A 113792-nucleotide genomic window follows, 5' to 3' on the forward strand; every position below is an offset into this window, starting at 1 on the left:
CTGCGGCGCAGCTCGGCGGCACGGCGGCGGACCTTCAGCCCGCCGGGCAGCACCCCGTCGCGCGAGCAGCCCCGCTCGACGCACTCCCGCATCACCCGCCAGATCTCCAACAGGCCGGCGCGCACCTCACCCTCGCCGCGCCAGGAGAGCTCGTTGGCGAGCATCACCTCGCTGATCGACAGCCCCGTCGACGCGGTCACACCGAGCAGCTGCGCACCGGTGCCGAACGGGTGCCGCACCCGCGTGGCGTCGGGCCTGATCCGGTCCGCCCCGGCCGCCGCCTCGTCCACCACGAAACCGCCACCCACGGAGTAGTACGTCCGGGTCCGCAGTTCAGCGCCGTCGTCGTCGTACGCCACGAAGGTCATCCCGTTCGGGTGGTACGGCAACGACCGGCGCCGGTGCAGCACCAGGTCCCGGTCCGGATCGAAGTCGATCTCGTGCGCGTCGAGCAGGCCCAACCGCCGCTCGACACGGACCCGGGCGACCCGCGCGTCCACCGTGTCGGTGTCGACCGTCTCCGGGGCCTCACCGGCCAGCCCCAGCAGCACCGCCCGGTCGCTGCCGTGGCCGTGCCCGGTGGCGCCGAGCGAGCCGAAGAGTTCCGCCCGCACCCGGGCGGTGCCAGCCAGCAACCCGTCGGCCTTCAGGCCCGCCACGAAGGTACGGGCGGCCCGCATCGGCCCCACCGTGTGGGAGCTGGACGGCCCGATGCCGACACTGAAGAGATCGAAAACGCTGATCATGGCTGCACTTCCTCGCCGTCGTACCTCGTGGGTCAGCGGCACGGTCGTGGCCGGCCCGGACCGGGCGGCCGTTTGGCACCCGGGGGTGTGGGTGCCCGACCGGCGAGCCTACCCGCCCAGCTCAGCCCCTGCCGCCAGTCGCGACCGGTCGTCACACCCCCGGCGGGTCCGGAAGCGTCGCGGGGCCGGTTCCCGGGTAACCACCTACGGGTACGGGCGCCACCGATCCTCCTCGCGACCGAGGGCGCGGTGGCCACCCCTTTCTACCGTTGAGGGCAGAGGCGGCGAACGCCGCAGAGTGGGAGTACGACGATGAGTCGCAAACTGGTCCGCCCCCGTCAGGGGCGCATGATCGCCGGTGTCTGCGCCGGCCTGGCCCAGCGGTTCGGCAGGTCGGCCGGCTTCATCCGGCTGCTGTTCCTGCTGTCGCTGCTGCTGCCCGGCACCCAGGTGATCGTCTACCTGGTCCTCTGGGTCCTGATGCCGAACGAGGACCGCTACGCCGCCGCCCGCTACTGAGCCCACCCCGCCCCCGCCCGACGCGGGGGTGAGCACGAGGCGCCCGTCCCGTCGACCGGGGCGGGCGCCGTCGCGTCGTGGGTCCGCCGTCACGGGGCGGTGTACGTGACCGTCACCTTCTCGTAGCCGAGGGAGCGGAGCAGCCCCTCCAGCATCTTGCGGGTGTTCTCCTCGGCCCGCTGGGTCAGGCCGCTGTCGCGGGCGGCGGTGGTGATCCGTTCCTCCGCGAGCTGGTAGACCTGCTGCTGGCGGTTGGGGTCGCCCTTCACCAGCTCGCCGACCCGGTTGAGCAGCCCGCGCTCCTCGGCGAAGACGTAGCTCTTCTCCAGGTCGAGGTTGGTCTTGCCGAGCTGCGGCGCCGGCAGTCTGATCTCCACCGACTTGCCGTCGGCCGACTCGACCACCGCGCCCTCGGAGATCTTGGCGAAGTCGACGTACGCCTCGACGCTGCCCGCCCCGACGAAGAGGGTGCGCTGGCTGAGCAGCCAGTCGGGCACGTTGCGCCGGTCGTTCTGCAGATCGACGACCACCTGGAAGTTGCCCTCGGCCGCGACGTAGCGGCTGAGGTCCTGGATCGACTTGAGCAGCGGCGGCTGGCTGCGGTCGGTCTGCTCCTTGGCGAACGGGTTGCGGAAGTCCGGCAGCAGGCCGGTGGCCTGCACGCCGAGCAGCACCACCACCGCCAGCGCCGCCGCGCCGAGCACCCAGAGCAGGCCGCGGGCGGGCCCGCCCGCCGGCGGTGGCGCACCCGGCTCCGGCTCGGTTGTGACAGCCGACCGCTCCTTGAGCGCCTCGCCGGTCGGATAACCGGGGAACTCCCTCGTGGGCTCGTTGATGTCACCGTCGCGGGCCATGGCCCTCACCGTCCTCGTCAGACACGTCGTCTGGAGATGACGGTACGGCTCCGGTGCGACAGCCGCTCGTCGAAGGGCGCGCCGCAGCGCCGATCCGACGGAACCGCAGGTCAGGATGGCCGGCGGGTCGCGCTCACTCGATCGGCCCGGAGAGGACGAGCACCCGGGCGTGGATCTGGTTGCGCTGCTGGAGCGCCGCCCGCAGGGCGCGGTGCAGCCCGTCCTCCAGGTAGAGCCCGCCGTTCCACTGCACCACGTGCGGGAAGAGGTCGCCGTAGAAGGTGGAGTCCTCGGCGAGGAGCTTGTCCAGCGCCAGCTCGCGCTTGGTGGTGATCAACTGGTCCAGGCGCAGCGGCCTCGGCGGAATCTCCGCCCACTGCTTGAGCGTCAGGTTGTGCTCCGGGTAGGGACGCCCGTCCCGGACCGCTCTGAAGATCACGACGGCACGCTCCCCTCCCCCTGGCCCGGCCGACCCACGACACCGGGTCGGGTCGCGGCGCGGCACCGCGACCCGCGGCACCGATGACCGTGCCAGCGTAGCCGGCTGCACCACACCGCGTTCTGCTCCCTGATGTCAGTTTCACTACCCGCCGTCCGGTTCGCCACCGGACGAAACACCTGACGGGACATCCGGTGCCGTCAGCTCCACCGCCCCCGCCGGACCACCTCGTCCACCGGGCGGCGCCCCCGACGCAGCGACGGTGACCGGTGGTCAGGCGCACGATAACCCACCGTCACGGCCCCGACGGGCTCGTACTCCCCCGGCACCCCGAACGCCTCCCGGTACGCGTCGAGGCGCTGCGCGGGGATGCCGAAGAAGCACGCCCCCAGCCCCTCGTCAACGGCGGTCAGCAGCATCAGCAGGGCGGCGAAGCCGGTGTCCACGTACCAGTAGGGCACCGGCCAGCGCTCCGTCGAGCGGTCCGCCCAGCCCTTGTCCGATTCCGCGTACCGCTCCAGGTAGGCCGACCGGTTCGCGTGCGGGACGACGATCAGCGGGGCCCGGCGCATCCCCGCCAGCCACCGTTCCCGGCCGCCGCCGGCCGGGGTGGTCGCCGCCCAGAAGCGCTCCCGGTCCTCCGGCGTCTCCAGCACCAGGAAACCCCAGCCCTGGGCGAAGCCGGCCGACGGCGCGCGGACCGCGTGGTCGAGCAGCCGCTCCACCACGTCGGGCGGTACGGGGCGGTCCGGGTCGTAGTTGCGCACCATCCGGCGCCGCCGGACCACCTCGCTGAACTCCATGCGCTCCCCCGCTCAGGCCCCGGGCCGTACGCCCCACGCACCCCGCCAGGTCGCGCCCGGCTTCAGGGTGATCACGTCCCGGCCCGAGCGGAACGCGTCCGGCGGGCAGGTCATCGGCTCCACCGCCACGGAACGGCGCCGCCGCTCGCCGGGCAGGGCGTCGCCGGTGAACACCTGCCACCAGCCGAACTCCCGGTCCGCCCAGATCCGCACGCCCGCCGCGCCGTCCGGGGCCGCCAGGCTGACCACCGAGCCGCCGTCGTCGTCGCGGATGACGTCGCCGAAGCAGAGGTCTAGCCTCGCGCCGCCGATCCGGCGAGGGCTGGTCCAGTCGTACTCGGTGCCGGCGACCGGGGTGCCCCCGATCGGCAGCAGCCGCCCGTCCACCTGCAACCGCGTCCGGGCCGGCAGCCGCATCGACAGGTCGTCCACCGCCACCCCGGGCACCCGCAGGTACGGGTGCACCGCGAAGCCGAACGGCGCGGGCTCGGCGCCGAGGTTCGTCGCCTCGTGCTCCGCGCGCAGCCCGTCCGGGCCGACGCTCCACCGCGTGAGCAGCCGCAGCGGCCACGGGTAGCCCGGCTGCGGCGGCAGGTCGTAGCCGACGGTCACCGCGTCGGAGGACTGCTCCACCAGCCGCCACGGCACCCAGTTGACCAGCCCGTGGATGGCCACGCCCCGGTCCGGTTCGCTGAGGGTGAGCTGCAACGACCGCTCGCCGAAGGTGTAGCGCCCGTCGCGGATCCGGTTCGGCCAGGGGGCCAGCACCTGCCCCGCGCAACCCGGACAGATCTCGTCGGCGGCGTACCCGTCGAGGTGGTCGGTCCCGTCGTGCCGGTATGTCCGGACCCCACCGCCCACCTCCACGATGACGGCCTCGTGGCCGGCGGCGGAAATGGTCCACTGTGCGCCCGAGGGCGGACGCTGGTCGGGGGTGTCCATGCGGGCGACCCTAACGGTTCCCGCCCCGGCGTCGCTCGCCCCGACCCGGCCCGTCACGCCTTGTCACCGCCGGAGGGGGCCGCCGCCCGGTAGCGCAGCAGCACCGGGAAGGCCACCGCGAGCAGCACCGCGAGCGCCGCCGAGAGCAGCCCGCCGCCGACCCATGCGACGCCGCCGCCGAAACCGGCCGCCACCGCGCCCGCCCGCAGGTCGCCCAGGCGCGGGCCGCCGGCGATGACCACCGTGTTGACGCCCATCAGCCGCCCGCGCATCCGGTCCGGCGCGTATACCAGCAGCATCGACTGCCGCAGCACCGCGCTGACCAGGTCGGCCGCGCCGGCCACCGCGAGCAGCAGCACCATCAGCCAGAGCTGGCCGGCGAGCCCGGCCGCCGCGACCGCCAGCCCCCAGCCGACCACCGCCGCCACCAGCACCAGCCCCTGCCGGCGCAGCCGCCCGATCCACCCGGAGGTCAACCCGCCGAGCATCGCGCCCGCCGCGATCGCGCTGTAGAGCCAGCCGACCGCCGCGCCGCCGCCGAACCGGGACTCGGCGATCTCCGGGAAGAGCGCCCGGGGCATCGCCAGCACCATCGCGATCAGGTCGATGACGAAGGAGAGCATCAGCACCGGGGTGGTGGCCAGGTAGCGCAGGCCGTCGACGATGCTGGCCAGCCCGGCCCGCCGCGGGGTGGCGGACGCGTCCGGGTCCGGCTCCGGCGGCATGGCCGGCAGCTTCACCGTCGCCCAGACGGCGACCGCGTAGAGCACGGCGTCGGCCGCGTACGCGATCGGCAGGCCGAGGTCGGTGCCCCACGCGGCGAAGATCAGGCCGGCGACCAGCGGGCCGACCACCGCGGCGGCCGTGAAGGTGGTGAAGTTCAGCGTGGTCGCCGCCGGCACCAGCTCCGCGGGCACCAGCCGGGGCAGGACCGCGTTGCGGGTGGGCGAGCTGATCGCGAAGGCGATCGACTGCACCGCCACCAGGACGAGCAGCAGCAGCGGGCTGCCGATCCCGAGCACCGCCTGCACCACCAGGCCGAATGTGGCGGCCCAGAGCACCGCCGCGGCCCCCAGCAGCACCTTGCGCCGGTCGTGCGCGTCGGCCACCGCGCCGCCCCAGAGCCCGAAGACCAGCAGCGGTACGAACGCCGCGATCCCGATCAGGCCGACCCAGAACGAGCTGCCGGTCAGCGCGTACATCTCCACCGGCACGGCGACCGCGGTGAGCTGGATGCCGAACATCGCGATGCCGTTGCCGAGCCACATCCGCCGGTACGCCGGCACGGCCAGCGGGCGCACGTCGATCGCGAACCGGCGCAGCCCGTTCGGCCGCCCGGCCTTGAGCTGGGTCACGGCGCCAGCCGCTCGACGGTCCACTCCCCGGGCCCGGTGAGCCGGAACCGCAGCCGGTCGTGCAGTCGGCTGACCCGGCCCTGCCAGAACTCCACCGACTCGGGCCGCACCCGCAGCCCGCCCCAGTACGGCGGGGCGGGGATCGGCTCGACCTCGGCGAACCGCTCCGCCGCCGCCCGGTACGCCTCGTCCAGCACGGCCCGTTCGGGGATCACCCGGGACTGGGTGCTGGCCCAGGCGCCGAGCTGGGAGCCGCGCGGCCGGCTGGCGAAGTACGCCTCCGTCTCCGCCCGGTCGACCCGCTCGATCCGGCCCGCCACCACCACCTGCCGGTGCATGGGGAACCAGGGGAAGACGAGGCTCACGTACGGATTGACGGCCGCCTCGGCGCCCTTGCGGGACCCGTAGTTGGTGAAGAAGACGAAGCCCTCCGGGTCGTACCCCTTCAGCAGCACGGTGCGCGCGCTCGGGCGGCCCTCGGCGTCGGCGGTGCCGACCACCATCGCGTTCGGTTCGGGCAGTCCGGCGGCGACCGCGTCGGCGAACCAGCGGGCGAACTGGCCGTGCCAGTCGGCGGCCAGGTCCGCCTCGGAAAGGCCCAGGTCCCGGGCGTACTCGTTACGCATACCCGCCGGTTGGACTGTGTCCCCCGTCACGTTCCCCCTCCTCCTCGCCGACCCGGCCCACTGCCTGCGGCGCTGGCCAGCCCGCACCGCACAGTGTCACCGACGCGGTCCGGGGCGTCCGGACCGGGGATGTCGTGTGCGGCACAGTCGCCGTGGGTCGCGAATCCGGTTACCCAGCAGGCAAGATGTCACGAACACATCCCTGAGGGTCGCCTAAGGCGCTCGCCCGGCTGGGCCGGGACCGGAGCCCCGGGCGGGCGCACCGAGCAGATCCAGGAGAGCGACATGGCCGATTTCAAACCCGGGCTTGAGGGCGTCGTAGCCTTCGAGACCGAGATCGCCGAACCCGACCGCGAGGGCGGCGCGCTGCGCTATCGCGGAGTCGACATCGAGGATCTGATCGGCCAGGTCTCCTTCGGCAACGTGTGGGCGCTGCTGGTCGACGGGCGGTTCGGCCCGGGGCTGCCGCCGGCGGAGCCGTTCCCGGTGCCGGTGCACTCCGGCGACATCCGGGTGGACGTGCAGTCCGCGGTCGCCATGCTGGCCCCGTACTGGGGTCTCAACCAGCTGCTCGACATCTCCGACGAGCAGGCCCGCGAGGACCTCGCCCGGGTGTCGGTCACCGCGCTCTCCTTCGTCGCCCAGTCGGCGCGCGGCCTGGGCCTGCCGGCGGTGCCGCAGAAGGAGATCGACAAGGCGTCCACCATCGTCGAGCGCTTCATGAAGCGCTGGCGGGGCGAGCCGGACCCGCGGCACGTCAAGGCCGTCGACGCCTACTTCATCTCGGCCGCCGAGCACGGCCTGAACGCCTCCACCTTCACCGCCCGGATCGTCGCCTCCACCGGCGCCGACGCCGCGGCCTGCATCTCCTCCGGCATCGGCGCCCTCTCCGGCCCGCTGCACGGCGGCGCCCCGTCCCGCGTGCTCAGCATGCTGGAGGCGGTCGAGCGCAGCGGCGACGCCGAGGGCTACGTCAAGGGCGTCCTCGACCGGGGCGAGCGGCTGATGGGCTTCGGCCACCGCGTCTACCGGGCCGAGGACCCGCGCGCCCGAGTGCTCCGCCGCACCGCCAAGGAGCTGGGCGCGCCGCGCTTCGAGATCGCCGAGGCGCTGGAGAAGGCCGCCCTGGCGGAGCTCCAGGCCCGCCGCCCGGACCGGGTGCTCGCCACCAACGTCGAGTTCTGGTCGGCCGTGGTGCTGGACTTCGCCGAGGTGCCGGCGCACATGTTCACCTCCATGTTCACCTGCGCCCGGATGGGCGGCTGGAGCGCGCACATCCTGGAGCAGAAGAAGCTCCAGCGGCTGGTCCGCCCGTCGGCCCGCTACGTCGGCCCGGGCACCCGCAAGCCCAGCGAGGTAGAGGGCTGGGACGCCATCCCGCACGGCGTCTGAGAGCTGCGCAGGGGCCCCTTCCCGTCGTCCGCCGACGGGAAGGGGCCCCTTTTCACGTAGCGGGACCACCGGCGGCCGCCCGGGCGCTGCCGGGCTGTTCCGGGGGCGCGACCAGGCGCGACGCCCGAGGCCACCCCGGGTGGGGGTTGTGGTGGACGCCTCACCGCCGGGCGTGGGACCAGCGGTCGCAGCGGCCGGGGCGGGTGCGAGGATGAAGGCCGGCAGTGTCGCCGGACCGGGCCCGGGTCCCGGCCACGTCGTGCGCCTGAGCGCGCGTCCGCCGTCGATCCGCGCCCGCCTGAACACCGGGCCCGCCCTCGCCCATGCGGAAGGATCTCGACAACCGTGGCTGACGCACCGACCATCCGGATTCCCGACGACCTCAAGCCCGCCGACGGGAGGTTCGGCTGCGGGCCGTCCAAGGTCCGTCCGGCGGCGGTCTCCGCCCTCGCCGAGGTGGCGACGAGCTACCTGGGCACCTCGCACCGGCAGAAGACCGTCCGTGACGAGGTGGCCCGGCTGCGCCGCGGCATCGCCGACTTCTTCTCCCTCCCCGAGGGCTACGAGGTGGTGCTGGGCAACGGCGGCACCACGGCCTTCTGGGAGGTCGCGACGTTCGGCCTGGTCCGGGACCGAGCGCAGTTCGCCAGCTTCGGCGAGTTCGGCGCGAAGTTCGCCAAGTCCGTCAAGGACGCCCCGTTCCTCGGCGAGCCCACCGTCCGCAAGTCGGAGGCCGGCACCGCGCCCACCCTGACCGCCGAGGCCGGGGTGGACGTCTACGCCACCCCGCAGAACGAGACCTCGACGGGTGTGGCGGTGCCGATCAGCCGGGTGGCCGGCGCCGACCCGGGCTCGCTGCTGCTGGTCGACGCCACCTCGGGCGCCGGCGGCCTGGACGTCAACGTCGGCGAGACCGACGTCTACTACTTCGCCCCGCAGAAGTGCTTCGGCTCCGACGGCGGCCTGTGGCTGGCCCTGATGTCGCCAGCCGCGCTGGAGCGGGCCGGCGAGATCAAGGCGTCCGGCCGCTACATCCCGGCCTTCCTCGACCTGGTCACCGCGATCGACAACTCGCGGCTGGAGCAGACCTACAACACCCCGGCGCTGGCCACGATCTTCCTGGCCGCCGAGCAGACCGACTGGATGAACTCCCAGGGCGGGCTGGCCTGGGCGGCCAAGCGCACGGCCGAGAGCGCGTCGATCGTGTACGGCTGGGCGGAGCGCTCCGAGGTGGCGACGCCGTTCGTCACCGATCCGGCGCTGCGCTCCAACGTGGTCGCCACCATCGACTTCGCCGAGTCCGTCGACGCCACCGCGATCGCCAAGGCGCTGCGCGCCAACGGCATCGTGGACACGGAGCCGTACCGGAAGCTGGGCCGCAACCAGCTTCGCGTCGCGCTCTTCCCGGCCGTCGAGCCGGCCGACGTCGAGGCCCTGACCGCGTCGATCGACTACGTGGTCGAGCGACTCTGATCGCCGTCACGGTCGGTGGCCGCCGACGCGCCCTGCGGCCACCGACCGTGATCATCGCCGCAGCTCAGTCGCGACATGCGGGTGTCGCATCCCCCACCTGCGGACAGATGCGCGTACGGTGGTGCGAGGACGCCCGGGTGGCCGGCTCGTGGCGTGACGGCCAGCGAAGCGGGACGGAGGCTACGCCATGCGCCCAGTACGCTTCGTCGCCCTCTCCGAGGACGGCCAGGCCCTGGTGCTCGCCGACGAGGTCGGGCGACTGCTCGCCCTGCCCATCGACGAGCGGATCGCCGGCGCGCTGCACGCCGAGCCCGGCGCCCCGCCGCTCGCGGTGGCCCCGGCAGCCAGCGCCGACCCGGTGCCCTCACTCTCCCCACGGGACATCCAGGCGAAGATCCGCTCCGGCGAGTCCGCCGAGGACGTCGCCCGGATCGCCGGCGTGCCGGTCGACCGCGTGCTGCGCTACGCCGGCCCGGTGCTCCAGGAGCGGGCCATGCTCGCCCAGCACGCCCGGCGCACCCGGCTGAAGGGCGCGGAGAAGCCCACCCCGCTCGCCGAGGTGGTCAACGGCCGGCTGGCCCAGCACGGGATCGACACCGAGAAGATCTCCTGGGACGCGTGGCGCCGCGACGACGGCACCTGGCGGATCGTGGCGACCTGGCCCTCGGGCAAGGCGACCGCGCAGGCGATCTGGGATCTCGACAAGACCCGGCAGGCGGTCACCCCGCACGACGACATGGCGCAATACCTGTGCGCCGAGCGGCCCACCCCGATCCTCGGCCAGGAGCCGGCGGCGGAGCGGGGCGGCCACGCGCTGCCCGGCCCGTCGCGCGGCGAGCCGAGCCGGGGCGGGCACGGCCTGCCGGCGGCGGCGGAGCACAGCCGTCCCGGCCGCGACCCGATCCGGGCCGGGCGGGACGCCCTGCTCGCCTCCCTCGACCGTCCGCTCGGCTCGACCTCGGGTCGCGGGCTCGAACCCCGCACCCCGGCCGCCCTGGGCGGGCAGGACGCGCCGCGCCAGCGGCCGGTCGGCGGCGGGGCGGCGGCGCTGCTCGGCGGTGGTCAGGGTTCCGCCTTCGACGACGACTCGGACGCGCCCAAGGAGGTGCCGGCCGTGCCGTCGCTGGCGGTGCTCCGGCCCCGGCGCACGGGCGCGCCGGCGGCAGCGGCGGGCGAGTCGACCGACGCCGGCGGCAAGCCGCGCAAGCGCCTGCCGAGCTGGGACGACGTGCTCTTCGGCAGCGGCCCGGCGGCCCGCGAGTCCTCGTGACCGCCTGACTCCGGCGACCACCCGGTCGCCGGAGTCAACGCGAGGCACTCGAACACGGGATCAACCTCTTCGACACCGCCGACGTCCACGGCTGGCGGACCGGCGAGGGGATCACCGAGCAGATCATCGGGCGCTGGTTCGCCCAGGGCGGCGGCCGGCGGGAGCTGGGCCTGGTGACCGGGGAGCGTCAGAGGGGCCAGGCGGCCAAGCGGTCGTAGGTGGGGCGGGGGCCGGGATGGCTGCGCACGAGGACCATCTCGCCGGCCGGCCACTGCGGGCCCTCGTAGTCGTCGAGGGTGGCCACGTCGGCGGCCACGTCGACCGGGGGCACCCGGTCGCCGGGGCGGGCGATCGTCAGGTGCGGGCGGAACGGCTTCTCGTCGTGCGGCAGGCGGGCGTGCCGCAGCCGGGAGCGGATCAGCCGGGCCAGCACCAGTACCGGCTCCACCTCGCCCCGCAGGTCGACCCAGAGCACGGTGAACCGGCCCCGACCGAACCGTCCGCCACCGGCCAGCCGGAGCCGGGGCGCGGCCTGGCGGCCGTCCCGGGACCACTCGGCGGCGAGCCCGAGCGCGCTCTCCACGGCGACCAGCCGGTCCGCCTCGACGTCGCCGAGGAAGGCGAGGGTGACGTGCGCGTTGGCCGGGTCGGCGAGCCGGACGTTGGTCCCGGCGGCGGCCGCCGCGCCGATCCGCAGCCGGGCGACCTGCACGCCGAGGTGCGCGACCGCCTCGGGCGGCGGGTAGAGCGCGACGAAGAGCCTCACGCCGGGCCCGCCCTCAGCGGTGACGCTGCCGGTGACCGGCCCGGGCGGCGGGCAGGGTCAGCCCGGCGGCGTGCAGCAGGCCCTCCACCCGGACGCGTTCCAGCTCCAGGTCGATGCCCTCCAGCTCGGTCAGGTGCTCGGCCAGCCCGAGGGCCCGGCAGGCCAGCCGGAGCCGGTCGTCGTACGCCTGGAGGACCATGCCGTGCCAGACGGGCTGTCGGCCGTCGAAACCCACCCCCTGGCTGCGCAGGCGGCGGAGGTCGGCGGCGAGTTCCTCCAGCGGGCGCCGGTCGGGCCGGTCGAGGTCCGTGAGGTCGATGTCGCGGGTCAGCGCGTCGGCCTCGACGGCCCGGTCCAGCCGGGTGATGGTGCGCCGCTCCCGCCGGCGCTCACGCCACTCGGCGTACCCGCAGGCGACCCGGTCGATGATCTCGTCCGCGCAGAAGACCAGGGCGATCACCGCCGGCAGACTGGCCATGGCGACGATGGCCAGGATCAGCAGCAGCGCGCGCCCGAGCTCCACGTATCGACGCTAAGCCTCTTTCCCCCTTACCGCCACCGCTTTCGTGTCATCCGCCCCCAGCAGGAGGGGAGCGACCGGCCCGGCCCGGGCGACGGGCTCAGCAGTCGGCGGAGGTGACGTAGAAGCGCGGCATCGGCAGGATGCGAAAGCGCAGCCGGGCGCCGGAGCGACGCAGCTGCCAGGTGAGCGCGATCAGGATGGTGGCCAGCGAGATCAGCCCACCGATCCAGATGCTGGCACCGGCGCCGTAGGTCTCGGCGACCCAGCCGATGAGCGGCGCCCCGACCGGGTTGGTGCCGAGGAAGACCAGCACCCACAGGGCCATCACCCGGCCGCGGAAGGCGGCGTCGGTGCCGAGCTGGACCCGCTGGTTGGCCGCCTGGGCGAAGAAGACCATGAAGAACCCGGTCGGCAGCAGCAGCGTCACCACCATCCAGTACGCCGGGGCGAGCCCCACCAGCGTGCCGAAGCTGGCGCAGCCGACCCCCGCGCCGAGCACCAGCCAGACCGACGGGCGGCTGCGCCGCCCGGTGCCGGCGAGCGCCCCGACGAGCGCGCCGACCGCCAGCGCGGTGCTGAACAGCCCGAACGAGGCGGCACCGGTCTTGAACACCGTCTTGGCCAGCGCGGCGAGGGTGAGCTGGAAGTTGAACAGCGCCATGCCGATCACCGACATCACCGCCATGGGCAGCAGCAGGTCGGGCCGGCGCCAGACGTAGCGCAGGCCGTCGACGACCTTGGCCGACGCCCGCTCGTCGCGCGGCGGCAGCGCCTCCCGGTGCAGCTCGGCCGGGCGCATCCGGATCACGGTGACCAGCGGGGCGATCGAGCTGAGGGCGGTGAACAGGAAGACCGGCCCGACGTCGAAGGCGGCGATGGCCAGGCCGGCGACGGCCGGTCCGACGATCCGCGCGGAGTTGAACACGGCCGCGTTCAGCGAGAGCGCGTTCGGCAGCAGTGACGTACCGACCAGCTCGGAGACGAACGCCTGCCGGACCGGGGTCTCCACGGCGTTGGCGACGCCGAGCAGGGCCGCGAACGCGAAGACGTGCCAGAGCTGCACGAGGCCGGTGATCACCAGCAGTGCCATGGCGAGGGCCAGCACGGTCCAGAACGCGTTCGCGACGAAGAGCAGCATCCGCTTGTCGTAGCGGTCGGCGAGGCGCCCGGAGAGCAGGGTGAGCAGCAGCACCGGGGTGAACTGAAGCGCGGTCACCACGCCGAGCGCGGTGGCGGAGTTGTCGGAGAGCTCGAGGACCAGCCAGTCCTGGGCGATGAACATCATCCAGACGCCGATCAGTTTGATCAGCTGCCCGGATGCGAAGAGCCGGTAGTTGCGGACCTGTAGGGACTGGAACATCGTGCTCAGCTTCGCCTGCACTCTTGGTGCGCCTCCTCGCGGTCGTACGCGTCATCGACGTCGGACGGCGCGGTGGCACGACGCGCGGGTCAGGCGCGGGCGAGCTGCTGAAGGATCTCGGCGGCCTGCCGCAGGGTCTCCCGCTCGGCTTCGGTCAGCTCGGCCAGCCGGCGGGCCAGCCACTCGTCACGGATCCGCTCGAACTGGTCGAGCACCGCCCGTCCCCCCTCGGTCGCCGCCAGGATGACCTGCCGGCCGTCGGTCGGATGGGGGGTGCGCTGCACGAGGCCGCGCTCCTCCAACTTCGCGACGATCCTGGTCATCGTGGGCGGCTGCACCCGTTCCACGTCGGCCAGTTCCCGAGGCGTCAACGCACCCGCCAGCCGGAGGCTGGTGAGCGCGGAGAGCTGGGTGACCGTGAGGTCGCCGACCGGCCGGGCCTGGCGGACCCGTCGGTTCAGCCGGGTGATCGCATCACGCAGCTGCGGTGCCAGCTGCGCCGGTGGCACGCGTTTCGCCGTCACCGTCCGCTCCGTCACGATAGTTAGCCTAACTAATTAGCTTGGCGAATGACCACTGATATGACCACGCTCACGAGAAGTTTGTCCTGCTCCGGGCCGGGTACCCGATTCGGTCACCGGCCCGGAGCGAAGGGTGTTCAGAGCACCACGGACTCGATCGGTCCGCGCAGGAAGTAGAGCACGAAGAGGGCGGCCACCCCGTACAGCAGCGGGTGGATCTCCCGGGCCTTGCCCTTGGCGAGCTTCACCACCACGTACGAGATCAGGCCGGCCCCGATGCCGTTCGAGATCGAGTACGTGAAGGGCATCAGCACGATCGTCAGGAACGCCGGGATCGCGATCTCGTAGTCCGACCAGTCGATCGTCCGCACCGCGGTCATCATCAGGAAGCCGACCACCACCAGCGCCGTGGACGCCGCCTCGAACGGCACCACCACGACCAGCGGCGCCAGGAACATCGCCAGCAGGAACAACCCGCCGGTGACCAGGTTGGCCACGCCCGTGCGGGCGCCCTCCGCCACACCGGCCGCGCTCTCGATGTACGACGTGTTGCTGGACGTGCTCGCCGCACCGCCGGCCGCCGCCGCGATCGAGTCGACCAGCAGGATCTCCTTGGCCCGCGGCGGGGTGCCCCGCTCGTCGAGCATGTTCCCCTCCTGGCCGACCGCGACCATCGTGCCCATCGTGTCGAAGAAGTCCGTGATCAGCAGGGTGAACACGAACATCAGCACGACGACCCAGCCGGCGCGGCCCCACGAGTCGAACACGTTGAAGTTGCCGAGCAGCGACAGGTCCGGCACGTCCACCCAGGTCTTCGGCAGCTCCGGGACGTTCAGCGCCCAGCCCTTCGGGTTGGGCTTGCCGTCGACGAAGGACGGCCCGATGTTCGCCACCGCCTCGACGATGATCGCCAGCACGGTGGAGCCGAGGATGCCGATCAGGATCGCGCCCCTGACACGGCGCACCAGCAGCACGATGGTCAGCAGCAGACCCACCACGAAGACCAGCAGCGGCCAGCTGGCGAGCTTGCCGCCGATGCCCAGGCTGACCGGGACGGTGCTGTTCTGCACGTCCGGGACCCGGCGCACGAAGCCGGCGTCGACCAGGCCGATGATGGTCAGGAAGAGGCCGATGCCGACGCCGATCGCCGTCTTCATCTGCGTCGGCACCGAGCGGAACACCGCCGTACGCAGGCCGGTCAGCACCAGCACCGCGATGATCACACCCTCGATCACCACGAGACCCATCGCGTCCGCCCAGGTCATCTCCGGGGCGATCTCGTACGCGACCAGCGCGTTGACGCCGAGGCCGGCGGCGAGCGCCAGCGGGAACCGGCCGACCACGCCCATCAGGATGGTCATCAGGCCGGCGACCAGGGCGGTTGCCGCGGCGAGGGCGGCGATGGAGAGCTTCTTGCCGTCGCCGTCGACGGCACCACCGATGATGAGCGGATTGAGCACCACGATGTACGCCATCGTGAAGAAGGTCGCCAGGCCACCGCGTACCTCGCGGCTCATCGTCGAGCCGCGGGCGGAGATCTCGAAGTACCGGTCGAAACCGTTACGGGGGTGCGCTGGGTCGGGTGGTGTGCCGTTCTCGGGCGGCGCTACTGACATCAGGTCCTCGCAGGTGATCTTCCGTTGTCGCGCGCATCGTCGCAGATCACCGGCCACCAGGAAAAGTTGATCGCGTACGCTTGCCGCGTGCCGAAGGAGCAGCCACCGCGGCCCGAGCCGCTCGACCCGCCGATGGTGCCGTTCGCCCTCGCCGGGATGGCGGCCTGGGCGCTCGCCGGGCTGGTGCTGCTGGTCTTCTTCCGGGACTGGCTGAGCGCGCACGATCACCAGGACTGGCTGTGGACCTGCCTGGCCGGTTTCCTGTGGGGTTTCCCCGGTCTCGCCGTGATGATGCGGCACGACGCCAACCGGCGCCGCCGCCGCGCCGGCCGCTGACCTGCGACGACACCGACCCGCAGGGCCGGCGCCGCGCCGGTGGCGTCAGGGGTGGCCGTACGGCTCCGCCGGCTCCGCCGCCTCGACCGAGCCCGGCGCCCGGCTGACCGCCACGGGCTCGACCGCGCTGTCGTCGTAGACCGTCGGCATCTCCTCGACCGGGGTCTCGGCGGCCTCGATCAGGGTCTCCGAGTGGGCCCCGCAGCCGTGGTCGGCGCTGACCACCCGACCGTCGTCGGGGGCGTAGAAGTTGCCGCAGGCCCCGAAGGACTGCCGCAGGGCACCGGCGAGCGGCAGGTAGAAGCCGCAGGTGCCGCAGCGGGCGGCGGCGGGGGCGGCGGCCGAGATCGCGGCGGACGGGCCGTGGTCGCCGTCGTACCAGCGCTGGGCGGCCTCGCTGCGCCCCTCCCGGGAGAGCACCCGGGCCCGGCCGAGACCCAACTCCCAGGCGGTCTCCTCGACCGCCGGGTCGTCGGAGAGCAGGTAGCCGGGCTGGAGCCGGTCGTCGTCCGCCGGGGTGGGCAGCAGGTCGCCAGGGCCCAGGTCGCCCGGCTTGAGCCGCTCCTGCCACGGCAGCCAGCCGGGCGCGAGCATCGCGTCGGTGCCGGGGAGCAGCACCGTCTCGCAGACGGTGACGTGCCGGCTGCGCGGGACGCGGGTGACGGTGACCGCCCACCGCCAGCCCCGGTAGCCGGCGAGCCGACACTCGAAGTAGTGGGTGACGAGTCGGTCGCCCTCCGCGACGGCCTGCAGATGGTCGCCGATGTCCGAGGGGTCGACCTCGGTGATGGCGTCACGTGCCACCTCGACGGCGGCGGCGCAGACCTGGTCGAGACGAGCGGCACGGGCGGAGGCGGGCCTGGTCACCAGACCATTGTTCCCCATGCGTACGGCCGACCGACAGGCACCCGCCGACGACGTTCTGGGACAGTGGTGCGGCACGGACGGACCGGATGGGTGAGGATGGTGGGCATGCCGCTGTTCTCCCGCTCCGGGCGGTCCGTACTCGGGCGGACCGTCGGCACCGGCATCAAGGCCGTCCGCCTGCTGTTCCGTGGCTCGGTCAGCAGTGGCCGCTGGATGACCCGGCGGGCGGGCCGGGCCCGCGCGCGGGGCGCCGGGGGCGAGGTCGGCATGGTCCGCCTCTTCGACCTGCACGCGGTCTCCTGCGCCGGGGACACGCTGATCGCCATCGGCCTCGCCGGGACGATCTTCTTCAACGTCCCGCTCGGCGAGGCGCGCAGCAAGGTCGCCCTCTACCTGCTGGTGACCATGGTGCCGTTCGCCATGCTCGCCCCGGTGGTGGGCCCGCTGCTCGACCACTTCCGCCACGGCCGCCGGTACGCGCTGGCCGCCACCATGCTCGGCCGCGCCTTCCTGGCCTGGTTGATCTCCGACTACATCCACGGCTTCGGCCTCTACCCGGCGGCCTTCGGCGTGCTGGCACTCTCCCGCGCGTACGGGGTGGCCCGCTCGGCGGCCGTCCCACGGCTGCTGCCGGAGGGGCTCGGGCTCTCCCAGGTGGGCGCCCGGGCCAGCGTCTACGGCACGGTGGCCGGCGCCCTGGTCGCTCCGATCGGGCTGGCCGCCTTCTGGTTCGGGCCGCAGTGGCCGCTCCGGGTCGCCTCGGTCATCTTCCTGGTCGGCATGGTGATCTCCCTGCGGCTGCCGCCGAAGGCCGACTCCGAGCCGCCGGAGCGGGTGCCCCGACCGCTGCGGGCGCTCGGCCGGCGCACCGGTGACCGCCCGCTGGGCCGGGGGCGACCGGCCGGCCGGCTCGTGATCGCCACCCTGATCGGCGCCGCGACGCTGCGCGGGCTGTACGGGTTCCTGCTGCTCTTCCTGGCCTTCGCGATCAAGGCCGGCGACCTGACCACCGTCGTCTTCGGCCGGGACCTGGGCGACGAGGGGGCGCTGGGCCTCGTCGGCGCCGCGCTGGCCGTGGGCACCTTCCTCGCCACCGCGATCGGCACCCGGCTGCGCATCCACCGGCCCGTCGCGATCCAGTCCAGCGGCATGATCATCGTGGGTGGGGTGGCGGTCCTCGCCGCGCTGATGTTCTCGCTGCCGATGGTCGCCCTGCTCTGCCTGGTGGCCGCGCTGATCAGCGGCATCGCCAAGCTCGCCGTGGACGCCTCGATCCAGGAGCGCATCCCGGAGCGGCTGCGGGCCAGCTCCTTCGCCCACTCCGAGACGGTGCTGATGCTCGCGTTCGTCGCCGGGGGCGGGCTGGGGCTCGTACCCTTCGACGGCCGGATCGGGATCGCCGTCGCCGCCGGGGTCGGCACACTGGCCGCCGTCCGCGGCGTGGTGGTGGCGAGCCGCCTGCGCGCTGAGCGGCTGGCCGGCCGCCCGCTCGCCGACGAGGAACTGGCGGACGACACCGACGATGCCGGCAGCGACGACGGCACGGGCAGGAGCGACGGGACCGGCACGGGCGCCGGCGCCGACACCCGCACCGAGACAGGGGGTGGCCCCGACACCGGGGTGGCGCCCGTCTCGCCCGCCCCGGCGCAGGGCGGCTCGCCGTTGGACGACCCGGCCCTGGCCCCGCCCGGGTACCACATCTACCGGCCGTCGTCGGCCGTCGGCGGGCCGGGCGGTGCGGGCGGGGCGGACGACGAGACCCGGCGGGAACCGCAGGGGCCCCTGCCGTGACGGGGCTGCTGGTGGTCACGGCGGTGCCCGCCGAGGCCGAGGCGGTCCGCGCGGGCCTGACGGACGCGTCGACGACGGTCCTGCCGGCGGGGGTCGGTCCTGCCGTCGCCGCCGCCACCACAGCCCGGCTGCTGGTGCTCGCCGAGGCGGCCGGCCGCCCCTACCGCGGTGTGGTCAGCGCGGGCGTGGCGGGCGGCTTCGCCGGCCGGGTGGAGGTCGGCGCGACGGTGCTGGGCTCCGTGTCCGTCGCCGCCGACCTGGGCGCCGAGTCACCGGCGGGCTTCCTCCCGGTGGACGAGCTGGGCATGCCCCCGGAGTGGCTCGGTGGCGGCGTCGCGCTCCCCGCCGACCCCGGCCTGCTGGCCGCCCTGCGGGCCGCGCTGCCGACGGCGACGGTGGGCGCGGTACTGACTGTCAGCACGGTGACCGGCACCGCCGCCAGCACGGACGCCCTGCGCCGACGTCATCCCGACGCGGTCGCCGAGGCCATGGAGGGGTACGGCGTGGCCGTCGCCGCCGCGCAGGCCGGCGTCCCCTTCGTCGAGCTGCGTACCGTCTCCAACCCGATCGGCCCCCGCGACCGCGACGCCTGGCGCATGCGCGAGGCGCTCGCCGCCCTCACCACCGCCGCCACGGCCCTGAGCTGAGCCCGCCCACCTGCCCCCGCGCTGGCCCGCCCTGCTCCCGCGCTGACCCGCGCTGACCCACCCTGCCCCGGCTCGGCACGGCCCTGCCCTGCCCTGCCCGGCGATCATCCTCCGGACGCCGGTCGCCGGTCGAACCGCAGAGCCGTCGGTCGGCCCGCCTCCACCTGGTAGCCGCAGGCGATCAGGAAGCCGGCCCCACCGATGTCGGCAACGACGCGCACCGTTTGGATACCGGCCCCGTCCATTCCCTCGCCGAGGAGCTGAAGCAGCCGGCGGCCGATGCCCAGGAAGCGCAACTGGGGCGCGACGAGGACTCCGTCCAGCACCATCTCCCGCCGGTCGCCCAGATCCTCGCCGAGCAGCAGGTCCTCGCTGCGTTCGTGTGCCCGGAGTTCGCCGACCAGTTCGCCGCCCGGCAGCTGGGCCACGAACCGCCAGCACCCGTCCGGCACCCCCTCCGTCACACGACGGAAACTGACCACGGCGCGGGCCCGTTCCCGTACCCGTCGCTCGTCGCGTCGCCCACGGTGGAGGTCGTACGTCCTCTCCGGCACCCGCGCCGGCCACTGCTCCGGCGGAACGTACCAGTGCCCCCACCACGCACCCGGCCAGTCCTTCAGCGTCCGGACCTCCCGGACGTCGAGGTGCGCGGGATAGCGGCGGCCTCCCTCGTCGCGTCGTCCGTCGTGCGGTACGAACGGCAACACGGTGACGGCCCCCAGTTCGCCGTCCCCCGGTTCGCCGTCCGTGCTCCGTTGGTCAGCGGTCCGGACGCCCACCGCCAGCTCTCCGCCAGCAGCCCGCACCAACCGCTCCACCGTCCGCAACTTCGGATCGGCTGCCGGATCGGCCTCGATCCGCGCCAGCGTGCTCTTGGGTACGCCCGACCGACGCGCCAACTCCCGCTGGCTCAGGTCTGCCTGGCGCCGGAGAGCACGCAGCGCCGCCCCCACCTCGATCGGTCCGGTCGGCTCCGCCACATGTCGATCGTTGCGACGCCACAAGCGCCCGTCAACAAGCGCGACACACCTGTGGACAATCCTGTGGACAACTGGCTTGGCGCTGTGCGGCCGGGTGCTCTTCGGCACGCTGTCGAGCTGCCCCGTTCGTGAGACCACTGGCCCACGGAGATGCCCAGCACCGTTGAGCGACCGGTATCCAGGAACGGGGCCGTCTGCACTGGTCCCCGGCGTGCGAGGTCGGTGCACTCGGGCATCAGCCGGGTCATGCAGCAGGGGTGCGACGGCGGAGACCGAGCAGTGCTCGGCGCGCGCCGGCACAGGGCTGACCGGCCCTAGGCCGCTCCCCCGCTGGTGCGGCCGGCACTCGCCGGATCGCAACTTGCCCATTTGCCGCATCGCGGCTTGCACTATCTGGCGGATCGCGGCTTGCCCCATCTGTGAGGGCAGCTCGACAGGGGCCGAACAGGACACCCATTGCCGCCCTGGTTGTCGCCGTCGCGTCCACTCGGCCCGTGGCTCGTGGCGTCAGAGATCCGCTCGGCGGACGCTAGCTGCTCGGAGGGACGCGGCTCGTCGTCGTGGGACATCTCCCAATCGCATCGTCGCGTGTACCGTCACCGCGCACACTTGCGCCTCCGCGCCTCCACCTCGCGGGGCAGCGCCACCTCGCGGGGCAGGTCACAGTCGTGAGGGCCAGGCGAAGCCGGGCCCCCGGCGGCGGGGATACGGTGAGGGCGTGGCGCTCTCGCTGGCTTTCTCTCCCTGCCCCAACGACACGTTCGTCTTCCACGCCCTGGCGCACGGTCTCGTGCCCGGCGCACCGCCGGTCGACGTCACGTACGCCGACGTGGACGTCACCAACACGGCCGCCGAGCGCGGGGCGTTCGACCTGGTCAAGGTGAGCTACGCGGCGCTGCCTTGGCTGCTGGACGACTACCACCTGCTGCCCTGCGGGGGTGCGCTGGGCCGCGGCTGCGGCCCACTGGTCCTGACCCGCGGCGACCAGCCCGACGGCTCCGGCCAGCCCGACGGCTCCGGCCAGCCCGGCGGCCCCGGCCAGCCCGAGCGGCCCGGCGGCCCTGGTCGCGCCGATCTCAGCGGTGCCACGGTGGCGGTGCCGGGCGACCGGACGACGGCGTACCTGCTCTTCCGGCTCTGGGCGGCCGAGCGGCCCCCGGCACGGATCGAGGTCGTGCCGTTCCACGAGATCATGCCGGGCGTCGCCGCCGGCCGGTACGACGCCGGTCTCGTGATCCACGAGGCCCGGTTCACCTACCCGCGGCACGGCCTGACCGCCCTGGTCGACCTCGGCGAGTGGTGGGAGGCCGACACCGGCCTGCCCATCCCCCTCGGGGCCATCCTGGCCCGGCGCGGCGCGGTCGACCCGCAGGCCGCAGCCGGGTGGATCCGCGAGTCGGTACGCCAGGCCTGGGCCGACCCAGCCGCCAGCCGCGAGTACGTGCTGGCGCACGCGCAGGAGATGGAGCCCGACGTGGTGGACCGGCACATCGGGCTCTACGTCAACGAGTTCACCGCCGACCTGGGGGACGCGGGGTTCGCCGCCGTCCAGGCGTTGCTCGGCCGGGCCGCCGACGCCGGGCTGGTGCCTCAGACCTCCAGCTCGTTGGCGACCGCGTGGACCAGCTGAGCGATCTTCTGCGCCGTCTTGCGGTCCGGGAAGCGGCCCCGGCGCAGGTCCGGCTGGACCTTCGCCTCCAGCACCTTGATCATGTCCTCGACGAGGCCGTGCAGCTCCTCCGCCGGCCGGCGACGCAGCTCCGCCATCGACGGCGGGGCGTCGAGCAGCTTGACCCCCATCGCCTGCGCGCCCCGGCGGCTGTCCACCACGCTGAAGTCGACCCGCTGGCCGCCCTTGAGGTCGGTGACACCCGTCGGTAGCGCGCCCTTGGGAAGGAACACGTCGCCACCCTCGTCGCTGGTGACGAATCCGTATCCCTTGGCCGCGTCAAACCACTTCACTCGCCCCGTCGGCACCTGAGAACCCCTGCTTCGCTTGAGCTTGAGACGTCTACCGCTCCAAGGCTAGCCGGATCATGCCGTCCAGCGCCGCCGGGAATCCGGTGAGATCATCCAGCACCACCTCCGCCCCGGCCGCGCGCAGCTCGTCGGCGGTGCACGGGCCCGTGGCGACCCCGATGCCGGGTACGCCCGCCGCCCCCGCCGCCACCATGTCGGCCACGTGGTCGCCGACGTAGTGGGTCGCGCCGTGCCGCCGCAGCGCGGTCGCCTTCTCCTCCGCGAACAGGTCGCCCGCCACCTCGTCGGCCACCAGACCGAGGTGGTCGAGGTGCAGCCGGGCCAGGCGGCCCTGCTTGGCGGTGACCACCAACACCCGCCCGCCGCGTCCGCGTACCGCGTCGATCGCGGCGACCGCCCCGGGCAGCGGGATGGTGGGCGTGATCGCGTACGCCGGATACAGCTCGCGGTACGTCAGGACGGCCTCGTCGACCTGCTCCGGCGGGAACCAGCGGGCGATCTCCGTACGCAGCGGGGGGCCGAGCCGCGCCACGGCTGCCTCCGCGTCCACGTGCACCCCCGTCCGGGCCGTCAACGCCCGGAAGGCGTCGGCGATGCCGGGACGCGAGTCGACCAGGGTCATGTCGAGGTCGAAGCCGACCGTCAGCGCTGCCATGCGGGAGAACGTACCCGCCCATCCCGGGTCAGCCGGACGTCCGAGGGGCGGGAGGACCCTCCATCGGGCTAGCGTGGAACGACGATGACCACCTCACTCGCCGACCACCTGCGGTCGCTCCCCGACGAGTCGCTCGCCGCCCTCCTCCAGCTGCGGCCGGACCTCGTCGTACCCGTGCCGGCCGACGTCTCCGCGCTCGCCACCCGGGCCCAGTCGCGGGTCTCGGTGGCTCGCGCCCTCGACGCGCTGGACCAGTTCACCCTGCTGATGCTGGACGCCGCCCGGCTCACCCGGGACGCCACCGAGCAGACCACCTCCACCGACGCGGTGCTCGCCATGGCCACCGCCGGTCCGCAGCCGCCCGCCCCCACCACCGTCCGCGCCGCCGTGAACCGGCTGCGCGCGCTCTTCGTGCTGTACGGCCCCGAGAGCGCCCTGCGCGTGGTGGCGAGCGTCGACGAGGTCGCGCCGTACCCGGCGGGCCTGGGTCGACCGGCGGCGGAGCTCGGCCCGCGGACGGCCGCGCTCTGCGCGGACCCGGCGAAGCTGCGGCGGACGCTGCTGGCCGCGCCGCCCTCGGCCCGGGCGATCCTGGACCGGCTGGCCGCCGGACCGCCGGTCGGCAGCGTGCCGGCGGGCGCGTTGCAGGCGCCCCCGCTCGGCGCGGAGGACGACCTGCCGCCGGACCCGACCAACGGCGGCGCGCCCACCGGCTCGCCGGTGCGCTGGCTCGTCGACCACCACCTGCTGGTGCCGGTCTCCGGCGGCCGGGCCGGCGCCACGGGCACCGTCGAACTGCCCCGCGAGGTCGGCCTGCTGCTGCGCCGCGACAGCGGCCCGCTCGGCCCGCTGCGCAGCAGCCCGCCGCCGGTGGCCACCCCGCCGCGCGAGCCGAAGGCCGCCGACTCCGCCGGGGCCGGGCAGACCATGGAGGTGGTACGCCACACCGAAGGGCTGCTGGAGCAGCTCGCCGCCGAACCGGCGCCGGTGCTCCGCTCGGGCGGCCTGGGCGTCCGCGACCTGCGCCGGCTCGCCAAGGCCGTCGGAGTGGACGAGCCGACGGCGGCCCTGCTGTTGGAGGCGGCGTACGCGGGCGGGCTCGTCGGCGAGGTCGACCTGTCCGGGTCCACCACCACCCGGCACGGCGCCGACCAGCAGGTCCTGCCCACCGCCGGGTACGAGGTGTGGCGGGCGGGGACGCTCGCGCAGCGCTGGGAGCAGCTCGCCCGGGCCTGGCTGACCATGACGCGGCAGGCCGGGCTGGTGGGGCAGCGCGACGACCGGGACCGGCCGATCACGGTGCTCTCCGCAGAGGCGGAACGCGCCGGCGCGCCGGCCGCCCGACGGGCCGTGCTGGAGGTCCTCGCCGACCTGGAGCCGGCCACCGGGCCCACCCCCGAGGAGGTGCTGGCCCTGCTCGACTGGCGGGCGCCGCGGCGCAGCCGGGGGCGGGAGGCCGCGCACCGCGAGGTGCTGGCCGAGGCGGCCACGCTGGGCGTGACGGGGCTGGGGGCGCTCACCTCGTACGGGCGGCTGCTGCTCGCCGACGTGACCGCCGCCGACGAGCGGGGCGGCGACGACCCCCTCGGGCTGCGGGCGGACACCGAGAGCGGCGACCCGACCAGCACCGTACGCGCGCTGGACGCGCTGCTGCCCGCCCCGGTGGACCACTTCCTCGTGCAGGCCGACCTGACCGTCGTGGTGCCCGGCCCGCCCGACCCGGCGCTGGCCGCCGAACTGGAGGTGGTGGCGGAGCACGAGTCGGCCGGCGGCGCCAGCGTGCACCGGGTCACCCCGGCCAGCGTGCGCCGGGCCCTGGACGCCGGCTACTCGGCCGACGACCTGCACGCCCTGTTCCGCCGGCGGTCGCGCACCCACGTCCCGCAGGGGCTGACGTACCTGGTGGACGACGTGGCCCGCAAGCACGGCGGGCTGCGGGTCGGCTCCGCCGGGGCGTACGTGCGCAGCGACGACGAGGCGCTGCTGACCGAGGTGCTCGCCGACCGGCGACTGGAGCCGCTGGCGTTGCGCCGGCTGGCGCCAACGGTGCTGTCGACGCCGTACCAGGTGGGTCGGATGCTGATGGTGCTGCGCGACGCCGGGTACGCCCCGGTGCCGGAGGACGCGAGCGGCTCGGCGGTGCTGGCCCGCCCGAAGACCCGGCGGGCCCCGGCCCGGTTACCGGTGACGACCCGGACGCTCGACCCGCTGACCACACCGAAGCTGGCCATGCCCCGCCTGCTCGGCGTGGTGGAGCAGATCCGGCGCGGCGACGCGGCGGCCCGGGCCGCGCGGCGGGCGCCGGCCGTGGTCCGGGGCGGGCTCGGGCGCACCGGTCCGGCGCTGGTGCCCTCCCACAGCGACGCCCTCGCGGTGCTCCAGCAGGCGATCCGGGACCGGGCGCTGGTCTGGGTCGGGTATGTCGACGCGCACGGGGCCACCGCGTCCCGGCTCGTCCGGCCGGTCTCGATGGGCGCGGGCTACCTGCGCGCCGAGGACGACCGGACGGAGATGCTGCACACGTTCGCCCTGCACCGGATCACGGCAGCGGTGCTGGAGGACTGAGCGGGTCGGGTCAGCGCCGGCTGCGGCGTACCGTCCCGACGACCGAGACGATCAGCAGCAGCGTGAACCCGGCGCCGGCCGACTCGCCGACCGAGTCGACGAAGCCCTGTTCGAGGACCAGCCAGCCGAAGAGGAACCAGCCGACGAGCACCACCGCCGCCACCCCGTACGCGACCACGGTGGCGGTGGAGACCTCCTCGACGGGCGACCGGTCGTGCGCGGGACTGTGCTCCGTGATCACTTCTCGGTCGACCGTCATGCCCAGCCTCCCCGTCCGGTTCGACGCCTGACGTCCAGCGTGACACCGCCGTGGCGCGAGTGACAGGGGATAAAGCCCGGATCGGACGAGTTGTGCGATGCCGCGGAGGCGTGTCGGGGCGGCTCAGGTGCCCCGGGCGACTCAGGTGCCGGGGCGCCGCCCCACCAGCACCACCTTGCTGCCGACCTTGCCCAGCTCCCAGTAGCGGACGGCGTCGCCGGGGAGCAGGTTGACGCAGCCGTGCGAGCCGATCGACTTCTCGTGCAGGTACGTGGTGGTCTGGTGGAAGCCCATGCCCCGGGTGAAGTGCTGCCAGTACGGCAACCACACCTCGTACGGGTCGGACCACTCCTTGACGTTGCGGTAGTTGATCGTGAACGTGCCGGCGGGGGTGCGGTAGCCGGGCATGCCCGTGCGGGTGACGGTCGGCTTGACGAGCACCTTGCCGTTGCGCATGACCCAGGTGGTCTGCCGGGTCAGGTCGATGCAGAAGGTGGTGCCCGAGCCGGCCCGGCAGCGCGCCGTGTCGGTGGTGGCGAGGCGCTTCGCCACGTCATGGGTCGTGGGCCCGGCGCGGCCGTGGGCGGGGCGGATGTCGTACCGCTTCTGGAACTTCTTGATGGCGGCGCAGTCGGCGGCGGACTGCCGGCCGTCGACGGTCACCCGCCCGAACCCGCCCAGCCGGGCCAGGTACGCCTCCACCTCGCGCTGGTGCTCGCCCTGCGGGCAGCCGGCGGCGGACGGCGACCCGGTGGGCTTCGTCGCAGGGCGCGTCGGCTTCACCGTGGGGCGCGTCGGTGCCGGCGTGCTCCGCGTCGGCTTGACCCTGGGCTTCGGCGGCGCCGTGCTCGGCTGCGCCCGCTGGTCCGGCCCGGGCGCACCGCTCGCCCCCGTTACCCGCTCCGCAGCCCCGGCCGCGACGGGTCCCCCGCCCCCGCCGCCGTCGGCCTGCGGATCGAACGTGCACGCACCGGCACCGACCAGCGTGACCACTGCCAGGGCGACCAGCCGGCTGCTGATCCGGACATGTTTCATGCTGCCTCCCTGACAGGTGTTCCCTTTGCTAGACGTTGCGAGTACCGCTCCGGTTGCTCCAGGTGACCAGATTTTTCTGCCGTCACCCGGTTGCGTGCAACACTGGTGGGTCGGCCTGGGCGGGTCAGTCGCCTCCCGGACAGCCGGCGACCGAGGCGGAGGAGAGGCACTGGCGTGAGCGGTGGACCCCTGATCGTGCAGTCGGACAAGACCCTGCTGCTGGAGATCGACCACCCGGACGCGCAGGCATGCCGGATGGCCATCGCGCCCTTCGCCGAGCTGGAGCGCTCCCCCGAGCACGTGCACACCTACCGGCTGACGCCGCTCGGGCTGTGGAACGCGCGCGCCGCCGGCCACGACGCCGAGGGCGTGGTGGACTCGCTGATCAAGTACTCCCGCTACCCCGTGCCGCACGGGCTGCTGGTCGACGTGGCCGAGACGATGGACCGGTACGGCCGCCTCCAGCTCGCCAACGACCCGGCGCACGGCCTCGTCCTGCGGGCGCTGGACCGGCTGGTGCTGATCGAGGTCGCCAAGAGCAAGAAGCTCGCCGGGATGCTCGGCGCGAAGCTCGACGACGACACGATCGCGGTGCACCCGTCCGAGCGGGGCCGGCTCAAGCAGGCGCTGCTCAAGCTCGGCTGGCCGGCCGAGGACCTGGCCGGCTACGTCGACGGCGAGGCGCACCCGATCGAGCTGGCGGAGGCCGGCAAGGACGGCCGGAAGCCGTGGACGCTGCGGTCGTACCAGCGGGAGGCCGTGGAGGCGTTCTGGGCCGGCGGGTCGGGCGTCGTGGTGCTGCCCTGCGGCGCCGGCAAGACGCTGGTCGGGGCGGCGGCGATGGCCGAGGCGAAGGCGACCACCCTGATCCTGGTCACGAACACGGTGGCGGGGCGGCAGTGGAAGCGGGAGCTGATCGCGCGCACGTCGCTGACCGAGGAGGAGATCGGCGAGTACTCGGGCGAGCGCAAGGAGATCCGCCCGGTCACCATCGCCACGTACCAGGTGCTCACCTCGCGCAAGAAGGGCACGTTCACCCACCTGGACCTGTTCGGGGCCCGCGACTGGGGCCTGGTCGTCTACGACGAGGTGCACCTGCTGCCCGCGCCGATCTTCCGCTTCACGGCGGACCTCCAGGCCCGCCGCCGGCTGGGCCTCACGGCGACTCTGGTACGCGAGGACGGCCGCGAGGGCGACGTGTTCAGCCTGATCGGCCCGAAGCGGTACGACGCGCCGTGGAAGGACATCGAGTCGCAGGGCTGGATCGCCCCGGCCGAATGCACCGAGGTACGCGTGACGCTCACCGATGCGGAACGCATGTCGTACGCGACGGCGGAGGCCGAGGAGCGCTACCGGATGGCGGCCACCGCCCGCACGAAGCTGCCGGTGGTGAAGGCGCTCGTGGACCGGCACCCGGACGACCAGGTGCTGGTGATCGGCGGCTACATCGACCAGCTCCACCAGCTCGGCGAATACCTCGACGCACCCATCGTGCAGGGCTCCACGACGAACAAGGAACGCGAACGGCTCTTCGACGCGTTCCGCTCCGGCGAGGTACGCACCCTGGTCATCTCGAAGGTCGGCAACTTCTCCATCGACCTGCCCGAGGCGGCGGTGGCGATCCAGGTGTCGGGCACGTTCGGCTCCCGCCAGGAGGAGGCACAGCGGCTCGGCCGGGTGCTGCGGCCGAAGGCCGACGGCCGGCAGGCGCACTTCTACACGGTCGTCTCCCGCGACACGATCGACACGGAGTACGCGGCCCACCGGCAGCGCTTCCTGGCCGAGCAGGGATACGCGTACACGATCGTGGACGCCGACGACGTCCTCGGCCCGAAGCTCCCGACGGTCGACTGACCGTGAGCATCGCGGGGTCGTGGCACGGGTCCGGGTCGCCCCGACGCCCCTGTTCGACGGAGTCCCTGTGCCGGCCTCGGGAGGCGCCTGATGTCCCCCGCGCGCTGTAGACCTGATGTCGTAGACGACTCATCCGCCAGCGTTTCGCGATTCGGCAATGGAGGCTCCGCATTCCCGTGGGGTTCAACCTGCCGATCTGTGCGAGCTGAGGGCGAGTTCGGTCGTCCGTAGCGCAGCACCAGCGCCCGCGAGGACGGCTCGAATCTTGGTGGACATGTCGTAGTGTCGATGGCATGACAGCTGTGGCGGTGTCCCTCGCAGTGTTCGTGGTGGTGCTGCTCGCGGCGTTCGTCCTTGTCGGCTGGCGAGACCGGAACCGGCTCTCCTCACCTGAGGATTCGGCTGCGGTGCGCGATGCGACGTCCGCCCAGGCGCGGTATGCGGCCGAGCGTCATGGTGCTCAGGGTGAGGTATGGCGGAGCGGTCAAACTCCTAACAGCACCTGAGTACGCCTCGAACCAACTGGCCTCGACCGGGTCAGGCGGCTCGGAGCTTCCGCAGGACGTACTGGTTGAGGCTCATGCCATCCTCGGCGGCCTGGATGGCGAGTTCCCGGTGCAGGCTCTCTCCGACGCGGAGGTTGAACTTGCCCGAGTAGCTGCGCTCGGCGAACGGCTGGGGCACCTGCTCGCCCTGCTCCTGCATGTCCTCGATCACCTCACGAAGGAGATCCTGAAGCCCTTGCAGAGCCTCGATCTGGGAGGGAGCCAGCCAGGAGAGAGAGGGAAACTCGGCGCAGGTGGCGACGAACTCGCGATCCTCGGCGGACCAGGTGACGCGGTAGGTGTAGTGGGTGATCTCCGGACGAAGATCGGGTTGCATCACGTGGCCTCCTTCTTGTCGATCGCCCTGAGCACCTGCCGGACCTGGTACGCCTTTGCCTTGCCTTTGTCGTTCTGAATATTCACGCGTGGGTCTCCCGCCCAGGGCGTCTTGAACACTGCATGAGAGCCCGCCAGCCTGCCGCGGCTTCCCGAAGTAGTGTTCGCACGTCCGATAGAGATCGTTTTAAGCAATGTTCTGCGGGTTCAGCCGCATCGCTGCAACGAGCTTGTCTATGGACGGCACGCAGCAATGGTACTACTGGCGGTACCACAGCTGCAAGGTGATCCGCCTGCCGGTAACCTCGCCCGACCTGCTGCGGGCGCGGATCCTCGCCCGGACCGCCGTCCGGGTGCTGGCGCGGCTCAGCACCCGCGTCGAGCCCCCCGGGGGGTCACGTGTCGGCCGAGGACCAGCAGGGCGTACGCCATTGGGTCCTCTGCGACCGGCCGCTGCCCGGCAACGCGCGATGCCCACCGATCCCTCAGAATGACCAAGAGGTTTGCGCCTTCCGACAGGCTCGCCGGTGACGCAAACCTCTTGATCAACTCGCCTCGACGCAGCGGTGAGGCAGGGGGTCAGCCGGCGCCGCCGGCCCGGAAGGCCACCCAGGCGTCGCTCATCCGGTCCGCCTGTCCGGCGGTGAACATGTTCATGCAGGAGTCCTGCGTGTAGTCCATGAAGTTGTGGATCGGGTCCAGCCCGGGTGCGGTGCAGGTGTCCGCGCCCACCGGGCAGTTGAACTGCGGCGCCGCCTCCCGCGGGGTGTCCGCGACGAAGTCGCCGGCGGCGGAGCAGCCGTGCGCGAAGGTGTGCTCCAGCATCAGCCAGTGCCCGACCTCGTGCGTCAGCGTGTCGCCGAGGGCGTACTTGCCGGCCGTGCCGCCCGGCATGGACTCGTCGAGCATCACCACGCCGTCGATGTAGTCGCGGCCGTTGTTGTAGCCCTTCGGGAAGTACGCCCAGCCGAGCAGGCCGCCGCCGATGTTCGCCGCGTACACGTTAAGGGTCGCGGAGTCGCCGGTGTGCAGCGCCTTCTTCATGTCGCGCTCGTTCTTGCCCGGCACGACGGTGTACCAGGCGCTGTTGACCGTCCACGTCGTGTCGACCAGGTCGAACCGGAACGGCGTGTCGGAGGCGTTCGCGGCGGTGCGGCCCGCGAACGAGTCGTTGAGCACCTTCATCTGCGCCGCGATCAGGGTGTTCCACCTGGTCGTCTCGGCCGCGGTCAGGGGGTGGTCGGAGACCATGTGGAAGACCGTCGGCACGGTGACGCTGCCGTTGGCCAGGCGCGGGGTGTCCTTGATGACGCCGTAGGCGTTCGCCTCGTTCTTGGCGTACAGCTCCGGCTCCTGGGCGGTGGCGCCCTCGGCAAGCCGGGCCGCTCCGTGCCCGTGGGCGTCCGGCTCGCACCCGGCGACGCCCGGGGAGACGGTCACGGGCGCCGCCGATACCGCGCCGTAGGCGCCACCGGACGCCAGGAACGTCGCCGCCGTGGCGGTGAGGACTGCAAGTCGGAAGATCGGTCTCCTGTGCATCGGTGCACCTTTCAGGGAATGGAGGCGGTGCTGAGTCGACGCGGGGTTGCCACGACCAGGTCGATGACGTCGTCTTCCCGGTATGAGACCACGTCCGTGGCAACGGCAACAGGCCTGCGGAAAGGGCCGATTTTCCCTGTAACGGCAGGGGGCCGGGGAACGCTGATTGGAGGCGCTCTACAGCACCCGGGTGATCTGCTCGGCGGCGATCCGGGCGTCGAGCCGGGCCGGGTCGAGGTTGGCGCAGAGCACCACCGACGCGCCGACGGCCAGCGGCGCCAGCAGCCAGTACACGGGCTGTTCGTGCTCGGCGACGTCGACCAGCAGCCGGTCGCCGGCCCGCAGGTCGAGCCGTTCCGCCACGGCCAGCGCGACGCTGCCCCACTCGCGGTAGCTCGTACCGTCGGGGCTGGCCGCGTGGGCGCTGGTCAGCGGGGCGGAGGCGGGCAGCGCGTCGGTGTGCCGGCCCACCTCGACGAGCCAGTCCCGGTACTCCTCGGGGGCCGGGGCGCGCGGGGCGACGCCGAGGGAGAGGACGAACCGGTGCCGCGCCTCGGGCACGTCCTCCAGCCAGTCGTCGAGCCGCTCGGCGCTGACGAAGACCGCGTCGTACGGCTCGTCGGCGCCCGGCTCGACCGGCGGCAGGCCGGCGGTGGCCCGGGGCCGGAAGGACACCGCCACCCCGGCCGACCAGGCGCCCAGCAGCACGGCGGCGCTCTGCCAGTGCGCCGGGAGCAGCACGGCCGCCCGGTCGCCGACGCCCAGCCCGCAGCCCTCGCGCAGCAGCCCGGCGGCCCGCGCCGCCCAGCCGCCCAGCTCCGTCGCGGTCAGGTCGACCCGCTCACCGGTCGCGTCGTCGAGGTAGGTGAGCAGCGGCCGGTCCGCCTCCGCCGCCCGACCACCGGTCAGCGGCTCCCGGACGAGGGCATCGGTCATGTTCATGTCGCACTCCTCGGCAGGCTGCGGCCACCCTACTCAACGGGCGACGGGCCGACGGGGCACCGACGCGCCGGTCCCGGGCACCCGCGCCGACACCGCAGGGGCACGGCACAGGCACTGGCACCGCACCGCGCGTGACACTCCCGGGGGCGGTGGGTCGGGCCGCACCGGTACGGGCATTGACCGGCGTTGCCACACTCGTGGCGCGGACGGTCCGCCGAGGCCCAGGGAGGCTGCGTCATGCAGACAGACGAACGTGTGCCCCGGACCCGGCGGGGCGGGACGCTGCGGGGCGCCGTGGCGCTGGCGGTACTGCTCGCCGGGGCGGCGCTGGCCCGGCCGGTGCCCGCCGCGGCGGACCCGCTGCCGGACCCCAACCCCACGGTGACCGCCACGGTCTGGGCGCACGCCCCGACCACGACCGAGTACCGCATCACCGGCGGCTACAGCGCCCACTCCGGCGACGGCGACGTCGTGGTGCGGCGGACCGGCACCGGGGCGTACACGGTGATGCTGGAGGGGGCGGCGACCAGCGGCGGGGTGGCGCACGCGGTGGCGTACGGGGGCGGGCCGGTCCTCTGCACGGTGGCGAGCTGGTACCGCAGCCCGATCGGCGCGCCCGACCTGCTGATCCAGGTGCGCTGCTTCGCCGCGACCGGCAGCCCGGCGGACAGCCGCTTCGTGGCCACCTTCACCAACGTCCGGCAGGTCGGTCAGGGCCGGCTGGCGTGGTTCGTCACCGACCAGGCGCAGCCGACCGGCGTACGCACGCTGCCCGCCGCCTACCGGTACGACTCGACCGGCGGGACGGTCTCCTACGAGCGCCTCGACAAGGGCCGGTACCGCTTCCTGATGAACCCGAACCCGCCGAGCGAGGGCGGGGCGATCTTCCCGATGGCGCACGTGACCGCGCTGGGCGGCACCGCCGTGCACTGCCAGCTCGATCCGCCGGACGGGTGGGTGGTCCACTGCGCGAACGCCGCCGGCATGCCGGTGGACGCCCGCTTCGTGGTCACGTACGGCTCCCGGGTGGACCTGCTGGGCCGGGCGTTCGGGCCGCGCTTCGCCAGCGGCGTGTTCCACGGCGAGAACGTCAGCGGCACCTGGATCGGCGGCGAGAGCTACAACTCGACGATCCCCGGCTTCGGCGGCGCGACGGGCACGGTGCTCGGCACCGGCCGCTACCAGGCGCGCTTCGCCGGCACGGCCACCGGTTACGGCACCGCCTTCGTGAACTCGTTCGTGACCAGTCTCCAGCGTCCGCCGCGCGGCTACTGCGTACTGGCCGGGTGGTCCCCGTCCGGGGCCGACACCGTCGTCTCGGTCAACTGCTACACCTGGCTGGGCGTGCCGGCCAACCTGAACGCGCGGATCTCGTACACCACCTGGCCGGCCGCCTGACCGGCGGTCGCCTCGGCGAACGGGCGACGCCGCCGGCGCGCTGGCGGCGGGAGCCGGCGGACGTCGTCCGGTGCCGGTGGTCAGCCGGCGGGCAGCTCGGGGCCGCCGTCGAGCAGGGGGGCCAGCAGGTCGCCCTGCTTCTCCACCCGCTTCAGCACCTCCCCCGCCGTGTACGGCTTGGTCGCCGGCCGCTTCCCCGCCGCGCCCGCCTCGACCTCGTCCCACGTCAGCGGGGTGGAGACGGACGGCACGGACTGCGCCCGCAGCGAGTACGGCGACACCGTCGTCTTGGCGGCGTTGTTCTGGCTCCAGTCGATGAAGACCTTGCCCGGCCGCAGGTTCTTCGCCATCTTCGACACGACCAGCTTCGGGTGCGCCCGCTCCAGCTCCTGCGCGATCTGCTTGGCGTAGTCGGACACGAGGTCCGAGGACTGCGTGCCGGCGATCGGGCAGCAGAGCTGCATGCCCTTCTTCCCGGACGTCTTCGGGTAGCTGTCGATGCCGTCCTCGGCGAGCCGGTCGCGCATCAGCAGCGCCACCTGGCAGCACTGGCGCAGCGCCGCCGGCGGCCCGGGATCGAGGTCGACGACCATCATGTCGGGGTGCTCGCCGACCTTCCACTGCGGCGTGTGCAGCTCCAGCGCGGCGAGGTTGGCCAGCCAGACCAGGGTGGGCAGGTCGTCGGCGACCACGTAGTCGATGGTGTCCCGGCCCTTGCTGGACCCGGGCGCGGGCAGCGTCTCGGTGCGTACCCAGCCGGGGGTGGCGGCGGGGGCGTTCTTCTCGAAGAAGGAGCCGCCCGTGACCCCGTTGGGGAAGCGGATCCGGGTGAGCGCCCGGTCGGCGAGGTGCGGCAGGAGCACCGGGGCGATCCGGGTGTAGTAGTCGATCACCTCGCCCTTGGTGAACCCGGCGTCGGGATAGAGCACCTTGTCCAGGTTGGACAGCTCCAGCGCGCGTCCCTGCACGTCCACCCGGAAACGCTCAGCCGGCATCGTCGACCTCCTCGGCGGGTTTGTCCGGCCGCAGCCGGAGCACCCGGGGGAACCGCAGTCGCCCGTCCGGGGTGCGCTGGCCGTACTTCACCTCCACCACGACCCGGGGTGTTACCCAGATCGCGCCCCGGGCATCCTCGCGCGGCACGTCGCCCGCGAACGGCGACGCGCCGACGCGCAGCGGCTCCAACTCGCGCAGCAGCTCCCGCTCGATGGCCGCGCCGATGCCGCCGCCGACGCGCCCCCGGTAGGTGAGCCGCCCGTCCGGGCGCGGCACCCCGACCAGCAGGCCGCCGATCCTGCGCGCTCCGGGCCGCCAGCCGCCGACCACGAAGTCGCCGGTGACCTCCAGCTTGACCTTCACCCAGTCCGGCGAGCGCACGCCCGGCCGGTAGACCGAGTCGACCCGCTTGGCCATCACCCCCTCCAGGCCGTGCTCGCCGGCCGCCTCGTAGGTGGCCGGGCCGTCGCCGAAGAGCGGCGACACCGCCCACCGGGCGCCGCCGAGCGCCAGGCCGTCCAGGGCCTCCCGCCGGCGGGCGTACGACCGGCCGGTCAGGTCCTCGCCGTCGAGCCGGAGCAGGTCGAAGATCATGTACGTCACCGGGGCGACCGCCGCCAGCCGGGCGGCCTTGTTCCGGTCCCGGACGTGCATCCGCTCCGCCAGGGCGGTGAACGAGGGCTGGCCGGTCTCGCCGAGCAGCACCACCTCGCCGTCGAGCAGCACGTCACCCGCCTGCTCGTGCAGGGTGGCCAGCTCGGGGTACGCGGCGGTGATCTCCACGCCGCTGCGGGCGTACAGGTGCTGCCGGCCGCCGGAGATGTCGGCGAGCGCGCGGACGCCGTCCCACTTGAACTCGTACGCCCAGCCGGCACCCGCCGGGAGCTGCCCGGTCATCGCGAGCATCGGCTTGAGCGGCGCGCCGGGCACGTTCCGACTGTACTTGCGCACGGAAGCGCTCGCGTGGCCTTCGATCTTTTGCGATCCTGGGCTGTACCGGCGAGAGGAGCACGGGGATGCGGGCCATCTGGAAGGGAGCCGTCTCGTTCGGCCTCGTCTCGATCGGGGTCAAGCTCTACTCGGCCACCGAGGAGAAGGACATCCGCTTCCACCAGGTGCACCGGGAGGACGGCGGCCGCATCCGCTACAAGCGCACCTGCCAGGTCTGCGGCGAGGAGGTCACCTACGACGACATCGCCAAGGGCTACGACATCGGCGGCGGCGAGATGGTGATCCTCACCGACGAGGACTTCGCCGAGCTGCCGCTGTCCAGCTCGCGCGCGATCGACGTGCTGGAGTTCGTCCCCGCCGAGCAGGTCGACCCGATCCTCTACAACAAGGCGTACTTCCTGGAGCCGGAGGGCACCGCCACCAAGCCGTACGTGCTGCTGCGCGACGCGCTCGCCGACTCGGAGCGGGTGGCGATCGTCAAGGTGGCGCTGCGCCAGCGGGAGCAGCTCGCCACGCTGCGGGTCCGCGAGGGCGTGCTGCTGCTCAACACCATGCTCTGGCCGGACGAGATCCGGAAGCCCGACTTCGGCTTCCTCGACGAGGACCTGAAGGTCCGCCCGCCGGAGCTGGCGATGGCCAGCTCGCTCATCGACTCGATGGCCGGCGAGTTCGAGCCGGACGCCTTCACCGACGACTACCGGGCGGCCCTCCAGGAGGTCATCGACGCCAAGGTGGAGGGCCGCGAGGTGGTCCAGCCGGAGGAGGTCGAGGAGGCCCCGGCCGCGGCGGTGGACCTGATGGCGGCGCTGAAGGCGTCCGTCGAGCGCGCCCGCTCCGCCCGGGGCGAGGCGCCGGCCGGCGGCGGCGGGGAGCCGACCCCGATCTCGGCCGCCCGCTCGGCGCAGAAGAAGGCCGCCGAGACGAAGGCGGCGAAGGCCCCGGCCAGGAAGACCGCCGAGAAGAAGGCCGCGCCGAAGAAGGCCGCCGCCAAGAAGGCCGCCCCGAAGAAGGCCGCCGAGGGCGAGAAGAAGCCCGCCGCCAAGAAGGCCGCCGCGAAGAAAACGGCCCGCAAGACCGCCTGACCCCGGCGGGTCGCGTCCCCGCCGGTCGGAGGCGTGGCGTACGCCGAAGGCACGGCGCGTTCACCGCCGACCGGGCCGGCGCCTTCGCGGTCCGACGTTTGCCTTGACGCCGGTGACAAGGTCTAGCGTCGGTCGGGTCGGACGAGGGAGGTCGGATGCTGATCGGTGAGCTGGCGGAACGCGCCGGCACGAGCACCCGGGCCCTGCGCTACTACGAGACGCACGGCCTGGTCCGGGCGGCCCGCTCGGCCAACGGATACCGGGTCTACGACGAGGCGGAGCTCCACGTCGTACGCGAGATCCGGGCGCTGCTCGCGGTGGGCTTCGGCCTGGACGACATCCGCCCGTTCGTCGCCTGCCTGCGGGCCGGCAACGCCTCCGGTCACGTCTGCCCCGACTCGGTGGCCGTGCTGCGGCGCAAGCTGGCCGAGGTCGACGCCGGCATCGACCGGCTGCACGAGGTCCGCCGGGAGCTGCGCGACCAGCTCGCCCACGCCATCACCCACCGGGAGGAAACATGCTCGAGACTGCGCCGGACGGCTCGCTGACCGTCGTCACCGACGACACCTTCGCCACCGTGGTGCTCGCCGCCGACCGGCCGGTGGTGGTCGACTTCTGGGCGGACTGGTGCCCGCCGTGCCGGGCCATCTCCCGCAGCCTCGCGGAACTCGCCACGGAGTTCACCGGGCGGATGGTCGTCGCCACGATCGACACCGACGCCAACCCGACGGCCACCCGCACCTACGGGGTGATGTCCCTGCCCACCCTCCTGGTCTTCCGCCACGGCGAGGTGGTCGCCACGATCGTCGGCTCCCGCCCGAAGCACCACCTGCGCCAGGCCCTGGCCCGGCATCTCGACGGCTGAGCCCGCGGGCGGTCTCGCCCGGCAAGGTCCACCGCGGGTACGCTCCGCCGGCCCCCGCCGCGAGAGGAACCCCATGCCGTACACCCCCGACCTGCACCGGCTGCTGACGCCCGGCGCCCGCTTCGCCGACGAGCACGCCACGTACGTCATGGAGGTGCACCCGGTGGGCGACGTCGTGCTGCCGACGGGGCAGGTCGTGGGCTGCGACCCGGTGGCCTGCCCCGAGGACGAACCGTTCACGGTCGGGGTGGCCCCCGGCCGCTACCCGGCGCGGGCCTGGGTCGCGGTGGTACGGGGCGAGGACACCGAGGCGGACCGGCGGGTGGCCGCCCTCGAACTGGTGATCCACGACGAGCCGGCGGTCCACTGGGAGATGGCACTGGTCGGCGACCAGGACGTCTCGACCCTCAAGCCCGACGGGTGGTTCGGCTACGGGGTGGACACCGGCATCGGCACCCTGGCCGACCCGACCGCGCTGGCCGCCCTGGAGGCGTGGGACGAGGACGCGGTCACGGACGTCTTCGTCGCGGACGAGCCGACCGGCGGGCCGGTGCCGGGGCACGTCGCCGCGGTGCTCGACGAGACGACCGGGGCCAACGTGGTGACGGTCTGGTCCGGCTGGGGCGACGGCTGCTACGGCACCTGGATCGGGCGGACCGCCGACGGCCGGGTCACCTCGTTCGTGACCGACTTCATGGTGGTGCCGGGGCCGGCGTGACCCGTGCGGCCGGAGCGGCCACGGTCGAGGCGGCGCGGTGGGCGGCCGGGCGGGTACCGTGTGCGTCGGCTTTCCCCCGGCACTCCGATGCCGGCCACCACCTTCGCAGCAGGGAGTCGACGCCGTGAGCGAGCGTACGCAGAACCGGTCCCAGAAGTCGGAGCGGCGGCTGGCCGCCCAGTTGGCCGCACAGAAGGCGGCCGAGGCGAAGCGCCGCCGGCAGGCCTGGGCCGGCGGGCTCGCCGGGGTCGCCGTGGTCGCGGTGCTGATCACCGTCTTCGTGACGATCGGGCGCAACAGCGACGGCGACAAGGACCAGACGGCCGGCGCCCCGTCGGCGGCCCCGTCCGCCAGCGCCCCCGCCGCCGACGCGCCCCCCGCCCCGCAGCTCCCGCAGGGGGCGGACCCGGCCCTGGGCAGCAAGCCGACCGTCGCCGCCGGCAAGGGCGAGCTGAAGAAGCTCACCGTGACCCCGCTGATCAAGGGCACCGGCCCGGCGGTGCAGAAGGGCCAGACGATCACCACGAACTACGTCGGCGTCTTCTACAAGGACGGCAAGGAGTTCGACTCGTCGTGGAGCGGCGGCCAGCCGGCGACCTTCGCCATCGGCGTCGGCCAGGTCATCCCGGGTTGGGACCAGGGCCTCGTCGGGGTGACCGTCGGCAGCCGCGTCCAGCTCGACATCCCGGCCGAGCTGGCGTACGGCGAGAACGCCGCCGGCGGCCGCCCGGCCGGCCCGCTGCGCTTCGTGGTGGACGTGCTCGCGGCCCAGTGACCCGCGAACCGGCCCAGTGACCCGCGAACCGGCCCGGTCGGACCTCGTGACCGGGCCGTTGCCCCGCGATAGCGGCCCGGTTCGCCCGGGATGTCGCCCGCCGTTGATGTAGTAGCCCACACAGGGCTTCCGGCCCCTCAGCCACCGGCAGTAGGTTCAGCGTCACCCCGGGCGGTCCGGCCGCCCGGGGTGATGACCGGACCGGACGCGGAGGTGCACGTGACGGCGCTGGACGACGCGGGGCGGACCGCTCGGGTGTTGTGGACCCACTACGAGCCGGTCCACGCGATCACCTACTTCCACCCCCGCGCCCGGGCCGCCTTCGAGGCGGTCGGGCTGCGGGGCTTCTGGCGCGGCTACTTCGCCGGCCGGGCCGCGCCGCTGGGGCCCGCCGAGCCCGCGCCGGTGACCGCGGCGTTCTTCAACTTCGCCCCGCACACGGTGGCGCGGGCGCTGCCGGCCGTCTGGCGGCTGGCCACCCCGGAGGAGGCGCTGCGGGCGCGGCTCACGGGCGCGGTGCAGGCGCTGGCCGAGCTGACCTACGAGCTGCCCGAGTCGCACCTGGTCGAGGCGGCCGAGCTGCTGGAGGCCGCCGCCACCGAGGCGGAGCCCGCCGGCCGGGTGCTGGGCGCCGCCAACGCCGCCCTGCCGCGCGGCGAGTACCCGCTGGCCCGGCTCTGGCAGGCCGCCACCACGCTGCGCGAGCAGCGCGGCGACGGGCACATCGCCGCGCTGGTCGCGGCCGACCTCGACCCGGTGGAGACGCTGGCCTGGCGGGTCGCGGTCGACATCTCCCCGCTGAACCTGCTCGGGCGCGGCTGGTCGGAGGAGCAGTGGGCCGCCGCCCGCGCCCGGCTGGCCGAGCGGGGCTGGCTCACCCCGGACGGGGAGCCGACCGAGCAGGGCCGCTCCCGCTTCCAGGCGATCGAGGACGCCACCGACGCCGCCGCCGCCCGCCCGTGGCGGACGCTGGGCCCGGAGCGCACCGAACGGCTGCGGGAGCTGCTCGAACCGATCGCCCGCGCCGCCCACACCGTCATCCCGGAGGGCAACCCGATCGGCCTGCCCGCGCTGCGGACCTGACCCCCGCCCGCCGGCCCGGACGCCACCGATGGGGCAGGATGGGTTCGTGGCGGATGCGGTGGTCTTCGACCTGGACGGCGTGATCGTGGACTCCGAGCCGGTCTGGGAGGAGGTCCGGCGGGCGTACGTCGCGGCGCACGGCGGGACCTGGCAGCCCGACACCCAGCGCCGGCTGATGGGCATGAGCACCGGCGAGTGGGCCCGGTACCTCAGCGGGGAACTGGGCGTCGACCGCAGCGCCGAGCAGGTCGCCGCCGAGGTGGTCGAGGAGATGACCCGGCGGTACGCGGCCCGCGTACCGCTGATCGACGGGGCCGACGAGGTCGTGCGCCGGATGGCCGAACGGTGGCCGCTGGGGCTGGCCAGCTCGTCGCCGACCCGGCTGATCGCGGCGGCGCTGGCCGCGACGGGCCTGACCGACGCGTTCGGCGCCACGCTGTCGACCGAGGAGACCGCGCGGGGCAAGCCGGCGCCGGACGTCTACCTGGCGGTCGCCGAGCGGCTGGGCGTCGACCCGACCCGCTGCGTCGCCGTGGAGGACTCGTCCAACGGCGTCCGGTCGGCCGCCGCCGCTCAGATGACGGTGGTGGCGGTGCCGCACGGGGCGTACCCGCTGGACCCGGACGCCGAGCGGCTCGCGGCGCTGGTGGTGGGCTCGGTCGGGGAGCTGACCCCGGAGACCGTGGACCGGCTCGGGTAGGCAGGCTCGACGCCGCCGCCAGTCTCGGCACAACCGCCCGCCCCGAATTGTCCGCTTGATCCGCAACGTAAGCCAGGACACCCCGCCCGACCAACGGTGATCAGGACCCCATGGACCCTAAAACCGCCGGGTAACGTCCATGCCGCCCTGATCACCGAGATGCTCGCGCGTTACTGCCCAGGCAGTGGGCTCCGCGCCACGCCGCCGTCGCGGGATATCGGGCTCGCGCGCCACCGGCGCCGGCGCCGTCGCCGTCGCCGTCACAGCCTCGCTCGGCGCCGGGGGCAGTGGGGTCGGCGCGTCGCCGCCGCAGGCGGCGGGCTCGCGCGTCGCTGTCGCCCTCGCGCGGAGTGGGTCGCGGTGCGCGGCGGCCGTTCCCTCCGGGTGGCCGGGGCCGGTGGGCTGCCGGTTGTCCGGTTCCGCCGGGTCGGTGTCGGCAGCGGTGCGCGGCGGCCGTTCCCTCCGGGTGCCGGGGCCGGTGGGGTGCCGGGTCGTCCGGTTCCGCCGGGTCGGTGTCGGCATGAGCGCGGTTCCGTCGGGTACCGCAGCCGACGGCGCCCCGGCCGGGGCCGCCGGGTGAGGAGACGGGGATGAAGGCGATCGTGTACGAGCGCACCGGCGACGCCTCGGTGCTGCAACTGGTCGACCGGCCGGTGCCGGAGCCGGGCCCCGGCGAGGTCCTGGTGCGGGTGGCCGTGTCGGGGGTGAACCCGACGGACTGGAAGGCACGCCGGCAGGGGCCGATGCCGGGCGACTGGCAGACGCCCGGGCAGGACGGCGCGGGGGTGATCGAGGCGGTCGGTGAGGGCGTCGACCGGGAACTGGCCGGCGAGCGGGTCTGGCTGTGGGAGGCCGCGTGGCAGCGGCCCTGGGGCACCGCCGCCGAGTACACGGTGGTGCCGGTCCGGCAGGCGGTGACCCTCGGCGACGCCTCCTTCGACCTGGGAGCCTGCCTGGGCATCCCCTTCCTCACCGCGCACCGGTGCCTGACCGCGGGCGAGTACACGCCGGACAGGCTGCACGCGGGCGCGCTCAGCGACCACACGGTGCTCGTGCAGGGCGGGGCGGGCGCGGTGGGCAACGCGGCCATCCAGCTCGCCCGCTGGGCGGACGCGTGCGTGGTCGCCACCGTCAGCAGCCCGGAGAAGGCGCAGCTGGCGGCGGCGGCCGGCGCGTCCTTCGTGGTCAACTACCGGGAGCAGGACGTGGTCGAGGAGGTCCGCAAGATCGCCCCCGACGGGGTGCACACCGTCGTCGAGGTCTCGGCGGCGCGCAACGCCGCCGTCGACGTCCAGTTGCTCCGGCGCGGCGGCGCGGTCTGCGTCTACGCCGACGACGGCGGGGACGAGGTGACCCTGCCGATCCGCCCGTTGATGGCGCCGAACGCGCGGTTCCAGTTCGTCCTCGTCTACACCGAGCCGAAGGCGGCCAAGGCCCAGGCGGTGGTGGACGTGGCCGCCGCGGCGGCGCAGGGCGGGATCCGGGTGGGCGAGGACGCGGGGCTGCCACTGCACCGTCACCCGCTCTCGGCGGCCGCCGCGGCGCACCAGGCGGTGGAGAACTCGGTGGTCGGGAAGGTGCTGATCACCACCAGCGAGGGCGAGTGACGGCCGACCTGGGGGCCGAAAAGCCTTCTGAGCTGGGCAAATTTCCCGGTAGTGGGCACAGAGGCGAACAAGTTTCGCAACAATGACGGTGCGGGTAACCGCATTGGAGCGGGCGGCCCCGGCGCGGTGCGAACGCCGGGGCCGCCCCTGGGGAGGGATTCAGGAGTGGTCCCTACCCCAACAGGCGACGGTGCGCCTGAGAACGTTACGGGACGGTAAGCTCCCGGACACTCAATTCGCCCCCGGCGTACCGGGAACGCACCACCTTCTTGTCGAACTTGCCGACGCTGGTCTTGGGCACCGCGTCGATGACGGCCCAGCGCTCCGGCAACTGCCAGCGGGCCACCGACCCGGCGAGGAACTCCCGCAGCTCCTCGACCGACGCCGCCGCCGGATCGCGGAGCACCACCGTGGCCAGCGGCCGCTCGCCCCAGCGCTCGTCGGGCACCCCCACCACGCAGGCCTCCAGCACCGCCGGGTGGGCCATCAGGGCGTTCTCCAGCTCGACGGAGGAGATCCACTCGCCGCCGGACTTGATGACGTCCTTGGCCCGGTCGGTGAGCGTGATGTAGCCGTCCGGCGAGAGGGTACCGACGTCGCCCGTACGCAGCCAGCCGTCGCGGAACTTCTCCTCGTCCGGCACGTCGTCGCCGACGTACCGCGCGGTCACCCACGGCCCACGGACCTCCAGCTCGCCGACGGACGCCCCGTCGGCGGGCAGCGGCTCGCCCAGCGGGCCGACGATGCGGGCCTCCACCCCGGCCGGCACGCGGCCCTGCGTGTAGCGGTAGCGCCAGGCCTCCTCGCCGGTCGCGCCGGCCGGCGGCCGGGAGACCGAGCCCAGCGGGGACATCTCGGTCATCCCCCAGGCGTGGATGACGTCGATGCCGTGCCGGTCGGCGAACGCGTGCATCAGCGCCGGCGGGCAGGCGGAGCCGCCGACGATCACCTCCCGCAGCGAGGAGCTGTCCACGTCGTGGGCGTCCAGGTGGGCGAGCAGGTCGTTCCAGATGGTCGGCACCGCGCCGGCCAGGGTGGGGCGCTCTGCGGCGATCATGTCGGCGATCGGCGCGGCCTGGAGGAACCGGTCCGGCATGATCAGCGACGCCCCGGAGAGGAAGGCCGCGTACGGCAGGCCCCACGACATGGCGTGGAACATCGGCACGATGGCCAGCTCGCGGTCGGTCGGGCCGAGGCCGAACCCCTCCGGCATGCAGACCTGGAGCGAGTGCAGGTAGATCGAGCGGTGCGAGTAGGCGACGCCCTTCGGGTTGCCGGTGGTCCCCGAGGTGTAGCAGAGGGCGGCGGCGTCACGCTCGTCCACCTCGGGCCAGTCGAAGACGTCCGGGCGGTCGGCCAGCAGCGCGTCCCAGTGGTGTACGGCGATCCGGTCGCCGGCCGCCGCCGTGAGCGGGGCCGGGTCGCCGCCGCCGACCACCACCACGTGCCGCACCGTCGTCATCTCGCCGATGACCCGGGCCAGCAGCGGGATGAGCGTCGAGTCGACCAGCACCACCCGGTCCTCGGCGTGGTTGGCGATGTAGGCGACCTGGTCGGGGAAGAGCCGGATGTTGAGGGTGTGCAGCACCGCGCCCATGCTGGGCACCGCGAAGTACGCCACCAGGTGCTCGGCGTTGTTCCACATGAAGGTGGCGACCCGCTCGTCGCCGGTGACACCGCACTCGGCGCGCAGCGCGTGGGCCAGCCGGGCCGCCGTCCGCCCGACCTCGGCGTACGTCATCCGGCGCGGCTCGCCGCCCGTCCAGGTGACCACCTCCGCCGTGCCGTGCACGGTGGTGCCGTGATGCAGGATCCGGGAGACCTGGAGCGGGGCGTCCATCATCGTGCTACGCATGGGTAACAAAGTAGTGTCGGCGGTCACAGGTTGGGAACCCTGGAAATCCGGTCGTCCCCGGACGGCCCCCGTAAATTGTCCGGGTGAGCATCTCCTGGGCCGATTCGTACGTGGGACAGCTGCGCGCGCTCGCCGGTGACCGGACGCTGATGTTCGTCGGCGCCCGCGCCGTGGTCCGCGACAACGCGGGGCGCCTCCTGCTGATCCAGCGCTCCGACAACGGGCAGTGGGCCCTGCCCGCCGGGGCGATGGAGCTGGGCGAGTCGATCGCCGACTGCGCCGTCCGGGAGGTACGCGAGGAGACCGGGCTGCGCGCGCTGCGGGTCAGCGCCTTCGCCCTCTACACGGGCCCGGACCGCACCCACACCAACATGTACGGCCACACGTACCAGATCTTCACGACCGCGTTCCGCGTCGACGAGTGGGACGGCGAGCTGACCCGGGTCACCGACGAGACGACCGACGCTGGCTTCTTCCACCGGGCGCAGCTGCCGGCCCCGCTCTCCGCGAGCGTCGCCGAAACCGTCGCCGACCTGGACGTCTTCGAGCAGACCAACCGGCTGATCCTCAAGTAGGCCGGGCGGCGTCTCACGGCCGGCCCCGCCGGCCCGGCGCAGAGCCTTGCAAGGCCCGCCGGCCCGGCGCAGAGCCGCACGCCAGGCCGCCGGGCCCGGCACAGAGCCGCGCGCAAGACTCCGCCGGCCCGGCTCAGAGCATCGTCTGGCTCTTCGCCTCCATCTCGGCGGCGGCCTCCTGCTTCGACTCCTTGGACAGCGGCTTGCCACCGGGCGCCGGGCCCTCGCCGCCCAGGCCGTCCGTGCCGCCCGTGGCGCCGCCCGGGCCCGCGCCGCGCAGCTTCTCGTTCGGCAGCGCCAGCGTGACCAGCACCGCCACGATCGCGATCAGTCCGGTGGTCAGGAAGACCAGGTGTAGCGACTCGACGAACGCCGCCTGGACGGCCGCGCGCACCGGGGCGGGGAGCGCCAGGATGGTCGCCGGGTCGTTGACCGAGACGTCCGCCCCGCCGCTCGCCGCGACGGCGGCCTGCTGCTCGGGCGGCAGTACGGCGATCGCGCCCGGCAGCCGGTCGGCGAGTTCCGAGGTGAGCCGCGACGACAGCACCGCGCCGAGGATGGCGACGCCGAACGAGCCGCCCAGCGACCGGAAGAACGTCGCCGACGAGGTGCCGGCGCCCAGGTCACGCATCGACACGGAGTTCTGCACGGCCAGGATCAGCGACTGCATGCAGAGCCCCAGCCCGACCCCGATCACGACCATGAAACCGAAGGCCACCCAGAGCGAGGTGTCCACCTCCAGCCGGGTGAACAGCAGCATGCCGACCAGCAGCACCGCCGCGCCGGACACCGGGAACCACTTGTACCGCCCGATCCGGCTCATCGCCCGGCCGGTAAGCACCGAGGTGACGATGATGCCGGCCATCATCGGCAGCATCAACAGGCCGCTGCGGGTGGGCGAGGCGCCCCGCACGATCTGGAGGTAGAGCGGGATGAAGATGATCGAGCCGAACATCACCAGGCCGAGCACGAAGCCGGCCGAGTTGGCCAACGCGAACGTGGCGCTGCGGAACAGCCGCAGCGGCAGGATCGGCTCGGCCACCCGGGCCTCCTGGAGCACGAAGAGTACGCCGAGCACCGCGCCCGCGACGAAGAGGCCGATGATCACCCCGGAGCCCCAGGCGTACTCGTTGCCGCCCCAGCTCAGCGCGAGCAGCAGGCAGCTCACCCCGGCGACCAGCAGCGCCGCGCCGAGCCAGTCGATCGAGTGGTCGCGCCGGGTGAACGGGATCAGCCGCAGCACCCGGGAGCACACGATGATCGCCAGGATCCCCAGCGGCACGTTGATGTAGAAGATCCACCGCCAGTCGGTCTCGGCGAAGTAGCCGCCGACCAGCGGGCCGGCGACCGAGGAGAGGCCGAAGACCGCCCCGAACAGGCCCTGGTAGCGGCCGCGCTCCCGGGGCGACACCACGTCCGAGATGATGGTGAACGCGAGCGTCATCAGGCCGCCGGCGCCGAGGCCCTGGATCCCCCGGGTGACGATGAGCTGGGTCATGTCCTGCGAGAGGCCGGCCAGCAGCGAGCCGAGCAGGAACGTGCCGATGGAGAAGAGGAAGACGGGGCGTCGCCCGTACAGGTCGGCCATCTTGCCGTAGAGCGGCGTCGAGGCCGTGGAGGCGAGCAGGTACGCGGTCACCACCCACGAGTAGTGGTTGATCCCGCCCAGCTCGCCGACGATGGTCGGCAGCGCGGTGCCGACGATGGTCTGGTCGAGCGCGGCCAGCAGCATGCCGGTCATCAGGCCGAACATCAGCAGCCGGATCTGCCGCCCGCCGAGCGCCGGGGCTTCCGTGGTCATCCCGCCTCCTTTCCCCGCTCACCCGAAACATGCGTGCGGACCGGCGGGCACCTCGTCGGTCGTGAGGCCGGTGGCGGCCACCGACCTCACGACCAACGATCGGTCAGCGGGACGAGTGCGGGCCCTCGGCGAACTCTTCGACGATCTTGGCACAGAAGGCCGGCAGATCGTCCGGTTTACGGCTGCTGACCAGACCGCCGTCCGTGACGACCTGCTCGTCGACCCAGTCCGCGCCGGCGTTGGCCAGGTCGGTGCGCAGGCTGGGCCAGGAGGTGAGCCGGCGGCCCCGCACCACGTCCGCCTCGATGAGCGTCCACGGCCCGTGGCAGATCACCCCGACCGGCTTGCCGGCGTCGAAGAACGCCCTGACGAAGCGCACCGCGTCCGCGTCGGTCCGCAGGAAGTCCGGGTTCGCCACCCCGCCGGGCAGCACCAGCGCGTCGTAGCCGCCGGCGTCCGCGTCGGCCACGGTCGCGTCCACGTCGTACGTCTTGGACTGGTCCAGGTGGTTGAAGGACTGGATGGTGCCGGGCTTGAGCGAGACCAGCTCCACCGTGGCGCCGGCCTGCTCCACCGCCTCGCGGGGCTGGACGTACTCGACCTCCTCGACGCCGTCGGCGGCCAGGAACGCGATCCGCTTGCCCTGAAGTGTCGTCGCTGCCATCTCGGTGTCTCTCCTCTCCGGGGGTACCGTCCGTCCCTTCCCGGGGCCCGGTGCCCGAAACCCCTCCCCGGCGGCGGCAGGTTTGGCCCGGATGCCCCGGGGGACCCGGGACGGCATGGCAGGAGGAGCAGCGGAACAGCGCCGGCTCGCCGCGGTGGTGGAGGGCTGGCTGGGTCGTCCCGTCCTGGTGGTCGGCGACGCCATGCTCGACGAGTGGCGCTTCGCCGAGTCCGACCGGCTGTGCCGGGAGGCACCCGCCCCGGTCCTCACCCTGCGCCGCCGGATCTCCGCGGCCGGCGGGGCGGCGAACACCGCCGTCAACGTCGCCGCGCTCGGGGGCCGGGCGGTGCTGGTGGCGCCGGTCGGCGCGGACGTCGCCGGCGACGAACTGCACGACTGTCTGGACCGAGCCGGCGTCTGGGACCGTACGGTCAACCAGCCCGCACGCCCGACGCCGGTGAAGCGGCGCATGCTGGCCGGCAACCAGATCCTGCTCCGGGAGGACTCCGGCGACGCCGACGACGCGCTCGACGCCGACGGGGTGGGCCGGTTGCTCACCGCGCTGGACTGCGCCACGGAGGAGCTGCGCGCCGCGGGTGGCGAGGCGCCCACCCTGGTGGTCTGCGACTACGGGCTGGGCGCGCTGCCCGCACCGGTGCGCGCCTGGCTGGTGACCCACCGGGAGCGGTACGCGACGGTCGCGCTGGACGCCCACGACCTGGCCGACTGGCGTGGCCTGGCCCCGACGGTGGTGACCCCCAGCTTCGCCGAGGCGACCCGGCTGCTCGCCCGGGCCGCCGGTGCCCGCCCGGCGGCCGGTGCGGGGCTGCACCTGGACCACCCGGACGGCGACCCGGCCGACGGCCCCTCCGAACTCACGGTGGGCGTCGCCCCCGGCGGCGGGCCGCACCAGGACGCCCACCGCTCCGCCGCGTCCGACCTGGCCGGCGGCGCAGCGGACCTGGCCGGCGGCGCGGGCGACACGACGGGCCGCACCGGCGACACGGCGGGCCCGACCGACGGCGCAGCCGGCCTGACGGCGGGCCTGGCCGGGCTCGGGGCGACCGGCGAGCCGACGGCCGGCGAGGGCCGGGTGGCGATGACCGGGGACGGGCTCACCGTGACCGGTACCGGCGTCACCGTGAACGCCACGGCCGGCGCGGGCGTCGACCGGGCCGTGCTGGCCGAGTCCCGCCTCGCCGAGCTGCGCGCGCACACCGGCGCGGACGTGGTGGCGGTGACCCTGGACACCGACGGCGCGGTGGTCGGCGGGGCGGACGGCGAGCCCCGTCGCAGCCACAGCACCCCGGTGCCGGCCAGCCACGCGGTCGGGGCGGGCGACGCGTACCTGGCGGCGATGACGCTGGCGCTGGCCGCCGACGCGCCGCTGCCCACCGCCGCCCAGTTGGCCCAGCTCGCCGCGACCATCACCGTCTCGGACACCGGCACCTGCGTGTGCCGTCGGGAGGACCTGCTCGTCGCGCTGGACGCACCGGTCGACGGGGCGGGCCACCGGGCACTGGTCGGCACCGACGAGCTGGCCGCGCTCGTCGCGGAGCACCGCCGGGCGGGCCGCGCGATCGTCTTCACCAACGGCTGCTTCGACGTGCTGCACCGCGGCCACGTGCGCTACCTGGAGCAGGCCCGCGCGCTCGGCGACCTGCTGGTGGTGGCGGTCAACTCCGACGGCAGCGTACGCCGGCTGAAGGGCCCGGACCGGCCGGTAAACCCGGTCGAGGACCGCATCGCCCTGCTCGCCGCGCTGGCGTGCGTCGACCACGTGGTGGTCTTCGAGGAGGACTCCCCGGCGGGGCTGATCGAGACGGTCCGCCCCGACGTGTACGTCAAGGGCGGCGACTACCCGCCGGAGATGGTGCCGGAGGCGCCGCTGGTGCGCCGGCTGGGCGGGCAGGTACGCACCCTCGGGTACGTGCCCGACCGGTCCACCTCGGCGATCATCGACCGGATCCGGGCGCACGGCCAGGAGCCCCAGGAGGACACCTCCCTGACGAGCAAGCCGTCGTGAGCCGCCCGCTCGACCTCGGCGCGGCCGGGGGGTTCCGCGCGGACCGGCTGCTCGACGTGCTGATCCCGACCCGCAACCGCCCCGCCGAGCTGGCGGTCACCCTCTCCGGGCTGGCCGCCCAGGAGGGCGTGCCCGGCTTCGGGGTGGTCGTCAGCGACCAGTCCGACGGCGACGCCGCGTACCGGCACCCGGCGGCGGCCACCATGGTCCGGGTGCTGCGCCAGCGGGGGCACCCCGTGTTGCTGACCCGTCGGCTGCCCCGGCGCGGGCTGGCCGAGCACCGGGCGTACCTGCTGGCCGCGTCCGCCGCCCGGTACGTGCTCTGCCTCGACGACGACGTCTGGCTGGAGCCGGGGACGCTGCGCCGGCTGGTCACCGCCATCGAGGAACTGGGCTGCGGCTTCGTCGGCAACGCGGTGCACGGGCTGTCGTACGCCGACGACGTCCGGCCGGAGACGCACCGGCACTACGAGGAGTGGACCGGGCCGCCCACCCCGGAGCGGATCCGGCCGGGCACCCCGCAGTGGGACCGGGCGTCGATCCACTCGGCGGCGAACCTGCTGCACGTCACGCGCGAGCGTGACCTGCCGGCGGGTGCCTGGCGGGCGTACAAGGTGTCCTGGATCGGCGGCTGCGTGCTCTACGACCGGGCGAAGCTGGTCGACTCCGGCGGGTTCGACTTCTGGCGGCGGGTGCACGAGAAGCACCAGGGCGAGGACGTCGCCGCCCAGCTCGCCGTGCTGGCGCGCTTCGGCGGCGCCGGCGTCCTGCCGAGCGGCGCGTACCACCTGGAGTCGCCGACCACCGTGACCGACCGGGACGTGGAGGCGTGGGAGGTCGTGCTCGCCGAGGAGGAGACGGCCCAGCCGGCCTGAGGGCGGCGGCGCGGCCTCCGGCAGCGGCCGACCGCCGCGGCCCCGGAGCACGCGGCGCGGCGTGCCGGAAGGCGCGGCGCGGCGGCCCCGGAGCTTGCGGCGCAGCGGCGCCGGGGGACGCGAGGCGTTCAGGGGGCGCCGGGCTCCGGGCGGAGCAGCTCCCGGGCCGCCTCCAGGACCTCGACCACCGGCACGTCGGTGACGAAGGAGTCCCGGTGCGGGCACTCCCCGTCGCCGGGGCGGTGCGGGTAGATGCCCGGGGTGCAGTCCACCCCGCAGACCGGGCAGAGCACCGTCCACGAGCTGATCGGCCGGTGCCGGCCGCGCAGCAGGTTCGCCACCGTGATCAGGTTGCCGACCCAGTAGATGCCGACGGTCGCGGTGCCCACGGCGGCGGCCAGGTGCAGTGGCCCGGTGTCGTTGGAGACCACCAGCTCGCAGCCGGCGTAGCAGCCGGCCAGCCCGCCGAGGCTGAGCGTGCCCACCTGCGGCCGGACCGGCACCCCGGCCGCCACGACCACCCGGTTCACCACCTCCTGCTCGGCGGGGGTGCCCGTGACCAGGACCTCGTACCCGTCGCCGACCAGCTCGCGGGCCACCTCGGCGAAGCGTTCGGCGGGCCACCGCCGGCGGGTGTCCGTGGCGCCGGGGTGCAACGCCACCCTCGGCCGCTCCGCCGGGCCGAGCACCTTGGCCGCCTCGGCCCGGTCGGCGTCGGTCACGGTCAGCGCCGGCACGATCGTGGTGGCGCCCGCGCCGACCAGGCCGACCACCTCCAGGTAGCGGATCACCTCGTGCTGGTAGTAGACGTACCGGATCCAGCGGTCCAGCGGCGGCGCGTCCTCGGCCCGCAGTCCCGCGGTGACCCGCGCGCCGAGGGCACCGACGAACGGGTTGGAGTTGGCGCCGCCGCCGTGCAGCTGCACCGCCAGGTCGAAGCGCTCCTCACGGGCCGCGGCGAGGAAGTCGTCCGGCGCCGACTCCGGCTCGCCCGGATCCGGGCCCCGGATCCCTGGCGCGGGCGGCACCACCAGCACGCGGTCCACCGGCCCGGGCCGGTCGCGCCAGAGCTTCGCGTGCCACGGCGCGCCGAGCAGCACGATCTCCGCTTCCGGGTACGCGGCCCGCAGCGCGTCCAGCGCCGGCAGGACGAAGATGAAGTCCCCGAGCGCGTTGGCGCGCAGCACGGCGATCCGCTCGACGCCGGGCACGCGCCCGGCGGCCGGGCCGAGCATCCTCGGGGTGCCCACGCGGCTCGTTACGGCCGGTCGGTCTCGCCGACGGCGATGTCCGGGTGGTGCATCTCCCGGTCCGCGGCCGGGTCGACGACGCTCGGCGTACCCCCGTCGGGGCCGGCGGATCGGGGGCCGGTGCGGCCGACGGTGATGGTGCGCGGCGCGGGCCGGGCGGCCCGCGGCAGCCGCACCCGGAGCAGGCCGTGGTCCATGACCGCGTCGATGCTGTCGGGGTCCACCCGGGACGGCAGGTCGACCCGGTACTCGAAGCCCCGGGTCTCGAAGCCGCCGGGGATGCCGTGGTCGGCGTTGACCTCGGCCTCGGAGCGGGCCCGGACGCAGAGTTCGCGGTCGTCCACCTCGACGGCCACCTCCTCCGGCGCCACCCCGGGCAGCCGCACGACGACCTCCCAGCCGTCGGCGGTCTCGGCCATCTCGACGTCCGGCGGCCCGGTCCGGCCGCCGACCAGCCGGCGCAGCTCCGAACGCAGGGACTGGAGTTCGCCCATCGGATCCCAGCCCTGCTGCCGGCCGCGCCAGCCCCGGCCGGCCCCGCCGCTCTGCTCGCTCATGCCGATCCTCCGCTGCGCTCGCTCATGCCCCGCCGAGTTCGATGATCCGCCCGCCGCGCTCACTCATCGCGCCTCCCCGATCCGGTGGGTGGCCGCCGGGGGACGCAGTGAGCTGGGCGCGTCCAGCCCGGCCTCCCGGTCCACGCCGACGCCGAGCCGGTCGACCAGTTCCCCGCCCAGCCAGGCGCTCACGCCGAGGATGGCCAGCGCGACCACCTCGATGGCGATCAGCGCGCCCCCGGCGGCCCGGGAGTCGGCGTTGAGCCGGACCACCCAGATCGCGGCGAAGAGCAGGATCACCGCCACGTTGGCGGCGGCGTGGGTCAGCGCCACCCGCTTCGCGCGGGTGGCCGGCGGGATCGCCAGCAGGTCGAACGTCCCGGCCGCCGCGGCCAGCAGGCCGCCGATCAGGCCGACGGTGATGTTCCAGTACGCGACCTCGCCGAGGAAGTCCGGCCCGCCGACGGTGTCCACCAGGTCGAACAGGACCGCGGTGACCAGCAGGCCGACGGGGAACATGACAAGCATCGGGTGGACGGGATGACCCAGCACCTTGAGTCGGCTCTCCATCGGGCCTCCACTGCTCGGTCTCTCCGGGCGGGTCGGATGAGGCGGTACCCCCGCCCCGGAGGGACAAACCTCGCGCTGGTCGCGCTCTACGCTGGCTGATGGCGGACACGCCGCCACCGGAGTCAACGCACGGGGGAGGATCACGTGACGGTGGAGATCACCTCGCACGAGGAACTGCGCGAGCTGCTGGGGGCGCCGATGCCGCGCGCGCTGACCAAGGAGCGGCCCGTCCTGCACGCCCGGGACCGGGACTGGCTGGCCGCGTCGCCGTTCTGTCTGGTGGCGACGGCGGGCGCGGACGGCAGTTGTGACGTCTCGCCGAAGGGCGATCCGCCCGGCTTCGCGATGGTGCTGGACGAGCGGACCATCGCCATCCCGGAGCGGCCGGGCAACAGGCGCGCCGACGGCTACCGCAACATCCTGGACAACCCGCACGTCGGGTTGATCTTCCTGATCCCCGGGCGCACGGACACGCTGCGGATCAACGGCCGGGCCCGGCTGGTCCGCGACGCGCCGTGGTTCGACGACATGGTGGTGCAGGGGCACCGCCCGGTCCTCGCCCTGGTGGTGGAGATCGAGCAGATCTTCCACCACTGCGCCAAGGCGTTCCTGCGCTCGGAACTGTGGCAGCCGGAGAGCTGGCAGCCGGACGCGCTGCCGTCCCGGCCCCGGCTGATCAAGGAGGTCGAGAACCCGGCCGAGAGCCTGGCCGACCTGGAACGCCACTACGGCCCGCAATACGCCGCCACCATCTACACCTGACGCCCCCGCCCGCCCCGGGCCTCGCCGCCAGCGCCTGAGGCTGCCCCGCCCGCCCTGAGGCCTCGCCGCCAGCGCCTGAGGCCCCGCCGCCGCTCCGGGGCCATCCCCCTGGCTGCCCGCGCGGGCGCCCCGGGGCCACCCCCGCTGCCCCCGCCAGGCGCCCTCCCCCGGCGATTTCCCCCGGTGATCAGGACGCCATGGACGCTACCGGGCGCTCTTGACGTCCATGGCGTCCTGATCACCTTTGGCTGATCCCTTCGGAACGGCGTCGGCGGGGTGGGTGACGTAGGCGTCGTCCTTCGCGGTGCACCCTGCGGCATTGCTAAAGACATCTTTATAAAGATAGCTTTAGGGTATGTCGCTGCCCGAGGTGAAGCTCTCCGACCCCAAGGCCCTGCGCGGCTACGCGCATCCGCTGCGGATGGCCCTCATCGGGCTGCTGCGCCAGCACGGCCCGCTGACCGCCACCCAGACCGCCGAGCGGCTCGGCGAGAGCGTGCCGAACTGCTCGTTCCACCTCCGGCAGCTCGCCAAGTACGGGCTCGCCGAGCGGGTGCCCGGCGCCGACGCCCGGGAGCGGCCCTGGCGGGCCACCGCGCACAACACCTCCTGGGACGACGCCTCCGACGACCCGCAGGTACGTGCCGCCACCGACGCCCTGAGCGCGACGCAGCTCGCCCTCTACACCCGCCGTGCCGAGGAGTTCCTCGCCCGGCGGGCCGACGAGCCGGCGGCCTGGCGGGCGGTCACCGGGTTCACCGACCGGCCGCTGTACGTGACCGCCGACGAGATGGGCCGGCTGACCGAGCGCCTCGAGGCCCTGCTCGCCGAGTACGACGACCGGGTCACCGACCCGACGAAGCGACCGGCCGACAGCCGGAAGGTCACCCTCGTGCAGCTGGCCGTCCTCACCGACCCACCACCGGCGGAACCCCCCGCCGAACCGCCTGCCGGGACGGCGTCCCCGCACGCCGGGCCCACCGGCCCCACCACCGCAGTGCCGGGTGCCCCGCGCGCCGGATCCGCCGACCCCACCGCCGCCGAGACGGGCACCCCGCACGCCGGACCCGCCGGCCCCACCACCGCAGTGCCGGGCGCCCCGTGCGCCGGATCCACCGGCCCCACCGCCGCCGGAACGGGCGCCCCGCGCGCCGGGTCCGCCGGCGAGGAGCCGGGCGGTCAGCCGTGAGCGGCGGGGCCACCGTCGCCCCGGGCGCCGCCCCGCCCGGCGGCCCGACCCGACGCGGTCCGCTGCCGCGGCTGCTGCGCGAGCGGGTGTTCCGCCGGTACTGGTCCGCGCAGACGGTGTCGTACTTCGGCGACGAGATCTCCACCCTGGCCCTGCCGCTGCTGGCCGTGCTGGTGTTCGACGCGACAGCCGCCGAGATGGGCTACCTGACCGCCGCCGCGCTCGCCCCGAACCTGCTCTTTCCACTGCTCGCCGGCGCGTGGGTGGACCGGTACCCGCACAAGCGCCGGGTCATGATCCTCACCGACCTCGGCCGCGCGCTGCTGCTCGTCGCGGTGCCGGTCGCCCACCTGCTCGGCGTGCTCACGATGGCCCAGCTCTACGCGGCGGCCTTCGCCGTCGGCACGCTCGCCGTGTTCTTCGAGGTCGCCCGGGGGCCGCTCTTCGTGTCCATCGTGGCCCGACCCGACTACGTGGAGGCGAACACCCTGGTCAACGGCAGCCGGGCGATGTCCCTGGTGGCCGGGCCGAGCATCGGTGGCGTCCTCGTGCAGGTGCTCACCGCCCCGATCGCCCTGGTCGCCGACGCGCTGTCGTACGTCGTGTCCGCGTACTTCCTCGGGCGGATCCGGCCGACGGAGCCGGCACCCGCGCGCGGCGGTGGCCTCGCCCTCGGCGCGGGGCTGGGGTTCATCGCGCGGACGCCGATGATGCGCGCGATCCTGCTCGGCGCCACCACCGTGAACCTGTTCAACTTCATGTTCATCGCGCTCTTCGTGCTCTACGCGACGCAGGAACTGCGCCTCGCGCCCGGCCTGCTGGGCGCGGTGCTGGGCGCGGGCGCGGTCGGCGGACTGATCGGCGCGGCCGTCACCGGCCGGCTGGTACGCCGCTTCGGCGTCGGCCCGGCGCTGGTCGCCTCGTTCGTCCTCTTCCCCGCTCCCCTGCTGCTGGTCCCGCTGGCCGGCGGGCCGACCCCGCTGGTGCTCGGGATGCTCTTCGGCGCGGAGTTCCTCTCCGCCGTCGGGGTGATGATGCTCGACATCGTGGGCGGCTCGGTGCAGACCGCGCTCACCCCGCAGGCGCTGCTGGCGCGGGTGACCGGGGCGCGGCGCACCGTCAACTACGGCATCCGGCCGATCGGCGCGCTGCTCGGCGGCGCGCTCGGCACCGCTCTCGGCGTACGGCCGGCGCTCTGGATCGCGACGGCGGGCGCACTCGCCGGGGTGCTGTGGGTGGCCTTCTCGCCGGTCCGCCACCTGCGCGGGCTCCCCGAGCAGGCCGACTGACCGGCCCCGGGCCTGGTGCCTGGCCGCCGTCCGATGTGGTGTCCCGGCAGGTCCGGCGGTTGAGGGCCCTCGCCGGGGGTAGGAGTTCTATTGACGAGGACGGCTCTCCCACCGACGAGAGCGGTTCGACCTGACGAGGAGGATTGCCCATGACCACGAAGGTCGAGAAGTCCATCGAAGTACAGGTTCCGGTCAGCACCGCGTACAACCAGTGGACGCAGTTCGAGGAGTTCCCCCGCTTCATGGGGGGCGTGCGTGAGGTGCGCCAGCTCGACGACAGGCGGATGCACTGGGTCGCCGAGATCGGTGGCGTCCAGCGCGAGTGGGACGCCAAGGTGCTGGAGCAGGTGCCCGACCAGAAGGTGGCCTGGGCTGCCACCGAGGGCGTGACCAACGCCGGCGCGGTCTACTTCCAGCCCGTCGACGCCGACCGCACCATGGTCCGGCTGCACCTGGAGTACGAGCCCGAGGGCCTGCTCGAGAAGGCCGGCGACAAGCTCAACATCATCGAGCGGCAGGCCGAATCCGACCTGCGGAAGTTCAAGACGTACATCGAGGAACGGGGCGTGGAGACCGGCGCCTGGCGCGGCACGGTCGACAGCGGCGTCGGTGTCGGCACGCCGGGCGTCGAGCACGCCGCCGCCACCCGCGGCGACAGCGGCAGCGCCGGCGTGTCCGGCAAGGCCGTGGCGGCGGGCGCCGCAGTGGCCGGGGCGGCGGCCGCCGGAGCCGCCGTGGCCGCGAAGCGGAGCTCCGACACCGACGAGGACGGCCGGCCGACCACCGCCACGACCGACACGGAGTACGTGGTGACCGAGGTCGAGGTCGTCCCGGAGCCCGGCACCGCCGGCTACCCGCACCGCACCCTCTGATTCAGCTCTCGTACGCCTGCCCCTGTCAGCGGACGGCCCGGGTCCTCGCGACCCGGGCCGTCCGCTCGTCCGCGACCTGCCACCCGGCCTGGCGCACGCCCTGCCACCCGGCATACCCCTTGAGCCCGCGCACGCCCTGCCACCCGGCCTGGCGCATGCCCTGCCTCTCGGGCCCCGGCGTGAGGTCGGGTCGGGTGGCCGTCAGTGCGCGTCCGCGGACGCCGTCCAGAGGTGACCGTCCGGGTCGGCGAAGGTGCCCGTGTAGGCCCACGGCTGCTGGCCCGGCTCGACGACGACCTCCGCGCCGGCGGCCCGGGCCCGCCCGACGATCTCGTCGACCTCGGCCGGCGTCGCGGCGGGAAGGTTGACGACGCACTCGCTCTGCCCGCGCCCGGCCACCTCGCGGCCACCGATGGCCCAGCCGAAGCCACCGGTGGGCACCAGCATGACGCGCAGGCCGTCGTTGACGGCGTACTGCAAGGGCTCGGGGACGCCGTCGTCGGCCAGCTCGCCGACGGCCTCCAGGCCGAGCCCCTCCGAGTAGAAGCGGTACGAGGTCCGGCGATCGGCGATCGGCAGGGCGACGACGACGGGTGCGTACTGCATGGGCTACCTCCGGAGGGTTGACGACTGCGTACGGTCAGTATTTATGCCGTCGGCCGGAACTTGCGGTTCCCACCCGACAGCGGGCGCGTAAGTCGGGCGCTCCAGCCAGCCGGATTGTGCCGGACTCCCCCGACAGGAAACCGTGGACCGCCGACGTACCCGCAGCTCCCCGCCCCGGTCGCCGCAGCCGCCACCGGGCGGATCGCGTCACCGCCCGGTCGGCCCCTGTGCGGGATCAGCGGCCGTCGTCGCGGGCGTGCCGGCCACCCGCCGGAACCGCGGCCTGCTCCGTGTGCCGGGCGGCCCGCTCGGAGATCAACTGCCCGAACAGCCCGCTGGGCCGGCCGCAGTCGCCGCACAGGAAGTTGTCGTCCAGCCGCCCGCCGCCGCAGTGGTCGCAGCGGCCCCCGTCGCGCGGGTCGTGGTACGCCCGCAACGCCTCCACCAGGGCGCGGGCGACGGGGGCGCTCAGCGCCAGCCTCGACTCGGCGCCACGCAGGCCGATCACCAACTCGCCCTGCGGCGGAGCGCCCGGATCGAGCGCGTTGACGCGGGCCACGAAGTCGCGGAGGGCAGCCAGGACGTCATCGGGTGCGGGCATGGCTCGACCGTACGACACCCGGCCGACCCACGTGCGCTCCCCCGGGAGCCGGCCGGCCCGTGCCCGCGCTCACCCGCCCGGCGGGGACCGTCCGAGTTGGAGCGACCGATCTCGTAAAGGCACGGCCAGCTGGACTCAGGGATCGATGGGCGTGTTTGGCGTGATCATCCTCGGGGTAGTGGGCTCCCACAGCCGGCGGCAGGGAGGGCGGACGATGGAACGCGGAGCCGTCAGGGCGCGGTACCGGCAGCGCTCCATCGTTCTGATGATCCTGCTGACGCTGGGCCTCACGGTCGCGGTTCCAGTCGTCGTGGCGAATCTTGACCACCTGACGTGGTGGCAGGGGCTGCTCTTCCTGGCGGTAGGGATCCCCCTGAGCTGGTGGTACCTGGTGCGCCTGGTCTACCGGATGGAACTCACCGACACCCATCTGCGGCTGCGGACCCTGGTGGCGTCCTCCTCGATCGCACTCGACGAGCTGGCGGAGATCGGGGCGCCAGCCGGCAGAAACGTGGTCAAGATGGTCCGGCGCGACGGGCGGTCCTGGAAGATCCTGTCGGGCGAGGGCCTCGTCGACTTCGTGAACGAGGTGGGCCGGGCGGCCCCGGACGCGAAAATTCGGCTGACCGGGCCCCAACTGCTCGCGGACCGCGGCTTCAAGTTCTTCGGCGACCGGCGTACGGAGGGGCGGTAACCCAGCTTCGTCCGTCCTCGATCCCGTCCATGACGCCGTCCGGTCGCTCACGCGCGTTAATGTGCCCCGTGATCGTATGGCTCAACGGCACCCACGGTGCGGGCAAGACGACGACCAGCGTCCTCGTGCAGCAACTGATCCCGGGTTCCCGGGTCTTCGACGCCGAGAAGGTCGGCGAGACACTCATGGACATCACGCCGGGGCTGCCGGAAACTGACAACTTCCAGCACTGGCCGCCGTGGCGGCAGCTCGTCGTCGAGACGGCTCGCCGGGTGCTCGACTACACCGGCGGCACTCTGGTGATGCCCATGACTGTCCTGGTCGAGCAGTACTGGCGCGAAATCAGTACGGGCCTCGCCCGACATGACATCCCGGTAAGGCACTTCGTCCTCCACGCCGACGAAGACACCCTCCGCGGGCGTATCGAGGGGGAACACCCCGTTCCGTCCCCGTTCCGTCTCAAGTACCTTGAGCCCTACGCCGAGGCGTCCCGCACGTGGCTGCACGCCGAGGCCGAGGTCGTCGACACCACGCACCTCACTCCCGCCCAGGCCGCCCTGCAGATCGTTCTCCGCGCCACCGGGGGAGGCTCAGGCCCTGTCCTGCCGAGACCTGAAGGCGGTTACTGACGGCTGTCACCGCGGCGGTCGCGGCGCGGGGATGTGGACCAGCACCATCGGCGGCGGTGTGGTCGACCTTGAGAAGCGGCGAAGCCCAGGTCTTTGACCTGGGCTTCTTCACCGAGCCGCCTGACGGAATCGAACCGTCGACCTACGCATTACGAGTGCGTCGCTCTAGCCGACTGAGCTAAGGCGGCAACGATCGTCAAGTGTACGGCACGACCCGCCCGGCGGCCGAACCGGATCCCCATCCGGACATCCGGCCCCGAACCGTCGTCCGCCGGACAGCGTCCTCCGCCGGCCGGGACTACGCTGCGGCGGGTGAACGACGATCGCGTCCCCGACGTGGATCCGCAGGACGGCGCGGCGGAGAGTGCGCACACGAGCGAGGCGGCGGGCGGGCGGGCGGCGCGCCGGCCACGCGGCATCGACCCCCGGGAGTTGGGCTTCACCCCGCGCAAGCCCGTGCCGTGGCTCGCGCCGTTCCTGCTGATCAGCACCGGCATCCGTACGCTGCTGGCGATGCTCTTCGGGGCGTACCTGGACAAGCGGGAGCTGCAGAACTCCCTCGACGCGGGCATCGCCCGGCAGGTCGGGCCGGACGGCGGTCTCTGGCTGGACTACGTGGCCGACCTGGGCGACGGCTTCAACGCCACCTACTCGGTCGCCTACCTGCTCGCCCAGCCGGAGCTGGAGGTCGACGGGCACCGGCTACCCCGCGCGCAGACCCTGGTGATGGGCGGCGACCAGGTCTACCCGTCGGCGGCCTTCGAGGCGTACGAGGACCGGTGCAAGGGGCCGTACCAGGCCGCGCTGCCGGTCACCCCGCCCGAGCGGCCCACGCTGTTCGCGGTGCCCGGCAACCACGACTGGTACGACGGCCTGACCGCCTTCCTGCGGCTCTTCGTCCGGTCCCGGGACCGGCACTTCGGCGGCTGGGAGACCGGGCAGTCCCGCTCGTACTTCGCGGTGGAGCTCCCCGCCGGCTGGTGGCTGCTCGGCCTCGACGACCAGTCCGGCTCGTACCTGGACGATCCGCAGCTCACCTACTTCGACCGGGTCGCCGAGCGGCTGGGCCCGGAGAGCCGGGTGATCCTGGCCGTGCCCGCGCCGACGTGGGTCAAGGCCGTCGACCACCCCACGGCGTACGACTCGATCGACTACTTCGTCCGCACGATCGTCGCGCCCACCGGGGCGCAGGTGCGGCTGCTGATCTCCGGCGACCTGCACCACTACGCCCGGTACGCCGGCCCGGACCGGCAGCTGATCACCTGCGGGGGCGGCGGCGCGTACCTCTACCCGACGCACAAGCTCCCGGAGCGGATCGAGGTGCCGCCGCGCGACACCCTCGCCCGGCGGGCCAGCGTCTCCCACCCGTACGAGCTGGCCGGTCGCTACCCGGAGAAGGCCCGCTCCCGGCGGTACGCCTGGGGGATCTTCCCCCGCCTGCCGCTGCGCAACCCGGGCTTCACCACCCTGCTGGGCACCCTGCACACGCTGCTGATGCTGGCGATGGCCGGCGTCGTGACCAACCCGAGCGGGACGGACCAGCGGCTGTTCAGCGTGCCGCTGATGGCGATGCTGATCGTCACGATGCTCGCGGCGGCGTTCTTCGCCAAGCCGCCCAGCTCCGGCGGCAAACGGCACGCCCGGCACTGGATCCTCGGCGTGGGTCACGGGCTGGCCCAGATCGCGCTGGGCGCCGCCGGCACCTGGGCCTGGCTGGCCCTGCCGTTCTACGACTGGCCGTGGCCGCTGCCGGCCGTCGCCGCGGCGGTGCTCTACGGCCCGGTGAGCGGGCTGGTGGCGAGCCAGTTGGTGGCCGCGTACCTGCTGGTGGCCGGCGCGTTCGGGGTGAACCTCAACGAGCTCTTCGCGGGCCAGGGCATCGAGGACGCGAAGGCGTTCCTGCGGCTGCGCATCGACCCCGACGGCACCCTGACGATCTACCCGATCGCCGTCGACCGGGTGGCCCGCGACTGGCAGATCAACCCCGACCAGTCCCCCGGCTCCTCCTGGCTGGCTCCGAAGCAGCCGCTGCGCCCCCGCCTGGCCGAACCCCCCACCGCCCTCCCCTGACCCCCTCTCCCACCCCCGCCCATGCCCCCGGGGGCGGGACCGCGTCGATCATGAGGTTGGCGGCACCGTTCGCGATCAACTTCGCCGCCAACCTCATGATCGACGCGGAGAGGCCGGAGAGGCCGGGGGCGGGGGCGGGGGCAGCGTTACCTGGCGGAGGATTTCGTCGACGACGTTCGTGAGAGGTGCGGTGGCGTCGATTGCGGTGCCGGTTTTCGGGGTGTCTGCCTTCGTTCGGTGCAGTCGCCTGATGAGTTCGCGTTCGGCCGGTCTTCCGCCCCACTCGTCTTCGGGTCGCCCGTCGAGCCGCCGGTTCAAGGTGTCCCAGTCGACTTCGAGGACGAAGACGCCGTCGAACAGGTCGATGAACTTCGGGAAGTTCCGTGAGCCACCGCAGAAGAAGGTCACCAGCTCGTCGTGGTTGGCGACCAGGGCCCTCACGTCGTCCACGCGCCAGATGTGGTGCTCGTGCCCGAGACCGTCCAACGGTTCACCGGTCTGCGGGTCGCCCTGATAAGCCAGTTCCCGGTCAGCGTTGATGGCGTGGTAGCCGCGCCGCTGCAGTTCTTTGCAGACCGAGGTCTTGCCGGTGCCGGAGACGCCTTCGATCAGATAGTTCCTCAGGCCCATCGCCGGATGGTAACGAGCAAGGTGAGACGAGTGCTGTCCCTCATGGTTGCTCGGTCATCTGAGGGATCGCCGCCATGAGCGGGGAGGCGCGCCGGTCATCGCGCCGCCCCCTCCGGGCCGGACAGGTCACGGCTCTCGTAGGCGCGGCGGGAGCCGCAGACGTCGGCGCGGGAGCACATGGAGCGCGAGCCGTCGGCGTCGAGGCGGACGGTCACCGCGTCTCTCGGGACGCTGTGGCCGACCACGCGCCCCTCCCCCTCCGGCGTGGTGACGCGGGTGCCGACGGCCGGGGCAGACTCGGCAAACTTCGCGTACAACGGATGTTCGTACTTCAGGCAGCACATCAGCCGGCCGCACGCGCCGGAGATGCGCAGCGGGTTGAGCGGCAGGTCCTGGTCCTTCGCCATCCGGATGGTGACCGGCTCGAAGTCGGTGAGGAAGGTGGCGCAGCAGAGGTCCCGGCCGCAGGAGCCGATGCCGCCCTGCACCCGTGCCGAGTCCCGGGCGGAGAGCTGGCGCAGTTCGACCCGGCAGTGCAGGGTGGCACCGAGGTCCCGGACCAGCGCGCGGAAGTCGACCCGGTGCGGGGCCGTGAAGTAGATGGTGCTCCGCTCGCCGCCGCCCTCGGCAGCCCCCAGCACGTGGTCGATCGCCACCACCTTCATCGGCAGGGCGTGCTCCCGGATCAGCCGCTTCGCCGCGACCTTCGCCTCGGCCTTGCGGCGGCGCACCGTCTCGTCGCGGCGCAGGTCCTCCTCGCCGGCCAGGCCGGCCAGCCGGGGGAAGCCCTCGGTCTCCTCGGTGACCCACTGCGCCGCCCAGACGCACTCGGCCACCTCGGGCCCGTCGTCGGTGGGCACCAGCACCTTGTCGCCGACCTGGGGACGCAGCTCGCCCGGGTCCAGGTAGTAGAGGCGCCCGTACCGCTGGAAGCTGACCGCGCAGAGCATGCCCATGTCTCACACCCTACGACGCGCGGGCCGGGACGACCGGGCCGGCAGTCGCCGACCGACTACTGCACGTCCACACCGGCGCGTCACCAGCCGACGCGGGTGGGGGTGTCGTAGCGGGGGCGGTCGACCACCGGCGCCCGCCAGCGGGACTCGGCGAGGCTCGGCGCCCACTGACGCAGCAGGGTCTCGGCCCCGTCGTACGCGACGCAGAGCACCGCCAGCACCCGCGCGGCGATCTCGGCGGCCGCAGACCCGCCCGGACCCGCCGCTGACCGCTGCCCCGGTGCGCCGGCCGGCATCGACGTCGCGGCGACCACGTTCACCGCCTCGGCGCAGCGGAGGACGTCGGCGAGCGCCCGGGCCAGTGCGAGCCGGCTGCCCTCCACCCAGTCGGCGAGCGCGTCGGCGTAGCCGGCCGTCGACTCCAGCCGCCCGACCAGGCTCTCCGGCCCCTCGTCGAGGTGGCGCAGCAGGGCCGCCCGGGCCTGCCCGTACGACGACGCGGCCGGGCCGGACCAGAGCACCGGGTCGGTCAGCGCGGCGCAGGCGTCGTCGTAGCCCCGGATCAGGCGGCGCGCGCTGTGGCCGGCGGCGGCCAGCGGCGCCGGATGCAGGTCGAGGAAGTTCCGGACGGCCTCGCCGGGGAGCACCTGCATCCGGCGCAGCAGCGGCCACACGCGGTGCCCCTCGGGTGCCCCCGCGGCGAGCAGCGTGTCGACCCGGCGGAGCAGGTCGAGGCCGGGCTCGGCGAGCCGGTCCAGCGCGTCCATCACGCCTCCCCGGTCAGCCGGTGGCGGGCGTCGCGGTCGACGTCGGCGTAGTGGTCGGCGGCGGCCCGCACCGCCGTCGCGGCGGCGGCCAGCCGCTGGGCGGCGACGTGCGCCTCCCGGGCCCGGTCGCCGGTGGCGGCGGTCCACTGCCGGTGCAGGGCCCGCCCGATCTCGCCGGGCCGGCCGGGGGCGTCGGCGCCGAACGCGGCCTGCGCCGGATCGCCGGCGGTGACCGTGCGGGACACGGCGGTCATGGTCTCGCTCGCCTCGTCGAGCCGGGCGGCGAGGGCGCGCAGGCTCTCCATCTCAGGCTCCCGCCAGCGGCCGGTAGGCGGCGAAGGTCTCGTTGTGCAGCTTCTCCCGGGCCCACTGGGCGGCGTCGGCCGCCGCGGTGACCGCCGCCTGCACCGAGCCGGCGACGTCGCGGGGGTTGCGGGTGTGCAGCGGGCCGAGGAAGCGCACGTCGGTGATCCGGCCGCCAGCGGTGACCACCACCTCGACCAGCCCGTCGGGCGACCGCACGGTGACCTCGACGGTCGACACCGCCTGGTCGAACTCGGTCTGGAGGGACTCGATCCGGCGGTAGCGCCGCACCGCCTCCTCGATCCAGGCCTCGTCGATCTCCCCCCGCGGCATCGGCGGACTCCTCCCGGACCAGGACATCACTGTGCGTGCCGCCACCGTCACCACGGCACACCGGACCGTACCGCACAGCAATTGCGCCTGTCGATGCCTGTGGACAACCGGTCCGGCCGGGGGGACCGCCATGGGGTGAAGCGACCGCCGAAGGCCCGGCTCGGGCGGGCCGGTCGGCGGGCTCAGCCCTTCCAGAGCGAGAGCATCATCGCCTCGACGGCGATCCGGGGCTTGACGTTCGCCTCGATCGCCGCCCGGCACTCCAGCACCGCCTCCAGGCGGCGCAGCGCCCCCTCGGCGTCCCACTTCTGCGCGCCCGCCCCGGCCAGCGCGGCGGTGTCCGTGTGCACCGGCGCCACGGGGGCGCGCAGCGCCATGGTGAGCGCGTCGCGGTAGAAGCCGGCCAGGTCGACCAGGGCCCGGTCCAGCGCGTCCCGCTGCGCCCGGGTGGCCCGGGACCTCTGCCGCTTCTCCAGGTCCTTGAGCTGCCCGGCGGCGCCCCGCATCGCGCCGGCCGCCCCCCGCCCGGTGCCGCCGGCGCCGAGCGCGGTCTCCAGCGCCGCCCGCTCGGCCGCGTCGGCCTCCGCGACGGACGCCTCGGCCTCCGCCTCGGCCGCCTCGATCAGCGCCGACGCCGCGTCGAACGCGGCACCCACGCCGGTCAGCCGGCGCGGCACCGCGAGCACGGCCTCCCGGCGCTTGCGCGCCTCCGGGTCGCGGGCCAACCGGCGGGCCCGCCCCACGTGCCCCTGCGCGGCCGCCGCCGCCCATCGCGCCACGTCGGGCGCGACGCCGTCGCGGCGGACCAGCACCTCGGCCACCGCCTCCGGCGCGGGCTGCCCCAGCGGTACGACCCGGCAGCGCGACCGGATGGTCACCGAGATGTCGTCCGGGTGGGTGGACGGGGCGCAGAGCAGGAAGACCGTCCGCGGCGGCGGCTCCTCGATGGCCTTGAGCAGCGCGTTGCCGGCCGCCTCGGTGAGCCGGTCGGCGTCCTCGATCACCACCACCTGCCAGCGTCCGCCCGACGGGGTGCTGGCGGCGCGCAGCACCAGCGCCCGCATCTCGTTGACGCCGATGGAGAGCCCCTCCGGCACCACCATCCGGACGTCGGCGTGGGTGCCGGTCATCGTGGTGTGGCAGCCGGGGCACTCGCCGCAGCCGGTGCCGTACGCGCACTGGAGGGCGGCGGCGAAGGCCCGCGCCGCCACCGACCGGCCCGACCCGGGCGGCCCGGTGAAGATCCAGGCGTGCGTCATCCCCGCCCCCGCGTCGACGGCTGCCGTCGGCTGACCGCCGTCGGACTCCTCGGCGAGCGCGTCGAACCCGTCCCCGGCGGCGTCGGTCGTGGACGGGACGGCGGCGGCACGCAGCACGGCGGACGCCGCGGCGGCGGCGCGGCGCAGCGTGTCGACCGCCTCGTCCTGCCCGACCAGGTCGGCGAAGACGTCGGGCATCAGGTCCGGTGCTCCATCGGTACCAGCTCCGATTCGGATAACTCCGGCTGCACCGAGGTGTCCGGCCCGTGCGCGGGGCGGGGGTGCACGATGCCGCCGGGGGTGCCGAACATCTCCTCGATCCGCCGGGCCACCTGCCCGGCGATCTCCTCGACCGGGCGGGACGCGTCGAGCACCAGGTAGCGCTTCGGGTCGGCGGCGGCGAGGTCGAGGAAGGCGTACCGGACCCGCTCGTGGAAGGCGACGGACTCGGCCTCCAGGTGGTCGGCCGCCTCGGCGCGGGCCGCCACCCGGGCCAGGCCGGTGTGCGGCTCGACGTCCAGCAGCACCACCAGGTCGGGCTTGAGCCCGCCGGTGGCCCAGGACGAGAGCCAGGAGACCTCGTCGACGGGGAGCGTGCGCCCCGCACCCTGGTACGCCAGGGACGAGTCGACGTACCGGTCGCTGATCACCACCGCGCCCCGGACGAGCGCCGGCCGGACGACGGTGGCCACGTGGTGCGCCCGGTCGGCGGCGTAGAGCAGCGCCTCGGCGCGCGGCGACGGCACGTCGGAGCCGGGCGCGCCGAGCAGCAGCGACCGGATCCGCTCGCCGACGGCGGTGGCGCCCGGCTCGCGGGTCACCACCACGTCGCGCCCCTGCCCACGCAGCCGCTCGGCGAGCGCGGCGAGCTGGGTGGACTTGCCGGCGCCCTCGCCGCCCTCGAAGACCACGAAGAGGCCGGCGGAGACGAACGGCTCGGCCGGCATCAGCGGGCGGCCCCGGATCGAGCCCCAGAGGTCGGCCAGGACGGGAACGCCCTTCTTGTCGTCCATCTGCCCGAACGCGCTGATCCCGGCGAAGATGCCGGCGGCGCCGGCGGCGAGCAGCAGCATTCGGGTGGACGAGATCGAGATGCCCAGGTCGGCCAGCTCCAGCCGGCGCGAGCCGCCCACGCCGGCGAGCAGGCTGCTGAGGCCGATCGCGAGGATCAGCACCAGCCGGGTGCCGATCTGCACCACCGCGAAGACCCGGCCGCGCACCTCGTCGGCGATCTCCCCGCCGAGCAGGGTGGTGCCGGAGAGGAAGGCCATGCCGGCGCCCGCGCCGACCAGGATCGCGCCGACCATCGCCATGGAGAGGTGGATGGCGAAGGCCAGGGCCATCACCGAGGCGCTGGCCAGCACGATGCTCATGCCGAACCAGCGCCGCCGGGACATGTCCTTGACGATCATCGGGCCGAGCCCGATGCCCAGCGCGAGGCCGATGAAGATGGCGCCGAAGAGCAGGTAGAAGGCGGCGTCACCGGCGCCGAGCGAGGTGGCGAAGAACTTGGCGGTGCCGATCACGATGCCGCCACCGGCGAACGCGCCGAAGATGCCGAGCACCAGGCCGCGGACCAGCGGGGTCTGGCCGATGTAGCGCCAGCCCTCCTTGAACTGGCGCAGCATGCTCTGCTCGGTGCCCTCCCGCTCGGCGGACTGCCCCTGGCTGATCTCCTTGATGCCGTACGCCACCACCAGCGCGGTGGCCAGCCGGGAGAACGCGTTGAACCAGAGCGCCAGGTCGGCCGGCGCGGCCCAGTCCGGTGTCGAGCCCCCGGTGGCCCCCCGCACGATGCCGTCGAGCGCGGCGAGGACGAGCGCGGCGAGGACCGGCGTGAGGCCGTACGTGGTGATCAGCGTGAGCTGGTTGGCGGCCTCCAGCCGGGCGCGCGGGATCAGGTTGGGGACCGCGGCCTCCTTGGCCGGGATCCACAGCAGCGTGATCGACTCGATCAGGAAGGTGGCGATCGCCGCCCAGCCGACCACGACGGGCCCGCTCGCCCCGAGCAACGCGACCAGCGGGATCGAGGCGAAGAGCAGGAACCGCAGCACGTCGCAGATGACCATGGTCCAGCGCCGGTCGAAGCGGTCGGCGAACACGCCGGCGATCGGGCCGAGCACCAGCGCCGGCAGCAGCCGGATGGCGATCACGCCACCGAAGGCAGCGCCCTGGGCGGTGCTCCCCTCGACCTGGGAGGCGGCGAAGACCGACGTGGCGAGCAGGCCGAACCAGTCGCCGAAGGAGGCCGCGCCGAGCACGATCCAGAGCCGGCGGAACGGGGTGATCCGCAGCACCGAGCGGATGGCGGCGTAACCGGAGTGGTCCGCGCCGGGCTTCTCGGCGGCGCCACCGGGCGTGGACGAGGACGGCGACACGCCGGGCGACTCGCCGTTGAACTGGCTTTCGATGGCCGTACCTCCACGTGCCGGCCCATCGCTGGGCAGTCCCGGTGGAACACTCTAGACCCGGCGGGGACCCACCCCGCCGCGACATTCTCCTGTTCGCCGAGCCTAGGCCGCCGCGACCACCGCCCGCAGCCCGGACAGACGCGAGGGTATTTCGCATTGCCTCCCAGACAGTTAGCGTGCACACGTGGCCATCGAAAGCGACAAACTTCGTGAGCGCCTCGACCGGGCGACCGCGCACCTCGACCCGCCGTACGCCGTCGTGGACCTCGCGGCCTTCGACGGCAACGCCGCCGCGCTGGTCGAACGGGCCGACGGCAAGCCGGTCCGGATCGCCAGCAAGTCGGTCCGCGCCCGGGACCTGATCGGCCGGGCGCTGGCGCGACCCGGCTGGCGGGGCGTGATGGCCTTCACCCTGCCCGAGGCGATCTGGCTGGTCCGCGCCGGCGTGACCGACGACGCGCTGGTGGCGTACCCCACGGCAGACCGGGGGGCGCTCGCCGCGCTCGCCGCCGACCCGGCGCTCGCCGGGGCCGTCACGCTGATGATCGACGGCACCGACCAGCTCGACCTCGTCGACGCCGTGTGCCCGCCCGGGCGCCGTCCCGAGCTGCGGGTCTGCCTCGACCTGGACGCCTCCTGGCGACCGCTGGGCGGGCGGGTGCACGTCGGGGTGCGCCGGTCGCCGGTGCACAGCGCCCGGGCCGCCGGCGCGCTCGCCGCCACCGTCGCGGCCCGCGCGGGCTTCCGGCTGGTCGGACTGATGGCGTACGAGGCGCAGATCGCCGGCCTCGGCGACGCGCCGCCCGGGCGGGCGGTGCTCGGCTCCGCGATCCGGCTGGCCCAGCGCGGGTCGTACCGCGAGCTGCTGGCCCGCCGGGGCGCGGCGGTGGCCGCCGTACGCGAACACGCCGACCTTGAGTTCGTCAACGGCGGCGGCACCGGCAGCGTGGCCGCGACCAGCGCCGACCCCGCGGTCACCGAGGTCACCGCGGGATCGGGCCTGTACGGGCCGACGCTGTTCGACGCGTACCGCGCCTGGCGCCCCACCCCGGCGGCGTCCTTCGCCTGCGCGGTGGTCCGCCGCCCGGGGCCCGGCCTGGCCACCGTGCTCGGCGGCGGCTGGATCGCCTCCGGCCCGGCCGAGGACAGCCGGCTGCCCCGGCCGTGGCTGCCGGAGGGCCTGAAGTTCATCGGCACGGAGGGGGCCGGCGAGGTGCAGACCCCGCTGGCCGGCGCGGCGGCCGGCGCGCTGCGGGTCGGCGACCGCGTGTGGTTCCGGCACGCGAAGGCCGGCGAACTGTGCGAGCACGTCAACGAGTTGCACCTGGTCGAGGGGGATGCGGTCGTGGCCACCGTGCCCACCTACCGGGGCGAGGGCCACGCCTTCCTCTGATCCACCGGCCCGGCGCACCCCGGGCCACCTCCAGCCTGTCCGGCCGCCCGGCGCACCCCGGGCCGTTCCCGTCCCGGCCGCCGCCCGGATCGGGGTGCCGGCGCGGTCCCGGTCAGCCGGGCTGGTCGGCACCGGCCGGGGCGTCGACCTGACGGTGCAGGTACTCCCGGATCAGCGCCTTCGCCTCGGCCAGCACGCGGTCGTCGCCCTCGGGCAGCCGGCGGAACGCCAACTTGATCAGCGCGTCGGCCGCCTCCACGGCGATCTCCAGGTGGAACCGGAGGTCGGGCACGTCCAGCCCGAAGCGCTCGGCGAGCACGCGGGCCAACTGGTCCGCGATCACGCCGTTGTTGTCGCGCTGCTCGTCGAGCAGGTGCAGGTCGACCACGTCGCCGAAGTGCAGGGTACGGAAACCCGGAACGGTGCGGTGCATCGTGATGTACTCGTCGATGCCCGCGTCGACCCCGTCCCACCAGTGGGTCAGGTCGTCGGAGGCGAACCGCTCGTCGAGCCGCTGGAGGTAGGACTCCATCGTGCGCAGGGTCAGCGCCTGCACGATCGCCCGCTTGTCCGGGAAGAACTGGTAGACCGACCCGATCGCCACCTCGGCACGCTCGGCGAGCAGGGTCGTGGTCAGACCCTCGTACCCCACCTCGTCGACGAGTTCGGCACAGGCGTCCAGCATCCGCTGGACCCGTGCGACACTTCGACCCTGCACCGGTACGCGGCGCAGCGGCCCGGCTGTGGCGGCTGGTGTGGACACTCGCCACCCCCCTTCGACGGATGAACATATCTGCACGTCACGGGTTCGTGACTACCGGTACAACGAGCAAACCTCGATTGCGGTATTTACCTGCGACAACGTTGCTGATATGAAGTCACTTCACATTCATGTCAAGGAGTGCGCATGGCCGGTACCGCACCGCCAACCCTGACAGCCTGGTCCAACTGGGCCGGCAACCAACGCGCCAACGCCAGCGCCATCCTGCGCCCCACCTCCCTCGCCGACGTCACCGAGGCCGTCCGCGCCGCCGCGACGACCGGGGACCGGATCCGGGCGGTGGGCAGCGGCCACTCCTTCACCGGCGTCGCGGTCACCGACGGACGACGCATGGAACTGACCGACCTGGACACCGGGGTACGCGTCGACGTCGATCGCCGACTGGTCACCGTACCGGCCGGGATCACCCTGCGCGCACTCAACGAACTGCTCGCCGCACACGGTCTGGCCCTACCCAACCTGGGCGACATCGACGCGCAGACGATCGCCGGCGCGATCTCCACCGGCACCCACGGCACCGGCGCCGGGTACGGCTGCCTGTCGACCTTCGTCGAGGCGCTCACCCTCGTCACCGGCACCGGCGAGGTGCTGCGCTGCTCCGCCGACGAGCACCCCGACGTCTTCGCCGCCGCCCGGGTGTCGCTGGGCGCGCTCGGCGTGCTCGTCGAGGTGACCCTGCGCTGCGTGGACGCCTTCGTGCTGCGCGCCCACGAGCGGCCGGCGCCGCTGGCGGCCGTGCTCGACGAGTTGCCCTCGCTGATCGACAGGCACGACCACGTCGAGTTCTACTGGTTCCCGTACACCGAGCGCGTGCAGGTCAAGGCCAACGACCGGGTGGCCGCCGACGACCAGCCGCTGCCCCGGTGGCGCGGCTGGCTGGACGACGAGTTTCTCTCCAACACCCTCTTCGCCGCGGCCTGCCGCCTCGGCCGCGCCGTGCCGGCGCTCGCCCCCCGCATCAGCGCCATCTCCGCCCGCGCGCTCACCGAGCGCCGCTACACCGGCCGCTCCGACCAGGTCTTCTGCACCCCGCGCCGGGTCCGCTTCGTGGAGATGGAGTACGCGCTGCCGCGCGACGCCCTGCGCGAGGCGCTCGACGCGCTGCGCCGGATCGTCGACGGGCTGCCGTTCAAGGTGCTCTTCCCGGTCGAGGTGCGCTTCACCGCCGCCGACGACATCTGGCTCTCCCACGGCTACGGGCGCGAGTCGGCGTACGTGGCCGTCCACCAGTACGTCGGCATGCCGTACGAGCCGTACTTCCAGGCCTTCGAGCAGGTCGCCGCGAGCCTCGGCGGCCGGCCCCACTGGGGCAAGCTGCACTGGCGCGACGCGGAGTCACTCGCGACGGCCTACCCCCGCTGGGCGGACTTCCAGGCGCTGCGCGCCCGCCTGGACCCGCACCACCTCTTCACCAACCCCCACCTGACCCGAGTCCTAGGCTGACCCCGTCGGCGCTGCTCGCGCGAAGCGCTCGCCGCGATCTTGGTACGAATCGGCCCCTACGGGGGCGCGCTCGTACCAAGATCTGTCCGTCGTCCACAGGGACGGACGCGGGCGGTGCGGGGTGGGCAGAGTTCGAGTGTGGCTAGGTCTTCGAGGTCGTTGGCCGGGCTGGGGCGGGCGTTGCCGGGTGACGACGCCGACGAGTTGACCTGGTTGCTGTTCCGTCAGGAAGACGTGATCAGCCTCGACCAGGCGCGGCGCCACCTGTCGCCCAAGGCGATCCGGCACCGGGTCGCCACCCACCGTTGGCGCCAGGTGCACCGTGCCGTCCTCGTCGCCCACAACGGTCCGGTCGGTCCGGCACAGCATCGATGGATCGCCGTGCTCGCCGCCGGGCCGGCCGCGGTGCTCGGCGGGCTCACCGCGGCGCAGGCCTGGGGACTACGCGGCTACGACAGCCGGATCGTGGACGTGCTCCTGCCGGCCGCACACCAGAGCCGTGCCCTGCCGCCCGGCGTACGCCTGCACCGGAGCACGCTGCTCGGCGACGAGGACGTGCTGCACGTCGGGCAGCCGCCCCGCACCATGCCTGCCCGGTCGCTGGTGGACGCGGCACAGTGGGCGGCGACCGACGAGCAGGCTCGGGCGGTCATCGCCGCCGGTTTCCAACAACGCCTCGTCGGCGGCGACGACCTGCACCGGGTCCTCGACGGGATGCCCCGGGTCCGGCGCCGGAACCTGATCCGGCAGACCGCTGCGGACGCCGCCGGTGGCGCGCACTCCCTGGCCGAGTTGGACTTCCTCGACCTGCTCCGGCGAGCGGGGCTGCCCGAGCCGTCCCGACAGGCCGTCCGGCGTGACACCTGTGGGCGCCGCCGCTACCTCGACGTGTGGTTCGGGCAGTGGCGGGTGCACGTGGAGATCGACGGCGGGCAGCACCTCGACCCGAGCACCGCCTGGGCGGACATGCGCCGGCAGAACGCCCTGTGGATCGACGGCGACCGGGTACTCCGCTTCCCCGCCTGGGCGGTACGCAACGACCCTCGGACCGTCCTCGCCCAGGTCCGGGCAGCCCTGCAAGCCGCCGGTTGGCCAGGCTAGTCCTGACCCGAATCCGCCCAGCTGCGCCGGATCTTGGTACGAACACGCCCTCCGCGGGGCGCGCTCGTGCCAAGATCTCTTGCGGCAGCAGTTGCCGGCTGGCGCGCCGGGCGGTCAGTCGGTGCTGGTGGTGGCCTTTCGGGGGGCCGCCTTCTTCGCCGGGGTCTTCCTGGCGGTGGTGGCCTTGGCCGTCGTGGTCTTCTTTGCCGCCGTCGACTTGGTCGCCGCGGCCGTCTTCTTCGCCGCCGTGGCCTTCTTGGCGGGCGCCTTCTTCGCGGCCGTCTTCTTCGCGGCGGTCTTCTTCGGCGCCGGCCCCTTCGCCCGCTTCTCGGCGAGCATCTCGGAGGCCTCCTCGATGGTCAACGCCTCCGGGGTCTGGCCGCGCCGCAGCGACGCGTTCGTCTCGCCGTCGGTGACGTACGGGCCGAACCGGCCGTCCTTGATGACCAGCGGCTTCTCGGTCAGCGGGTCGACGCCCATCTCCCGCAGGGGCGGCGCGGCGGCGCGGCGCTGGCGGGCCTTCGGGGCGGACAGCAGGGCCAGCGCCTCGTCCAGCGTGACGGTGAACATCTTGTCTTCGGAGTCCAGCGAGCGGAACTCGTCACCCTGCTTGACGTACGGGCCGTAGCGGCCGTTGTTCGCGAGGACCTCGGTGCCGTCCGGGGCCACCCCGACCAGCCGGGGCAGGCTGAGCAGCTTCAGCGCCTCGGCGAAGGTCAGCGAGTCCGGCGACTGCGAGCGCAGCAGCGACGACTTGCGCTCGCCGCTGGCCACGTACGGGCCGAAGCGGCCCGACTTGAGCAGGATCGGCTCACCGGTGGCCGGGTCGTCGCCGAGCTTGCGCTCGCCCCCGCCGCCGAGGAACAGCTCGTGCACCTTCTCCGGGGTCAGCTCGTCCGGCGCCAGCCCCTCGGGGATCGGTGCCCGGTCGCCCTGACCGCCGCCCTCCTCGCCCTCGGCGGCCGGCGCCTGCTGCTCGCCCGGCACCGCCCGCTGGAGGTACGGCCCGTAGCGGCCCACCCGTACGACGACCTCGCGGCCCTCGTCGTCGGTGAACAGCGGGATCGAGTTGACGCTGCGGGCGTCGATCTCGTTGAGGTTCTCGGTGACCAGCTTCTTCAGCCCACCCGAGCGGGCGATGTCCTGGTCACCGGCGCCGTTGGCGCTGCCGAAGTAGAACGCGGTGAGGAAGTCGACGGCCGCGTGGTCGCCGCCGGCGATCTCGTCCAGCTCGTTCTCCATGCTGGCGGTGAAGTCGTAGTCGATCAGGCGCGGGTAGTGCCGCTCCAGCAGGCCGATCACGGCGAAGGCCAGGAAGGTCGGGATCATCGCCTGGCCGCGCTTGGTCACGTACCCGCGGTCCTGGATCGTCTGCATGATCGACGCGTACGTCGACGGGCGGCCGATGCCCAGCTCCTCCAGCGCCTTCACCAGCGACGCCTCGGTGTAGCGCGACGGCGGCTGGGTGTGGTGGCCCTGCGCGGCCAGCTCGTCGGCGGTGAGCGGCTGGTCCTTGACCAGGTTGGGCAGGCGACGCTCGGCGTCCTCGGCCTCGGCGTTCTCGTCGTCGCTGGACTCGACGTACGCCCGCAGGAAGCCCGGGTCGGTGATGGTCTTGCCGGTGGCGCCGAAGTCGGCCTCCTCCTGGGCGGAGGAGACGGCGCGGATGCGCACCGAGACGCTGGAGCCGACGGCGTCGGTCATCTGCGAGGCGATGGTGCGCCGCCAGATCAGCTCGTAGAGCTTGAACTCCTCGGCGGAGAGCTCCTTGGCCACGTCGCCCGGGGTGCGGAAGTTGTCCCCCGCCGGGCGGATCGCCTCGTGCGCCTCCTGCGCGTTCTTCACCTTGCCGGTGTATCGGCGCGGCTCCGGCGGCACGCTGCGCTCGCCGTACAGCTCGACGATCTGCCGGCGGGCCGCCGCGATGGCGGTCTCCGACAGGTTCACCGAGTCGGTACGCATGTAGGTGATGTAGCCGTTCTCGTAGAGGCGCTGCGCCGTGCGCATCGTCTGCTGCGACGAGAACCGCAGCTTGCGGGCCGCCTCCTGCTGGAGGGTGGAGGTGATGAACGGCGCGTACGGGCGGCGGCGGTAGGGCTTCTCCTCGACCCGGGTGACGGTGAACGGCCGCCCCTGAAGGCGGGCCGCGAGGCCCCGGGCGCCGCCGGAGTCGAGGTGCACGACGCCCGCGCCGGCCCTCACCCGGCCGGTGGTCGGCTCGAAGTCCTTGCCGGTGGCGATCCGGTCGCCGTTCAGCGCGACCAGGGTGGCGTTGAAGGTGCGCGGCCCCTCGCCGGCGTTCGCCACGGCGAGCGTGGCCAGGATGTCCCAGTACTCCGCCGTGCGGAAGGCCATCCGCTGCCGCTCGCGCTCCACCACGATCCGGGTCGCCACCGACTGCACCCGGCCCGCCGAGAGCTTCGGCATGACCTTCTTCCACAGCACGGGCGAGACCTCGTAGCCGTAGAGGCGGTCGAGGATGCGCCGGGCCTCCTGGGCGTCGACCAGGTCCCGGTCGATCTCGCGGGGGTTGGCCACCGCGGCCTGGATGGCCGGCTTGGTGATCTCGTGGAAGACCATCCGCTTGACCGGCACCTTGGGCTTGAGCGTCTCCACCAGGTGCCAGGCGATCGCCTCGCCCTCGCGGTCCTCATCCGTCGCCAGGAAGATCTCGTCGACCTCCTTGGCCAGCTTCACCAGCTTGCTGATCTGCTGCTTCCGGTCGGCGGAGACCACGTAGAGGGCGTGGAAGCCGTTGTCGACGTCCACCCCGAGCCGGGCCCACGGCTCGCCCTTGTACTTGGCCGGCACGTCGGCGGCGTTGCGCGGGAGGTCCCGGACGTGGCCGAAGCTGGCCTCCACGACGTACCCCGGGCCGAGATAGCCCGAGATCGTCTTGGCCTTCGCCGGTGACTCGACGATGACCAGACGGGTGGTTCCAGCGTTGCTCGGCACGTCTCTCCCCGACCTCACTCCTGCTCGTAGCCACCGGCGCCCGGTTCGGGCCGCTTTCGGCCCGCCGACCACCGGCGGTCCGGATGTCCAACGTAACGCGCCGCCCGCGTTTCGGGTTTCGCGGGCGGCAAACCGTCCCGGCGGGGCGGCCTCTTTCTCCGCCGACGGCGGGGCGTGCCGGACGGCGCCACCGTACACCGTGCGTGTGCCGCCGGGCAGGACACTGTGACGATGGCGGACCCTCGGCCGAGGCGCCACCCGGCCGTTTTCCAAAAATTGCGCACTTGCTGTCCCCCATCGGACAGGGCGCGACCGGCTCGACGGGGCGGGCGCCGCCGGGCGGTCAGGAGCGGGCCGGCCACTCCGTCGCGGGGGCGGCGGGCGGCGGGTCGCCGACCAGCTCGGCCAGGCGGGCGAGCCGCCGCCGGCCGGTGATCCGGTACGCGGGCCCGCCCTCGCCGGGGCCGAGCAGCGCCCCGGAGAGGCCGACCGCGTCGAGCGCCCCGCCGACCGGCGCCCAGCACTCCTCGTCGGCGGCGCCGAGCCGGAGCAGGAAGCCGGACGGCTCGGCGGCCCCCGCCGCGGCGAGCCAGAGCCGCAGCCGCCGCCCGTTGAGGTGGAAGCCGGCGGGCGGCCGCTTGCCCGCACCGCGCAGCCAGGCCACCGCGAGCGGCTTCAGCGAGCGGGCGTACGAGGTGCGCACCGCGTGCCGCCCGTCGGTGGTCGCCTCCCAGGTGGCCGCCACCCCGCGCAGCGCCAGCTCGGCGACGAGGACGTGCACCCGCCAGGCCGCGTCGACCACGACCGAGAGCCGGGCCGTGCCACCCATCCGGACCGCCTCGCCCGGGCCGGCCAGCAGCCCGGCGAGATCGGCGACGGACGGATCCGCCGCCTCCGCGCCGAAGAAGGTCAGCTGCCGGGCGGACTCGTCGGCGTCGGCCGGCGGGGGCGGGGCGGTTCGGCGGGCGACCGGCGCGACCCGGTCCGCGGGCGCCGGGAAGAGCACCGGCAGCGCTTCGCCGCCCGACGGGTCACCGGTCCCGCTCAGCGACACTCCGGCACCTCGTCGAAGGCGCGTTTCAACTCCTCGGAGTTGAGCCGGCTGGTGTCGAGCGCGCTGGCGTCGTACTCCTTGTTCAGGGTGTCCACGGCGGCCCGGACGCCGTCGTAGAAGACGGTGGGCTGGCCGGTGCCCAGCCCGTCGATGGTGTCGCGGGCCCTGCCGTACGCGTCGCGCACCTTCGCCAGCGAGGCCCGGAAGCCCGCCGAGACCTCCTCGCCCTGCTCGGCGTCGGGGATGCCGGCCTCCTCGACCTTGCGTCGGGCGGTCTCGCTGGCCTGCTCCGCGCCGCCGAAGAGCCGCACCAGGTTCTCCTTCGCCTGCGCCGGGGTGGTCTGGGCGGTCATCTGCTGGTCGGTGCTGCTGGTCAGCTTGCTGATCTCGGCCCGCCACGGGGTGAGCGCGGAGCAGACCGACGCCGCCCACGCCCGCGGGCTGGGGCCGCCGCCGCAGCCGGCCAGCACGAGTACGAGCGTGGCCAGGACCACCGTGAGCTTTCCGGCGGCTGCCGCCCGGCACGTGCGCATGCGTTGCAGCGTACGGCCTCTGTCGAGTCCGGGCACCGGACAGGTTTGCCGGCTGTACGGGTGGTCCCCGGCCGGCCGCGCGGGCCGACCGGGGACCGGGATGCCGGACGGATCAGGCGTTGACCGTCTCCGGCCGCTGGTCCGGGCTGCCCGCGCCGCTGCCGGAGTCGGAGTCGGACATCGCCACGCCCTTGCGCTTGCTGAACACCACCGCCGCGGCGATGATCAGCGTCGCCACCACGGCGATCCCCACCCGCAGGGCGGTGTTCCGCTCGTCGCCCACGCTCCAGGCCACCACGGCCGGCGCGATCAGCAGCGAGACCAGGTTCATCACCTTGATCAGCGGGTTGATCGCCGGGCCGGCGGTGTCCTTGAACGGGTCGCCGACGGTGTCGCCGATGACCGTGGCGGCGTGCGACTCGGAGCCCTTGCCGCCGTACGCGCCGTCCTCGACGAGCTTCTTGGCGTTGTCCCACGCGCCGCCGGAGTTCGACAGGAAGACCGCCATCAGCGTGCCGGCGCCGATCGCACCCGCCAGGTACGCGGCCAGCGCGCCCGGCCCGAGGCCGAAGCCCACCGCGATCGGCGCGAGGATGGCGAGCAGACCGGGGGTCATCAGCTCGCGCTGCGCGTCCCGGGTGCAGATGTCGACGACCTTGCCGTACTCGGGGCGCTGGGTGCCGTCCATGATGCCGGGCAGCTCGCGGAACTGCCGGCGTACCTCCATCACGACCGCGCCCGCCGAGCGGGAGACCGCGTTGATGGCCAGGCCGGAGAAGAGGAACACCACCGCCGCGCCGATGATCAGGCCGACCAGGTTGCGCGGGTTCGCCACGTTCAGCGAGTTGAGGATCTCGGCACCGACGTCGCCCACCCCGGCGTCCGCGTACGCGGTGCGCAGCGTGTCGGTGTACGAGCCGAACAGCGCCGTCGCGGCGAGCACCGCCGTGGCGATCGCGATGCCCTTGGTGATCGCCTTGGTGGTGTTGCCGACCGCGTCCAACTCGGTGAGCGTCCGGGCGCCGTGCTCGTCGATGTCGCCGGACATCTCCGCCACGCCCTGGGCGTTGTCGGAGATCGGGCCGAAGGTGTCCATCGCGACGATCACGCCGACCGTGGTGAGCAGGCCGGTGCCGGCCATCGCCACGGCGAACAGCGAGAGCGTGATGGAGCTGCCGCCGAGCAGGAACGCGCCGAACACGCCGGCGCCGATCAGCAGCGCCGAGTAGACCGCCGACTCCAGGCCGACGCTGATGCCGGCGAGGATGACGGTGGCGGCGCCCGTCTGGGAGCTCTTGCCGATGTCCTGCACCGGGCGCCGGTTGGTCTCGGTGAAGTAGCCGGTCAGCGCCTGGATCGCCGCCGCCAGCACGATGCCGATGACGACCGCGCCGATGGCGACCGTGCGCGGGTTCTCGCTGACGTCGGTCAGCCCGCCCTCCAGCTCGGCGAAGGTGGCCGGCAGGTACGCGTACGTGGCGATCGCCACCAGCACCGCGGAGAGCACCGCCGAGATGTAGAAGGCCCGGTTGATCGCGGTCAGGCCGTTGCGGTCCGAGGCGCGCAGCCGGGTGATGAAGACGCCGACGATCGCGACGAGCACACCGATGGTGGAGACGATCAGCGGGAAGACCAGGCCCTGCTCGCCGAAGGCGGCGCGGCCGAGGATCAGCGCGGCGACCAGGGTGACCGCGTACGACTCGAAGAGGTCGGCGGCCATGCCGGCGCAGTCACCCACGTTGTCGCCCACGTTGTCGGCGATCGTGGCGGCGTTGCGCGGGTCGTCCTCGGGGATGCCCTGCTCGACCTTGCCGACCAGGTCGGCGCCGACGTCGGCGGCCTTGGTGAAGATGCCGCCGCCGACCCGCATGAACATGGCGAGCAGCGCGGCGCCGAAGCCGAAGCCCTCCAGCACGGTCGGCGCGTCGCTGCGGTAGAACAGCACGACCAGCGCGGCGCCGAAGAGGCCGAGGCCGACGGTGAGGAAGCCGACCACGCCACCCGTACGGAAGGCGATCTTCATCGCGGCCTCCCGGCCGCCCTCGCGCTCCCGGGCGGCGGCGGCGACCCGCAGGTTGGCCCGGGTGGCCAGCCACATGCCCGCGCCGCCGATGAACGCGCTGAACAGCGCGCCCACGACGAAGAAGACGGACCGGCCGATCTTCACGGCCATCTCGCTGCCGTCGGTGCCGTGCACCGGCAGCAGGAAGAGCAGCACCACGGCGATGACCACGAAGATCGCCAGGGTCCGGAACTGCCGGAGCAGGTAGGCCGAGGCGCCCTCCTGGACCGCGCCGGAGATCTCCTGCATTTTGTTGGTGCCCTTGCCGGCGGCCAGCACGGCCTTCGTCAGCGCGCCGGCGAAGGCGAGCGCCACCAGCGCGATGACCGCGGCGATGACGACGTACGTGACGTTGTTTCCGGTGAGGGAGATCCCGCCGCCCTCGGCGGCCAAGGTGTCGGACATCTGTGTCCTCCTGTACCGAACGCTCGCGCCGGCCGGTGGAGACGCACCGACCCGGCGCCTGGATGCGGAGTCGCAAGCGCGCGCCACCCACCCCGAACGGACCAGCGGGGAACGACAGTTCGCGCTGGGTGCGGGATGGATCACTTGCTGACAACTCGCGTACTGTAGCCCTCCACAGTGTTGGAGGTCACATCGAGGGGGCACCGCGCCGCGATGATCTTCGTCGCTGTGTTATGAGGAAAAATCTGATATAGGAACCCATCCATGCCGAAGAGGCCGCGTCCCGGTAGGACGCGGCCTCTCACGGCGTACGACGCCCTCGGCGAGGGCGGTGGAAGATCAGCTCAGCGGCCGACGGGCCAGACCATCCGCACCTCGGTGCCGATGCCCTCGTCGACGGGGCGGACCTGGAGGTCCTCGACGAAACCGGCCAGCAGCGCGAAGCCGACGCCGGTGGTGAGGTCGTCCTCGTTGAGCGACTCGTTGGCGAGCTGGTCGGCGTTCAGCGCGGCCAGGCCGAGACCCGCCTCGATCGGCGCGCGGTCGACGACGCGCACCGCGTACGCCCCCGTGTCGGACATCTCGACGAGCACGGGCTCGGACACGCCGTACTGGCGGTGCAGGGCGACCGCGCGGGTGCACGCCTCACCGATGGCCAGCCGCACCTCGTCGAGCAGCTCCTCGCGGACCCCGGCCCGCCGGGCGACCGCCACGCCGACCAGGCGCGCGGTGCGCACGTGCACCGGGGCCGGCGAGAAGGAGAGCTTGACCGTGGCCATCAGACGCCGGTGCCGGCCGGGTCGGTGCCGATCGCCGCATCGACCGTGGGATGCAGCGGGAAGACCTGGTCGAGGGCGGTGATCCGGAAGATCTTGAGCAGCGGCTCCTTGTCGCAGACCAGGGCGAACGAGCCGCCGGCCGCGCGCAGCCGCTTGAGCGCGCCGACCAGCACGCCCAGCCCTGTGGAGTCGAGGAAGTCCACCCGGCCCAGGTCGACCACGACGTGGCGGGCCCCGCCGTCGATCAGCTCGAGGAGCCGCTCCCGTAGCCGGGGCGCGGTGTAGACGTCCACCTCACCGCCGACCTCGAGCACCGTGTGCTCGCCCACGGTGCGGGTCGCCAGCGACAGCTCCATCGGTCCTCCCTCGCAAGAGCCGTAAACTCTCCTGGGCATCTAACCATCCCCGCCGGATACCGGCTCTGCTCACCGGCGGAGGCCTTCCCTTACCCCCGCCCCCCGCTTTCCATCTCCGAACACCAGTGCGAGAGTGCAGGACGTGACCTCCGAACCGGCGCGCCGCAACCCGGGGCCGTCGTCCGCAGCCACCGTAGTCGCAGGTGGCGGGCCCGGGCGAGCGCCGGCCGACCTGCTGGGCCGGCTGCGCGCCCGCACCGGCGCCGACCCGGTCACCCACGTCGAGCGGGTGCCGGCACGGCCCGGCGAGCCCGCCCCGTGGCCGGACTGGGCACCGGAGGAACTGCGCGCGGCGTTCGCCCGGCGCGGCGTGGTCGCGCCCTGGCGGCACCAGGCGGAGGCGGCCACCCTGGCGTACGACGGCCGGCACGTGGTGGTGGCCACCGGCACGGCGTCCGGCAAGTCCCTGGCCTACCAGCTTCCCGCGCTGGCCACCCTGCTCGCCGACCCCCGGGCCACCGTGCTCTACCTGGCGCCGACGAAGGCGCTCGCCGCCGACCAGTTGCGCGCCGTCGCCGCGCTGGAACTGGAGGGGGTACGCCCCGCCTGCTACGACGGGGACACCCCGCGCACCGAGCGGGAGTGGATCCGGAAGCACTCCCGGTTCGTGCTGACCAACCCGGACATGCTGCACCACGGCATCCTGCCCGGGCACGCCCAGTGGTCCGGTTTCCTGCGCCGGCTCACGTACGTGGTGATCGACGAGTGCCACACCTACCGGGGGGTCTTCGGCTCGCACGTCGCGCACGTGCTGCGCCGGCTGCGGCGGCAGTGCGCCCGGTTCCGGAGCACGCCCGTCTTCGTACTGGCCTCGGCCACCTCCGGCGACCCGGCGACGGCGGCCGGGCGGCTCACCGGGCTGCCCGTCACCGCCGTCACCGAGGACACCTCGCCGCGCGGCGGGGTGACGTTCGCGCTCTGGGAGCCACCGCTGCTGCCGCCGGACTCCGCCGCCGACCAGCAGGCGGACCTCACGCAGGTCCGCCGCTCGGCGCTGCGGGAGACGGCCGACCTGCTCGCCGACACGGTCGCCGAGGGGGTACGCACGCTGGCCTTCGTACGCTCCCGGCGCGGCGCCGAGGTGGTCGCCGCGAACGCCCGCCGGTCCCTCGACGAGGCGGTGCCCGGGCTCGGCGACCGGGTGGCCGCCTACCGGGCCGGCTACCTGCGCGAGGAGCGACGCGAACTGGAACGGGCGCTGCTGCACGGCGACCTGCTCGGGCTGGCCTCGACCAACGCGCTGGAGCTGGGCGTCGACCTGGTCGGCCTCGACGCGGTGCTGATCTGCGGCTACCCGGGCACCCGGGCCTCCCTGTGGCAGCAGGCCGGCCGGGCGGGGCGCTCCGGGCAGGAGGCGCTCGCCGTGCTGGTCGCCCGGGACGACCCGCTGGACACCTATCTCGTGCACCATCCCGAGGCGGTGTTCGGGCGGCCGGTGGAGGCGACCGTGCTCGACCCGGCCAACCCGTACGTGCTGGCGCCGCAGCTCGCCTGCGCGGCGGTCGAGGCGCCGCTGACCGCCGACGACCTGGCACTCTTCGGTGACGGGGCGAAGGAGGCGGTGGACCAACTGGTGGCGGCGGGGGCGCTGCGGCAGCGGCCGACCGGCTGGTACTGGCGGCACCGGGAGCGGCCGGAGGTGGACCTGCGCGGCGAGGGCGGCGCGCCGGTCTGCGTGGTCGAGGCGGCGACCGGGCGGCTGCTCGGCACCGTCGACGGCGGCTCGTCGCACTTCCTGCTCCACCCCGGCGCGGTCTACCTGCACCAGGGCGTCTCGTACGTGGTCGACTCGCTCGACCTGGCCGACGGGTGCGCGCTCGTGCACCCCGAGGAGCCGGACTGGTCCACCCACGCCCGCGACGTCACCTCGCTGTCGGTGGTGTCGGTCCGCTCGTACGTGGACGCCGGCCCCGTCGGGCTCTTCCTCGGCGAGGTCGACGTGACCAGCCAGGTGGTGTCGTACCAGCGGCGACGGATCGCCACCGGCGAGGTCATCGACACCCGCCCGCTGGACCTGCCGGCCCGGGAACTGCGTACGGTCGCGGTCTGGTTCACCCTGTCGCCGCAGTCCCTGACGGCCGCCGGGGTGGAACCCGCCGACGTGCCGGGCGCGCTGCACGCCGCCGAGCACGCCGCGATCGGTCTGCTGCCGCTCACCGCGACCTGCGACCGCTGGGACATCGGCGGGCTCTCCACGGCGGTGCACCCGGACACCGAGGCCCCGACGGTCTTCGTCTACGACGGGCACCCGGGTGGGGCGGGCTTCGCCGAACGCGCGTACGGGACGGCGGCGGCCTGGCTGCGGGCCACCCGCGACGCGATCGCGGAGTGCGGCTGCGAGGCGGGCTGCCCGTCCTGCGTGCAGTCCCCGAAGTGCGGCAACGGCAACAACCCGCTCTCCAAGCCGGACGCGGTCAGGGTGCTGGACGTGGTGCTCGCCAACCTGCCCGACGGCGTACCGGCCCCCCGCCCGTCCGGCGACTCGTCCGGCGGTTCCTCCAACGACTTGTCCGGCGCCCCGTCCGGCGGCTCGTCTGGCAGCTCCTCCAGCGACTCGCCCGACGTTCCGTCCGGCGGTTCATCCGGCGGTTCATCCGGCGTTCCGTCCGGCGGCTCGCCCGACGTTCAGTCCGGCGGTTCGTCCGGTGGCGATGCCGCGGTCCCGGGCCGCCGTGCGGTTCGAGGCACCGTCCTGCCGGGCGGCCCTCCGGTTCCGGGGGAACGCGTCGCTCCGGACGACGTCGCCGCGGGCGGCCCCGGGGGTCCGGGTGGCTCCCCGTCCCGGGTGGTGGAGACCGGTTCGGGGGAAGCCCCCGTTCCGGGTGGTGGAAAGCAGGCATAGAACCCCTTCTCTCGGGGCAACGAATACGTGGGAGCGCTTCCATCACTGCTCGCGGATTCTTGCCGCGTTTCCCGTCGAAGGAGGAGTCGTGGCCGACACCATCGCCGAGACCGTCGACCTGCTCTACACGATCGACCAGGAGAAACTCACTCCCGACCAGCAGATCGCCCTGGGCACCGCGCTCGCGAGCCTGGCGCAGGCCGAGCGCCTGGAACAGATCAACGAGCGGCTGCGCAGCATCCACCAGGTCCTCAACGCGTGGGCGCTCAAGGCCACCGTCGACGGAGGCCGGTGACCCCGCTCCGCACGGCACGGCACTGCCGGAGCGGGGCTGCGGGTCGCGGCGAAACTGAGGTCTGGCGGGACTGCGGTCGTGGCGGCGCTGTGGGGTCGCGACGGGGCTGCAGGGGCGGCAGAGGTTGCCATCGCCAGAAGGGTTGGGGTCGCGACAGGGTCCCGGGTTGGCCAAGTTGCCGGTCGAGGAAGGATCGGCCGTGGCGAGGCGCGGGCCGATGCAAGGGTTGCCGGTCGGACAGCGCCGCCGGGCCGGCACGGTAGCGCCGGTCGGACGGCGCCGGGCCGGGCCGGCAGGGTAGCGGGTCCGGCAGCGCGACAGGGCACGGGAGAGGGCGGCAGGGCCACCGGAACCGACGTGTTCTGGCAGGTCGGGCCGCGTAGCCTGCGGGGAGGGACGCGTGACCTGTCGGCGGCGGCACGGATGAAGCTGTGCGACACTCCGGCGACCCCTCGAAGGAGAATCCATGCAACTCGACAACTTGCAGGCCCAGCAGCAGTTCCACATCCGGCAACGGCTCCGGATGATGGTCAACCAGTACGAGGTCCACGCCGTGGCACCGGACGGCTCCGAAGGTGGCCTGCTGGCGTTCGCCCAGCAGAAGCGGCTCGCCTTCAAGGAGCAGGTGACGATCTACACCGACGACTCGAAGCAGCAGCCCCTGCTCGGCTTCAAGGCCCGCCAGCGTCTCGACCTCGGGGCCACGTACGACGTGACCGACCACGCCGGCAACCCGATCGGCCTGTTCCGCAAGGACTTCGCCCAGTCCCTGCTGCGATCCACCTGGCACGTCGAGCAGCCCGGCCTGCCGCAGGTGACCGGCCAGGAGCGCAGCATGCCGGTGGCGCTGCTGCGCCGCTTCGTCGACTCGCTGTCCTGGCTGCCCTACCACTTCGACTTCGTCGCCGGCGGTCAGCCGGTGTTCTCCGTCATCAAGAAGTGGGGCCTACGCGACCGGTACGTCGTCCAGATCCACAACCCGCAGGTCGACCGCCGCCTCGTGATCGCGATGGCCGTCGCCCTCGACGCCCTCCAGGGACGCTGATCCGTCCGGGTCGGGGTGCCGGCTTCCGTCGTCCCGACCCGGTCGTGTCCTGCGCGGCCCTCGCCGCCGACCGGGCCCGGGGCTGGCCCGCCACGCTGGTGGAGGGCGATGTTCGGCCGGGCGGTCCCGGTCGAGCGGCGCCGCCTGCCGCTCAACCGCGGACCGGGCCGGCGCGGGCGGTGGCCGACGCGACCCGCGCCAGGCCGGGCAGCGGAGTGACGGCCACCTCGGCGGTCACCAGGACGTCGAGTCCGTCGAGTCGACAGGCGAGCAGCCGACCACCGTTGGCGGCGGTGATCTCGGCAGCCCGGCCGCAAGCCGCTGGCTCGCCCAGGAGGGCCTGGCCCGCACCGGCCAGCGCGCCGAAGTCCGCCGCCACCCGGGCCTGCTGCCGGGCCGTCCGGGCCGCGCCGACGGCGGCACCGAACAACCCGACCATGACGAACGCCAGCCCCACGGCGAGCAGGCAGACGGTCGCCCCACCACGCTCCCCCGTCTGCCCCGCCGCGCTCCCCCGCACCTTCACCCCGCTCTCCCGCACCTCCACCGCGCCGCCCCGCCGGTCAGGGCCGCCGTCGCCCCGCCGGCCAAGGCCGCCGTTGCCCTGCCGACCAGGGCCGCCGTCGCCCCGCCGGTCACGGCCGCCGTCGCCCCGCCGGTGAGAGCCACCGCCGCCCTGCCGGTCGACGCGCCTGATCTGCCCGCTCATGGTCCGCCCTCCGACGGCTCGACGCCCGGGGTCGCGGGCTCCGCGGCGCCGGGCCCCAGGGGGTCCGTCCCCACGACACCGGGTTCCACCGCCGCGACCGCCGTTGCTGTCACGGAGATCCGGGGAAGCCGGGAGCCGAGTGCGCGTACGGGTGCCCGGACGGTGGCGACGACCCGCTGGCCGTCGACGGTGACGGTCACCTCCGCTCCCGGCGGGGCCGCCCGGCTGGCCGCGTCCGCCCCGTCGGCGCCCCGGGAGGCGGCCAGCGCCGCCTCCCGGGCCGCGTGCAGGCAACCCGCCCTCGTGCCGACGGCGTTGACCGTCGACAGTCCGGCGAGCAGGAGCAGCAGGAGCGCCGGCAGGCCGGCCGCCAGTTCGGCGGTGAAGGAACCCCGGTCACGGCCGACCGACCGGCGCTCGGTCACTTGAGCGCCCGGTCGATGACGGCGGTCAACGCGGACTGCACGTTTCCCGAGGTCAGCACCTTCAGCAGGATCCCGGCGAAGGCGACCGCGGCCAGGGTGCCGACGGCGTACTCGGCGGTGTTCATTCCGGCGTCCCCGCGCAGGCGGGCGAGCAGTTTGCGCACGTTCTTGTCCTTTCTTGACGATGGTCAGAGCACGTCGCCGAGGACGGCGACGATCACCGGCACCAGGCCGGCGAGAATGAAGGCCGGCAGGAAGCAGAGCCCCAGCGGCAGGACGATGAGCACGCCAGCGCGGCGGGCGGCCGCCTCCGCGGCCGTGGACCGGTCGGCGCGGAGGTCGTCGGCGAGTCGGGTCAGCGCGCCGGCCAGCGCGGCTCCGCTGTTGGCGCTGCGCAGCACGGCGGCCGTCAGCCGCTCGGCCCCCGGCACCGCCGCGAGCGGAGCCCACGCCTCCTCGGGGCCCCCGCCGAGCCGCAGCAACCGGCCGACCCGGGCGAGCCGATCGGCGAGCGGCCCGTCGAGCGCCCCGGCCACGGCCAGGATCGACCTGTCCACGGGCGCTCCCGCCCGCATCGCCGCCGCCAGCAGGTCGGCGGCGAGCGGAAGATCGGCCGCCTCGCGCAGCCGCCGGTTCCGCACGGCCGGCGGCTCGATCCGACGAAGCAGCCGGTCGAGCAGCAGCATCGTCGGCACGGCCGCCACCACCCCGGGCCAGCCGCCGACGATGACGGCCACGGCCACGCCGCCCAGAGCCGCGGCGACCCGGATGGCGTCCGGCCGTCGCCGAGGACGGACGTCGTCGGTCGTGTCGTCGTCCGGACCGACCGGTCGTCGGGGCGGGGCGGCCGGGTGCACGCCGACCGGCGCCCTGCGCAGCGCGCGCAGCCGGCGCAGGGGCCGCCGGCCCGCCGCGAGCATCGCGACTAGCAGGGCCGCCGCGGCCACGAAGCCCACTGCCAGCGCCGTCCGAGGCATCAGTTCACCCGTCCCGGCGACGCGCCGAGCCGCTCGGCCCAGAACAGTCCAGCGACCTGGAGCGCGATGGCGACGACCGCGCACGCACCACCGACGGGGGTGTGCAGCAGCACCGCCACCGGGTCGACGCCGATGCCGTAGCCGAGCCCGATACCGCCGAGCGGCAGGGCGGCGAGCAGTAGAGCGGTGGCCCGGGCCCCGGCCGCCTGGGCCTCCGCCGCAGCCAGTCCACGGTCGGTCGAGCGGGCGTCCGCCTCGATCCGCTCCAGCAACTCCGCCAGCGGCGCGCCCGTCTCGTCGGCGAGGCGTACGGCCGCGCCGGCCAGTCGGTCCAGGCGCCCCGCCCCGCCCCGCTCGTCGCGGGCCCCCGCGTCGCCGTGGCCCCGGCTTCCGGCTGCTGCCGACCCGTCTTGTCGCCCCGAGGATCCGCGGTCGGTCCCCGTCGGGCCGGGGATGAGGCGCGCGGCGGCGACCGGTACCGGCAGGCCGGCCCGCAGATCCGCGGCCAGCCCGCAGAGCTGGTCCAGCCGGTGCCGCCGGGCCCGGACGGCGTACCGGCCGTCCCTGCGTCGGAGCAGCGCGCGAGCGGCCAGCGTGCCGTAGGCGCCGACGGCCACCGCCGCGACCGGACCGGCCAGCAGCAGGCCGGCTCCGGTGCCGGCCGACGCGGCGAGCAGCAGGGTGCGCCTGGGAGACGCCGCCAGTACGTCCGGTCGGAGCCACGCCGCCAGTACGTCCGGTCGGAGCCACCTCGGTCGCCGGCCTCCGCCGGGCGGATCGGTCACCGTGCCGGGCCGGCGCGCCGGGGCAGCCGCCGGGGCGGGCGTTCCGCCGGGGCGCCGGGCGTCCCGCCGAGCGGGCGGCCCGACCCGACCGGGGTCTCCGCCCCCGCGCGGGTCCCGGTAGTTCAGGTGGCGCACGGGTCGGGCCGGGCCCGCAGGTCGCGTCAGCCGAGGATCGCCGTCTCCTCCTCGCCCAGCGCCACGGTCGTCTCCGGCCGGCCAGGGCCAGGGCGACCGGTCGACCACGTCCCGCGACGCCCACCGAGCCCCGTCCTCCGGCACGCGCCCACCCCCGGGAGTACCGCTGGCCGGGGCGTCCGGACCCGCCGGCGGCTGCCGGAGGCGGACCCGGGACTCGTCGCGCGGGTCGCGGCGGTCGACGGCCTGCGGGCGCGGAACGCCGCCGGCGATGCGCGCCGCCGTGCCGTCCGCGTCCTGACCGGCTGTCCGGCGCAGCTCGGTGATCCAGGCGACGAGCGGGTCCTCCGCGCCGGCACGCGCGCTCCCGCCGACGCCGGCGACCAGCACGCCCCGCCGGCTCCGGCCACCACGCACCGCCCCGGCCACCAGCACCGCCGCCAGGACCGAGAGCAGCGCCACCAGCGCGTACGGGGCGGTCACCTGGGTCCCTCCGATCCGGGCCACGGCTCGGTCAGGACCGGCGGAACCGGTACGCCCCGCTCCCGCAGCAGCTCGGCGAGCGCCGGTGCGGCGAGGTCGGGCCCACGCCCGCGTACCCAGGCGGGAACCGCCGTGACCAGCCGGTCCGGGCCCTCCGGCAGGAGCAGGCAGACCGATTCCAGCACCCGTCCCTCGGTGCTGCGGCGCACCTGGAGCAGCACCTGGAGTGCGGCGGCCACCTGGGCGTGCAGCGCGGGACGGGGCAGCCCGCCGAGCATCCCGAGGGCCTCCAGCCGCGCCGGCACGTCCGACGGGGCGTTGGCGTGCAGGGTGCCGGCACCTCCGTCGTGGCCGGTGTTCAGGGCGGCGAGCAGATCGACCACCTCTCCGCCCCGGCACTCGCCGACCACCAGCCGGTCGGGCCGCATCCGCAGGGCCTGCCGCACCAGGTCGGTCAGCCCGACCGCGCCGGAGCCCTCCACGTTGGCCGTCCTCGCCTGCAACCCGACGACGTGCGGGTGCCGGGGATGCAGCTCCGCCGCATCCTCCACCAGCACGATCCGTTCGGTGGCGGGGACCAGTCCGAGCAGCGTGTTGAGCAGCGTCGTCTTGCCGGATCCGGTGCCGCCCGTCACCAGGTACGCCAGCCGGGCCGCCACCACGGCGGAGAGCACCGGCGCCACCGGTCGGGGAACCGTCCCCCGGCTCACCAGCTCGTCGAGGGTGAAGGGCCGCTGCCGGAAGGTACGCAGGGACAGGTAGGGCCCGTCGGTCGCCACCGGCGGCAGCACAGCGTGCAGCCGGGTGCCGTCGGGAAGCCGGGCGTCCGCGTACGGGGAGCCGTCGTCGAGCCGCCGGCCGGCGCTGGCGGTGAGCCGCTGCGCGAGCCGGCGTACGTCGTCCACCGTGCCGAGCGGCACCGCGACCTGGTGCAGGCCTCGCCCCCGGTCGACCCAGACCCGGACGCCGTTGACGAGCACGTCGGTGACCTCCGGGTCGGCCAGCAACGGGGCGAGCGGACCGGCTCCCACCAGGTCGTCGTGCACCTGGTCGGCCATCCGCAGCACGGCGGTGTCGCCGAGGACGGCGGCGGTGGGCTCCGCCCGTACGGCCGACACGATGGCGGCGGGGGTGACCGGGGCCGCGGCGGCCGCGATGCGCTGTCGCACCCGGGCGGCCAGGGTGTCGCCCTCGGACGGCCCGGTCATGCCGCACCTGCCGCCGGCGCGCCGGTCAGCTCGGCGACGATCCGCTGGCAGAGCGCGGCCAGCGGGCCCCGGCCGTGTGCGGCGGGTGCCTCGCCCCGCTCCAGCCCGCGGGCCAGCGCGGGTTCCGGGCGCAGCGTGCCGGCCAGCGGCAGTCCGAGGGCCCGGGCCACCTCCGCCGCTCCGAGGCGGCCCGGTGCCGGACCGCGCACGATCACCGACATCGCGGCGCAGTGCGGGGCGGCCGCCGTCACCACGCGGGCCGCCGCGGCGGTGGCCCGCAGCTCGGCCGGGACCACCACGTAGACCTGGTCCGCCGCCTGCAGCGCGGTCACGGCCGCGTCGTCCAACTGTCGGGGCAGGTCCACCACCACGAAGTCCCGGCCCCGCCGGGCGGCATCGACGGTCGCCGCCATGGCCTGGGCGGGGAGGGCGAGCAGGTCGCCCCGGTCCCAGGAGAGGACCACCAGGTCGCCCCGGCTCGGCAGGGCCCGCACCAGCGCCGGCGCGTCCACCCGGCCGTCGGCGCCGGTCAGTGCCGGCCAGCGCAGCCCTTCCAACTGCTCCCAGCCGAGCACCAGGTCGAGCCCGCCGCCGAGCGGGTCGGCGTCGACGAGCAGGGTGCGTAGCCGGGCCCGGGCGGCGGTGACGGCGAGCCCGCCCGCCAGGATGCTCGCCCCGGCGCCGCCGCGCCCGCCCAGGACCGCGACGATCCGGGCGCCGCCCCGCTCGACGCCCTCCGGCCCGCACTCGGCGAACCGGTCCACCAGCCAGGGCTCGGCGGCCGGGAGCGTCGCCACGTGCTCCGCGCCGATCAGCTCGGCGACCTGCCAGCCGGGATCGAGCTCCCCGGACCGCCCGACCAGCACCATCCGTGGCCGCTGCGGCAGCCGTGCCCGCAGGCAGGGCTGGGCCTGGTCGGCGCCGACCAGCACCAGCGGGGCCGGCAGCCAACGGGTGCGGGCCGCGGCGGGGTCGGCGGCGAGTTCCACCTCGACGCCGCCCGCCGCGGCGAGCCGGAGCAGGTCGTCGAGCAGGTCGCCGTCCGAGGTGACGAGCAGCGGCAGGGGCCGGTGCGGCGGGACGGAGGTACGGGGTGGCATCGCGGCCTCCAGCGGTCGGCTCGGGGTTGCTGACCCGAGACCCTGCTCCGACGCCAGCCGGAACGTCGCCCTGTCCCCACAGCCTGTGGACAACCGCGCGCCCTGTGGACAACGCCCGCCGGGCGAGTCGATCTGCTATGGACTCCGGCCGGCCGCACGCGCCTCCAGCTCCGGAATCACCCAGTCCGCGGCGACGGCGGCGCAGGCCCCGCCCGGGCCGTACGAATCGATAGTCTGCGCTGCATGCATCGCAGTCGCGTGTACGCCGTACTGATCGACACCCCTCGTGCGGAGGCTGCCCGGGCGGTGGCCTTCTGGTCGGGAGCCCTGGGTGCCCCAACCGAGTCCGACCCGTCGTATCCGCAGTTCATCGGCCTGCACGACGCCCTGCCCGGGCTGGTCATCGCCGTGCAGGAGGTCGACGACGAGCCCCGCTTCCACCTCGACTTCGAGACCGACGACGTCGAGGCCGAGACCGCTCGCCTGGTCGCCCTCGGCGCCACGCAGGTCGCGCAGTGGCAGGAGTGCCGGGTGCTGCGCGTACCCGGTGGGCATCTGGTCTGCGTGCTGCCGGTGGAGAGCCCGCCTGAGGTCTTCGACGCCGAGGCCAGAACCTGGCCGTGACACCTGTGCCGGCACACCGAGAGCCGCCCGGCAAGCCGGCCCGTCGGCGCGCAGATGCCGGGCATCGTTACGCCCGCCTTCGCAGGTTGTCGGCTTTCCTCGGCTGGGCGCTCTACCTCGCAGCGGGCATCGGGCTGTGGCTGCACTGGGGTCTCGCAGTCTGGCTCCTCACGGGCGCAGGGATGCTCGCCATCCAGTGGTCCTACGGTTTCGGCCGGCGCGAGTCCTCCCGCACGGCGGACCTGGAGGGGAACGAGGACGGGCAGGAAACAGAAGTTGTCAGAGCTGCGGAGAAGGTTCTGAGGTGGTACCCGAAGTGGTGGTAGGTCGAAGCCGGTGCAGCGGGTCATGGGCCACGAGCAGGCGTCAACGACGCTCAATCGTTATACGCACACCCGGACGACTACGCCGCCCGCGTTTCGGCGGCTACAGCCTCTGCTGCCTCCAGTCGAGAATTCGCCCTCGAAGATCGGGCTCCACGGGGATGGAGACGACCAGTGACCTGGGTCGGAGCGCTCCCGGGGAAAGGGACGACCCCCGTCGGGGGGAGACGGGGGTCGTCGAAGGTTCGGCTCCGGGGGGGTCGAGCCGAACCCACTCAGCGGTCACGGGGGGTGCAACCGCCGAGGGTCTGCCAGTTGTACGAGATGTGAACACTCGTCGCATCAACAAGTCTGCCTGAGCGAACCTGTATACGTCGAGTGGTGTTGCCTCCACTCCCTGCGAAATAATGTTCGCAGAGTGTGACCATCATCACGATGAGCGAGGGTGGCGGAGGGCCGGCCCGCAGGTCCGAGGGGTCGCCGGGCCCCGGGCACCCGCCGACCATAGACCATCCGGCTAGACTTTCGCGCCGTGGGCCGAAGTGCCGCTTTCTTCGATCTGGACAAGACCGTCATCGCCAAGTCGAGCGCCCTGGCGTTCGGTCGGCCGTTCTACCGGGACGGTCTGATCACCCGGCGTGACGTGGTCAAGTCGGCGTACGCGCAGCTGATGTTCCGGCTGGGCGGCACCGACGAGCAGACCATGGCCAGGACCAGGGACTACCTCGCCGCGCTCTGCAAGGGCTGGCAGGTGGAACAGGTCCGCCAGATCGTCGCGGAGACGCTGCACGAGCTGATCAATCCGTACGTGTACGCCGAGGCCGCCGCCCTGATCGAGGAGCACCAGGCCGCCGGCCGGGACGTCGTCCTGGTCTCCGCCTCCGGCGAGGAGATGGTCCGGCCGATCGGCGTGCTGCTCGGGGTCACCGACGTGATCGCCACCCGGATGGGCGTGGTGGACGGCCGCTACAGCGGCGAGGTCGAGTTCTACGCGGCCGGCCCGAGCAAGGTCGACGCGGTCGGCGAGCTGGCCGCCGAGCGCGGCTACGACCTGGCCGACTCGTACGCCTACTCCGACTCGTACAGCGATCGCCCGCTGCTGGAGTGCGTCGGCCATCCGTCGGTGGTCAACCCGGACCGGCAGCTGCGCAGGCTCGCGGTCGAGAACTCCTGGCCGGTGCTGGAGTTCCGGCACCCGATCCCACTGGGGCGGCGGCTGCGCGAGCGCCCGGCCGTCCCGGTCGCCGCCGCGGCGCTGGGCGTAGGCGTGGGCGTCGCCATCGGCATCGCCTGGTACGGCCGCCACCGTCGCACCCGCACCGCCCCCGCGCCCGCCTGAGCCGCGAGGACGGCGCTTGGCCCGACGACCGCGCGCAACGCGTGGACAGGCCAGAGGCGGCCCGCCAGGCTCAGGCCGCCGCGAGGACCTCGTCGCCGATCGTGGTGAGCTGGTCGGCGCCGACCTCCACCGCCGCCATGTAGTGGCGCAGCCAGGAGCGCAGCCCGTCCGGGGTGCCGGTGGCGAAGGCGCCGGCTGAGCCGACGTACTCCGGCTCGCGCTCGTGGTGACCCACGTCCACGGCGAGCAGGCCGCGCGGGTCCAGCCCGCTGGACAGCAGCACCAGGCGGGCGGCGCCCCGGGCCACCACCCCGGACGGCCCGGCGAAGGGGCGCAGGTTCAGCAGTTCGCCGTGCACGACCGCGGCCAGCACCAGCGGCGAGACCTTCGTGCCGCCGGCGACGAGCCCCGCCAGCCCGTCCAGCCGGGCGGCGACGACCGGGTCGGCCACCGGCCGGCCCAGCTCGGCCTCGCCGACGACGTCGCGGGCGGCGAGCACGTGCAGCCTGGCCAGCGCCTGCCGGGGCGCCTTCGGCCAGAGCTCGGACAGCCCCGGCAGCGCCCCGGCGACCCGCAGCGCGCCCTGCACCACCGGCTCGGTCACCGTCCCGGCGCGGACGGCCTCGCGCTCGCGGGCGTACCCCTCCAGGGCGGCGCTGGCCACCGCGGAGCGGAGGCTGACCTCGGCCGCGACCTGGCCGCCGTGCCGGCGCAGCGCGCGGTGCCCCAGGGCCCGGTCGAACCGCTCGCGGGCCCGCTCCACGGCGGGAGCGACGTCGGCGAGCGCGAGCAGCGGGGCGAGCGGGTCAGCGGTCACCCCGTCACGCTATCGACTGCCCGGCGCGACCCGCCGACGAGCCGCCCGGAAGCGACCACCGCCACCCCGCGATCCGTCGAGCGGCGGGCCTGCCCGGACAAATGGCGTCGACGCGGCGGCCCGCGTCGCCGTCCGGCGCGCGGTGGAGGCCGCTCGGCGCGCGTCGGCCGGACCGGCGGTCGCCCGTGCCGGCCGCCCCGACTAACCTCGTGCCCTAGAGAGACGCAGGTCACCCGAGCGACGAGGGAGCACGGCATGAGCGAGGCATTGGCCAATCTGCTGAACGAGACGCGCCAGTTCCCGCCGCCGGCCGAACTCGCCGCGAACGCCAACGTCACCGCCGACGCGTACGCGGACGCGGACGCCGACCGGTTGGCGTTCTGGGAGCGGCAGGCCGGGCGGCTGACCTGGGCGCGCCAGTGGGACCAGGTGCTCGACTGGTCGAAGCCGCCGTTCGCGAAGTGGTTCGTCGGCGGGCAGCTCAACGTGGCGTACAACTGCCTGGACCGGCACGTCGAGGCCGGCCTGGGCGACAAGGTCGCCATCCACTGGGAGGGCGAGCCGGGCGACACCCGGACCATCACGTACGCCGACCTGCACCGGCTGACCTGCCAGGCGGCGAACGCGCTCACCGACCTGGGCGTCACCGCCGGCGACCGGGTGGCGATCTACCTGCCGATGGTCCCGGAGGCGGCGGTCGCGATGCTGGCCTGCGCGCGGATCGGCGCCACGCACAGCGTGGTCTTCGGCGGCTTCTCCGCCGACGCGCTGACCAACCGGATCCAGGACGCCAGCGCGAAGGTGGTGATCACCGCCGACGGCGGTTACCGCCGGGGCAAGCCGTCGGCGCTGAAGCCGACCGTGGACGAGGCGGTGGCGAACTGCCCGTCGATCGAGCACGTGCTGGTGGTGCGCCGCACCGGCGAGGAGGTGGCCTGGTCGGGCAAGGACCGCTGGTGGCACGAGACGGTCGAGACCGCTTCGGCCGAGCACGCCGCGCAGCCGTTCGACGCCGAGCACCCGCTGTTCATCCTCTACACCAGCGGCACCACGGCCCGCCCGAAGGGCATCCTGCACACCACCGGCGGCTACCTGACCCAGACGTCGTACACGACGCACGCGGTCTTCGACCTGAAGCCGGAGACCGACGTCTACTGGTGCACCGCCGACATCGGCTGGGTGACCGGGCACTCCTACATCGTCTACGGCCCGCTCTCCAACGGCGCCACCCAGGTGATGTACGAGGGCACCCCGGACACCCCGCACAAGGGCCGGTTCTGGGAGATCGTCGACAAGTACAAGGTCAGCATCCTCTACACGGCGCCGACGCTCATCCGCACGATGATGAAGTGGGGCGAGGACATCCCCGCCGGCTACGACCTGTCCTCGCTGCGGCTGCTGGGCAGCGTGGGTGAGCCGATCAACCCCGAGGCGTGGATGTGGTACCGGCAGCACGTCGGCGGGGGTGAGCTGCCCATCGTGGACACCTGGTGGCAGACCGAGACCGGCGCGATCATGATCTCGCCGCTGCCGGGCGTGACGGCGACCAAGCCCGGCTCCGCGATGACGCCGCTGCCCGGCATCGTCGCCGACGTGGTCGACGACCAGGGGCAGTCGGTGCCGAACGGCGGCGGTGGCTACCTGGTGCTGCGTGAGCCGTGGCCGTCGATGCTGCGCACCATCTGGGGCGACGACAACCGGTTCATCGAGACGTACTGGTCGCGGTTCGAGGGCATGTACTTCGCCGGGGACGGGGCGAAGAAGGACGACGACGGGCACGTCTGGCTGCTCGGCCGCGTCGACGACGTGATGCTGGTGTCCGGGCACAACATCTCCACCACGGAGGTGGAGTCCGCGCTGGTCTCCCACCCGTCGGTGGCCGAGGCGGCGGTGGTCGGCGCGACCGACCCGACCACCGGGCAGGCCATCGTCGCGTTCGCCATCCCGCGCGGCACCACGGACATCGCCGGCGACGCCGGCGAGAAGCTCATCGCCGAGCTGCGCAACCACGTGGCGAAGACGCTCGGCCCGATCGCCAAGCCCCGGCAGATCATGCTGGTGCCGGAGCTGCCGAAGACCCGCTCCGGCAAGATCATGCGCCGGCTGCTGCGCGACGTGGCGGAGAACCGCTCGCTCGGCGACGTCACCACGCTCCAGGACTCGTCCGTGATGGACCTGATCTCGTCCGGCATGGGCGGCGGCAAGTCCGACGAGGACTGACGCAGGCGTACGCCCCGATGGGTGGCGGTCCCACGCGGACCGTCACCCATCGTCGTTTCTTACGGGTGCGGCCCAGGCCGGATGCGCGCTGTCACATCGGTCGGTCGGGTGAGTCGAGAGAAGCTGAACGGACACAGGCAGTCGTCGACCCCTGTCGTTCGCCTGTTTTCTGATTTAGGTTCACGCAGGTCGGGTCGGTTCGATGGACGTCACATCGATGGAGGGCCGGCCGACCTCCTCCTCCCCCATGCCCGAGAAACGGAGCGGCATGAACAGAAATCCGCAATCCGGGTCGCGTCGACGCCTGCTCGTCGCGCTGCCCGCCATCGCCCTCGCCGCCACGTCACTGACCGTGACGGGTGGCGCGGCGGCGGCGGAGCCCGGTCCCGCCCGAGCCACGATCGGCGCGGACGAGTACTACATCAACTACGCCGAGCCGGCCGTCCAGCCGGACAGCAGCGGTCGCGAGGTCAAGGGCAAGGGTGGTGTCTTCGCCCCGGCGGTCGAAGAGGCGCGCGCCTACGACCGCAAGTACGCCCGCGGCAACCCCGTCACGGCCGAGCAGCTCGCACGGACCGAGGCCAAGGCGATCAAGACGGGCAAGAGCCCGCGGCAGATCAAGCAGGCCCCGAGCACCCAGACCGCCAAGCTGCTGACCCTGCTGGTGGAGTTCAACGACCAGGCCAACGACGACTTCACCGACGTCATGGTGCCCAAGACGGTCTTCGAGGACCGGAGCTGCGTCCTCGGTTCCGTGCAGAACGGGCCCCTGCACAACAAGATCCCCAACCCGGCGAACCTGCCGCACGAGGACAACAACTCGATGTGGGTGCCGGACTTCTCGCCCACCCACTACGACAAGATGCTCTACACCAAGGAGGGCATCACCGAGCGGGTCCGCCCGGACCTGACCGGGCCGGACGGCAAGCCGGGCGTCAGCCTGGCCGGCCGGACCATGCACAACATGTACCTGGAGATGTCCAAGGGCGCGTACACGGTCGACGGGCAGGCCAGCCCGTGGATCAAGGTGCCGCACTCCGAGGGCTGGTACGCGGCCTCGCGCTGCTTCCAGGACGAGACCGGCAACTGGGTCCCCGGCCGCCAGCAGTCGATGAACGGCCACCCGGACAACCCGCAGGGCGCGGGCCGGCTGGCCACCGACGCGATCGACACCCTCGCGAAGACGGACCCGAACTTCCCGTGGGCCGACTACGACATCGAGGACCAGGGCGACCGCGACGGTGACGGCAACCTCTTCGAGCCGGACGGCGTGATCGACCACCTGGTGCTGGTGCACGCCGGGCAGGGCAAGTCCCGCGGCGGCGGCGCCGAGGGCACGTACGCCATCTGGGCGCACTCGTCGTCGATCGCCGGCGGCTACACCATCCCCGGCACCGACCTGCAGGTCTCGAACTACATCGTGCAGCCGGAGGATGCCGGCGTCGGCGTCTTCGCCCACGAGTTCGGCCACGACCTGGGCCTGCCGGACCTCTACGACACCTCCGGCAACGCCGACTCCGACGTCGACTTCTGGGACCTGATGGCCTCGGGCTCGCACTCGGGTGAGATCTTCCAGGCGCTGCCGACGCACATGGGCCTGTGGGACAAGTGGGTGCTCGGCTGGGCTGACCCGCTGACCCTCGCGCCCGGCTCCGACCCGCGTTCCGTGCAGCTCGGCCAGACCTCGCGGACCCCGCGCGGCACCAAGGACGGCATCAAGATCGACCTGCCGAACAAGGTGATCACGCTGGCCACGCCGCACAGCGGCGCGAACATGTGGTACTCCGGCGCCGACCAGGACTGGGCGGACGTCAAGATCGCCCGTCAGGTGGCCGTGCCGGCGGCGGCCGACGCGAAGTTCTGGATGTGGAACAACTTCGTCATCGAGGCCGACTGGGACTACGGCTTCGTCGAGCTCTCCACCGACGGCGGCACCACCTGGAGCGAGCAGAAGGTCTACGACTCGACCGGCAAGCTCGTCACCACGAACGACGGCTACGCCGACCCGAACGGCCGGATGGTGGACTTCGGCAACAAGAAGTACGGCCTCACCGGTGACACCCACGGCTGGCGGCACGACTATGTGGACCTGTCGGCGCACGCCGGGCAGACCGTGCAGCTCCGGCTCCGTTACGCCACGGACGAGGCGTTCGCGGAGCGCGGCTGGTTCGCCGACGACTTCTCGGTGACCGGCGGCGGCACCACCACGTGGAGCGACGACGTCGAGGGCGGGGCCAACGGCTGGACGGCGACCGGCGGCACCTTCGTCGACACCACCGGCCAGGGCTGGCACATCGACAGCGGCACCTCCACCCAGGCGCACTACTACCTGGCCGAGTGGCGCAACTTCGACGGCTTCGACAAGGGCCTGAAGTACGGCTACGACACGATCTACTCGCACGAGGCGTGGAAGGTCGACCGGGTCGCCTACAACGCCCCGGGCATGCTGGTCTGGTACCGGGACACCGCGCTGGGCGACGTCAACCACACGACGGCGCAGCTGACCGCGCTGCCCAGCTACGGCGCCAAGGGCGGTCTGCTGATCGTCGACTCGCACTTCGACCCGTACCGCCGCAAGGGCGAGGCGGCCGTCAAGGACCCGTCGGTGCTGGACAACCTGCCCAGCCGCCCGCAGTCCGCGAACGCGGCCTTCTCGCTCAAGCCCACGTACCCCTTCACGGAGTGCCTGGAGGCGGCGGACGAGCCGTACAGCGAGTACTGCACCGACTTCGGCGCCCAGCCGGCGGTGCCGACCTTCACGGACGCGAAGGGCTGGTACCCGGGCATCGAGATCCGCAACGGCTCGCCGTACGCCCGGGACAGCGACGCCTCCGTGGTCATCCCGTCGAAGGGCAACGCGCCGTACACGACCCGGGTCACCAACCCGGACGGTACGCCGGCGACGTCCTACTACGGGGTCAGCCTCGGCAGCGGCATCGTGCTGGGCACCGGGAACCCCGGCGACCAGGGCGTGTCCTACGGCGTCACCATCACCATCAAGCGCACCGCGAAGGACAACTCGTACGCCACGGTGTACGTCACCCCCGCGAGGAACTGACCCGAGGGTCAACTGCGGGACACACGGCGGGGCCCGTTCGGAGCACACTTGCTCCGGGCGGGCCCCGTCCTTGTTGCGGGCGCTGCCGCCCGTCCATCGGTGCCCGTGACGAATTCCGGGCCTCCAGCGCTCCCCGAAGGGGACCTCATAACCCCGGCCACACAGAGTGATCGTGGCCGAAACGTAACGTGAACCAGATTTCGTTGGACGCACCTTTTGGTCGGCATTTATGCGCATATGCAAGCCGCAAGGCGCGTCCTCATTCGGCATTTGACCCGTGACAAGCGCGTATCCCCTCTGCCAGGGTGAGTAACGCATCACATGACAGCCGTCGCCTCGGCCACGCCTGTCATGTAACAGATCCACAAAGGAGGAGGACCTTTGAGGAGACGAGTCACAGCCGGTCTGGCCTCGGCCGCGGCCGCGCTGCTGGCGGCGGGAGTCGTGTCGGCGCCGGCCTCCGGCGCACCGGCCGCGGACCCGGCCCCCGGTTCCGACAAGGCGAAGCACGGCAGGGACAACCTCCCCGATCCGAAGTCGGATCAGCAGCGGGAGCTCCGGAAGAAGGCCATCGCCGACCTGCTCTCGGGCAAGGCGAAGCTTCAGACGCGCAACGGCTCGAAGGTCATCCAGGTCAAGGACGACCTGTTCGTCGAGTACCGGCAGGCACCGAAGACCGACCCCATCTTCACGATACTGGTCGAGTTCGGCGACCAGACCGACCCCCGGGCCGGTGGAGCTGCCGGCCCGGCGCGCAACCAGATCGCCGAGCCGGACCGCAACTGGGACGGCAACTCGACCGACGACAACAGCACCCTGTGGCGGCCGGACTTCAACCGGGCGCACTACCAGGACATGATGTTCGGTCCTGGCGAGTCGATGCGGGACTTCTACTACAAGCAGTCCGGCGGGCGCTACACCGTCAACGGCGACGTCAGCGAGTGGGTCAAGGTTCCGTTCAACGAGGCCCGCTACGGCAGCAACGCCATCCCCGAGTCCGACGGGTACTGGAACTTCGTCAAGGACACCGCCACCGCCTGGTACCAGTCCCAGGTGGCGGCCGGTAAGACGCCGGAGCAGATCAAGCAGTACCTGGCCCAGTTCGACATCTGGGACCGGTACGACTTCGACGGCGACGGCGACTTCAACGAGCCCGACGGCTACGTCGACCACTTCCAGGCGGTGCACGCGGGCGAGGGCGAGGAGGCCGGCGGCGGCGCCCAGGGCGAGGACGCCATCTGGTCGCACCGGTGGGCGGCGTTCCCGAACCTGGCCGGCACCGCCGGTCCGGGCGCGAACAAGGCCGGCGGTGTCCAGATCGGTGACACCGGCATGTGGATCCGTGACTACACCACGGAGCCGGAGAACGGCGGCCTGGGCGTGTTCGCCCACGAGTACGGCCACGACCTCGGCCTGCCGGACCTCTACGACACCGCCGGCGGCGACAACGGCGTGGGCTTCTGGAGCCTGATGTCCTCCGGTTCGTGGCTGAGCCGCGGCAAGGACGACATCGGGTCGACCCCGGGTTACATGGACCCGTGGTCGAAGCTCTACCTGGGCTGGCTGAACTACTCGGTGGTCGAGGAGAACAGCGGCACCACCCGGGTCACGCTCGGCCCGGCCGGCGACAGCGACGGGCCGAAGGCCCAGGCGGTCGTGGTCAACCTGCCGGCGCAGACCCAGACCACCAGCTACAACACGCCGTTCGGCGGGTCGTACGAATGGTGGGGCGGCAGCGCGGACGAACTCAACACCACGCTGACCCGTCAGCTGGACCTGACCGGTACGACGTCCGCGTCGATCACCGCGAAGGCCTGGTACGACATCGAAGAGGACTACGACTACCTCTACGCCGAGGTGTCGACCGACGGCGGTGCCACCTGGACCGCGCTGGGCAACTCGTCGGTCGACGCCGGTGAGACCGGGGTCGACGGCTCGACCAGCGGCGCCTGGGTGGACCTGGCCTACGACCTGTCCGCGTACGCCGGGCAGACCGTGCAGTTCCGTTACCGCTACCAGACCGACGGCGGGGTGCACCTCGCCGGCGCGTTCCTGGACAACGTGTCGCTGGTCAAGGGCGGCGCCGTCGCCTGGACCGACGACGCCGAGACGCTGGCCGCCGAGTGGACCGCCAAGGGCTTCACCCGGATGACCGGCGCGGTGACCGACTCGTACCCCCGCTTCTACATCGCGGAGAACCGGTCCTACGTCGGCTACGACGACACCCTGCGGACCGGCGGGTACAACTACGGGTTCAACAACACCCGCCCGAACTGGGTGGAGCGGTTCTCGAACCACCCGGGCATGCTGGTCTGGTACGTGAACTACGCGTACGGCGACAACAACACCTCGGAGCACCCGGGCTACGGCCTGAACCTCCCGGTGGACGTCCGACCGAACAAGATCACCGTCGACGGCCAGGGCACCATCACCAACCGGCGCAACGGCTTCGACGCCACGTTCAGCCTGTACGCCAAGCCGGCGCAGACCTTCCACCTCAACGGTGTCCCGGTCACGCTTCCGGCGCTCGCCCCGCAGCCGGTCTTCTCCGACACCGGGGCGAACAAGTACTGGACGGCCGGCAACCCCTGGAACTCGGTGAAGGTGGCCGGTTCCGGCACCCGGATCGAGATCCTTCAGCAGGGCACCAACCCGACCGACGACATGGTCGTCAAGGTCAGTAACTGACGATCGGGGCAAGCGTGGGGCCGGTGGCGGTGACGCCATCGGCCCCACTTTTCGCGTACGCGATCACTCCTATCGAAAACCGTCTCTTTCTCCTCCGGGGTGACCGTCCGCGCTGCTCACGGTGTCGATGAACGGCCGGGATGTGACGGTGAAAAGCGTTCCCAACAAAAGTTTGCAACAAATCGACGCACGCATCTTCCCACCGGTCACACGAGTGTCTATGTTCACCATTGGTCCCACTAGTGGGACCGGCACACCGGCCCGTACCCCCGTTGGGCCGGTTCCCTCAAACCGGAGGTACCACGTGCGCAAAGTCGCAGTGGGTCTGCTCGGGCTTTCGCTGACGGCGACAGGACTGGCGTTCGGTTCGTCCGCCACCGCCGCGCCGCAGCCGAAGTTGCCGACGGCCGCTCCGTCGGTCGCCGAGCCAGCCCATGTCGACCACGACCTGCCGAACCCGCTGGAGGACAAGCGTCGCGCCCTGCGCCAGGAGGGCCTGAGCGACGTCCTCTCCGGCCGGGCCAAGCCGCAGAAGGTCAACGGCAGCACGGTCGTCAAGGTCGGCAAGACCCAGGCCGAGGGGGCTGCCGCCCGCTCGACCCGGGCCAACGCCGCCACCCAGACTGAGGACCAGTACGTCGAGCTCTCCCGGGAGAAGACGGACCGCATCTTCGTCATCCTCGCCGAGTTCGGCAACGAGCGGCACCCGAGCTACCCGGACCAGGACACCGACCCGGACACCGCGGGTCCGACCCGGTTCGACGGGCCGCTGCACAACGAGATCCCGCAGCCCAACCGGGCGGTGGACAACTCCACGGTGTGGCAGGCGGACTACAACGCCGACTACTACCGCAAGCTCTACTTCGGCACCAACCCCGGTGACGAGTCGGTGAAGCAGTACTACGAGGCCCAGTCCTCGGGTCGCTACAGCGTCGACGGCAAGGTCACCGACTGGGTGAAGGTGAAGTACAACGAGGCCCGCTACGGCCGCTCCGGCGGTTACCCGTGCGCCTCGAACGTCTGCACCAACACCTGGGCGCTGGTCCGCGACGCCGCCAACCAGTGGGTCGCCGACCAGAAGGCCGCCGGCCGCACCGACGCCCAGATCGCCGCCGACCTGTCGGCGATGGACCAGTGGGACCGGTACGACCACGACGGCGACGCCAACTTCAACGAGCCGGACGGCTACATCGACCACTTCCAGATCGTCCACTCCGGTGGCGACGAGGCCGACGGTGACCCGTACCAGGGCGAGGACGCCATCTGGAGCCACCGCTGGTACGCCTTCGCGTCCGACCAGGGCTCGACCGGCCCGGTCAGCAACCCGGCCGGCGGCACCCAGATCGGCAACACCGGCATCTGGATCGGCGACTACACCATCCAGCCGGAGAACGGCGGTCGGAGCGTCTTCTACCACGAGTACGGCCACGACCTCGGTCTGCCGGACGACTACAACGTCACCAGTGGTGGGGACAACAACAACGAGCACTGGACCCTGATGGCCCAGAGCCGGCTCGGCGCCAAGAACGACGCCGGCATCGGCGACCGTGGCGGCGACCTCGGCGCGTGGAACAAGCTCCAGCTCGGCTGGCTCGACTACGAGGTGGTCGTCGCGGGGCAGAAGCGGACCATGACCCTCGGCCCGCAGGAGTACAACAGCGACGAGGCGCAGGCCGTCGTCGTGGTGCTCCCGAAGCGTGACTACACGTTCGAGCACGGCGCGCCCTTCGAGGGCACCAAGCAGTTCTTCTCCGGCAACGCGGACGACCTCAACAGCACGATGACCCGGACCCTGGACTTCACCGGGAAGTCGTCGGCGGCCCTGTCGATGAAGGGCCGCTACAACATCGAGGCCGACTACGACTACCTGTTCTTCGAGGCGTCGCTGGACGGCGGCCAGTCCTGGGTGACCCTGCCCGGCACGGCCAACGGCCAGCCGCTGAAGGAGATCTCGGCCGGCCGCTACGCGCTGGACGGCAGCAGCGGCGGCGAGTGGGTCGACGTCAACATCCCCATGGACGTGGCGGCGGGCAAGGTCGCGCAGTTCCGGCTGCGCTACCAGACCGACGGCGGCGTCTCCGAGGGTGGCTTCTACGGTGACGCGATCACCGTGACGGCCGACGGCCAGACCGTCCTCTCCGACGGCGCCGAGACCGGCGCCGCGGGCTGGACGCTGGCCGGTGGCTTCGAGACCGCCGAGAAGAGCTACACCAAGGCGTACGACAACTACTACATCGCGGGCACCCGGCAGTACATCTCGTACGACAAGTACCTGAAGACCGGCCCGTACTTCTTCGGCTACTCGAACACCCGCCCGGACTACGTGGACCACTACGCGTACCAGGAGGGTCTGCTGATCTCCTACTGGAACACCCGGTGGGCGGACAACGACACGTTCGTGCACCCGGGTGAGGGTCGCAACCTGATCATCGACGCGCACCCGCGGCCGATCTACAACCTGACCGGCCAGCCCTGGCGGGCCCGCGTCCAGGTCTACGACGCGCCGTTCAGCCTGAAGAAGGCCGACTCGTTCACGCTGCACCTCAACAGCCAGCCGCAGTACATCCGTGGCCAGGCCGCGCAGCCGCTGTTCGACGACACCCAGCAGTACTGGTTCCCGGAGCTGCCGAACCACGGCGTCAAGCTCCCGGCCACCGGCACCAAGATCAAGGTCCTGGAGAAGGACGGCGTCTACACCAAGATCCGTATCTCCTGAGCCACTGATCACGCACCACCCGCACCACGCGATGCCCGGGCAGGTCACCTGCCCGGGCATCGCCCTTTCCCGGGCGGTCCCCGCCACCGGTGGGGTCGGCGTCGGGGGCGACCGGCGTCGGGGTCCTAGGCTGTCTGCCATGACCGAGCAGCGCGGCGGGCCCGTCGACGAGTCCTGCGTCCTCACCGAGGGGCCGTGGACGCACCGGTTCGTCGGCGCCAACGGCAGCCGCTTCCACGTGGTGGAGGCCGGCACCGGACCGATGGTGCTCTTCCTGCACGGCTTCCCCGAGCACTGGTGGGCCTGGCACGAGATGCTGCCGGCGATCGCCGACGCCGGCTTCCGGGCCGTGGCGGTCGACCTGCGCGGCTACGGCGCCAGCGACAAGCCGCCCCGGGGGTACGACGGCTACACCCTCGCGGCCGACGTCGCCGGGCTGATCCGGGCCCTCGGCGAGCGCTCCGCCACGGTGGTGGGCACCGGCGTCGGCGGCATGATCGCGTGGACGGTGGCCTCGTTCCACCCGTCCCTGGTCCGTCGGCTGGTGGTGCTCGGCGCTCCGCACCCCCTGCGGCTCCGGGCCGCCATCTTCGCCGACCCGCGCGGGCAGTTCGCCGCCGCCACGCCCACCCTGAAGTTCCAGATGCCCCGCTACGAGCACGTGCTGACCCGCGACGACGCGGCGGCCGTTGAGGAGATGCTGCGCCGCTGGGGCGGGCCGCGCTGGGTCGAGGGGCCGGGCTTCGAGGCGTACGCCCAGCGGTGCCGGGAGGCCATGCGCATCCCGCAGGCGGCGTTCTGCGCCCTGGAGGGCTACCGCTGGGCGTTCCGCTCGGTGCTCCGGCTGCACGGCTACCGCTTCGTCCGGCTGATGCAGAAGCCGCTCATCACGCCGACCCTCCAGCTGCACGGCGCGCTGGACGAGGCCTCCCTGCCGCGTACCGCCCAGGGCTCCGGCCGGTACGTGGTGGCGCCCTACGAGTGGCGGCTCCTGGAGAACATCGGGCACTTCCCGCACGTGGAGGCCGGCGACCTGGTGCTGGGCGAGGTCCTGCGCTGGGCGAAATCCTGACTCAGACCCGCTGCTCGCGCAGGTCGGCGACCTCGGCGGCGGGCGCCCAGCCCTGGTAGACGCCGAAGTCGAAGACCTCCAGCCCCATCGCCCGGGCCACCGGCCAGCGTCCGCCCGTGTACTCCACCCGCAGCCAGCCGTCGTGCTCGCCGAGGACGATGAACGGCTGCCCCTGCCAGGTGCAGACGGTCCGCACGTACGCCAGGTCGTCGATCTCGGTGGCCGGCAGCACCCGGACGTACCGGCCGGGGCGGATCTCCTCGAAACCCTCGCCCGGCTCCGGCTGGTAGAGCCGGACGTCGTCGCCGTCCGGGCTCGCCTGGTATTCCCGGCCCTGCCAGCGGGCCACGTAACCGTCGCGCGTCACTGCTCACCGACCTGTCGCCACCGCAGCGCGTCCGTGTCGAGGATGGCGACCACCCGTTCGGTGCCGTCCGCGCCGATCCGCCACAGCTGCGCGCCGTGCGGCAGCCGGGCGCTGTCCACCTTGAACTCCGCCACCACGTCGCTGCTCTCGCCCGGCGCGAACCCGTTGCCCCGGAACGGCGGGCGCTCGATGACCCAGCCCTCCATGGCCCGCATGGCGGCCTCGTTCTGCCCGCCGTACGGGATCCGGTAGAGGCTCGGCCGGTGCGCGGGCCACCGCAGCACGTAGATCTCGCCGGCGTCCCGGGCGAAGGGGGAGTCCGGGTAGCCCAGGCCGAGCGCGTCGTGCAGCTGGGCCGGGGTGGTGAGGTGGGCCAGCTCGCCGGCCCGGTGCACGAAGCCGGAGACCCGGTCGTAGCCCCGCTCCAGGTAGTACGCGAGCTGGCTGGGGGCGACCGCCTTCTGCATCACGATCGGGCGCGCCGGGTCGGGTGCGGGCGGGGCGTAGCGGGGGCGGCTGACCGGTTCCTCGGCGGCGGCCGGCTCGGCCTCGGCCCCGGTGTCGTCGCCGAGTCCCACCTCCGCCGCCCAGTTGGCCAGCCCGACGATCTGCTCACCGGGCAGCTTCGCCCCGACCGGGGTGCCCGGGTTGACCGCGAACGACCAGGACTCGTCCGGCCAGCGGCGGATCAACTGGACGAACTTCACCTCGATGGTCTCGACCGTCGCGTCGGTGTGGTCGGCGAGCCGTTCCGGCGAGGTGTGCACCACGACGAACGTCTCGCCGTCGAGTTCCTCCGTACGCCAGACGAAGCCGGGCTCGCCGGGCCGGCTGCCCGGCGCGGAGTCGGCCGCCACCGGCAACAGCACGCGGGCCAGCAGCAGGGTGGACAGGAACGTGTCGGTGCTGCCGGCGCCGGCGGCGTCGAGCAGGTTCTCCTCGACCTCGTTGGCCGGCGCGAAGTCGACCGGCCCGGGACCGGCGCCCGGCGCCACGTTCCCGGCCCCGGTCAGGGGCGCGGTCACCGGCTCGTCGGCGACCGGCTGACCTGGGTCCTCCGCCGGTCCGACGCCGGGACCGCCGGCGTCGGTCGCGGCCCCCTGCCGGGCGGCCCCGTCCGTCCCCGGTGCGGACGCGGCGACGCTGGTCGGCACCGTCGGATCCCCGGACCACGCGCCGGCGGGCGGCCCGGATCCGAGGGACACGGTCGGGTCCCCGGGCCACGCCGCGTCGGCAGGCGGCTCGGGATCGAGGGACACGGTCGGGTCCAGAGACACGGTCGCGTCGCCCGACGACACGACCGGCTGCGTCCGGTCCAGGGACACCGTCGGATCCAGGGACACCGTCGGATCCAGGGACACCGTCGCGTCACCCGACGACACGACCGGCTGCGTCCGATCCAGGGACACCGTCGGATCCAGGGACACGGTCGCATCGCCCGACGACACGACCGGCTGCGTCCGATCGAGAGACACGGTCGGATCCAGAGACGCGGTGGCGTCGCCGGACCACGACGGGGCGGCGGACCGCACGGTGTCGGCGGGCGACGACGGGTGGGCGGGCGCGGTCGGTGCGGGGTCGGCGGTGGCGGCCGTCACCGGTTCCCGGCGGCGCCGGACCGGCTCGAACAGCGAGACGGTCTCCTCGGCGGGCGGGGCCGGCTCGGCGACGGGCGGTCCGGTGAGGTCCCGCGACTCGATGACGGTGCCCTCGATGACGATCGGCGTGAAGCCGCGCCGGGGGGCGGGCGGCCCGGACACCGGCTCCGCCTCCGCGACCGGCTCGGGCCCGACCGGTTCCGGGGTGGGCTGCCGGCGGGGCAGCGCCTGGGTGACGTCCTCGGCCGGCTCCGCTCGGCGCTCGCCGTACGCCGGTGGTGGCGGCCCGGCCCCCGGGGCGGGGGCCCGGAGATCCCGGGTGGCGTCCTCGTCGGGCCCGCGCGGCGGCAACACCTGCGTGGCCTCGCCCCCGGGCACCGTGAAGGCCCGGGTCGGCTCGCCGGCGGGCACCGTGAAGGCGTGGGTCGGTTCCGCGGTCGGCACTGTGAAGGCCCGGGTCGGCTCGGCGGCCGGCGCCGTGAAGGCGTGGGTCGGTTCCGCTTCGGTCGGGGCGCTCGGGATCGGGCGGGTCGGCTCCTCCGGTACCGGCTCTCCGAGCGGCCGGCGGCGGGGGAACGGCTGGCTGCCGGGTGCGAGGCGGGACGGCGGAGCCGCCCGCTCGCCCGAGCGCAGCGCCTCCTGCCGGTAGGCGGCCGCGCGACCGGAGGCCGGCTCGAAGAACGACCGGTTCGGCCGCTCCGGGGCCTCCCCCGCCGGGCGACCGTTGGTCGACGGCGAGGGGTGGGCGTCGGGCGTCGGCAGGCCCCTCGGGCGCTCGGTGAGCGGCGCGGGGCGCGGCGGCGGGAGCCGGTCGGGGGCCGCCACGGCGTCGAACCGGGCGGGTCCGCCGGCCGTCGGATCGCCGCGCCGCGGGTCCGGGTGCTCCGCCGGGAACGTGGGCGCGACGGGCGGATGGGCCGCGCCGGGTCGGGCGGGTGCGGGGATCCGGCCCGTGGCCGACGCGGCCGTGGGCTCGGGCCGGAGCGTGCCGTCGGGCCGGGCCACACGGGTGGTCGGCCCGGTCTCCGGCCCGCCCGGCGCGTCCTGGCCGGCGGCCTGGGCCCGCGCCCGGGCGGCCGTCTCCACGCGTTCCAGCCGGGCCCGCGCGCCCATGGTGCGGCCGGGCAGCCGGACGTCGCCCCGGGAGAGCTGGGCCACGAACCAGGCCGGCAGGTAGCCCTCGATGGGCAGCCCGGGATTCACCGCCAGCCACCACTCGTGGTTGGGCCAGCCGTCGGACAGATCGGCGTACGAGACACGCCGGACGGCGCCGCCGTGCTCGCCGAGACAGGCGCGCACCGCCGCTCCAGAGGTGAACGCCAACACGTGGGTTCGGCCGCCGGTGGTCCAGGTGCCCCAGCCCACCGGCGCCGTCCCCGCGAGCGCCTCGGCGGAGACCGGCAGCAGCAGTTCGCTCCGGGCCAGGACGCGGAAGTAGAGCTGTTGGTCGTTGGCGCGCAGCGCGTCCCGCATCGCCGCTTCGGCGTCGGTGGCCGGCTCCCACTCGGTCACGGCCACCCCTCCTCCCGCGAACAGGCCATAGGTATCGCGTACAACCTACAAGGTAGAAGCAAGATCACAATCGCTGGCCGGCAGCGGTCCGCCCGGTGCCGCCGGAGGCGCTAACATCCCGTTCCGGAGTCGACACGATACGGAGGCGGTCGATGTCCCGGTCCCCCTCGCGCCCGCTCCTCGCCGCCCTGACGACGGCGTTGCTGACCGCCGTCCCGGCCGCCCCCGCGATCGCCGGCCGCCCGGCCGGGCCCACCCCCGGCCCGGTGCCGGCCGGCTGGTCCGCGTCCGCGCCGACCGTCGCCCGCGCGGCCCCCGGCTGCGCCTCGCCCCTCGCCCCGGTCCGGCCGGTGTCCGCGCGCCCCTGGCCCCAGCAGCGGTACGCCCCCGAGCGGCTGGCACCGCTCGCCACCGGCGCCGGGGTGACGGTGGCGGTGATCGACTCGGGGGTCGACCGGCGGCACCCGCAGTTGACCGGCCGGGTGCTCGACGGCACCGACCTGCTCGACCCGGGCGGCGACGGCAGCCGGGACTGCGCCGGCCACGGCACCGGTGTGGCGAGCATCATCGCCGCCGGCCCCCGCGACGGTACGGCGTTCCGTGGGCTGGCCCCGGGTGCCCGGATCCTGCCGGTACGGGTCAGCGAGCAGCAGGTGGTCGAGGGCCGGGAGTCGGGGCGCACGGTCAGCGCCGGCGACTTCGCCCGCGCCGTCCGCTGGGCGGTCGACCACGACGCCGACGTGCTCAACCTCTCCGTCGTCCTGTACGCGGACGACCCGGCGGTGCGGGCCGCGATCGGCTACGCGGTCGACCGGGACGTGGTCGTGGTGGCCGCCGCCGGGAACCTGCACGACGCCGGTGATCCCCGGCCCTACCCGGCCGCGTACGACGGGGTGCTCGGGGTGGGCGCGATCGGGGCGGACGGGGCACGGGCGCCGTTCTCCCAGACCGGCTCGTACGTCGACCTGGTCGCCCCGGGCAGCGACGTGCTGATGGCCGCCCCCGGCGAGGGCCACCACCGGGCCGAGGGCACCAGCTACGCGGCGCCCTTCGTGACGGCCACCGCCGCGTTGCTGCGCCAGTACCGGCCGGAGCTGACTGCGGCGCAGGTGGCGCAGCGGATCGTGGCGACCGCCGATCCCGCCCCGGGCGACGGTCGGGGTGGCGGGTACGGCGCGGGGGTGCTGAACCCGTACCGGGCGGTCACCGAGACCGGAAGCGGGACGCCGGAGCGGGCGCGGCGGGTCAGCGCGCTCGCGGACGGCCGGCCCGAACCGGCGGTGCTGGCGCAGCGGGCCCGCCGGGCGGCGGCCCGGGACCGGGCGCTGCTGGTGGCGGGGGCCAGCGGAACGGCGGTGGCACTGGCGGCGCTGCTGGCGCTCGTGGTGCCGCGCGGGGCCCGGCGCCGCTGGCGGCCGGCCGACCCCGCCTGACCCGGCCGACGGTCGACAGCGGACCGGCCGACCGCCGCCACCTCGACGACCTGCTGGTCAGCGCCCGGAACGGCCGATGGTGGCGCCGACCGCCTCACGGTCGACGCCACCACCGGGCGGGGCTCACTGGAACAGGCCGACGTTCTTCTTCTCCGTGTCGAGGTAGTCGGTGGCGGAGTCGTCCACCGCGAGCTTGATGTCGCGCAGCATGGCCTGGAGGTCCTGCGAGGCCGAACGCCACCGGCCCTGCCGCTGCTCGTAGGCCTGGCGGGCCTCGCCGGACCAGCTCGCCACGAGCGGGGCGGCGTCCCGTTCGAGCTGCCCGAGCTGCGAGTCGAGCGCGTTCAGCGCCTTCTGGATGTCCGCGCTCGCCTGTTGCAGGGCGGCGAAGTTGACGACCAGTACACCGTGGTCCATCGGATGTCTCCTCCCCCGAGACCGGGTCAGAGCGGCAGCTGGATGCCGCCGCGGTTGGTGGTGGACACCCGGCTGGCGGCCTCGGTGTCCGAGACGTCGTACTGCTGGCCGGCCCTGCGGACGGCGCCGGCGGTCTCCCGCAGGGCCCGCTGCAGCGCCGCCTGGTCCTGTGCCCACTGCTGCTTGACCTGCTCGAACGAGCGCCCGCCGGCACCGCGCCAGGCCTGCTGCAACACCTCCAACTCGGCCATCAGGCTGCTCAGCATGGACTGCAGGGACTGGTCGACCTGCTCGAACTTCGCGGCGGTCTGCTGCATCACCGCTGCTTCTGCCTGGGTCTGGGACACCCGGGACGTCACCTCGTCTCATCGATCGTGGCTGGCCGTCGGCTCGCGCCGCCCGGAGGTCGAACACGGCGGGCGCGGGGGTCAGCGAAACTCGTCGCTGACGGTAGCGGTCCGGTCGTGTTTCTGCTACCCCGCAGCCATCTCCTGTGGACGACCGCGGCCCCCACTGCGCCGGGCGCGCCCCTTACGATGGGCGGCGTCGATGTCGCGGCGAGTGACCGGTCGAGGAGGCGCGGTGACGGTGACCACCGGCGCGGGCCCGCACCGGCCGGCCCCGGGCCACGATCCCGGCCCGTCCGCCGCGGCCCTCGTACCGGCACCGCCCGGGTCGGCCCGCCCGGCCGGCCCGATCGGCACCGTGGCCGGCGCACCCGCACCCCCGGTCGCCCTGTCGCCGTCGCGGCACCCGGCCGCCCGGCGGAGGGGCGCCGGTCTCCGGGCCGGTCAGGTCGTCGCCACGCAGGTGGCGGTGGCCGCCGTGGTCGCGGCCGCCGGCCGGGGCGTGCTGCCGACGTTGGCCGCCGTGGGGGTGGCCGCGCTGCTGCTGCCCCTGGCCTGGGTGCGGCTGCGGGGGCGGTGGCTCTTCGAGTGGCTCACCACGGGCCTGGGCTACGCCACCCGCCGCCGGGCCCTGCCTCCGGCCGCCGGCCCGGCGGCCCTGCTGGACCTGGTCGACCCGGGCGCGGTCGTGCGCCCCGCCGAGCTGGCCGGCACGCCGGCCGCCGTGCTGGACGACGCCGCCGGCATGGTGGCCGTGCTGGAGGTCGGCGACCCGGCCGACCTGCTCGGCGACGCTCCCCGCGCGCTGCCCGTCCCGGCGTCGCTGCTGTCGGCCGCCGCGCCGGACGGCCCCCCGGTGCGGCTCCAGCTCCTGCTGACGGGCTCACCGGCGCCGACCGTGGGCGCGGGTGGCGGCGCCGTCGCCACCTCGTACCGGCAGCTGACCGACGGGCGGCTCGCCGGCCGGGAACGGGCCGTGCTCGCCGTGCGGGTGCTGCGCGTCGAGGGCTGGACGGCGGAGGAGCTGCGGCGGGCACTCTCGGGAACGGTGCGCCGGATCGCACGCCGGGTCGGGCCCGTCACCGCCCGCCCGCTGGGCGAGCACGCGACGCTGCGGGTGTTGGCGGAGCTGGCCCACCACGACGACCGTCCCGCGCAGGAGTCCTGGCAGGCCGTCCGGGCGGGCGACCTGCTACAGACCACGTTCCGGCTGCGCCGCTGGCCCGACCCGCGTACCGACGCCGGCCGGCGGCTGGTGACCCGGCTGCTCGCGCTGCCCGCGACGGCGACCACCGTCTCGCTCGGCGTCGGGCCGTGGGCCGGTGCCGACCCCGCGTCGGCGCCGACCGGGCTGGCCGTACGACTGGCCGCCGCCACCCCGGCGGAGCTCTCGGTCGCGGCGCAGGCGCTGCGCCGGCTGGTGGCCGAGGTGGGCGGCGAGGTGCACCGGCTCGACGGCGCGCAGCTCGACGGGTTGGCCGGCACGCTGCCGCTCGCGGCGGCGGGCACGGCGGGTCCGGGTCCGGCGCCCGACGGCCTGGAGCTGACCCTCGGCGAGGCGGGGCTGATGGTCGGCACGAACCGGCACGGCGGCGCGGTGACCGTCCGGCTGTTCCGGCCGGAGAGCACCCGGGTGATGCTGGTCGGCGGGATACGCGCGGCGCAGCTGGTGGCGGTGCGGGCGATGGCGCTCGGGGCCCGGGTGGTGGTGCAGACCGCCCGCCCGCGCGGGTGGGAGCCGTTCGTCCGGGGCGTCGGCACCCCCGGCGCGATGATCCCGGTGGTGCCGCCGGGCCGTCCGGTGGGCGAGCCGGGCTCGCCGCTGCGCCCGCTGCTGGTGGTGGTCGACGCCGTCTCGGCGCCCGCCGAGACGGAGCCGGGTTCCCCGTGGCGGACCACGCTGCTGGTGCGCGACGAGCTGACCCCCGCCGACGCCGACGCGTTGGGCCGCGCCGACCTGGCCGTGCTGCAACCGCTCGACCCGGCCGAGGCCGCCGTGGCGGGCGCCGCGCTGGGGCTCGGCGGGTCGGCGGAGTGGCTGACCCGGATCCGGGACGACATGGTCGCGGTGGTCAACCGCCGGGCGCTGCGCTGGGCGCTGCTCTCCCCCACCCCGATCGAGTCGCAGCTGGTCGGCCGCCCGTCCCGCCGCTGAGCACAGGCGACGGTCGCGCGCCTTCCGCACGTTGTCCGTCCGTGGCACGATCCCGGCCATGGGTTTCCTCAAAGGGCTGTTGATCCGCCTGGGCAGCACGGCGCTCGCCTTCTGGCTGGCCACGCTGCTCATCCCGGGCATCACGCTGGACTCGGCGTCCGCCGGCGAGGCGGTCGTCACGCTGGTCCTCGTCGCGGTGATCTTCGGCGTGGTCAACGCGGTGCTCCAGCCGATCATCAAGACCGTCGGCTGCGGCTTCTACCTGCTGACCCTCGGGTTGATCGCGCTGGTGGTCAACGGGCTGCTGTTCCTGCTCACGAGCTGGATCGCCGACCAGGCCGGGCTGCCCTTCCACGTCGACGGCTTCTGGCCGGAGGCGGTGCTCGGCGCGCTCTTCGTCGGCATCGTCACCTGGATCCTCGGGGCCGCCCTGGACCGGGACTGACCCGGACCGACCAGGTGTGCGGGCCGCGAACCAGGCGGGCGGGCCGCGAACCAGGCGGGCGGGCCGCGACCAGAGGGCGGGAATTGGCCACTGATCGGGCCGGGCGGCCGGGTTAGCGTCGCGGGCATGTTCACCCTGACCCGCGACGACGGCTACCTGCTCAGCACCGACCCGGACCGGATCGACCTGGGCCTGGTGCACCACTGGCTCTCCACGGACGCGTACTGGGCGATCGGGCGGGACCGGGAGACGGTGGCGCGGGCGTTCGCCGGGTCGGTGCCGTTCGGCGTCTACCGCCCGGGGGACGGCCGCCAGGTCGCGGTCGCCCGGGTGGTCACCGACCGGGCCACCTTCGCCTGGCTCTGCGACGTCTACGTCGACCCCGGCGAGCGCGGCCGGGGGCTGGGCACCTGGCTGGCCGGGGCGGTCCGCGACCACCTCGCCGCCCTGGGCGTACGCCGGATCCTGCTGGCCACCGCC

Annotated in this window: 100 protein-coding genes, 1 tRNA gene and 7 pseudogenes (1 of these 108 running past the window's edge); 50 read left to right on the forward strand and 58 right to left on the reverse strand. The window is 73.7% G+C overall.

Annotation, left to right across the window (positions count from 1 at the left end; genetic code table 11):
• On the reverse strand, positions 1-746 hold a 746-nt coding region (locus ACLQ22_RS19465; protein WP_425693571.1), incomplete at its 3' end, for a serine dehydratase beta chain.
• A 312-nt stretch (positions 747-1058) separates the two neighbouring features.
• On the opposite strand from ACLQ22_RS19465, the gene ACLQ22_RS19470 reads away from it, so the two are divergent.
• Positions 1059-1265 (forward strand): PspC domain-containing protein, encoded by a 207-nt coding sequence (locus ACLQ22_RS19470; RefSeq protein WP_421456998.1) that lies wholly within the window; start codon positions 1059-1061, stop codon positions 1263-1265.
• 89 nt (positions 1266-1354) lie between these two features.
• Here the strand turns inward: ACLQ22_RS19470 and ACLQ22_RS19475 are convergent, their stop codons facing one another.
• From ACLQ22_RS19475 to pdxH, 6 genes are all read right to left on the reverse strand, one after another.
• Complete coding sequence (locus tag ACLQ22_RS19475) at positions 1355-2119, reverse strand: DUF4230 domain-containing protein (protein ID WP_358086135.1); 765 nt, start codon at positions 2117-2119, stop codon at positions 1355-1357.
• Between the two features lie 133 nt (positions 2120-2252).
• Entirely contained in the window at positions 2253-2558 is a 306-nt protein-coding gene (locus ACLQ22_RS19480; protein WP_089002310.1) for a type II toxin-antitoxin system VapB family antitoxin, read from the reverse strand.
• A gap of 200 nt (positions 2559-2758) precedes the next feature.
• Positions 2759-3361, reverse strand: a complete 603-nt coding sequence (locus tag ACLQ22_RS19485; RefSeq protein ID WP_425693572.1) for a nitroreductase family protein — start codon at positions 3359-3361, stop codon at positions 2759-2761.
• Positions 3362-3373: 12 nt separating this feature from the next.
• Positions 3374-4303 carry an aldose 1-epimerase family protein gene (locus ACLQ22_RS19490; protein ID WP_366641100.1) on the reverse strand — a complete coding sequence of 310 codons (930 nt, stop codon included), beginning with the start codon at positions 4301-4303 and terminating at the stop codon, positions 3374-3376.
• 53 nt (positions 4304-4356) lie between these two features.
• Entirely contained in the window at positions 4357-5658 is a 1302-nt protein-coding gene (locus ACLQ22_RS19495) for an MFS transporter (RefSeq protein WP_425693573.1), read from the reverse strand.
• Positions 5655-6284: a pyridoxamine 5'-phosphate oxidase gene (gene pdxH, locus ACLQ22_RS19500; protein ID WP_425693759.1), complete on the reverse strand. Its 630-nt coding sequence runs from the start codon at positions 6282-6284 to the stop codon at positions 5655-5657. Before pdxH ends, ACLQ22_RS19495 begins: the two co-directional genes overlap by 4 nt.
• 285 nt (positions 6285-6569) lie before the next feature.
• Here pdxH and ACLQ22_RS19505 point away from each other — a divergent pair, with 285 nt between their 5' ends.
• From ACLQ22_RS19505 to ACLQ22_RS19520, 4 genes and pseudogenes are all read left to right on the forward strand, one after another.
• Positions 6570-7676: a citrate synthase 2 gene (locus tag ACLQ22_RS19505; RefSeq protein ID WP_121396987.1), complete on the forward strand. Its 1107-nt coding sequence runs from the start codon at positions 6570-6572 to the stop codon at positions 7674-7676.
• A gap of 345 nt (positions 7677-8021) precedes the next feature.
• Positions 8022-9149: a phosphoserine transaminase gene (gene serC, locus ACLQ22_RS19510; RefSeq protein WP_121396988.1), complete on the forward strand. Its 1128-nt coding sequence runs from the start codon at positions 8022-8024 to the stop codon at positions 9147-9149.
• Between the two features lie 187 nt (positions 9150-9336).
• Positions 9337-10419 carry a septation protein SepH gene (sepH, locus tag ACLQ22_RS19515; RefSeq protein ID WP_425693574.1) on the forward strand — a complete coding sequence of 361 codons (1083 nt, stop codon included), beginning with the start codon at positions 9337-9339 and terminating at the stop codon, positions 10417-10419.
• 50 nt (positions 10420-10469) lie between these two features.
• A pseudogene (locus ACLQ22_RS19520) lies at positions 10470-10637 on the forward strand (hypothetical protein); the annotation flags it as partial.
• On the opposite strand, the gene thpR reads toward ACLQ22_RS19520, so the two are convergent.
• From thpR to ACLQ22_RS19545, 5 genes are all read right to left on the reverse strand, one after another.
• A complete protein-coding gene (thpR, locus tag ACLQ22_RS19525; protein WP_425693575.1) occupies positions 10607-11185 on the reverse strand; it encodes an RNA 2',3'-cyclic phosphodiesterase in 579 nt (192 codons plus the stop codon). The pseudogene ACLQ22_RS19520 and the gene thpR overlap by 31 nt on opposite strands.
• Positions 11186-11198: 13 nt before the next feature.
• Entirely contained in the window at positions 11199-11708 is a 510-nt protein-coding gene (locus ACLQ22_RS19530) for a hypothetical protein (RefSeq protein ID WP_425693576.1), read from the reverse strand.
• Between the two features lie 97 nt (positions 11709-11805).
• Complete coding sequence (locus ACLQ22_RS19535) at positions 11806-13089, reverse strand: MFS transporter (protein WP_425693577.1); 1284 nt, start codon at positions 13087-13089, stop codon at positions 11806-11808.
• Positions 13090-13157: 68 nt separating this feature from the next.
• The gene (locus ACLQ22_RS19540) at positions 13158-13607 is read right to left on the reverse strand and encodes a MarR family winged helix-turn-helix transcriptional regulator (protein ID WP_425693578.1); all 450 of its coding nucleotides are present in this window, start codon (positions 13605-13607) and stop codon (positions 13158-13160) included.
• 119 nt (positions 13608-13726) lie between these two features.
• Positions 13727-15205 (reverse strand): NCS2 family permease, encoded by a 1479-nt coding sequence (locus tag ACLQ22_RS19545; protein WP_366641109.1) that lies wholly within the window; start codon positions 15203-15205, stop codon positions 13727-13729.
• 87 nt (positions 15206-15292) lie between these two features.
• On the opposite strand from ACLQ22_RS19545, the gene ACLQ22_RS19550 reads away from it, so the two are divergent.
• Positions 15293-15541: a DUF2530 domain-containing protein gene (locus ACLQ22_RS19550; RefSeq protein WP_121396995.1), complete on the forward strand. Its 249-nt coding sequence runs from the start codon at positions 15293-15295 to the stop codon at positions 15539-15541.
• 45 nt (positions 15542-15586) lie between these two features.
• Here ACLQ22_RS19550 and ACLQ22_RS19555 read toward each other — a convergent pair whose 3' ends face one another.
• Entirely contained in the window at positions 15587-16426 is an 840-nt protein-coding gene (locus tag ACLQ22_RS19555; RefSeq protein WP_121396996.1) for a DUF3027 domain-containing protein, read from the reverse strand.
• Between the two features lie 87 nt (positions 16427-16513).
• Here ACLQ22_RS19555 and ACLQ22_RS19560 point away from each other — a divergent pair.
• Both ACLQ22_RS19560 and ACLQ22_RS19565 read left to right on the forward strand, forming a co-directional pair.
• Positions 16514-17935: pseudogene (locus tag ACLQ22_RS19560) on the forward strand (MFS transporter); the annotation flags it as partial.
• Positions 17936-18195: 260 nt separating this feature from the next.
• Positions 18196-18846 carry a futalosine hydrolase gene (locus ACLQ22_RS19565; protein WP_425693579.1) on the forward strand — a complete coding sequence of 217 codons (651 nt, stop codon included), beginning with the start codon at positions 18196-18198 and terminating at the stop codon, positions 18844-18846.
• 104 nt (positions 18847-18950) lie between these two features.
• On the opposite strand, the gene ACLQ22_RS19570 is transcribed toward ACLQ22_RS19565, so the two are convergent.
• On the reverse strand, positions 18951-19826 hold the full coding sequence (locus tag ACLQ22_RS19570; protein ID WP_425693580.1) for a helix-turn-helix domain-containing protein: 876 nt from the start codon (positions 19824-19826) through the stop codon (positions 18951-18953).
• A gap of 718 nt (positions 19827-20544) precedes the next feature.
• Here ACLQ22_RS19570 and ACLQ22_RS19575 point away from each other — a divergent pair.
• Positions 20545-21456, forward strand: coding sequence for a 1,4-dihydroxy-6-naphthoate synthase (locus ACLQ22_RS19575; RefSeq protein ID WP_425693581.1), 912 nt, complete (start codon positions 20545-20547; stop codon positions 21454-21456).
• On the opposite strand, the gene ACLQ22_RS19580 is transcribed toward ACLQ22_RS19575, so the two are convergent.
• Both ACLQ22_RS19580 and ACLQ22_RS19585 read right to left on the reverse strand, forming a co-directional pair.
• Positions 21417-21803, reverse strand: coding sequence for a cold-shock protein (locus ACLQ22_RS19580; protein ID WP_101413859.1), 387 nt, complete (start codon positions 21801-21803; stop codon positions 21417-21419). The two genes, ACLQ22_RS19575 and ACLQ22_RS19580, sit on opposite strands and share 40 nt — an antisense overlap.
• 34 nt (positions 21804-21837) lie before the next feature.
• The gene (locus ACLQ22_RS19585) at positions 21838-22461 is read right to left on the reverse strand and encodes an HAD family hydrolase (RefSeq protein WP_121397001.1); all 624 of its coding nucleotides are present in this window, start codon (positions 22459-22461) and stop codon (positions 21838-21840) included.
• A gap of 84 nt (positions 22462-22545) precedes the next feature.
• Between ACLQ22_RS19585 and ACLQ22_RS19590 the strand changes: the two genes are divergently transcribed.
• Positions 22546-25026 carry a helicase-associated domain-containing protein gene (locus tag ACLQ22_RS19590; RefSeq protein WP_425693582.1) on the forward strand — a complete coding sequence of 827 codons (2481 nt, stop codon included), beginning with the start codon at positions 22546-22548 and terminating at the stop codon, positions 25024-25026.
• A gap of 10 nt (positions 25027-25036) precedes the next feature.
• On the opposite strand, the gene ACLQ22_RS19595 is transcribed toward ACLQ22_RS19590, so the two are convergent.
• Both ACLQ22_RS19595 and ACLQ22_RS19600 read right to left on the reverse strand, forming a co-directional pair.
• A complete protein-coding gene (locus ACLQ22_RS19595) occupies positions 25037-25285 on the reverse strand; it encodes a hypothetical protein (protein ID WP_416608714.1) in 249 nt (82 codons plus the stop codon).
• A 141-nt stretch (positions 25286-25426) separates the two neighbouring features.
• Positions 25427-26320 (reverse strand): L,D-transpeptidase family protein, encoded by an 894-nt coding sequence (locus tag ACLQ22_RS19600; protein ID WP_425693583.1) that lies wholly within the window; start codon positions 26318-26320, stop codon positions 25427-25429.
• Positions 26321-26494: 174 nt separating this feature from the next.
• Here ACLQ22_RS19600 and ACLQ22_RS19605 point away from each other — a divergent pair, with 174 nt between their 5' ends.
• Together ACLQ22_RS19605 and ACLQ22_RS19610 are read left to right on the forward strand one after the other, a co-directional pair.
• Complete coding sequence (locus ACLQ22_RS19605; protein WP_121397005.1) at positions 26495-28174, forward strand: DNA repair helicase XPB; 1680 nt, start codon at positions 26495-26497, stop codon at positions 28172-28174.
• A gap of 293 nt (positions 28175-28467) precedes the next feature.
• Positions 28468-28680 (forward strand): hypothetical protein, encoded by a 213-nt coding sequence (locus ACLQ22_RS19610; RefSeq protein ID WP_425693584.1) that lies wholly within the window; start codon positions 28468-28470, stop codon positions 28678-28680.
• A 31-nt stretch (positions 28681-28711) separates the two neighbouring features.
• Here ACLQ22_RS19610 and ACLQ22_RS19615 read toward each other — a convergent pair whose 3' ends face one another.
• Complete coding sequence (locus ACLQ22_RS19615; protein ID WP_425693760.1) at positions 28712-29056, reverse strand: type II toxin-antitoxin system HicB family antitoxin; 345 nt, start codon at positions 29054-29056, stop codon at positions 28712-28714.
• 235 nt (positions 29057-29291) lie between these two features.
• Here ACLQ22_RS19615 and ACLQ22_RS19620 point away from each other — a divergent pair.
• A pseudogene (locus tag ACLQ22_RS19620) lies at positions 29292-29586 on the forward strand (hypothetical protein).
• 48 nt (positions 29587-29634) lie between these two features.
• Here the strand turns inward: ACLQ22_RS19620 and ACLQ22_RS19625 are convergent.
• The gene (locus ACLQ22_RS19625; RefSeq protein ID WP_425693585.1) at positions 29635-30594 is read right to left on the reverse strand and encodes a zinc metalloprotease; all 960 of its coding nucleotides are present in this window, start codon (positions 30592-30594) and stop codon (positions 29635-29637) included.
• A gap of 177 nt (positions 30595-30771) precedes the next feature.
• Positions 30772-31536: a TIGR03089 family protein gene (locus ACLQ22_RS19630; RefSeq protein WP_425693586.1), complete on the reverse strand. Its 765-nt coding sequence runs from the start codon at positions 31534-31536 to the stop codon at positions 30772-30774.
• A gap of 237 nt (positions 31537-31773) precedes the next feature.
• Between ACLQ22_RS19630 and ACLQ22_RS19635 the strand changes: the two genes are divergently transcribed.
• Positions 31774-32934: a hypothetical protein gene (locus ACLQ22_RS19635; protein WP_425693587.1), complete on the forward strand. Its 1161-nt coding sequence runs from the start codon at positions 31774-31776 to the stop codon at positions 32932-32934.
• A gap of 80 nt (positions 32935-33014) precedes the next feature.
• Here ACLQ22_RS19635 and ligD (ACLQ22_RS19640) read toward each other — a convergent pair whose 3' ends face one another.
• Complete coding sequence (ligD, locus tag ACLQ22_RS19640; RefSeq protein WP_425693588.1) at positions 33015-33929, reverse strand: non-homologous end-joining DNA ligase; 915 nt, start codon at positions 33927-33929, stop codon at positions 33015-33017.
• Positions 33919-34860 (reverse strand): non-homologous end-joining DNA ligase, encoded by a 942-nt coding sequence (gene ligD / locus ACLQ22_RS19645; RefSeq protein ID WP_425693589.1) that lies wholly within the window; start codon positions 34858-34860, stop codon positions 33919-33921. The genes ligD (ACLQ22_RS19640) and ligD (ACLQ22_RS19645) overlap by 11 nt, the downstream gene beginning before the upstream one ends.
• Before the next feature lie 86 nt (positions 34861-34946).
• On the opposite strand from ligD (ACLQ22_RS19645), the gene ACLQ22_RS19650 reads away from it, so the two are divergent.
• The 8 genes and pseudogenes from ACLQ22_RS19650 (at position 34947) to ACLQ22_RS19685 (ending at position 41711) form a co-directional block, all read left to right on the forward strand.
• Positions 34947-35963: a Ku protein gene (locus tag ACLQ22_RS19650; protein ID WP_425693590.1), complete on the forward strand. Its 1017-nt coding sequence runs from the start codon at positions 34947-34949 to the stop codon at positions 35961-35963.
• Between the two features lie 155 nt (positions 35964-36118).
• On the forward strand, positions 36119-36511 hold the full coding sequence (locus ACLQ22_RS19655) for a MerR family transcriptional regulator (RefSeq protein WP_425693591.1): 393 nt from the start codon (positions 36119-36121) through the stop codon (positions 36509-36511).
• The gene (trxA, locus tag ACLQ22_RS19660; protein WP_425693592.1) at positions 36481-36828 is read left to right on the forward strand and encodes a thioredoxin; all 348 of its coding nucleotides are present in this window, start codon (positions 36481-36483) and stop codon (positions 36826-36828) included. Before ACLQ22_RS19655 ends, trxA begins: the two co-directional genes overlap by 31 nt.
• Positions 36829-36901: 73 nt before the next feature.
• Positions 36902-37546: a DUF4241 domain-containing protein gene (locus ACLQ22_RS19665; RefSeq protein ID WP_425693593.1), complete on the forward strand. Its 645-nt coding sequence runs from the start codon at positions 36902-36904 to the stop codon at positions 37544-37546.
• Between the two features lie 87 nt (positions 37547-37633).
• Positions 37634-38321 (forward strand): annotated as a pseudogene (locus ACLQ22_RS19670) (FKBP-type peptidyl-prolyl cis-trans isomerase).
• Positions 38322-38513: 192 nt separating this feature from the next.
• The gene (locus tag ACLQ22_RS19675) at positions 38514-39404 is read left to right on the forward strand and encodes an SCO6745 family protein (protein ID WP_425693594.1); all 891 of its coding nucleotides are present in this window, start codon (positions 38514-38516) and stop codon (positions 39402-39404) included.
• A 46-nt stretch (positions 39405-39450) separates the two neighbouring features.
• On the forward strand, positions 39451-40104 hold the full coding sequence (locus tag ACLQ22_RS19680) for an HAD family hydrolase (protein WP_425693595.1): 654 nt from the start codon (positions 39451-39453) through the stop codon (positions 40102-40104).
• Between the two features lie 590 nt (positions 40105-40694).
• Positions 40695-41711, forward strand: coding sequence for an NADPH:quinone reductase (locus tag ACLQ22_RS19685; RefSeq protein WP_425693596.1), 1017 nt, complete (start codon positions 40695-40697; stop codon positions 41709-41711).
• A 205-nt stretch (positions 41712-41916) separates the two neighbouring features.
• Here ACLQ22_RS19685 and ACLQ22_RS19690 read toward each other — a convergent pair whose 3' ends face one another.
• A complete protein-coding gene (locus ACLQ22_RS19690) occupies positions 41917-43551 on the reverse strand; it encodes a fatty acid--CoA ligase (RefSeq protein WP_425693761.1) in 1635 nt (544 codons plus the stop codon).
• Positions 43552-43649: 98 nt separating this feature from the next.
• Between ACLQ22_RS19690 and ACLQ22_RS19695 the strand changes: the two genes are divergently transcribed.
• Positions 43650-44141, forward strand: coding sequence for an NUDIX domain-containing protein (locus ACLQ22_RS19695; protein ID WP_121397023.1), 492 nt, complete (start codon positions 43650-43652; stop codon positions 44139-44141).
• Positions 44142-44274: 133 nt separating this feature from the next.
• On the opposite strand, the gene ACLQ22_RS19700 is transcribed toward ACLQ22_RS19695, so the two are convergent.
• Together ACLQ22_RS19700 and ACLQ22_RS19705 are read right to left on the reverse strand one after the other, a co-directional pair.
• A complete protein-coding gene (locus ACLQ22_RS19700) occupies positions 44275-45942 on the reverse strand; it encodes an MDR family MFS transporter (protein WP_425693597.1) in 1668 nt (555 codons plus the stop codon).
• A gap of 103 nt (positions 45943-46045) precedes the next feature.
• Complete coding sequence (locus tag ACLQ22_RS19705; protein ID WP_425693598.1) at positions 46046-46606, reverse strand: type 1 glutamine amidotransferase domain-containing protein; 561 nt, start codon at positions 46604-46606, stop codon at positions 46046-46048.
• Between the two features lie 115 nt (positions 46607-46721).
• On the opposite strand from ACLQ22_RS19705, the pseudogene ACLQ22_RS19710 reads away from it, so the two are divergent.
• The 3 genes and pseudogenes from ACLQ22_RS19710 to ACLQ22_RS19720 all read left to right on the forward strand — a co-directional run.
• Positions 46722-47535, forward strand: a pseudogene (locus ACLQ22_RS19710) (PfkB family carbohydrate kinase); the annotation flags it as partial.
• A 203-nt stretch (positions 47536-47738) separates the two neighbouring features.
• Positions 47739-48632, forward strand: a pseudogene (rfaE2, locus tag ACLQ22_RS19715) (D-glycero-beta-D-manno-heptose 1-phosphate adenylyltransferase); the annotation flags it as partial.
• Positions 48629-49507 (forward strand): glycosyltransferase family 2 protein, encoded by an 879-nt coding sequence (locus ACLQ22_RS19720; protein ID WP_425693599.1) that lies wholly within the window; start codon positions 48629-48631, stop codon positions 49505-49507. The pseudogene rfaE2 and the gene ACLQ22_RS19720, both read left to right, overlap by 4 nt.
• A gap of 128 nt (positions 49508-49635) precedes the next feature.
• On the opposite strand, the gene ACLQ22_RS19725 is transcribed toward ACLQ22_RS19720, so the two are convergent.
• The 3 genes from ACLQ22_RS19725 to ACLQ22_RS19735 form a co-directional block, all read right to left on the reverse strand.
• Positions 49636-50742: a glycosyltransferase family 9 protein gene (locus ACLQ22_RS19725; protein WP_425693762.1), complete on the reverse strand. Its 1107-nt coding sequence runs from the start codon at positions 50740-50742 to the stop codon at positions 49636-49638.
• 23 nt (positions 50743-50765) lie between these two features.
• Complete coding sequence (locus tag ACLQ22_RS19730) at positions 50766-51314, reverse strand: Hsp20/alpha crystallin family protein (protein ID WP_425693600.1); 549 nt, start codon at positions 51312-51314, stop codon at positions 50766-50768.
• A gap of 63 nt (positions 51315-51377) precedes the next feature.
• Positions 51378-51884, reverse strand: coding sequence for a DUF2231 domain-containing protein (locus tag ACLQ22_RS19735; protein WP_366641141.1), 507 nt, complete (start codon positions 51882-51884; stop codon positions 51378-51380).
• 144 nt (positions 51885-52028) lie between these two features.
• Here ACLQ22_RS19735 and ACLQ22_RS19740 point away from each other — a divergent pair, with 144 nt between their 5' ends.
• The 4 genes and pseudogenes from ACLQ22_RS19740 to ACLQ22_RS19755 all read left to right on the forward strand — a co-directional run.
• Entirely contained in the window at positions 52029-52646 is a 618-nt protein-coding gene (locus tag ACLQ22_RS19740) for a pyridoxamine 5'-phosphate oxidase family protein (RefSeq protein WP_425693601.1), read from the forward strand.
• A gap of 355 nt (positions 52647-53001) precedes the next feature.
• Positions 53002-53835, forward strand: coding sequence for a winged helix-turn-helix domain-containing protein (locus tag ACLQ22_RS19745; RefSeq protein WP_425693602.1), 834 nt, complete (start codon positions 53002-53004; stop codon positions 53833-53835).
• Positions 53832-55124: an MFS transporter gene (locus ACLQ22_RS19750; protein ID WP_425693603.1), complete on the forward strand. Its 1293-nt coding sequence runs from the start codon at positions 53832-53834 to the stop codon at positions 55122-55124. The genes ACLQ22_RS19745 and ACLQ22_RS19750 overlap by 4 nt, the downstream gene beginning before the upstream one ends.
• Before the next feature lie 149 nt (positions 55125-55273).
• Positions 55274-55723 (forward strand): annotated as a pseudogene (locus ACLQ22_RS19755) (SRPBCC family protein); the annotation flags it as partial.
• Between the two features lie 474 nt (positions 55724-56197).
• Here the strand turns inward: ACLQ22_RS19755 and ACLQ22_RS19760 are convergent.
• Positions 56198-56602 (reverse strand): VOC family protein, encoded by a 405-nt coding sequence (locus ACLQ22_RS19760; RefSeq protein WP_121397033.1) that lies wholly within the window; start codon positions 56600-56602, stop codon positions 56198-56200.
• Between the two features lie 235 nt (positions 56603-56837).
• Positions 56838-57203 carry a hypothetical protein gene (locus tag ACLQ22_RS19765; protein ID WP_425693604.1) on the reverse strand — a complete coding sequence of 122 codons (366 nt, stop codon included), beginning with the start codon at positions 57201-57203 and terminating at the stop codon, positions 56838-56840.
• A gap of 214 nt (positions 57204-57417) precedes the next feature.
• Here ACLQ22_RS19765 and ACLQ22_RS19770 point away from each other — a divergent pair, with 214 nt between their 5' ends.
• Both ACLQ22_RS19770 and ACLQ22_RS19775 read left to right on the forward strand, forming a co-directional pair.
• On the forward strand, positions 57418-57897 hold the full coding sequence (locus ACLQ22_RS19770) for a hypothetical protein (protein ID WP_425693605.1): 480 nt from the start codon (positions 57418-57420) through the stop codon (positions 57895-57897).
• 59 nt (positions 57898-57956) lie between these two features.
• Positions 57957-58526 carry an AAA family ATPase gene (locus tag ACLQ22_RS19775; protein ID WP_425693763.1) on the forward strand — a complete coding sequence of 190 codons (570 nt, stop codon included), beginning with the start codon at positions 57957-57959 and terminating at the stop codon, positions 58524-58526.
• Between the two features lie 114 nt (positions 58527-58640).
• On the opposite strand, the gene ACLQ22_RS19780 is transcribed toward ACLQ22_RS19775, so the two are convergent.
• Positions 58641-58714: transfer RNA gene (locus tag ACLQ22_RS19780), tRNA-Thr, on the reverse strand.
• 148 nt (positions 58715-58862) lie between these two features.
• On the opposite strand from ACLQ22_RS19780, the gene ACLQ22_RS19785 reads away from it, so the two are divergent.
• The gene (locus ACLQ22_RS19785; RefSeq protein ID WP_425693764.1) at positions 58863-60596 is read left to right on the forward strand and encodes a metallophosphoesterase family protein; all 1734 of its coding nucleotides are present in this window, start codon (positions 58863-58865) and stop codon (positions 60594-60596) included.
• Between the two features lie 93 nt (positions 60597-60689).
• Here the strand turns inward: ACLQ22_RS19785 and ACLQ22_RS19790 are convergent, their stop codons facing one another.
• From ACLQ22_RS19790 to tmk, 7 genes are all read right to left on the reverse strand, one after another.
• Positions 60690-61226 (reverse strand): AAA family ATPase, encoded by a 537-nt coding sequence (locus ACLQ22_RS19790; protein WP_425693606.1) that lies wholly within the window; start codon positions 61224-61226, stop codon positions 60690-60692.
• Between the two features lie 95 nt (positions 61227-61321).
• Positions 61322-62182 carry a PSP1 domain-containing protein gene (locus tag ACLQ22_RS19795; protein ID WP_425693607.1) on the reverse strand — a complete coding sequence of 287 codons (861 nt, stop codon included), beginning with the start codon at positions 62180-62182 and terminating at the stop codon, positions 61322-61324.
• Positions 62183-62262: 80 nt separating this feature from the next.
• A complete protein-coding gene (locus ACLQ22_RS19800) occupies positions 62263-62949 on the reverse strand; it encodes a hypothetical protein (protein WP_425693608.1) in 687 nt (228 codons plus the stop codon).
• The gene (locus tag ACLQ22_RS19805; protein ID WP_425693609.1) at positions 62949-63254 is read right to left on the reverse strand and encodes a hypothetical protein; all 306 of its coding nucleotides are present in this window, start codon (positions 63252-63254) and stop codon (positions 62949-62951) included. Before ACLQ22_RS19805 ends, ACLQ22_RS19800 begins: the two co-directional genes overlap by 1 nt.
• Position 63255: 1 nt before the next feature.
• Complete coding sequence (locus ACLQ22_RS19810; RefSeq protein WP_121397041.1) at positions 63256-63585, reverse strand: YbaB/EbfC family nucleoid-associated protein; 330 nt, start codon at positions 63583-63585, stop codon at positions 63256-63258.
• 182 nt (positions 63586-63767) lie between these two features.
• On the reverse strand, positions 63768-65042 hold the full coding sequence (locus ACLQ22_RS19815; RefSeq protein WP_425693610.1) for a DNA polymerase III subunit delta': 1275 nt from the start codon (positions 65040-65042) through the stop codon (positions 63768-63770).
• Positions 65042-67105, reverse strand: coding sequence for a dTMP kinase (gene tmk / locus ACLQ22_RS19820; RefSeq protein WP_425693765.1), 2064 nt, complete (start codon positions 67103-67105; stop codon positions 65042-65044). Before tmk ends, ACLQ22_RS19815 begins: the two co-directional genes overlap by 1 nt.
• A 334-nt stretch (positions 67106-67439) precedes the next feature.
• Here tmk and ACLQ22_RS19825 point away from each other — a divergent pair, with 334 nt between their 5' ends.
• Positions 67440-68648, forward strand: a complete 1209-nt coding sequence (locus ACLQ22_RS19825) for an alanine racemase (protein ID WP_425693611.1) — start codon at positions 67440-67442, stop codon at positions 68646-68648.
• 112 nt (positions 68649-68760) lie between these two features.
• Here the strand turns inward: ACLQ22_RS19825 and ACLQ22_RS19830 are convergent, their stop codons facing one another.
• Complete coding sequence (locus ACLQ22_RS19830; RefSeq protein ID WP_366641154.1) at positions 68761-69333, reverse strand: TetR/AcrR family transcriptional regulator; 573 nt, start codon at positions 69331-69333, stop codon at positions 68761-68763.
• 222 nt (positions 69334-69555) lie between these two features.
• Between ACLQ22_RS19830 and ACLQ22_RS19835 the strand changes: the two genes are divergently transcribed.
• Together ACLQ22_RS19835 and ACLQ22_RS19840 are read left to right on the forward strand one after the other, a co-directional pair.
• Positions 69556-70872: a D-arabinono-1,4-lactone oxidase gene (locus ACLQ22_RS19835; RefSeq protein ID WP_425693612.1), complete on the forward strand. Its 1317-nt coding sequence runs from the start codon at positions 69556-69558 to the stop codon at positions 70870-70872.
• Between the two features lie 138 nt (positions 70873-71010).
• Complete coding sequence (locus tag ACLQ22_RS19840; protein WP_425693613.1) at positions 71011-71973, forward strand: DUF559 domain-containing protein; 963 nt, start codon at positions 71011-71013, stop codon at positions 71971-71973.
• A 114-nt stretch (positions 71974-72087) separates the two neighbouring features.
• Here ACLQ22_RS19840 and topA read toward each other — a convergent pair whose 3' ends face one another.
• From topA to ACLQ22_RS19870, 6 genes are all read right to left on the reverse strand, one after another.
• The gene (gene topA, locus ACLQ22_RS19845) at positions 72088-74928 is read right to left on the reverse strand and encodes a type I DNA topoisomerase (protein ID WP_425693614.1); all 2841 of its coding nucleotides are present in this window, start codon (positions 74926-74928) and stop codon (positions 72088-72090) included.
• Positions 74929-75271: 343 nt separating this feature from the next.
• Entirely contained in the window at positions 75272-75982 is a 711-nt protein-coding gene (locus ACLQ22_RS19850; protein WP_425693615.1) for a hypothetical protein, read from the reverse strand.
• Positions 75973-76515 carry a hypothetical protein gene (locus ACLQ22_RS19855; RefSeq protein ID WP_121397047.1) on the reverse strand — a complete coding sequence of 181 codons (543 nt, stop codon included), beginning with the start codon at positions 76513-76515 and terminating at the stop codon, positions 75973-75975. Before ACLQ22_RS19855 ends, ACLQ22_RS19850 begins: the two co-directional genes overlap by 10 nt.
• A 112-nt stretch (positions 76516-76627) precedes the next feature.
• On the reverse strand, positions 76628-78982 hold the full coding sequence (locus tag ACLQ22_RS19860) for a sodium-translocating pyrophosphatase (RefSeq protein WP_425693616.1): 2355 nt from the start codon (positions 78980-78982) through the stop codon (positions 76628-76630).
• A gap of 344 nt (positions 78983-79326) precedes the next feature.
• Positions 79327-79761 carry an ATP-binding protein gene (locus ACLQ22_RS19865; protein WP_121397049.1) on the reverse strand — a complete coding sequence of 145 codons (435 nt, stop codon included), beginning with the start codon at positions 79759-79761 and terminating at the stop codon, positions 79327-79329.
• Entirely contained in the window at positions 79761-80117 is a 357-nt protein-coding gene (locus ACLQ22_RS19870) for an STAS domain-containing protein (RefSeq protein WP_366641159.1), read from the reverse strand. The genes ACLQ22_RS19865 and ACLQ22_RS19870 overlap by 1 nt, the downstream gene beginning before the upstream one ends.
• 133 nt (positions 80118-80250) lie before the next feature.
• On the opposite strand from ACLQ22_RS19870, the gene ACLQ22_RS19875 reads away from it, so the two are divergent.
• The 3 genes from ACLQ22_RS19875 to ACLQ22_RS19885 all read left to right on the forward strand — a co-directional run bounded on the left by ACLQ22_RS19875 (position 80251) and on the right by ACLQ22_RS19885 (position 84359).
• The gene (locus ACLQ22_RS19875; RefSeq protein ID WP_425693617.1) at positions 80251-83019 is read left to right on the forward strand and encodes a DEAD/DEAH box helicase; all 2769 of its coding nucleotides are present in this window, start codon (positions 80251-80253) and stop codon (positions 83017-83019) included.
• Positions 83020-83107: 88 nt separating this feature from the next.
• Positions 83108-83314, forward strand: a complete 207-nt coding sequence (locus tag ACLQ22_RS19880; protein WP_121397051.1) for a hypothetical protein — start codon at positions 83108-83110, stop codon at positions 83312-83314.
• Between the two features lie 466 nt (positions 83315-83780).
• On the forward strand, positions 83781-84359 hold the full coding sequence (locus tag ACLQ22_RS19885; RefSeq protein WP_425693618.1) for a hypothetical protein: 579 nt from the start codon (positions 83781-83783) through the stop codon (positions 84357-84359).
• 151 nt (positions 84360-84510) lie between these two features.
• On the opposite strand, the gene ACLQ22_RS19890 is transcribed toward ACLQ22_RS19885, so the two are convergent.
• The 7 genes from ACLQ22_RS19890 to ssd form a co-directional block, all read right to left on the reverse strand.
• Positions 84511-84906, reverse strand: coding sequence for an Rv3654c family TadE-like protein (locus tag ACLQ22_RS19890; protein ID WP_425693766.1), 396 nt, complete (start codon positions 84904-84906; stop codon positions 84511-84513).
• A gap of 158 nt (positions 84907-85064) precedes the next feature.
• Positions 85065-85493: a TadE family type IV pilus minor pilin gene (locus ACLQ22_RS19895; RefSeq protein ID WP_425693619.1), complete on the reverse strand. Its 429-nt coding sequence runs from the start codon at positions 85491-85493 to the stop codon at positions 85065-85067.
• Entirely contained in the window at positions 85490-85618 is a 129-nt protein-coding gene (locus ACLQ22_RS19900) for a DUF4244 domain-containing protein (protein WP_208418639.1), read from the reverse strand. Before ACLQ22_RS19900 ends, ACLQ22_RS19895 begins: the two co-directional genes overlap by 4 nt.
• A gap of 63 nt (positions 85619-85681) precedes the next feature.
• A complete protein-coding gene (locus ACLQ22_RS19905; RefSeq protein ID WP_425693620.1) occupies positions 85682-86470 on the reverse strand; it encodes a type II secretion system F family protein in 789 nt (262 codons plus the stop codon).
• Positions 86470-87873 (reverse strand): hypothetical protein, encoded by a 1404-nt coding sequence (locus tag ACLQ22_RS19910; RefSeq protein ID WP_425693621.1) that lies wholly within the window; start codon positions 87871-87873, stop codon positions 86470-86472. The genes ACLQ22_RS19905 and ACLQ22_RS19910 overlap by 1 nt, the downstream gene beginning before the upstream one ends.
• The gene (locus tag ACLQ22_RS19915; RefSeq protein ID WP_425693622.1) at positions 87870-89081 is read right to left on the reverse strand and encodes a TadA family conjugal transfer-associated ATPase; all 1212 of its coding nucleotides are present in this window, start codon (positions 89079-89081) and stop codon (positions 87870-87872) included. The genes ACLQ22_RS19910 and ACLQ22_RS19915 overlap by 4 nt, the downstream gene beginning before the upstream one ends.
• Positions 89078-90181 carry a septum site-determining protein Ssd gene (gene ssd, locus ACLQ22_RS19920; RefSeq protein WP_425693623.1) on the reverse strand — a complete coding sequence of 368 codons (1104 nt, stop codon included), beginning with the start codon at positions 90179-90181 and terminating at the stop codon, positions 89078-89080. The genes ACLQ22_RS19915 and ssd overlap by 4 nt, the downstream gene beginning before the upstream one ends.
• 243 nt (positions 90182-90424) lie before the next feature.
• On the opposite strand from ssd, the gene ACLQ22_RS19925 reads away from it, so the two are divergent.
• Both ACLQ22_RS19925 and ACLQ22_RS19930 read left to right on the forward strand, forming a co-directional pair.
• On the forward strand, positions 90425-90805 hold the full coding sequence (locus ACLQ22_RS19925; RefSeq protein WP_425693624.1) for a VOC family protein: 381 nt from the start codon (positions 90425-90427) through the stop codon (positions 90803-90805).
• An 855-nt stretch (positions 90806-91660) separates the two neighbouring features.
• Positions 91661-92467: an HAD family hydrolase gene (locus ACLQ22_RS19930; RefSeq protein ID WP_121397056.1), complete on the forward strand. Its 807-nt coding sequence runs from the start codon at positions 91661-91663 to the stop codon at positions 92465-92467.
• 70 nt (positions 92468-92537) lie between these two features.
• On the opposite strand, the gene ACLQ22_RS19935 is transcribed toward ACLQ22_RS19930, so the two are convergent.
• Positions 92538-93284 carry an oxidoreductase gene (locus tag ACLQ22_RS19935; RefSeq protein ID WP_425693625.1) on the reverse strand — a complete coding sequence of 249 codons (747 nt, stop codon included), beginning with the start codon at positions 93282-93284 and terminating at the stop codon, positions 92538-92540.
• 255 nt (positions 93285-93539) lie between these two features.
• Here ACLQ22_RS19935 and acs point away from each other — a divergent pair, with 255 nt between their 5' ends.
• The 5 genes from acs to ACLQ22_RS19960 all read left to right on the forward strand — a co-directional run bounded on the left by acs (position 93540) and on the right by ACLQ22_RS19960 (position 105038).
• On the forward strand, positions 93540-95504 hold the full coding sequence (gene acs, locus ACLQ22_RS19940) for an acetate--CoA ligase (protein ID WP_425693626.1): 1965 nt from the start codon (positions 93540-93542) through the stop codon (positions 95502-95504).
• 268 nt (positions 95505-95772) lie between these two features.
• The gene (locus tag ACLQ22_RS19945; protein ID WP_425693627.1) at positions 95773-98562 is read left to right on the forward strand and encodes an immune inhibitor A domain-containing protein; all 2790 of its coding nucleotides are present in this window, start codon (positions 95773-95775) and stop codon (positions 98560-98562) included.
• A 381-nt stretch (positions 98563-98943) separates the two neighbouring features.
• Positions 98944-101250 carry an immune inhibitor A domain-containing protein gene (locus tag ACLQ22_RS19950; RefSeq protein ID WP_425693628.1) on the forward strand — a complete coding sequence of 769 codons (2307 nt, stop codon included), beginning with the start codon at positions 98944-98946 and terminating at the stop codon, positions 101248-101250.
• Between the two features lie 319 nt (positions 101251-101569).
• Complete coding sequence (locus tag ACLQ22_RS19955) at positions 101570-103966, forward strand: immune inhibitor A domain-containing protein (protein ID WP_425693767.1); 2397 nt, start codon at positions 101570-101572, stop codon at positions 103964-103966.
• 139 nt (positions 103967-104105) lie between these two features.
• The gene (locus ACLQ22_RS19960) at positions 104106-105038 is read left to right on the forward strand and encodes an alpha/beta fold hydrolase (protein ID WP_425693629.1); all 933 of its coding nucleotides are present in this window, start codon (positions 104106-104108) and stop codon (positions 105036-105038) included.
• Between the two features lies 1 nt (position 105039).
• On the opposite strand, the gene ACLQ22_RS19965 is transcribed toward ACLQ22_RS19960, so the two are convergent.
• Entirely contained in the window at positions 105040-105405 is a 366-nt protein-coding gene (locus tag ACLQ22_RS19965) for a hypothetical protein (RefSeq protein ID WP_121397063.1), read from the reverse strand.
• On the reverse strand, positions 105402-108515 hold the full coding sequence (locus ACLQ22_RS19970; protein WP_425693630.1) for an SseB family protein: 3114 nt from the start codon (positions 108513-108515) through the stop codon (positions 105402-105404). Before ACLQ22_RS19970 ends, ACLQ22_RS19965 begins: the two co-directional genes overlap by 4 nt.
• 152 nt (positions 108516-108667) lie before the next feature.
• Here ACLQ22_RS19970 and mycP point away from each other — a divergent pair, with 152 nt between their 5' ends.
• Positions 108668-109948 (forward strand): type VII secretion-associated serine protease mycosin, encoded by a 1281-nt coding sequence (gene mycP / locus ACLQ22_RS19975; protein ID WP_425693631.1) that lies wholly within the window; start codon positions 108668-108670, stop codon positions 109946-109948.
• 123 nt (positions 109949-110071) lie between these two features.
• On the opposite strand, the gene ACLQ22_RS19980 is transcribed toward mycP, so the two are convergent.
• The gene (locus ACLQ22_RS19980; RefSeq protein ID WP_121397065.1) at positions 110072-110365 is read right to left on the reverse strand and encodes a WXG100 family type VII secretion target; all 294 of its coding nucleotides are present in this window, start codon (positions 110363-110365) and stop codon (positions 110072-110074) included.
• Between the two features lie 26 nt (positions 110366-110391).
• The gene (locus ACLQ22_RS19985; RefSeq protein WP_121399122.1) at positions 110392-110712 is read right to left on the reverse strand and encodes a WXG100 family type VII secretion target; all 321 of its coding nucleotides are present in this window, start codon (positions 110710-110712) and stop codon (positions 110392-110394) included.
• 202 nt (positions 110713-110914) lie between these two features.
• Here ACLQ22_RS19985 and eccE point away from each other — a divergent pair, with 202 nt between their 5' ends.
• The 3 genes from eccE to ACLQ22_RS20000 form a co-directional block, all read left to right on the forward strand.
• Entirely contained in the window at positions 110915-112867 is a 1953-nt protein-coding gene (gene eccE, locus ACLQ22_RS19990; protein WP_425693632.1) for a type VII secretion protein EccE, read from the forward strand.
• Positions 112868-112925: 58 nt separating this feature from the next.
• On the forward strand, positions 112926-113312 hold the full coding sequence (locus tag ACLQ22_RS19995; RefSeq protein WP_121397067.1) for a phage holin family protein: 387 nt from the start codon (positions 112926-112928) through the stop codon (positions 113310-113312).
• A 126-nt stretch (positions 113313-113438) separates the two neighbouring features.
• Positions 113439-113792 carry the 5' portion of a GNAT family N-acetyltransferase gene (locus tag ACLQ22_RS20000; RefSeq protein WP_425693633.1) on the forward strand. Its footprint extends 147 nt past the window's final position, so 354 of the gene's 501 nt are visible here — the first part of the coding sequence; the start codon lies at positions 113439-113441; the stop codon falls past the right edge of the window.

The organism is Micromonospora sp. DT178 (assembly GCF_049841695.1).
Taxonomy (GTDB): Bacteria; Actinomycetota; Actinomycetes; order Mycobacteriales; family Micromonosporaceae; genus Micromonospora.

Coding starts and splice junctions, on each gene's coding strand:
- ACLQ22_RS19470 (WP_421456998.1), top strand. CDS start 1,059: ATGAGTCGCAAACTGGTCCGCCCCCGTCAGGGGCGCATGATCGCCGGT.
- ACLQ22_RS19475 (WP_358086135.1), bottom strand. CDS start 2,119: ATGGCCCGCGACGGTGACATCAACGAGCCCACGAGGGAGTTCCCCGGT.
- ACLQ22_RS19485 (WP_425693572.1), bottom strand. CDS start 3,361: ATGGAGTTCAGCGAGGTGGTCCGGCGGCGCCGGATGGTGCGCAACTAC.
- ACLQ22_RS19490 (WP_366641100.1), bottom strand. CDS start 4,303: ATGGACACCCCCGACCAGCGTCCGCCCTCGGGCGCACAGTGGACCATT.
- pdxH (WP_425693759.1), bottom strand. CDS start 6,284: ATGCGTAACGAGTACGCCCGGGACCTGGGCCTTTCCGAGGCGGACCTG.
- ACLQ22_RS19505 (WP_121396987.1), top strand. CDS start 6,570: ATGGCCGATTTCAAACCCGGGCTTGAGGGCGTCGTAGCCTTCGAGACC.
- sepH (WP_425693574.1), top strand. CDS start 9,337: ATGCGCCCAGTACGCTTCGTCGCCCTCTCCGAGGACGGCCAGGCCCTG.
- ACLQ22_RS19545 (WP_366641109.1), bottom strand. CDS start 15,205: ATGTCAGTAGCGCCGCCCGAGAACGGCACACCACCCGACCCAGCGCAC.
- ACLQ22_RS19555 (WP_121396996.1), bottom strand. CDS start 16,426: ATGGGGAACAATGGTCTGGTGACCAGGCCCGCCTCCGCCCGTGCCGCT.
- ACLQ22_RS19585 (WP_121397001.1), bottom strand. CDS start 22,461: ATGGCAGCGCTGACGGTCGGCTTCGACCTCGACATGACCCTGGTCGAC.
- ACLQ22_RS19590 (WP_425693582.1), top strand. CDS start 22,546: ATGACCACCTCACTCGCCGACCACCTGCGGTCGCTCCCCGACGAGTCG.
- ACLQ22_RS19595 (WP_416608714.1), bottom strand. CDS start 25,285: ATGACGGTCGACCGAGAAGTGATCACGGAGCACAGTCCCGCGCACGAC.
- ACLQ22_RS19600 (WP_425693583.1), bottom strand. CDS start 26,320: ATGAAACATGTCCGGATCAGCAGCCGGCTGGTCGCCCTGGCAGTGGTC.
- ACLQ22_RS19610 (WP_425693584.1), top strand. CDS start 28,468: ATGACAGCTGTGGCGGTGTCCCTCGCAGTGTTCGTGGTGGTGCTGCTC.
- ACLQ22_RS19615 (WP_425693760.1), bottom strand. CDS start 29,056: ATGCAACCCGATCTTCGTCCGGAGATCACCCACTACACCTACCGCGTC.
- ACLQ22_RS19625 (WP_425693585.1), bottom strand. CDS start 30,594: ATGCACAGGAGACCGATCTTCCGACTTGCAGTCCTCACCGCCACGGCG.
- ACLQ22_RS19630 (WP_425693586.1), bottom strand. CDS start 31,536: ATGAACATGACCGATGCCCTCGTCCGGGAGCCGCTGACCGGTGGTCGG.
- ACLQ22_RS19635 (WP_425693587.1), top strand. CDS start 31,774: ATGCAGACAGACGAACGTGTGCCCCGGACCCGGCGGGGCGGGACGCTG.
- ligD (WP_425693588.1), bottom strand. CDS start 33,929: ATGCCGGCTGAGCGTTTCCGGGTGGACGTGCAGGGACGCGCGCTGGAG.
- ACLQ22_RS19650 (WP_425693590.1), top strand. CDS start 34,947: ATGCGGGCCATCTGGAAGGGAGCCGTCTCGTTCGGCCTCGTCTCGATC.
- ACLQ22_RS19655 (WP_425693591.1), top strand. CDS start 36,119: ATGCTGATCGGTGAGCTGGCGGAACGCGCCGGCACGAGCACCCGGGCC.
- trxA (WP_425693592.1), top strand. CDS start 36,481: ATGCTCGAGACTGCGCCGGACGGCTCGCTGACCGTCGTCACCGACGAC.
- ACLQ22_RS19665 (WP_425693593.1), top strand. CDS start 36,902: ATGCCGTACACCCCCGACCTGCACCGGCTGCTGACGCCCGGCGCCCGC.
- ACLQ22_RS19675 (WP_425693594.1), top strand. CDS start 38,514: ATGACCGGACCGGACGCGGAGGTGCACGTGACGGCGCTGGACGACGCG.
- ACLQ22_RS19685 (WP_425693596.1), top strand. CDS start 40,695: ATGAAGGCGATCGTGTACGAGCGCACCGGCGACGCCTCGGTGCTGCAA.
- ACLQ22_RS19690 (WP_425693761.1), bottom strand. CDS start 43,551: ATGGACGCCCCGCTCCAGGTCTCCCGGATCCTGCATCACGGCACCACC.
- ACLQ22_RS19700 (WP_425693597.1), bottom strand. CDS start 45,942: ATGACCACGGAAGCCCCGGCGCTCGGCGGGCGGCAGATCCGGCTGCTG.
- ACLQ22_RS19705 (WP_425693598.1), bottom strand. CDS start 46,606: ATGGCAGCGACGACACTTCAGGGCAAGCGGATCGCGTTCCTGGCCGCC.
- ACLQ22_RS19725 (WP_425693762.1), bottom strand. CDS start 50,742: ATGCTCGGCCCGGCCGCCGGGCGCGTGCCCGGCGTCGAGCGGATCGCC.
- ACLQ22_RS19730 (WP_425693600.1), bottom strand. CDS start 51,314: ATGAGCGAGCAGAGCGGCGGGGCCGGCCGGGGCTGGCGCGGCCGGCAG.
- ACLQ22_RS19735 (WP_366641141.1), bottom strand. CDS start 51,884: ATGGAGAGCCGACTCAAGGTGCTGGGTCATCCCGTCCACCCGATGCTT.
- ACLQ22_RS19745 (WP_425693602.1), top strand. CDS start 53,002: ATGTCGCTGCCCGAGGTGAAGCTCTCCGACCCCAAGGCCCTGCGCGGC.
- ACLQ22_RS19760 (WP_121397033.1), bottom strand. CDS start 56,602: ATGCAGTACGCACCCGTCGTCGTCGCCCTGCCGATCGCCGATCGCCGG.
- ACLQ22_RS19765 (WP_425693604.1), bottom strand. CDS start 57,203: ATGCCCGCACCCGATGACGTCCTGGCTGCCCTCCGCGACTTCGTGGCC.
- ACLQ22_RS19770 (WP_425693605.1), top strand. CDS start 57,418: ATGGAACGCGGAGCCGTCAGGGCGCGGTACCGGCAGCGCTCCATCGTT.
- ACLQ22_RS19775 (WP_425693763.1), top strand. CDS start 57,957: ATGTGCCCCGTGATCGTATGGCTCAACGGCACCCACGGTGCGGGCAAG.
- ACLQ22_RS19790 (WP_425693606.1), bottom strand. CDS start 61,226: ATGGGCCTGAGGAACTATCTGATCGAAGGCGTCTCCGGCACCGGCAAG.
- ACLQ22_RS19795 (WP_425693607.1), bottom strand. CDS start 62,182: ATGGGCATGCTCTGCGCGGTCAGCTTCCAGCGGTACGGGCGCCTCTAC.
- ACLQ22_RS19800 (WP_425693608.1), bottom strand. CDS start 62,949: ATGGACGCGCTGGACCGGCTCGCCGAGCCCGGCCTCGACCTGCTCCGC.
- ACLQ22_RS19805 (WP_425693609.1), bottom strand. CDS start 63,254: ATGGAGAGCCTGCGCGCCCTCGCCGCCCGGCTCGACGAGGCGAGCGAG.
- ACLQ22_RS19810 (WP_121397041.1), bottom strand. CDS start 63,585: ATGCCGCGGGGGGAGATCGACGAGGCCTGGATCGAGGAGGCGGTGCGG.
- ACLQ22_RS19815 (WP_425693610.1), bottom strand. CDS start 65,042: ATGCCCGACGTCTTCGCCGACCTGGTCGGGCAGGACGAGGCGGTCGAC.
- ACLQ22_RS19830 (WP_366641154.1), bottom strand. CDS start 69,333: ATGCTGGACGCCTGTGCCGAACTCGTCGACGAGGTGGGGTACGAGGGT.
- ACLQ22_RS19835 (WP_425693612.1), top strand. CDS start 69,556: ATGGCCGGTACCGCACCGCCAACCCTGACAGCCTGGTCCAACTGGGCC.
- ACLQ22_RS19855 (WP_121397047.1), bottom strand. CDS start 76,515: ATGCGCACGTGCCGGGCGGCAGCCGCCGGAAAGCTCACGGTGGTCCTG.
- ACLQ22_RS19860 (WP_425693616.1), bottom strand. CDS start 78,982: ATGTCCGACACCTTGGCCGCCGAGGGCGGCGGGATCTCCCTCACCGGA.
- ACLQ22_RS19865 (WP_121397049.1), bottom strand. CDS start 79,761: ATGGCCACGGTCAAGCTCTCCTTCTCGCCGGCCCCGGTGCACGTGCGC.
- ACLQ22_RS19870 (WP_366641159.1), bottom strand. CDS start 80,117: ATGGAGCTGTCGCTGGCGACCCGCACCGTGGGCGAGCACACGGTGCTC.
- ACLQ22_RS19885 (WP_425693618.1), top strand. CDS start 83,781: ATGCAACTCGACAACTTGCAGGCCCAGCAGCAGTTCCACATCCGGCAA.
- ACLQ22_RS19900 (WP_208418639.1), bottom strand. CDS start 85,618: ATGAACACCGCCGAGTACGCCGTCGGCACCCTGGCCGCGGTCGCCTTC.
- ACLQ22_RS19905 (WP_425693620.1), bottom strand. CDS start 86,470: ATGCCTCGGACGGCGCTGGCAGTGGGCTTCGTGGCCGCGGCGGCCCTG.
- ACLQ22_RS19915 (WP_425693622.1), bottom strand. CDS start 89,081: ATGACCGGGCCGTCCGAGGGCGACACCCTGGCCGCCCGGGTGCGACAG.
- ssd (WP_425693623.1), bottom strand. CDS start 90,181: ATGCCACCCCGTACCTCCGTCCCGCCGCACCGGCCCCTGCCGCTGCTC.
- ACLQ22_RS19925 (WP_425693624.1), top strand. CDS start 90,425: ATGCATCGCAGTCGCGTGTACGCCGTACTGATCGACACCCCTCGTGCG.
- acs (WP_425693626.1), top strand. CDS start 93,540: ATGAGCGAGGCATTGGCCAATCTGCTGAACGAGACGCGCCAGTTCCCG.
- ACLQ22_RS19945 (WP_425693627.1), top strand. CDS start 95,773: ATGAACAGAAATCCGCAATCCGGGTCGCGTCGACGCCTGCTCGTCGCG.
- ACLQ22_RS19960 (WP_425693629.1), top strand. CDS start 104,106: ATGACCGAGCAGCGCGGCGGGCCCGTCGACGAGTCCTGCGTCCTCACC.
- mycP (WP_425693631.1), top strand. CDS start 108,668: ATGTCCCGGTCCCCCTCGCGCCCGCTCCTCGCCGCCCTGACGACGGCG.
- ACLQ22_RS19980 (WP_121397065.1), bottom strand. CDS start 110,365: ATGGACCACGGTGTACTGGTCGTCAACTTCGCCGCCCTGCAACAGGCG.
- eccE (WP_425693632.1), top strand. CDS start 110,915: ATGTCGCGGCGAGTGACCGGTCGAGGAGGCGCGGTGACGGTGACCACC.
- ACLQ22_RS19995 (WP_121397067.1), top strand. CDS start 112,926: ATGGGTTTCCTCAAAGGGCTGTTGATCCGCCTGGGCAGCACGGCGCTC.